Raw genomic sequence first — 115,343 nt, forward strand, 5'->3', positions numbered from 1 at the left:
CACGCGAGGAACTCCTCGCTGCGCTGCGCGGGGCCGTCGGGGTGCGGCAGCAGGAAGTAGATCACCAAGAACACGGTGTTCGCGATGATGAAGCCGATCGGCGCACCCAGCTGCGGGAACGTGCCGTACCAGGCGCGCTTGCCCTGCGGGGCGTTCTCGGTCGCGACGAGCGCCGCTCCCGACCACTCTCCGCCGAGGGCGAAGCCCTGAGCGAGGCGGAGGACCAGGAGCAGGATCGGGGCGAGCACGCCGACCTGGTCGAAGGTCGGCAGGAGTCCGATGAGGAATGTCGCGACACCCATCGTGAGAAGGGAGCCGACGAGGGTCGCCTTGCGGCCGAACTTGTCGCCGAAGTGGCCGAAGATCACGGCGCCGACGGGACGGGCGACCATGGCGGCGCCGAAGATGCTGAACGAGAGCAGCAAGTTGGTGGTGTCGTTCCCGGCGGGGAAGAACAGGATGGGGAAGACCAGGACGGCGGCGGTCGCGTAGACGTAGAAGTCGTAGAACTCGATCGTCGTGCCGATCAGGCTCGCCGTGATGACGCGGGAGCGGGGATTGGCGGGCGCGGCGGATGCCGCGGGTGCTGCGGATGACATGCGGGGGACCTTCGGAACGAAGCGGTGGGTCCTCATGGGACGCGTCGGCGGCGGACGTCCTCGCAGGGGTGACGCGAGGACATCACAGCACTGGGATCACCGAGGCGTCCACGGAGTCGTCGGCGCCAAACCTCAAGCCTACTCCCGCATGTCCCCGCGAGCGGGGGTCGTCACCAGATGACGGCGAGTCCGGCGTTGAGGAGCGTGAGGATGCCGATGGCCCAGAAGATCCCGGCGGGCACCGAGCCGGACTTCAGCAGGCGTCCCGCGCCGGCACCGAGCAGACCGCCGATGATCACCAGGACGACGAGCTTGATGCCGATCTTCACGTAGTTCAGGTCGTGGTCGAGACCCCACGGCGCTGACAGGGCGAGACCCGCGACGAGCGCGATGCCGACCCCCCAGTGCATGATGCGCGTGACGCGGCGCTGACCGACGAGCTCGACCACCCATGCTCCGAACAGCGTCGCGAAGCCGATGAGGTGGACGAGGACGACGATGCTGCGCAGGATCTCCATGCCCTCAGGCTAGCTGAAGGTTGGCGCAACGCGCATCCCGCGCCGCCTGACTCGCGCCGCGACGCGGGCGCCGGGCTCAGGCGCGGACGTCCCGCAGGACGAGCGCCGTGCGGATGGCGGCATCCGCTGCCTCGGCGCCCTTGTCCTCTTTCGAGCCGTCGAGGCCGGCGCGGTCGAGTCCCTGCTGCTCGTCGTCCAGCGTCAGCACGCCGAATCCGACGGGCTTGCCGGTGTCGAGGGCGACGCGGGTGAGGCCGTCGGTCGCGGCGGACGAGACGAAGTCGAAGTGCGGTGTGCCGCCCCGGATGATGACGCCCAGGGCCACGGCGGCGTCGGCGCCCGCCTCCAGTGCCGCCTTGGCGACGACGGGCAGCTCGAACGAGCCCGGCACCCGGACGAGTCGCCACGACGCGCCGGAGGCGTCGAGCACGCGCTTCGCGCCGGCGATCAGACCGTCCGTGATCACGTCGTGCCACTGACCGGCGACCACCACCACCGACAGGTCGCTCGCGTCGACGATCTCGGTCTTCGGTGCTCCGTGTCCGCTCATGCGGTGTGCTCCTCACTGTGCGCGAGCGCTTCGCGCAGCTCGTCGGCGTCGATGATGTGACCCATGCGGTCGGCCTTCGTCGCCAGGTACTGGTGGTTGTTGGCACCGACGCCGACCAGCAGCGGCACCTGGTCGACGATCTTCAGGCCGAGCGCCGTCAGCTGCGCGACCTTGTCGGTGTTGTTGGTGAGCAGTCGGATCTGCTTGACACCGAGGTCCGACAGGATGCCGGCGGCAGCCGCGTAGTCCCGGGCGTCGGCCGGCAGGCCGAGCGCGAGGTTCGCGTCGACGGTGTCGAGACCGCGCTCCTGAAGGCTGTATGCGCGCAGCTTGTTGATGAGACCGATGCCGCGACCCTCGTGACCGCGCATGTAGATGACGACACCGCCGTCCTGCTCGATCGCGTCGAGAGCCGCGTCGAGCTGTGGCCCGCACTCGCACTTGAGCGAGCCGAACGCCTCGCCCGTCAGGCACTCGGAGTGCACACGCACGAGCGGTGCCTCCTCGGTGAGGTCGCCGGAGACGACCGCGATGTGGTCGGTCCCAGTGATCCGGTCCTTGTACGCGAGGAAGCGGAACTGGCCGTGCGAGGTGGGAACGGTCGCTTCGGCGCGCAGGCTCACGCGGCGCTTGGCGGGGTGGTCGGTGTGGGCCGACGTGCTGTCGCCGTCGGCCGCGTTGAGGTGCGCGATGAGCTGCTCAATCGTGATGACGGGGATGCCTTCGCGCTCGCCCATCTCCATGAGCCCCGGCATCCGCATCATGCTCCCGTCATCGGCGACGACCTCGCCGATGACACCGACCGGCTGGAGGCCGGCGAGCTGCATGAGTTCCACGGCCGCCTCGGTGTGGCCGGCTCGCTCGCGCACGCCGCCGTCGACCGCGCGAAGCGGGAGGACGTGGCCCGGGCGGATGAGCGAGGACGGCACCGAGTCCGGGTCCGCGAGGACGTTGACGGTGCGGGCGCGGTCCGACGCGCTGATGCCGGTCGTGACACCCTCGGCAGCGTCGACACTCACGGTGTACGCGGTGCTGCGGGCGTCCTGGTTCTGCTCCACCATCGGCGGGAGATCCAGGCGGTCTGCCCAGTCAGCGGGCATCGGCGCGCAGAGGAATCCGCTGGACCACCGGATGGTCCAGGCGAGCCACTCCGGGGACGCGAGCTCGGCCGAGAGGATGATGTCGCCCTCGTTCTCGCGGCTCTCGTCGTCGGCGACCAGGATCGGTCGGCCTTCCTTGAGGGCCGCCAGGGCGTCGGGGATGGTGGCAAGGCTCATCGGGAGCCTCCTTCTTCTGTGGACGGGATGCCGTCGGGCGAGGCGAATCGGAGCAGGCGCTGCACGTGCCGCGCCAGGATGTCGGTCTCGAGGTTCACCCGGTCGCCCGGGGTGAGGGCGCCGAGGGTGGTGACCTCGAGGGTCTCGGGGATGAGGGAGATCTCGAACCAGTGCGTCGGTGCGTCGGGCTCGGACACCGCGGAGACGGTCAGCGAGACGCCCTGCACGGTGATCGATCCCTTGTCGGCGACGAGCGGAGCGAGGTCGGCGGGCAGCGAGACCCGCAGCACGCGCCACTGCGCTCCGGGGCGCACTTCGAGCACCTCACCGGTGCCGTCGACGTGGCCCTGCACGATGTGTCCGCCGAGGCGGGTGTGCGCGGCGAGGGCGCGCTCGACGTTCACGCGCGAGTCGATGGCGAGGGTGCCGAGCGTCGACATGTCGAGGGTCTGCTTCATCACGTCCGCCGTGAACCCGTCGGTGGTCTGGTCGGTGACCGTCAGACAGACGCCGCTGATCGAGATCGAGTCGCCGCGCTGCGCGTCCGAGACGGCGAGGGGCGCGCGGACCGAGAGGCGCACGCCGTCACCGGACGGCTCGATCGCGCTGATGACGCCCTGCTCTTCGATGATGCCCGTGAACATCAGTCCTCCTGGGGGGTCAAGGTGACGAGGATGTCGTCGCCGAGTCGGTCGACGCCCATGATGTCGAGGCGCCGCTGCTGGGAGATGGTGGTGACGCCGATGTCGCCGACGGCGACGCGGCCGTCGCCGAGGAGGGTCGGCGCGATGTAGACGAGGAGCTCGTCGACGAGCCCGTGCCGCAGGAAGGATGCCGCCAGGGTCGGACCCCCCTCGACGAACACGCGCTGCGCGCCCAGTTCGCGCAGACGGTCGAGCAGGTCCGGCAGGTCGTCGCCCTCGTCCTGCATGAACGGGCGCGGATGCGTCCGCAGGCGCGCCCCCTGCGGGACGGCGCGGACGCCCACGACGACGGGACGGGGCTGGTCCTCGTACAGCTCGCCGTCCTCACGCCGCGCGGTGAGGGCGGGGTCGTCGGCGAGCACCGTGCCCGTGCCGACGACGATGGCGTCCGCGAGCGAGCGCCGACGGTGGACATCGGCGCGCGCGGCGGGTCCGGTGATCCACTGACTGGTGCCGTCGGATGCCGCGGCCCGCCCGTCGAGCGACTGCGCCCACTTCAGCGTCACGTGCGGGCGGCCCAGTCGTTGGACCGTCAGCCACGACGCGATCAGCGCGTCACCGTCCTCGCGGAGCACGCCGCCCTCGACCTCGACGCCCGCCGCACGCAGCCGCTCGGCGCCTCCCGACGAGACGTCGCCCGGGTCGTCCACCGCATACACGACGCGGGCGATGCCCGCCTCGATGAGCGCGACGGCGCACGGCCCGGTGCGGCCGGTGTGGTTGCACGGCTCGAGGGTGACGACGGCGGTCGCGCCGCGGGCGGCATCCGCGTCGATCTTCGACAGCGCGTCGATCTCGGCATGGGGCGTCCCGGCACCGTGGTGCCAGCCTTCGGCGAGCACTTCTCCCGTCGGCGAGAGGATGACCGCCCCGACCTGCGGATTGAGCCCTCGAGGCCCGCGACGGGCGAGCGTGAAGGCGTGACGGAGCGCCGTGCGCTCTGCGTCGGTGACACTCATCCGGATCCCTCACGATGGGGTGTTCCGGGGCGCGGGCGCAGGCAGGAGGTGCGGCGTCGCCGCATCACCCGTGCTGCCTCCCATCCGGACTAGCGACTCGCATCGCATCACCGTCGGTCCCGGAATCACACCGGATCAGCAGGATCGCAATCCCGCTCGCGGACTGTCACCGCCGGTTCGGATTCTCACCGACCCCGGAGCACGTTTCTTGCTCTCGAAGTGTACTCAACCGCGGTGAGGCCATTTCATTCCCCGTCATCTCTTGACGCGGGTGGTCACTCCGCCAACGCGCGCGCGGTCGCCTCGTCGACGACGAGTTCGGTGACCAGGCGCGCGGCGAGTGCACCGCGCAGGCTGTCGCGCTTGTCGACCCCCGAGACGATGCACACCCTGCTCGGAACCCGTCGCAGGACCTCGAAGCGCGGCCCGGTCGCGCGGTCGTTCAATTCGATGCCGCGGGTGGAGCCGTCGAGCCGGTAGAAGACGGTCGCGACGTCGCCCACGACGCCCTCGCGGTCGAGGGCGGCGAGCTCGTCGGGTTCGAGGTAACCGCCCGAGTAGACGTGGCTGGGCACACGCGAGTCCGCCGCGCCGACGCTGAACACGACGAGGTCCATCGCTGCCTGCATGGTCAGGATGCGGGTCGTGCTCCGCTCCCGCCACATCGCCTGCTTCGTGCGCGGATCGTCGAAGAACGCGGGCACGGGGAACTGCTGCGCGCTGCCCCCGTAGGCCACGGCGAACCGGCTGAGGATGTCGCTCGCATAGAGGAGACCCGTGGTGCGGGTGTTCCCCGACCCGTTCAGCTGCACGAAGGTCGTGCCGTGCACCGCCTTGGGGACGAGCCGACGGCTCACGGCGGCGGTCGTCGACCCCCAGGCGACCCCGACGGTCGTGTCGGCCTCGACGAGGTCGCCCAGCAGGTGTGCGGCGGCCGTGGCGACACGTTCCAGGCGCTCCACCTCGCTCGCGTCGTCGGGGACGGGCACGACGTGCGCGGTGATCCCGTAGCGGTCGGCGAGGTTCTGTTCGAGCAGCTGCGGGGCGGCGAAGGGGGAGCGGATCCGGATGTCGACGATGCCCGTCGCCCGGGCGCGGGACAGGAGCCGGGAGACGGTCGAGCGGCTCGTTCCGAGCTCGCGGGCGATCGCCTCCATCGTGCGGTCCTGGACGTAGTAGAGGTGCGCCGCGGTGAGCGCGCGGCGGACGTCGTCCAGGTCCAGGGTGTCTTCCACGGATCATAGTGTGCACGTATGTGCAACCGGACTGCAATCCCGTCCACGGATGCCATCATGGGTGCCATCGTCACTTCGGTGGCGGTCCGAGGCGGTCGGGGCAGGGCCCCGGAAGAAGTGGGAGTGTGACGTGGACACCGAGATCCGACGGACGACGACGGCGCTGCGGGAGCGGCCGCAGGCAGACGTGCTCATCATCGGTGGGGGCATCAACGGCGTCGCGACCTTCCGCGACCTCGCCCTCCAGGGTGTGGACGTCGCCCTCGTCGAGCGCAGCGACTTCCTCTCCGGTGCGTCGGCCGCGTCCAGCCACATGATCCACGGCGGCATCCGCTATCTCGAGAACGGGGAGTTCCGCCTCGTCCACGAGGCGGTCACCGAGCGCAACGACTTGCTGACCACCGCAGCGCACTACGTGCGACCGCTGCGCACCACCGTGCCGATCTTCTCGACGTTCTCGGGTCTGCTCTCCGCGCCGATGCGCATGCTGCTGCACCGCAAGACGGCCTCCACCGAGCGCGGCGCGCTGCTGATCAAGGTCGGGCTGATCATCTACGACTCCTTCTCGCGCGGCGGCGGTCGCGTTCCCCGGCACACCTTCCACGGTCGGCGTCGCTCGCTGCGGGATCTGCCCGACCTCAACGCCGACGTGAAGTACACGGCGACGTACTGGGATGCGTCCCTCCGCGAGCCGGAGCGGCTCGGCCTCGACCTGGTCCGCGACGGCGTCGCCCTCGGCGGGAGCCGTGCCCGCGCGGCGAACTACACCTCGGCAGCCGGGGTCGACGGCGGCAGGGTCGTCCTGCGCGACGAGGTCACGGGTGAGGAGTTCCCCTTCTCGGCATCCGTCGTCCTCAATGCAGCCGGCCCGTGGACCGACCTCGCCAACCGTGCCCTCGGCGACGCGACGCGGTACATGGGCGGCACGAAGGGGTCGCACATCGTCCTGGACCACCCCGAGCTGATGAAGGCGACCGGCGGCCGTGAGATCTTCTTCGAGCACTCGGACGGGCGCATCGTGCTCATCTACCCGCTGAACGGCCGGGTCCTGGTGGGCACGACGGACCTCGAGCACGACATGTCCGAGCCCGCGGTCTGCACCGAGGAGGAGGTCGACTACTTCCTCGATCTCATCGGTCACGTCTACCCGACGATCCCCGTCGAGCGGTCTCAGATCGTCTACCGCTATTCCGGTGTCCGCCCCCTCCCGGGTCACGGCGACGTGGCGGCCGGCTTCGTCTCGCGGGATTACCGCATCGAGGAGGCGACGCTTCCCGGGTCCGACGGCGTGCCCGTGCTGAGCCTCGTCGGAGGAAAGTGGACCACGTTCCGCGCCGTCGCCGCACGCCTCGCCGACGAGCTCATGACGCGCATCGGCCGCACGCGGGTCCGCTCGACCAAGGGACTGCCGATCGGCGGCGCCGTCGGCTTCCCGCGCACCGACGCCGAGCGCGACGAATGGGTCCACCACCACCTCGCCGACTTCGGACTCGAGCGTGGCACACGCCTCCTGCACCGGTACGGCACGCACGCGCTCGCCGTCGCGGCGTCGCTCCGCGAGGACGACGAGGATGCGCCCCTCGCCTCGCTGCCCCGCTTCAGTTCGGGTGAGTTCCGCCACATCGCACGCACCGAGTCGGTCGTGCACCTCGACGACATCGTCCTTCGCCGGACCAACGTCGGCTTCCGCGGCGAGGCGACCCCCGAGGTGCTCGACGAGGTGGCCGATGCCATCGCGGATGTGATGGGCTGGGATGCCGCGACGCGGCGCGCCGAGATCGACCGCGCGCTCGCCGCGGTGCACGCCGCCGATCCCGTCGCTGTCTGACGCCGGCATCCCGTCGCCGCCCACCGGCGACGAGTACTCGAAGAGGAGACGAGACGTGACCGAGCACGTGATCGCCATCGACCAGGGCACCACCTCGACGCGGGCCATCGTGTTCGACGGGGAGGGCAACCTCGTCGCCACCGCCCAGCGTGAGCACGAGCAGATCTTCCCGCGCGCGGGACGCGTCGAGCACGACCCCGTCGAGATCTGGACGAACACCGAGTGGGTGCTCGCCAAGGCGCTGGGCCGCGTGGGGCTCTCGGCCGCCGACGTCGCAGCGATCGGTGTCACGAATCAGCGTGAGACGGCGATCGTGTGGGACCGCCGCACCGGTCGGCCGATCCACAACGCGCTCGTCTGGCAGGACACGCGCACTCAGCCCGCGATCGACCGTCTGATCTCCGCGCACGGTGTCGACGCCTTCGCCGACGTGACCGGGCTCCCCCTGGCGTCCTACTTCTCCGCGTCGAAGATCGCCTGGATCCTCGACAACGTCGACGGCGCCCGCGAGGCGGCGCGTCGCGGCGATCTCCTGTTCGGGACGCCCGACACCTGGGTCGTGTGGAACCTCACGGGCGGCAGCGACGGCGGCATCCACATCACCGACGTCACCAACGCGAGCCGGACGCTCCTCATGGATCTGACGACCCTCGACTGGTCCGACGAGATGCTGCAGGTGTGGGACATCCCGCGAGAGATGCTGCCCGAGATCCGGTCGTCCTCCGAGGTGTACGGCGAGGTCGTGCAGCCGCGGGTGGCCCGTGGCATCCGGATCGCCGGCATTCTCGGCGACCAGCAGGCCGCGACCTTCGGCCAGGCGGCTTTCGACGCCGGACAGTCCAAGAACACCTACGGGACCGGCAACTTCCTGCTCGTCGGCACCGGCACGGAGCTGGTGCGATCGGATGCCGGCCTCATCACCACGGTCGCCTACCGCCTGGGCGACGAGCCGCCGCATTACGCCCTCGAGGGGTCGATCGCCGTCACCGGATCGCTCGTCCAGTGGCTGCGCGACAACCTCGGCATCATCTCGGAGTCGACCGAGGTGGAACGCCTCGCCCGCAGTGTCGACGACAACGGCGGCGCGTACTTCGTGCCCGCGTTCTCGGGTCTGTTCGCACCCTACTGGCGTCCCGACGCCCGCGGCGCGCTGGTCGGCCTCACCCGATACGTGACGAAGGCCCACATCGCGCGGGCTGCGCTCGAGGCGACGGCCTTCCAGACGCGCGACGTCATCGCTGCCGTGGTGTCCGACACGGACCGCGGGCTCGAGGAGCTCCGCGTCGACGGCGGGATGACCCGCAACGACCTGCTCATGCAGTTCCAGGCCGACATCCTCGGCATCCCGGTCGTCCGCCCCAAGGTCGTCGAGACGACGGCGCTCGGAGCCGCGTACGCCGCCGGTCTCGCCGTCGGTGTCTGGTCGGGGCTCGACGCGCTCCGAGGGTACTGGCAGGAGGACCGCCGGTTCGAGCCGCAGATGGACGCCGACGAGCGGGATCGTCGCTGCCGTCTGTGGGCGAAGGCCGTCGAGAAGTCCATGGGATGGGTCGACGACGACGCGCGCGTGCTCGCCGGAACGGTCTGATCTACTTCAGCAGGCGCGACAGTCGGCGGTCGGCGAGGATCTTGCCGCCCGTCTGACACGTGGGGCAGTACTCGAGACTGTTGTGGATAGTGCGTCCTTTTGCCCGATGGTCGATAATTGACTTATCGCTCATCGATCGAGGCGTGAGCGACGTCGATCGGCAAGGATCTTGCCGTGCGTCTGGCAAGTCGGGCAGTACTCGAAACTGCTCCAGCCGTCGTCCTCGCTCGGCATCGTCTGAGAGGGCGCGTCTTGGGTAGAACCATCACCACTCCGGGGCATCCCGTTGTTCCGTCGTCGAGGCATGCAGTCATCTATACGCGCATCTCAAACGACAGGGAAGGGAAGAAGCTCGGCGTCGAGCGACAAGAGACTGCGTGCCGTGAGGTCGCCGCTCAACTCGGCCTGACTGTCGTTGGCGTCTACTCAGACAACGACGTCAGCGCATCTCGATCGTCCAAGAAGCCCCGACCCAGCTATGAAGCGATGATCACAGCCGCGGGGCGACGAGAATTCGGAACGATCATCGCCTACTCGATGTCTCGCCTAACCCGCCGTCCTCGCGAATGGGAAGACTTGATCGACCTCGCCGAGCAGATCGGGACGAGGTACGCCTACAAGGTGAGCCCGTCTTACGACCTCACGACCGCCGATGGGCAGGGCGTCGCTCGAACCGTCGCCGCCTGGGACGCCGCCGAAGCAAAGCGCATCTCTGAGCGGGTGAAGGAAGCCGTCGACCAGCGCAAGGAGGACGGGAGTTACCACGGGGCGGCTGCACCGTTCGGATTCTCGCTGAAGGAGTCCGTGCCCGTCATTGATGACCGCGAGGCCGAGATGATCCGAGAGGCAGCGACGCGGCTCCTCGACGCGAACGACTCGCTGTATCAGATCGTCCGCGACTGGAATGGTGCTGGTCGCTTCACTCGCGGAGGGAATCGTTGGCGCCACTCCGTCCTGCGGACAGCCCTCACCAACCCTGCGCTGATCGGTGAGACACGTCCGATCATCCCGACCGAGGGCAAGGTCGCGCCGTCGCGGGGAGTCAAAGGGTGGGACGCGATTCTCGATGAACCCACGTTTTTCGCGCTCCGAGACAAGCTGGAACCGGACTCTTCTCGGCGCACCAACCCGCTCGGCGTGAAGTCTTCGAAGTATGCGATGGCAGGAGGCCTGACCGTCTGCGGACGGTGCGGCAAAGCCCTCACGGCTGTGAAGCGAGATGGGCAACCGGCGAAGCTGGTCTGTCGAGCTATGCAGAACGGCGACCACGAGAATCATCCCAAGCGCCCTGACGGCACGAGTGAGGGCCGCGTGAGCGTCGATCACGGCACCCTCGAAGCGCATGTCTTCGACAGGTTCATCGCGCGGCTCAACGACAACGACTACTGGAACGAGCACAAGCGCGACATCGATCCGATGGCCGCTGACAAGATCGCCGAGGCTGAGCGACGCCGGGAAGGTGAACTCGCGAAGATCCGGCGTGCCGAGGATCAGGCGTTCGACGGCCTGATCGACACCGACCGACTCCGTGAGCTGATCGACCGCACCCGTCAGGCCATCCGCGGCATCGAAGACGAGATCGCTGAACTTCGAGGTACGCCATCCGCGAGAGACACTATCGAAGCGGCCCAAGGTGGCGCTGAAGCGATCCTTGCGGGCTGGCCTGCCATGAGTCCGAGTGATCGGCGGACACTGCTGAAGTTCCTGGTCGATCGAGTCGTCATCGGCGACTGGCCGGACGGCATACCGTCGAACGCGACGAATGCAGACCTTCGACGTGAGGCGATGGCAAAACGCGCGGAGATCGTCTGGCGCAAAGCGTAGGGTCGGGGCATGAGTCTGGCCAGGCGGCACGACCGCGATGAGACCGTACAGCGATTCCAGGCCCCGGACGGCCTTCATATCTGGTGGAGGGATCACGAAACGGGCGACCTGTACGGCGGGATTGCGCCCGGCGAGGCGGGCGAAGCCGCGCTTCGCTCCGAAGGAGTCGATCCGCATCAGTTCTGGCGCGAGATCGGCCAACCCTGATCTACTCGCGTCACTCGGACAGCTGCTGAGCCTCAGCAGGCTGTGTAGGAGGGATCTCCCCAACCAGTACGGGCTTCATCGCCGACAGGACGGCCATGAACTGCGTCCATTCCACCTCAGACAGCGGGAATGCGCCTGTCACCTGGACTGGAGGACGCCCCGACAGCGCGATCGGGATCGGATAACTCTGTACGGCCGGTCCGTCGAACTGCGGGGGACGGGCGAACATCTGCTCCACGAGCTCTCGCCCTCGTGCCATCTTCTGCGCGTATCCGGGCTGCGCCTGTAGTTCGGCGCTCGTCATCTCTCCAAAAGACTTCGAGGTTTCTATCCCAGTCGCGTCGGAGTCCTCGATGTCAACATCAGTCTCCGCGTCGGGCTCTTGCTCGGGCTCTGCAGACCCGACTGGGGTGAGTTCGTCGAGCTGAGCAAACTGCATCGTCTCGCGCCACTCGCGAATGAACTCCTTCGCGCCTGTCTCTGTGAAGCCTCGGATTCGTGTCAGGCGCCACATCAAGTTGGCATCGGAAGGTAGACGTGGCCCGTACTCCTCCCACATCTCCTGATGGATAGGCGGCAGCATCGCGGCCTCGCGTATCGCTTCATCTCTCGCGTCGGTGCTGGGATGTTCGAGGATCTGCACGGCGAGGTCGGTCACTCGCGCTGTGCGGTCGTCCCGGGCGCCCTCGACCTCCACGAGGCCGAACTTGCTGAGGGCAGAGAGGTTGAGGCTGGCTGGCCCGTTGAGAGCGGTGTACCCCCAGATCTCGGGCAGCGCGTGCACGTGGATCGGGTACTGACGCTCCGTCTTATAGAGCTGACGAACACGCTGGACAGCCTTCTCGAGTGAGACGGCGGGGTAAGCCGGGCTCCGACCTTTGGGTCGCTTCGATACGGCAGTGCTGTCGCTCATGGTTGACCTCCTGAGTCCAGTGTAGGGCAACACGACACGCCGTCAAGTAGTCACATGTGGGTACATCGACACTAAACGTCGATCTGTGCTACACTTAGAGGTAGAACGACGAGAAGCCCTCAGGCTGGCACCTGAAGGCTTCTCGACAACTGAATATGGGGCACGCAGGTCGCCGGGCTGGGCTGATAACTTCGCTACGACGGGTTCAACTCCCGTGTGCTCCACTACCAACTGTATCATTTTGTGATACAGAAGTCACTTTCTCTGATGCTTTCTCCTGTTCAGAGGTGGAAAGCCTCTGTCTGGGTTGATTTCCCAGATGCGCCTACAAGCGCACGACGTCCTCGGGTGATATCGAATATCGCGCGAGAACTTTTGTGTCGCCAGGGGCGCTCAGGATGCCTCAGCGAGCGCGGTCTGCGCGTCGTGCGCGATCACATCGCGCTTGATCTCAGCTGTGACGCATGAGTGTCGCGTGCGGCCGATAGGTTCGAAGCGTGAATGCGTGGACGACCTTCTGGACGTGGGTGAACGAGAATCAGTTAGCCGCGACCATTATCGGCGGTCTGATCCTCGCTGCCTTGCTGTGGGTCATCACGAAAATCCCGAAGGTTGGCCCTCACCTTCGTCGTGGTCTGAGGTGGCTCTGGTCCTGGCGCCCCGTTAGCGTCCGTCGGTCCGAACGGAGGAGCATCAAGATCCTGGAGGACTCACGGGATTACACGGACGAGCGGATTGTTGGCATAGCTGATGTTCTCGGCGCGCTCGGCGTCAAGACGAGTGTGGACGTCAGCAAGCTTGAGTCTGACCTAGCTGAGCTGAAGCGTCAGGTTGCGGCGAGGCCGGTAGTCGAGGTCTCTCCCAGCGCGCCGGAGGTCCAGCGTCCAATGCTCGCCCCGCGTTGGCAAGTGGAGTACAAGGAAGGCGATCGGCTCTTCACCCATACCTACACGCTGACGAATCTCGTCCCTGACAGCGCGGCTTACCGAGTTCGCTTGGAGAACGCACCGCGCAGCGGCGCATACTTCGAGTTCAAGAGCGCGGCTGCATGGGCGGACCTTTCCGGTGAGCGCGAAGTCACGTTCACGGGTGAGATCATGTACACGGACGATCACAACCGGTTCCTTCTGCAGCTGGAGTGGTACGACGAGAACGAGCAGTACTTCAGTCGCAACATCCTCTTGAACGGTCCCAGCCAGTGGAACGACAAGGATCCGAACGATGCTCCGTTCTGATCAGACAGCTTGCGGCGCCGCGTCTGCGACGCGTTTGAGCAGCTTCGCGACGGACGAGGGGTAGAACTGCTTGCCAGTGGGCGGCGTGTGCCCGGCTTCGTTGAGTTCTCTCGCGATGACGGACACGCGAGCCCCCTCGCCTCGACGCATGGTGATGTAGTTGACGACATCGCTGTCGAGCGAGGTGACAGCAGGCCGGCCGACGGGCTTGCCCTGACGCTTCAACTCTGCGAGGGCGGTCTTGGTGCGTTCGCTGATCGTGCGACGCTCCCACTGACTCAGGTTGATCAGCATGTTGGCGACCATCTCGCCGTTGGCTGTTGCCGTGTCGATGTCGAGGTCGAGGGCAGCGATCGACCATCCTCGCTTCCGGAACAGCCCCAGCGTGGACGCGAAGTCGGGCAGGTCTCGGCTCAGCCTGTCCAGCTTGGTGACGATCACGCCGTGAGCCTCGCCATCGTGCAGGAGGCCAAGCATCTTGCCCCCACCTTCGCGCTCAGCAATTGGCACTTTGCCTGAGACGTCGGGGTCCGTGACGAAGGCCACCACCTCGTGCTCGCGGTAGGCCGCGTACCGCTCTATGAGGTTGCGTTGAGCGTCCATGCTCAGGTCTTGCTTTGCCGTGCTCACTCGAATGTAAGCAACCACTTTCATGCCGGTCTCCTAGTGCCCATTACCCCAACCGCACGGTTTGGGTTCAATATCGACAGTATTCGCCGCATGTTGACGTGTAAACCGCAGATCAGAAGGCATTCTGCGAGCCCATAGAGGCTTCGAAATCGAACTGCATTTGCGAGGTGGAATAGCGAATCACAGCCCTCAGTAGCCACCATGCGGTCGGCTTCTTCCATACGGTTCGCCCACGCGCCTGGGAGTGTATTTGATGTAACAAATGTCAACTTTCACTCGATAGTTGACAGTTGTTACATAAATTCCATATCAGGCGCGCGCGTACGCGTATGGGCACGCACGCGGGTGGGTATCCCGCGCACGCGCCCTCAAAACGCGTTGGGCTATCTCGGCTCGAACGGCAGGTGGAACTTCTCGTACATGCCCTGAGTCGTTCGGGTGAGTTCGCCCTTCTTGACGAGTCGGGTCAGGTTGGTGCGGATCGCACCCTGCTCCTCGTCCGAGAACGCCTCGTAAATCGCCTCCAGTGTGATCGGCGTCCCGTTTGCTTCGACGACCTTCCGGATGCCCCACGCCAGGTTGTACCTCGCGTTGCGGACTCGCGACGAGTCACGCTCTCGGTCCATGAGGTCTTGCACACTGGTCGGGGACTCGCCTTTCAAGACGGCCTTGCCGACTGATGTGGTTCGCCCTCCTGCTGCCGGCACGTCGGCAGTCTCGACTTCGAACAGCCATGACAGGCCGGCTGCACCGTAGTTCAGCTTGTCCACCGTCACGATTCGCTCGTTCGTCTCGGCATCGACGGCCATGAGCATGAGCGACCGAACGATGTCACGCCATGCGTGCGAACCGCTCATCATGTCGCCCGCAGGGCCGCCACCGGACTTCCGGAAGTGACCGACCACGATTACTGCGATGTTGAGCCGACGAGCCATTGCCGCGAGCGGATCGAGCGCGGTGCGAACCTCTTTGACGCGATCCGGGTTGCCGTCGATGAAGGAGACGATTGGGTCGATGATCAGGATGCGCGTGCCCGTCTCTTCGATCAGCGCCTCGAGGTCTCGGAGGTCCGTGCCGAGGTCGAGAACGGTGGGGATCTCTTCGTCCTCACCGTCCTTCTCCATCGACACTTCGAGCGCCTTCACGTAGTTCAGGTCGGCACCAGCGGCCCGCAGTCGGGGCACGAGCTGATGATCGATGTCATCCTCACCGGACACGATCATGACGCCGGTCGGCTTGCCACGTAGGTCACCGGGCAGGCCGCCGTGCGTCCAGTAGGCCGTGAGGAGAGCCAGCACCGTGCTTTTCGCGATGCCACCGCGACCTGCGAGCGCAGACACCACACCCATCGGGATCATGCGGTCGATCGCCCATTCCGTTGCTGCGCCCTCGCGACCGGCCAGAGGGGTCGCCACCAGCTTGCGCCGTCCTGACGCTCGCGGTTCGTCGCCGAGCTTGCGAAGCGCTTCGGCGATCCGCTTATTGTCGAGCGCTTCGCTCATGATGTTCCTCCGAGCCAGGCTGTGATGACCTGGCGGTGCTTGTAGTCCTCGGCGCTGACGAACTTGTACGCGCTGCGCACGGCGGTCTCGACTTCGCTCCACGGGAAGGTGCTCTGACACGGCGTCGCCTCCCATACCGCGTGGGCGAGCGCCCACACTTCGGCGTCAGCGTCGAGGCCCAGTCGAAGCCACCATCGACACGCGAGCCGGTGCATGAAGTCGTTCCGCGAGCTGAGCGGCAAACCGTCTTGGATCGCCTGCTCGGTGCTGGGCAGATCCGCGCCCGGCGACGCGGACCCACTCCTACCAGCCCGACCGACGCGCCACCCTCGAATGGCGTCGAGCAGCGCGGGAGGGGCGTGCGGGATCGCTCGGAGGTCGCCGCGAACGAGGCGGTAAGTCCGCTCGGCTCCGATGTCGTCGCGCCGAACGCTCCCGGGCGCGGCGACTTGATGCCCACCGTCGGCCATGACGTCGATGTGAGGCACCCATCCGATTGCCGACCGAAGGTGACCTTCGTACCGGAAGTACAGGTGCGCCCCGCTGAAGGTCTCGACCAGGGGCAGGTTGCTCAGGTCGATGGCCAGCAGTTCTTCGACATCGACCAACGTCGCGTACCCGCCGAACCCATCCGGGTCGCCCTTCGTGTCGAGGTCGATCACCCCAACACCGTTGCCGGTCACCAGTCCGAAGTTGCAGCCGGGCATTTCGGCTCGCCAGGCTGACCACTGCTGAGGGTCCGAGCTTGCTCGCCTCGGCCAGTCACGGATAGCAGGGATATTCGTGCCGGGTCGAAGAGGGATGAAGCTGAGTTCGCCCATCACGAATGCCCAACGGCGATCGCCACCATGAACGAGACCACGGCAACGTAGGCAGAGGCGATCGTCGCGATCCGGAAAACCCACTCAACCGCGCTCGGCGGTGTTGAAACTCCCAGGTCAGGTGTACAATTCCAATCGACAGTACTCACACCAAAGGCCCGACTGGCTGGCCCCGGCTCGACTTCGGTTGCGATCTGTTTTGGGGTCGTCCTCTCGGTAAGGGCGGCCCCTCCTACGTTCTCAGTCATCGTTCTTCACCTCCAGGCTGTGCAGGAAAGCGATGATCCGAGCGGCAGTTGTGTCGTCGATGGGCGGCGCGGTTGGCTGCTGAGTACCCACGTCACTCACCCGCCTGGGGGCGGGGCTTCGTGCGCTGGAGAAGCAGCGCCGTTCCGCGGGGCGGAGGCCAGGGACCGTTGCGGAACTCCAGCATCTCGGCATCGAGAAGAACCTCGACCGGAAGACCGAACAGCCTCTCCAACTGCTGGATCTCAGTCGGGCTCGGGAATGCGTTCCCGTTGATGATGTTCCGGACGCGAGATAGCGAACACCCGAGAACGTCAGCGACCTGCTGATGGGTGAGTTCGTGGAATGGGATGAACTTGCCGAGCTGCTGTCGGCGACGCGGAAGCGCCATGATAGGAACCCTTCGGGTGTACCTATCCGCGGTGCTTCGGTGGGTTAGCCGGTCTCAGATACCGGATCCCGTTGTGACCTCGCGCTGTATCCCTCGGATCGATCTGCGATCCCGGTACTCAGCCGTCCAGCGGTGCGTGCCACTCTGCGGTGACCTCGCGATAATTCGATTGAAACACAAGTAGATCGCCTAGTGAAACACTCGACGGAATTCGCATTAGAGGGCGCGACATCGCGCGGTGATATCGACACCCGTCCTCGCGACGTAGGTGCCTAGGTCGCGCTCAGGATGCCTCTCCGGCGACCGGGCGGATTGCTCCTATCCCGTAATGGCCGCTGCGACCTTGGTGCGTGCGCACGCCGCGAAGTGTCGAGGTCATGCCACACTCGACGCAGCGGTGAGTGTCCTTGTTCTCACGCTTCCAGGCGAGCCACTCTTGGTGTGCGCTGGTCGGTCTGACGCTTCGCCGCCTGGAGGATCGTTGCGTGTAGCCCTTCATCCTGGCGTAGTCATCGGCCTCGACGCGCGTATCGAATGCGGCGCAATCGCAGGGGGAGACCTCAGGGTGTGAGCGGAGGGCGCAGCCGGGGACGGTGACCACGTACAAGCCTCGCAGTTCCTCGACGAGCCAGTCGCTCAAAGCTGCTCCACCAGCTCGACCAGGAGTTCGTCGCAAGCGCGGTCGATGAGGTCGTAGACCTCTTCGTAGTCAGCCTCCGTGCCGCGCCAGGGATTCGGTACTTCCCCGCGCTTCGAGAGGTATTGGACCTTCTCCCTGTCCTCGTTCGCCTCAGCCGACAAGAGGACGTGGAGGGCCGTGAGTCGGTCGACTACTACGACCAGGTCGTACTCCTTGAACGCCGTAGACCCAAATGTCGTTGCCGAGTGTTCGAGTGCAGAGTGGCCGTGGCTGCGGAGCGTTGCCGCAGATCCGGGGTCGAGGGGATCGCCCGGGGACGCGCCGACGCCCGCCGACGCGACGCTTATACGGTCGGCTAGGCCGACCCTCTCGACTTTCTCCCGCATCACGATCTCCGCCGTGGGCGATCGACAGATGTTTCCGAAGCAGACGAAACAGACCTTCATACCAACGCTCCTTCAGTGAGCATCGAAGCGAGGTCCGGCCAGGATTGCGCAAAGTCGGGCTGCAATCGGCGACTCGCGACCTGGCTGACGGGCACCCACTCAGTTCGAGTTGCCTCCCAATTGGATCGCGCGAAGTCGATAGGAACGGCCGCCTCAGCGAGCACGGTCGTGTAGCGCCACCAGCCCAGATCGAGTACGTGCGTTCCCGTGACGCGCACGAGGGGTGGAACGATGCCCGCTTCTTCGTGCGCTTCTCTCAGGGCCGCGTCGAGGGCAGATTCGCCTGCATCGCATGCACCACCGGGAATCGACCACGTGCCTCCATCGTCGACCAGCATCGATCTTTGCTGCAGGAGTACTCCCCGTTGTGGGTCGTGCAGCAAGAGTCCCGCCGCGCCGTGAGTTCCCCACCGGCTTTCACCACTCGGTCCATAGGCGCGTCCGCTCAGAGGGAAAGGGAATCTGAAAGCGGCACGGGGAGTGAGTTCTCGCACGACGTCCAGGCCCATTGTGTCGATCAGCATTTCTGGGAGAACGATCGTGCTGGGTGCAGACGGGTCGTAATAGAGGATCGCCTGCAATGGAACGCTGTCGATGCGCCACAGCTGACCCTCCGGCGCGTGGCCTATCGCCATGGTCCGATCGGGGGTCCAGGAGAGACCGTGACGATGATCTTCGTGCTCTGTGCCCCGCCATAGTCGGATCACGTGGCCAGGCTCTGGTCGACCTCTGAAGCTGTGTCCGTCCGGTCCAACGATCTCGCGGAACCTTCCTACCCATTCATCTCGGGCGGCTCGGAGAAGAGGCTTCACCAGGGACCCGGCTGAGTCGCGGGCAACGTGGTACTCATACGCTAGCTGAGACAGGCGTTCATCTTGTTCCGCGGTCATGACTGAGCACCACTGAACGGCTCGCGCTCGATGCTTAGACCGGTCGTATCGATAAGGATTTCCGGCACTGCCAATGACCGCGCCCACACTGGCTGGTGGTACAAGATCGCGTGAAGTGGCACGTTGTCGATGCGCCAAAGCTGCCCACGCGGATCGCTGGAGAGTCGCGCAAAAGCTAACGCTGTCTCGCGATGGGGTGTCCAGGACAGCCCATCTCGATGCTCTTCGAGCTCGGTGCCTCGCCAGAGTCGAATGACACTGCCGGGTTCAGGTCTGCCCTCGAATTCATACCCGCGCGGACCGACTATTTCACGGAAGCGCGCGATCCACTCTTCCCGCGTCGCGCGGGTTAGGGGCGGGTCAAGTCGGCTTTCTGCACCGTGCCCGTAGTGATAGTCAAGCAAGACGCGAGTCATGCGGTCTCGGAATTCCCCAGTAGCGCCTTCGACCATGCCGGTGCTCAGTCGCTGCCCGAACGTTTCCGCGTTCACCGGGCGCTCCGGGTCTGATTCTCGGATGCGTCAGAGTATGGCCAAAGCATTAGGGCCCGCTTGGCGCTCGGCGGGTCAGTTGGGCTGGGGTGCGGCCGCTTCTTCGCGGCGGCGGGTGCGAACTCGGTCTCGGCCTGAGGGTCGCGCTTCTTGGCGGTCATGATCACTCCTGCACGTCGAAGGACTGCCGCGCTGGGGGTTCGGCTGAGCCAACGCGAATGGTCGGGGGCAGGTCGGCGCGGCCAGACGGCCCGATCTGGGGGAGCGCGGCGCGGGCGCGATCGCGCTCCTGGGCGCGCGACTCTCGTTCGTCCGACTCGCGCTGACGTGCCTTCTCGCGCTCGTACTCGGCCTGTTCGTCCACGATGACCTCGGCTTCGAGGACGAGGTCTGGGGGCAACTCCTTGATGATGTGGGTCATGGTGCCCTCCCACCTGGCGGGGCCCTCGATGTTCACAGCTTTGCCGGGGACGAACCCGGTTCGATCTGCGATGAACTTCATCAGCCCCAGCCGATCCGACGCCGACAGCGTTCCCGCCTCGGCCTCCTCGACCAGCTTGTGGGCGATGTTGATCATCGGGTCTACGAGGTCGTTGAAGCGCTCTCGTGCCGATCGCTGCACCTGCTTGGCTGCGCCGCCATGAAGTCGGCAAACGGTGCCACCGGGAATTGCTGCCTTCTTGCAGCGAGTGCCGGAGTGCTTAGCGGTCGCGGAGCACCGCACTGTGCCTTCGACCAGCTTGCCTTTGGTCATCGTCAGATCCCCATGTGCGGTGTCGCACCAAGCTCGTCGATCGCGTTGACGGCGCAATGGCGGCAAAAGTCAAGGCGGCCGACCGCGAATCCGAGGTTCAGAAGGAATGCAGTGCTCGACGTAGACGAGACCTGCGTGTGGCACATGTTGCACTCCGTCAGCAGTGACTCGGATGCGACCTTGAGGCCATCATCGCGAGCGTGAACGGTCGCGCCGCCAAGGCTCAGCCGGATGACCGGGACGGGTCCGTGACTGTCCTCGATGTCAGTGGAGCGAAGCAGGAAGTCGACCTCGCGTCGAAAGGTCTTCACCAGTCTGCGGTTCTGACCTAGCGGGGCAATCGACTCGATGTCCGTCGCCTCGGCGAGGAGTTGGTCAACCAGCGGGTTCGCTTTCGCAGCGACGGCAGCGCGGAGGTCGTCGGGGGTGGAAGCATCCAGGAACATTGTGTCCTCCTTGGACGGGTGGCTGTGTGGCTGAATGAGGCTGGGAATGTGCCGCCGCGCCCCAGCCACGAAACGCGGCGGCACACCGAGCCGGAGGAAGCCGACTGGGTTGGACGGTGCCGCCGCCTGCTCCGAAGAACGACGGCACCTGTGGTTGCCCTCACGCGTCAAGGAGACGGGTGGGGACATCCGAGGGCGGGCACCGTGAAAGAGGTGAAAGCCGGTGCCCGGTCTATTACGGCCAGGTGGGGCTCACGTATGAGCCGCTGGCCTTGATCTGCATGACTGCGGCAGCGCCACGGTGACGAACACCAATGCCGTAGCCGTGCTCGTAGGTCGCCTCAACGAGCGGGTAGCGCTCGAACTGCGGGAGCAGTCGGAGACCCTGGCTGGAAGCAACCGGGTGCTGACGGAACCACAGCGGCTTGTTCGCACCGACAGCGACGGCGATCACGTATCCCTGCGGGACGAAGTGGTTCTTGGTGATCCACGCGTCACCGTACGAGCCTTCGATGGCGACGCCCTGGAACGCTGCCGGCGGCTTGTCACCGATGATGTCCTCCACCGCCAGGTACGCGGGTGCGCCCTGCGCAGGAATGAAGTCGTACGGGTCCTTGGCCAGGTTGAGCGGGTCGCGACGGAACGACCAGATCGCATCAGACTCGGCGGGGTTGACCATGATGATGATCTGATCCGGCGAGGAGGAGTCGCGCAATCCGTATCCGTGCTCCTGGATCGTGTCGATGAGCGACTTGAGGTCGCCACCGTCAATGGTCGCGGCGCCGGACACGAGGTAGTGACTGTGCGAGTCAGTGAACGTCTTTCCGGCGTAGCTCGGAGGAACCTCGCCGGTCACGCCGGACCAGAGGTCGTAGATTGTGATGGCGTTCTCGTTCACTGCCCGGGTGCCACCGCCGGTCTTGGTGGTGAGCGCCTTCATGGTGTCGCGGAACACTGCACGGTTGTCGGCCTCGAGGACGGCGGCCTGCTGGGCGCGAACCTGCTCGGCGGTCGCGTCGCGGAGGAACTTCCGAGTGAATCGGACCGAGGCGTCAGACCATTCGAGCGGGAAGCCCATGCGGAGGTAGTTCGGGCTTACCCGCACCGCCTTGGGAACGCCGAACTCTGAGGCCTTCTCCATCTCGACATTGCTGCCACCGTTGGGGAGCTGCGCGAAGGATTCGGTCGTGTTGGTCGAGAATAGGGCGGCGATCGCGTTGCGCGTCGCGTTCCACTGAGAGAGGTCGGCGACGAACTCGTTCCAGAGCGTGTTGAGGTTCACCCCGTCCGCGGTGCGGGTGAGGATGTCGGCGGCGACGTTGAAACCACGGTCCGCACCGAGGATGTCGCGGGAGAGATCCGCGATGTTGAGGCGGCTTTCCATGCCAGCCCTCCTGTCAGTAGGTCAAGAGCGATTGATTGCTCTCGGCCTCTGACCGAGCGGTGCTGGAAGTGAGGGAGTCTACGACTCGACCTCGACGCCTTTCAGCTTGGCTGGCAACTCACCACAGGTGAAGTTGTTGATTCGATTGAAACACATGTGGTTCGACATGTAAATATCTAGGCAAATTGTCGACAAAGTCACTTGTCGGCGAAGAACACCGACCGCACCTCATCGCCGCAGACCGGGCATGCCTCTCCCCGCCGGCCGTGGACGGCCATCCCGCGACGCTTCGCATCCTTGAGATCGGCGGGAGGTCTGCCGGATGCCGCGGCGACGGCCTCGGCGAGCGTCTGCTGCATGGCGGCGTAGAGCCGATCGATCTCGGCATCCGTCAGCGTGGCGGCCAGGGCGTAGGGCGACATCTTCGCCGCGTGCAGGATCTCGTCGGAATACGCGTTGCCGATGCCGGCGATGATCGACTGGTCGCGAAGCACCCCCTTGATCTGCGTCCGCCGTCCGGCGAGGAGTCCCGCGAGGGTGTCGCGCGTGAAGGACGGGTCGAGGGGGTCGGGACCGAGTCGGGCGATCCCGGGGACATCGGCGGGGGATCGGGCTGCGTAGTACGCGAGGGACTTCTTGGTGCCGGCCTCGGTGAGGTCGAACCCCGACCCGTCGTCGAACCCGACCCGCAGCGCGATGGGTGTCTTTCCCGGACGGATGACGGTCGCCGGGAGCTGGTCGTACCACCGCAACCAGCCGGCCTTGGCGAGGTGGAAGACGAGGTGGGCACCGGCATCCGTCTCGAGGTCGACGAACTTCCCGTGCCGCTGGGCGCCGGTCACCGTCGCGCCCTTCATCGCGTCGATCGGGGGATCGTAGGTCTTCAGGGCGGCGATGTTCGCGACGGAGACCTTCGTGACGGTCAGTCCGGTCGCGCGCTCGCGCAGGAAGTCGACCAGTCCTTGCACCTCGGGCATCTCCGGCATGCCGTCATCCTGCCACTCGCATCGGACGGTGATGAGGGGGTTGTCAGATCACCGGCCAGCGCACCGGGGTGCGGTCGTCGTCGGGGAGGAGCGCCGCGATCCATCCGTCGTAGCGCCCGCGGGGGTCGCTGAGGCCCTGCCGCAGGATCCCCTCGTACCGGAAGCCGAGCTTCTGCGCGACACGTGCCGAGGCGCCGTTGCCGACGATCGCTCGCCACTGGATGCGGGCGAGGGCGAGCGGTTCCGCGAAGCCGAAGTCGACGACGGCGGTCGCGGCCTCGGTGAGGTAGCCGTGGCCACGGGCCGCGGCATCCATCCAGAACCCGATCTCGGCGGAGCCCTGCTTCTCGACCCGATGCAGCCCGATCATGCCGATCCAGCGACCCTCGCGGCGCACCGCCCAGGTGAGCTCGCTCTCCTCGTCCCACCAGGAGGCGGCCTTGTCGATGAACTCCTCCGCGTGCCGTCGCTCGTAGGGAGAGGGCAGGGTGGTCCAGCGCGGCACCTCGGGGTCCTGTGCGGCGGTCGTGATGGCATCGATGTCGGCCGCCGTCGGCATCGACAGTTCGAGTCGCTCCGTCCGCAGGGTCACCGGTTCCACCCTCCGACCCTATCCGCGTGTCCGCAGCGCCGCGTCAGGCGTCCGGATGCTGCTGGATCCAGACCGCCATGGCGGCGAGGTTCGCGAGCGGAGCCATGGCGCCGATGACGGGCGCGTCGAAGACCATCGATTCGACGCCCGCTTCGGCGTACGAGGCGACCCAGCCGGCCGCGTCGGGGAGGGGGACGGCGAGCACGCGGCCGCGCTCCTCGACGGGGATGCCGAAGCCCGCCGCCGCATCCTGCGCACGCTGCGCCGTCGAGAACGCGAAGATCGCGGGGCCCTGCTCGGTCGTGGCGGCGAAGGGAGTCGGGGCATCGTCCGTGCCTCGGGCGATGAACAGCCACTTCTCGAGCGCGAACACCGCCCGCCAGAGGCGCTCCTGGGCGGCGCGGTCGTCGGGCGCCGCCATGGAAGGGCCGGCGGCCGCGTCGATCGCGGCGACCAGCTCGGGGGCAGGGTCGAGGCGCGGCTCGTCAGACACGTCGCAGCAGCCCGAGCTTGTCGTAGACGTCGGTCAGGGTGCGGTCGGCGACCTCGTCGGCGCGCGCGGCGTTCGCGGCGAGCACGCGGTCGAGCTCGGCCGGGTCGTCCAGCAGCTCGAGGGCGCGTTCGCGCACCGGACCGAACTCCGCCACCACGACCTCGGCGAGACCCTTCTTGAAGTCGCCGTATCCGCGGCCGGCGTACTCGTCCTCGATGGAGGGGATCTGCCGCCCGCTCAGCGCGGCGTAGATCACGAGCAGGTTGGAGACCCCGGGCTTGGCCTCGCGGTCGTAGCGCACGACGCCCTCCGAGTCGGTGACGGCGCGCATGACCTTCTTCGCGGACTTCGCCGGATCGTCGAGCAGCCACAGCACACCGGCATCCGACTCGGCGGACTTCGACATCTTCGCCGTCGGGTTCTGGAGGTCGTAGATGCGCGCCGTGTCCTTCTGGATCACGGGCATCGGCACGCGGAACGCCTCGCCGTAGCGGCCGTTGAACCGCTCCGCGAGCGTGCGCGTCAGCTCGACGTGCTGCTTCTGGTCATCGCCCACGGGCACGATGTCGGTCTGATAGAGCAGGATGTCGGCGGCCATGAGGATCGGATAGGTGAACAGGCCGACGTTCGTGGCGTCGGTGCCGTAGCGTGCCGACTTGTCCTTGAACTGGGTCATCCGGTTCGCCTCGCCGAAGCCCGTCACGGTCGAGAGCACCCAGGCGAGCTCGGCGTGCGCACGTACGTGCGACTGCACGTACAGTGTCGACTTCGACGGCTCGATGCCCGCAGCGATGTACTGCGCCGCGGTGCGCCGGGTCTTCTCGCGCAGCTCGGCGGGGTCGTTCGGCTGGGTGAGCGCATGGAGGTCGACGACGGAGAAGAACGCGTCGTAAGCCTCCTGCAGGTCCCGCCACTGCATGAGAGCCCCGATGTAGTTGCCGATCTGAAGAGAGTCGGCGGAGGGCTGCATTCCGGAGTACAGGCGGGGTTTGCTCACCCTACGATCCTAGGCGCGAACGGATGCCGCGCCCCCGCGGCCCGGCTCAGCCGCCCAGCGTGTAGTCGGCCACGACCGGCGCGTGGTCGCTCCAGCGCGTGTCCCAGGAGGGTGCCCGCACCACGCGATAGTCGGTCGCTCGCGTCGCGAGCTCGGCGGTCGCGAGGTGGTAGTCGATGCGCCAGCCGGTGTCGTTGTCGAACGCCTTCCCGCGGTTCGACCACCACGTGTACGGCCCGTCCACCTCGCCGGCGAACGAGCGCCCCACGTCTACCCAGCCGAGCCCACGACCGCTCTCGCCGTCGACCGTCGTCACCGTCTCGCCCGCGGGCGCAGTGAAGCGGTCGAAGTAGGCGCGCTCGCGCGGCAGGAAGCCGGCCTTCTTGACGTTGCCCTTCCAGTTGCGGATGTCGAACTCGCGGTGACCGACGTTGAGGTCGCCCGTGATGAGGGCGAGGTCGCCGAGGTGCGGCATCCGCTCTTCCATCGCGTCGAGGAACGCGTACTTGGCGTCCTGCTTCTCGGTGCCGGCCTCGCCGGTGAACACATAGGCGCTGACGACGGTGAGGGTCTCGCCCTCGACCTCGACGTCCGCCTCGACCCATCGTCCCTTCGAGTCGAGCGTCTCGTCGCCCAGCTCGATGCGCCACACGTCCAGCGGCTCACGGGCGGCGATGGCGACACCTGCGCGCCCCTTCGCGAGGGCCTCGTCGTTCACGATGTGCCAGCCGGGCAGGGCCGCGGTGAGATCGGATGCCTCGGCTCGCACCTCCTGCAGGGTCAGGATGTCGACGCCCGCCGTCTCGAGCCAGGCGTGCATGCCCTTCCGGGCGGCGGCGCGGATGCCGTTGACGTTGACGGAGGCGATGCGGACGGTTCGAGGCACGCCTGCCAGCCTATGCGGGCCCGCCGACACCGGTCGTGCCGCGAGTCCGCTCGAGCAGCTCCTCCGCGCGGCGCAGGTCTCGGCGTGCCGCCGGCCGCTGCCACCATCGGGCCTCCGCGAGAGCGGCACGCGCCTCGCGCGCGCCCGCCTCGGCGACCAGGCGCAGCGCCTCCCGCTCGGCCGCGCGCCGCTCCTGCGCCGTCAGGGGTGCGAGAGGGATGTCGGCGTCTCGCGCGGCGACACCGATCCAGGATGCCGCGACGAGCATGACGATGCCCGCCAGACGCAACCACAGAAGCAGACCGATGACGACGGAGAAGGTGGCGAGGAGGGGATTGGTGGGGGAGTAGGCGGCCAGGAAGCCGAATCCGAGCTGGAGCAGGGCGAGCGCCGCACCGCCGGCCGTCGCGCCAGGGATGATCGACCGCCACGGAAGGGACGTTCCGGTGAGGAACCGGATGAGCAAGGTCAGGGCGGCGGCGTTCAGCACGACGCTCACGACCACCGAGCCGATGCGGCTCGCGAGTTGCGCGGCGGAGGAGGGCACGTCGACCTCGAACCAGGCCAGCACCTGGGTCAGGACGCCGCCCGCGATCAGTCCCAGACCGGCGCCGAGGACGAGGGCCGCACCGAACAGGATCGCCGCGACGAGGTCTCCGAGCTTGAGCAGGACGAAGCTGCGGGCATCGAACGGCAGCCCGAAGATGTCGCGCACAGCCCGCCGGGTGAAGGTGACGAAGCCGATGGCGGTCCAGACGGCGACGGCGAGGGCGATCGATCCGGTCACGGCGAGCAGGCTGCCGCTGTCGCGCGCGATCGACGCCACGTCGTCGGGATCCACAGGCCCCGCGTCGCCGATGAACCCCGGGATGTAGGAGTCGACCACGCGGATCAGCCCGTCGATCGCTGCCTGCGAGCCACCGAGCCACAGCCCGACCACCGCGAAGGCGGCGTAGAGGGTCGCGAAGAGCGCGAACAGGGACTGATAGCTGATGGATGCCGCCAGCAGGAACCCATTCCGACGCAGGAAGTGCCGCCACACCCGCACCGGGAACGACGCGACCGTCGCCCGGGTGAGCTGGGTGGCCCGCTCGATGGGCTGGTCGAGGCGCTCACGCAGACGAGACGCCTCCCACCGCTCGCGCAGGGGAGGCGTCGTGTCGTCCGAGGTCACGCCTCGAGGCTATCGGGCGGGATCAGCCGCGCAGGACCGCCTGCTTGACCTCGGCGATGGCCTTCGTGATCTCGATGCCGCGGGGGCACGCCTCGGTGCAGTTGAAGGTCGTGCGGCAGCGCCACACGCCCTCCTTGTCGTTGAGGATGTCGAGACGCACGTCGCCGGCGTCGTCGCGCGAGTCGAAGATGAAGCGGTGCGCGTTCACGATCGCCGCGGGACCGAAGTACTGGCCGTCGGTCCAGAAGACGGGGCACGACGAGGTGCATGCGGCGCAGAGGATGCACTTGGTGGTGTCGTCGTAGACGGCGCGGTCCTTGATGGACTGGATGCGCTCCTTGCCCGGCTCCGGCGCGGTGTTCGCCTGCAGGAAGGGCTGCACGTCGCGGAAGGACTCGAAGAACGGGTCCATGTCGACGATGAGGTCCTTCTCCAGCGGCAGGCCCTTGATCGCCTCGACGTAGATCGGCTTCGAGATGTCGAGGTCCTTGATCAGCGTCTTGCAGGCGAGGCGGTTGCGGCCGTTGATGCGCATGGCGTCCGAGCCGCAGATGCCGTGGGCGCACGAGCGGCGGAAGCTGAGCGTGCCGTCGACGTCCCACTTGATGCGGTGCAGCGCGTCGAGCACACGGTCGGTCGGGTACATCTCGACGTCGTAGTCGACCCAGCGCGGCTCGGCGTCGACCTCGGGGTCGAAGCGCCGGATGATGAAGGTGACCAGGTACGACTGGATGCCGGAGTCCGTGGACTCCTGCGTACCGGTCGGAGCGTCGGAATCGACGATGGTCATCAGTACTTCCTCTCCATCGGCGGGTAGTTGTACTCGCCCTGCTCGTTCTTCGTGAACACGACCGGCTTCCAATCCAGGCGGATGTGGTCCTCGGGGTTCGCGGAGTGCGGGTCACCCGTGAGGTAGGCCATCGTGTGCTGCATGTACTTGTCGTCGTTGCGGTCGGGGTAGTCCTCGCGCATGTGACCACCGCGGCTCTCGCGCCGATTGCGCGCTGCGTAGGCGACGATCTCGGCGATGTCGAGCAGGAAGCCCAGCTCGACGGCTTCGAGCAGGTCGGTGTTGTACCGCTTACCCTTGTCGTCGACGTGGACGTTCTTGTACCGCTCGCGCAGATCGTTGATGGTGCCCATGACGTTGGTGAGGGTCTCCTCGGTGCGGAACACCTGGGCGTTCGCGTCCATCTCCTCCTGCAGCTTCTTGCGGAGGGTCGAGATGCGCTCGGTGCCGGCGTTGTTCCGCAGGCCCTCGATCATCTCGCGGACCTCCTTCGCGGGGTCCTCGGGGAGCGGCATGAACTCGGCGGTCTGGACGTACTCGACCGCGTTCTGGCCCGAGCGCTTGCCGAAGACGTTGATGTCCAGCAGCGAGTTGGTGCCGAGGCGGTTCGCGCCGTGCACCGACACGCACGCGCACTCGCCGGCGGCGTAGAGACCGGGGACGATGGTGTCGTTGTCGGCGAGGACTTCACCCTTGGTGTTGGTCGGGATGCCGCCCATCGCGTAGTGGGCCGTCGGCATGACCGGAACGGGCTCGACGACCGGGTCGACACCGAGATAGGTGCGGGCGAACTCGGTGATGTCGGGGAGCTTGGTCTCGAGGACCTCCGCGCCGAGGTGCGTGCAGTCGAGGTAGACGTAGTCCTTGTTCGGACCGGCGCCGCGGCCCTCGAGGACCTCCTTGACCATGCATCGCGCGACGATGTCGCGGGGGGCGAGGTCCTTGATGGTCGGGGCGTAGCGCTCCATGAACCGCTCGCCCGAGGCGTTGCGGAGAATCGCGCCCTCACCGCGCGCACCCTCGGTCAGGAGGATGCCGAGGCCCGCGAGGCCGGTCGGGTGGAACTGGAAGAATTCGATGTCCTCGAGCGGCAAGCCCTTGCGCCACACGATGCCGACGCCGTCACCAGTGAGGGTGTGCGCGTTCGAGGTGGTCTTGAAGATCTTGCCGAAGCCGCCCGTCGCGAAGATGACGGCCTTCGCGTGGAAGACGTGGAGGTCTCCGGTGGCGAGCTCGTAGGCGACGACCCCGGCGATGCCGGTGCGACCCAGGGCATCCTTCACCGTGATGAGGTCGAGCGCGTAGAACTCGTTGAAGAAGTTGATGCCGAGCTTGACGCAGTTCTGGAACAGCGTCTGCAGGATCATGTGGCCGGTGCGGTCGGCGGCGTAGCACGCACGACGCACCGGGTTCTTGCCGTGCTCGGCGGTGTGACCGCCGAAACGACGCTGGTCGATCTTGCCGTCGGGCGTGCGGTTGAAGGGCAGGCCCATGTTCTCGAGGTCGATGACCGCGTCGATGGCCTCCTTCGCGAGGATCTCCGCCGCGTCCTGGTCGACCAGGTAGTCGCCGCCCTTGACGGTGTCGAAGGTGTGCCACTCCCAGGAGTCCTCTTCGACGTTCGCGAGCGCCGCCGCCATACCGCCCTGCGCGGCGCCGGTGTGGCTGCGCGTCGGGTAGAGCTTCGTGATGACGGCGGTCTTGGCCCCGGGACCCGCCTCGATCGCGGCGCGCATGCCCGCGCCGCCGGCGCCGACGATGACGACATCGAACTGGTGGTAGTGGACGCCGTCCTTGACGACGGAGTCCGCGGTCTGAGTGCTCACGTGACGATTGCCTCTGTTCTATCCGTATGCGTGCCGGTCGGACCGGCTCAGCCCTGTGCCTTGCAGACCTCTGCGACGATGCTGCCGTCGAGGTTCGGGATGCAGGGGTCGAAGGTGAAGACGACGAGGGTGCCGAGCAGGATCATGAATCCGGCGACCACCCACAGGCTCGTGACGAGCACCTTCCGCACCTTCGCGTTTGTGACGTAGTCGTTGACGATCGTGCGCATGCCGTTGGTGCCGTGGATGAAGGCGAGCCACAGCATCAGCACGTCCCACACCTGCCAGAACGGGCTGGCGAACTTGCCGGCGACGAACGCGAAGTCGAGGGCCGAGATGCCCTCGCCGACCATCAGGTTGACGAAGAGGTGACCGAAGATGAGGACGATCAGCAGCACGCCCGAGACGCGCATGAAGACCCAGCCCCACTTCTCGAGGTTCGGTCCCTTCTTGCGGACGGCGGCCTTGCCCTGCGGGGTGCGCGGAGGGACGAGGGTATCGGCGGTCATCAGTGCTCGCCTCCCATGTGCGAGAAGACGTTCGGAAGGTGGCGTGCGGCGAAGCCGACGAGCGTGACCGCCCAGACGGCCAGGACGCCCCACCAGAGCTGACGCTGGTGACGCGTCGCCCACGGCCACAGGTCGACCGCGATGATGCGGAGCCCGTTGAACGCGTGGTACACGATCGCCGCGACGAGGGCGACCTCGCCGAGACCCATGATCGGATTCTTGTACGTGCCGATGACCGCGTCGTATGCGTCGGGGGAGACCCGGATGAGGGCCGTGTCGAGCACATGCACGAGCAGGAAGAAGAAGATGGCGATGCCGGTGATCCGGTGCAGCACCCACGACCACATGCCCTCGTTGCCGCGGTACAGCGTGCCGCGCGGGGTCTTGGACGTGGTCTCAGCTACCGACGGCGTGACGCGTGCTGGTGCAGACACGGTCGTCCTCCCTTGGGTGAGATGGGTCGCGCTGCGCGGCGAGGTCACGGCATCCCCAGGGAATGTCGCCCATCGTCGCAAGCGGGCGCACCGACCATCCTAAGCGGCGCTGAAGGTGGCGGGCGAGGAAGGGGAGCCTTAGAACATATTGATCACGGCCGTCCTCTCGGGACCGCGCCCGTCACGCGGACGGAACGGGGGCGTCACGACCGGCCGATAGGGTTCGGACCATGGTCGAACACATCGAGGACTTCTACGCCGTGATCCCCGCCGGGGGCGTCGGTTCACGTCTGTGGCCGCTCTCGCGCGCGGACGCGCCGAAATTCCTGCACGACCTGACCGGATCCGGGCACTCGCTGCTGCGCGACACCTGGAACCGACTGGAACCTCTGACCGGTCCCGACCGCATCGCGGTCGTCACCGGTCGTGCGCATCGCGCGGCGGTCGAGGCGCAGCTGCCCGGCATCCCCGACAAGAACGTCATCCTCGAGTCCGAGCCGCGGGACTCGGCGGCCGCGATCGGTCTCGCGGCGGCGATCCTGCACCGTCGGCATCCGGACGTCGTCATCGGCTCCTTCGCGGCCGACCACGTCATCCGCGGGTCGCGCGTCTTCGAGTTCGCGGTGCGCGACGCCGTCGAGGTCGCCCGCGAGGGGTACATCTGCACGATCGGCATCCAGCCCACGGAGCCGGCGGTCGGATTCGGGTACATCAAGCGGGGCGGCGAGCTGATCGTCGACGGGGCGCGGGATGCCTCGCTCGTGGAGCGCTTCGTCGAGAAGCCCGACCTCGAGACGGCCAAGACCTACGTCGCCGATCGCTCCTACCTCTGGAACGCGGGCATGTTCATCTCGCGGGCAGACGTGCTGCTCGCCGAGATCGAGGCCAACAACTCCGCCCTGCACGCCGGGCTCATCGAGCTCGCGGAGGCCTGGGACGACCGCGACCGGCGAGGACCGGCCGTCGACCGCATCTGGCCCACGCTCGAGAAGATCGCCATCGACTACGTCGTCGCCGAGCCCGCCGCCGAGAAAGGCCGGCTCGCCGTCGTGCCGGGTCACTTCGACTGGGACGATGTGGGGGACTTCGCCAGTCTCGCGAAGCTCAACTCGGGAGGGCGCACCGACCTGGCGATCCTCGGTAAGAACGCGCGCGTGCTGTCGGACCGGGCGAGCGGCATCGTGGTGTCGCAGACGAGCCGCGTCATCAGCATCATCGGGGTGAAGGACATCGTCGTGGTCGACACGGACGACGCGCTCCTGGTCACCACCGCGGAGCACGCGCAGCGCGTGAAGAGCGTCGTCGATGCTCTCAAGGTCACCGGCCGCGGAGACGTCCTCTGATCCGAGTCGTGCTGCGTTCGCAATTGCGCAGGATGCCGCTCCCGTGACGAGATGATTGCGGCTTTGTAACCATTCCGACGTACGGCCTGATCACGCTGCGTCCTCGACGTCACAGTAGGTAACTTCGGATGCGCACGCCCGCGAAGTCCGCGGGCTCCCTTCCCGTGGAGGCACTTTTGACCATCTCGAACCCGAAGAAGCTTGCCGGCATCGCCGGCGCTGCGCTTCTCATCGCGGCCCTCGCGGGCTGTGGCACCGCGCCCGAGCCGGGCTCGTCCGCGGCTCCCGGCGCATCCGGTGACGTCGTCGAGGGCTTCAAGCCCTGCCTGATCTCCGACGCCGGCGGCTGGAACGACAAGTCCTTCAACGAGTCGGCCAAGAACGGCATGGACCAGGCCGCAGAAGAACTCGGCGTCGAGCCCCTCGAGTTCGAGTCGACCAACGACAACGACTACGAGCCCAACATGACGACGGCGATCTCCGAGGGCTGCAGCCTGATCGTCTCCGTCGGCTTCAAGCTCGCTGCCGCGACCGTCGAGGCGGCCAAGGCCAACCCCGACCTGCAGTTCGCGATCATCGACGACTACGCGGACACCGACCAGGACGGCGCGACCGACGCCGACAACATCAAGCCCCTCGTATTCAACACGGCCGAGGCGGCGTACCTCGGTGGCTACGCGGCCGCTGCATGGTCGGCTCAGTCGGGTGTCAACAAGGTCGGCACCTTCGGTGGTCTGCAGATCCCCTCGGTCGCTGTCTTCATGGACGGCTACGCGCTGGGTGTCGAGAAGTACAACGAGGACAAGGGCGCTGACGTCCAGCTCTTCGGTTGGGATGTCGCGGGCCAGAAGGGCGCCTTCACCGGTGGCTTCGACGCGAACGACACGGCCAAGCAGACCGCTCAGTCCGTGCTCGACCAAGGCGTCGACGTCATCCTCCCGGTCGGCGGCCCGATCTACCAGAGCGCCGCAGCAGCCATCAAGGACAGTGGTGAGGACACCCTGATGCTCGGTGTCGACAGCGACCTCGCCGTCGCCGACGACAGCGTGGCGGACATCACGCTGGTCTCGATCATGAAGGCGATCGACGTGGCCGTCCACGACGCGACCGTCGCTGCAGCCGGGGGCGAGTTCGACGCTGCCCCGTACATCGGCACGCTCGAGAACGAGGGTGTGAAGCTCTCCGAGTTCCACGACTTCGAGTCGCAGCTGCCCGAGGGCCTCGCCGACGAGCTGACCGCTCTGCGCGACGGCATCATCGCCGGCGACATCACGGTGGAGTCGAAGAACTCGCCGTGATCTGACGTACGGGCACTCGGGGCGGGCAGCGCGCAGCTGCCCGCCCCGAGTGCCGTTAGCTGAACATCGGATGGCGGGCCTGCCTCTCAAGCCCGCCGGATAGGGTGCCTTGTATGAAGCTCGAGCTCCGCGGAATCACGAAGAGATTCGGCAGCCTCGTCGCCAACGACCACATCGACCTCGTGGTCCAGCCGGGGGAGATCCATGCTCTCCTCGGCGAGAACGGCGCCGGCAAGTCCACGTTGATGAACGTCCTCTACGGCTTGTACCGCGCTGACGAGGGCGAGATCGTCCTGGACGATGTGGTCCAGAATTTCCGGGGGCCTGGCGATGCCATGGCCGCCGGGATCGGCATGGTGCACCAGCACTTCATGCTCATCCCCGTTTTCACCGTGGCTGAGAACGTGATGCTCGGTCACGAGAAGACCCGAGGTCTCGGCCGCCTCGATCTGCAGCAGGCACGCGAGCACGTGCGCGCCGTCGCCGACCGGTTCGGCTTCCAGATCGACCCCGACGCGCTGGTGGGGGACCTCCCCGTCGGTGTCCAGCAGCGCGTGGAGATCATCAAGGCCCTGTCGCGCGACGCGAAGGTCCTCGTCTTCGACGAGCCCACCGCCGTTCTGACGCCGCAGGAGACCGACGAGCTGATGGGCATCATGCGCCAGCTCCGGGACGAGGGGACCTCTATCGTCTTCATCACCCACAAGCTCCGTGAGGTCCGCGAAGTCGCCGACCGCATCACGGTCGTCCGCCTCGGCAAGATCGTGGGCACGGCGTCGCCCACGGCGACCAACGCCGAGCTCGCTTCGCTGATGGTCGGCCGAGCCGTCGAGCTCACCGTCCAGAAGGACGCGCCTCGCGTGGGAGAAGGCGGACTCGAGGTCCGCGCCCTGCGCGTTCTCACCCCGACCGGAGCCATCGTCGTGGACGACGTGTCGTTCGACGTCCGGCCGGGTGAGATCCTCGCCGTGGCGGGCGTGCAGGGCAACGGCCAGACCGAGCTCGTCGAGGCGATCGTGGGGCTCGCCGCACGGACGGAGGGCTCCATCCGCCTCGACGGCACGGAGCTGGTCGGGATGAGCGTCCGCGGCATCCTCGATGCCGGTGTGGGCTTCGTGCCCGAGGACCGCAAGGAAGACGGACTCGTCGGCGGCTTCTCCGTCGCCGAGAACCTCATCCTCGATCGCTCGACCGATCCCGCGTTCTCCCGCGCCGGCACGATCCGTCGCTCCGAGTTGGATGCCTTCGCCCGTGCGCGCATCGAGGAGTACGACATCCGCACCCGCGGGCCGGAGACTCCTGCGGGCACCCTCTCCGGCGGCAATCAGCAGAAGGTCGTGATCGCCCGCGAGATGAGCCGCGAGCTGAAGCTGTTCGTCGCCGCCCAGCCCACGCGCGGCGTCGACGTCGGATCGATCGAGTTCATCCACAAGCGCATCGTCGAGACCCGCGACGCCGGCATCCCCGTCGTCGTGGTGTCGACCGAGCTCGACGAGGTGACCGCCCTCGCCGACCGCATCGCCGTCATGTACCGCGGTCGCATCGTGGGGATCGTCCCCGGCGACACGCCCCGCGAGACCCTCGGCCTGATGATGGCCGGCGCAACCGACCCGGAGGTGGCCGCATGAGCGGCACGACGCCCGGCGCCGCAGATGCGGCGCGCCCTGTGGAACAGCTGCCTGCTGCGAAGGGCCCGCTCGCGGGGGACAACGCCCCGTCCCCCACACGGACGGACGTGTTCTTCCGAGAACTGATGCGCGGCAGCGCCGTGACCACCGTTCTCGCCATCGTCCTCGCGATGATCGTGGGTGGCATCCTCATCGCCGTCACCAACGAAGACGTCCAGCGCACGAGCGGCTACTTCTTCGCGCGTCCGACCGACACACTCGTCGCGGTGTGGAACTCGGTCTACAACGGATACGAAGCGCTGTTCCGCGGCGCTGTCTTCAACCCGCGCGTCGACGACTTCGCCACGCAGATCCGCCCGCTCACCAACTCGCTCGGCTTCGCGGCACCTCTCATCGCAGCCGGTCTGGGCGTCGCCCTGGCATTCCGGGTGGGACTGTTCAACATCGGCGCCCGCGGGCAGATGCTCGTCGGTGCCCTGTTCGCGGGCTTCTTCGCCTTCAACCTCGACCTGCCGCTGCTGATCCACCTGCCGATCACGCTGCTGGCCGGCATCCTCGGCGGTGCCATCTGGGGCGGTATCGTCGGGGTGCTCAAAGCCAAGACCGGGGCGCACGAGGTGATCCTCACGATCATGCTCAACTACGTGGCGTATTACCTGCTGCTGTGGATGCTGCGGACGCCGGGCCTCCTGCAGGCGGAGGGGAGCAACCAGCCGCAGTCCCAGCCGACCCCGGCGAGCGCGCAGTTCCCCGATCTCCTCGGTCCGACCTTCCCTCAGCTGGACTGGGGCTTCATCCTGGTCATCGTCGCGACCGTCTTCGTCTGGTGGCTCGTCGAGCGCTCCAGCCTCGGTCTGCGGATGCGCGCCGTCGGTGAGAACCCGCACGCCGCGCGCGCCGGCGGCATCAATGTGGAACGCATCTACGTCTACGCGATGCTGTTCGCCGGAGGACTCGCGGGCCTCGCGGCCATGAACCAGATCCAGGGGAACGTGACCTCGGGCTTCGCCGCCACGATCGACGCCGGCATCGGTTTCGACGCCATCACGGTCGCGCTCCTGGGACGCAGCCGGGCATGGGGCACCTTCGCCGCCGGCATCCTCTTCGGCGCCCTCAAGGCGGGATCGTTCTCCATGCAGGCGCAGGGCATCCCCGTGGACATCGTGCTCGTGGTGCAGTCGCTCATCGTGCTGTTCATCGCCGCGCCCCCTCTGCTGCGTGCGGTGTTCTTCCTTCCCAAGACAGAATCCGAAAAGGCCGACAAGGCGCGAGCCAAGGCCGCGAAGAAGGCGGTGGCGGCATGAGTGCTCCGGCTCCCGCAGTAGAGGCCGACGGCACGATCCAGCTGGCCGTCGTCAAGGAGAGGCACTTCAAGGTGCCGATCGTCTTCGGCGCCGTCGTGTTGCTCCTGGCCGTGCTGTTCCTCGTGGTCCCGCGCGGCGTCACGTCGGCGTTCCGCCTGGGCGACCCGACGTCGTCGATCGCGCTCCCCAACGTGGAGGTCCCGACCGGAGCAACCAGCTGGGGTGTCGTGGTCGTCCTCGTGCTCCTCGCGGGTCTCGCCGCGTGGAACGCCTGGAACTACCGCCGCACACCGCTCTGGTTGACGGCGCTGTTCGCCGTGCTCGCGGTGTTCGCGTTCCTCGTGTGGGCGGCTGCCGGCGGGCTGGTCCCGGTGACGAGCCTGTTGTTCGGCGCGGTCTCGCTGTCGGTGCCCCTCGTCTTCGGTGCGCTCGGCGGCGTCATCGGCGAGCGAGTGGGTGTCGTGAATGTGGCCATCGAGGGGCAGCTGCTCCTCGGCGCGTTCTCGGCGGCTCTGCTGTCGAGCATCACCGGCAACCCGTTCGTCGGACTGTTCGGCGCCATGATCGGCGGCGTGCTGGTCTCGTTCGTCCTGGCCGCGTTCGCGATCAAGTACCTCGTCGACCAGGTGATCGTCGGTGTCGTGCTCAACGTGCTGGTGACGGGGCTCACCGGTTTCCTCTACGGCGCGCTCCTGGTTCCGAACGAGACCGAGCTGAACCGTCCCGAGCGGTTCGGGCGCATCGAGATCCCGCTGCTCAGCGAGATCCCCGTCATCGGTCCGGTCCTGTTCAATCAGACCTTCATCGTCTATCTGATGTACATCACGGTGGCGATCGTGGCGTGGGGCCTCTACCGGACCCGTTGGGGCCTTCGTCTGCGCGCCGTGGGTGAGCACCCGCAGGCGGCGGACACCGTGGGGATCAAGGTCAACTCGACGAGGTTCTGGAACGTCTCGCTGGCGGGCGCGATCGCCGGCATCGGCGGCGCGTACTTCACCCTCGTCTCCGTCCCGCAGTTCGGCAAGGAGATGACCGCAGGTCTCGGCTTCATCGCGCTGGCCGCCGTCATCTTCGGACGGTGGGATCCCATCCGGGCGACACTCGCTGCCCTCCTCTTCGGATTCGCGACGAACCTGCAGAACCTCCTCACCATCCTGGACACGCCGATCCCGAGCGAGTTCATGCTGATGCTGCCCTACGTCGTGACCATCCTCGCGGTCGCTGGCTTCGCCGGTCAGATCCGAGGCCCCGCCGCGTCAGGAAAGCCCTACATCAAGGGCTGACCGGGATGCCGCGAGCCGCGGCATCCGCCAGAACTACGAAGGAAGAGTCGTGACCGACATCGATTGGGACGAGCTGCGCACCGCGGCCGTCGAGGCCATGGAGAAGGCGTACGCGCCCTACTCCCGTTACCGCGTGGGCGCCGCAGCGCTCGTGAGCGACGGGCGGATCGTGACCGGCTGCAATGTCGAGAACGCTTCCTACGGCGTCGGCCTGTGCGCCGAGTGCGGGCTCGTCGGCAACCTGCACATGACCGGCGGCGGCGAACTCGTCGCCTTCGTGTGCGTCAACAACGACGGCGAGACGATCATGCCGTGCGGACGGTGCCGGCAGCTGCTCAACGAGTTCGCGATCCCCGGGATGCTGCTGGAGACCGTGTCCGGCATCCGCACCATCGACGAGGTCCTCCCGGACGCCTTCGGCCCGCGTGACCTGGAGGCCGCCCGATGAGCCAGGTCGAGCCCTTCGACGCGGTCGACGTCATCCGCACCAAGCGCGACGGGGGAGCGGTCCCCGAGGACGCTCTGCGCTGGATGGTCGACGCCTACACGCGCGAGTACGTCGCAGACTCGCAGATGGCCGCCTTCGCGATGGCGGTTCTCCTCAACGGGATGAGCCGGGACGAGATCCGCGTCATGACCGACGCGATGATCGCCTCGGGCGAGCGGATGAGCTTCGCCGGTCTCGGCAAGCCGACGGTCGACAAGCACTCCACCGGCGGCGTCGGTGACAAGATCACTCTTCCGCTCGCGCCGCTCGTCGCGTCCTTCGGTGTGGCAGTGCCGCAGCTCTCGGGTCGCGGCCTGGGTCACACCGGGGGCACCCTCGACAAGCTCGAAGCCATCCCAGGGTGGCGCGCGGCGCTCAGCAACGACGAGATGGTCGCGCAGATGCGGGACGTCGGCGCGGTCATCTGCGCCGCCGGATCCGGCCTCGCCCCCGCCGACAAGCGGCTCTACGCGCTGCGGGACGTCACCGGCACCGTCGAGGCGATCCCGCTGATCGCCTCGAGCATCATGTCGAAGAAGATCGCCGAGGGCACCGACTCTCTCGTCCTCGACGTCAAGTTCGGGTCCGGCGCGTTCATGCAGGACGTCGACAAGGCCCGCGAGCTCGCCCGCACCATGGTCGCCCTCGGCACGGATTCCGGTGTCGCCACCACAGCTCTGCTCACGGACATGAGCACACCGCTCGGCCTCGCGATCGGCAACGCGAACGAGGTCCGCGAGTCCGTCGAGGTTCTCGCCGGCGGCGGCCCCGCGGATGTCGTCGAGCTGACCGTCGCGCTCGCCCGCGAGATGCTCGCCCTCGCCGGTCATCCCGACGCGGACGTCGAAGCCGCGCTGAGGGACGGTCGTGCGATGGACTCGTGGCGCCGGATGATCCAGGCGCAGGACGGCGACCCGGATGCCGCGCTCCCGAACCCGCGCGAGACCCACACCGTCACCGCGACCGAGTCCGGCGTCGTCACGAGGCTGGAAGCCCTCCCGTTCGGGATCGCCGCCTGGCGCCTCGGCGCGGGCCGCGCGCGTGCGCAGGACCCTGTCATCCACGCCGCCGGCATCGACCTGCACGTGAAGCCGGGCGACGCCGTCACTGCTGGACAGCCGCTGTTCACCCTGCTGGCCGACGATGAGAACCGCTTCGCGCGGGCTACCGAGGCGCTCGAGGGCGCCTGGGAGATCGGTGCGGAGGCACCGGCATCCACTCCGCTCGTCCTCGAGCGCATCACCGCCTGACCCCCTCACGACAGGACTCCACCATGGCCATCGACCAGCACGGCGACGCGAAGCTCGAGGGCGTCTCGATCCGCTCGCTCCCCAAGGTCTCGCTGCACGACCACCTCGACGGTGGGCTGCGCCCGCAGACGATCATCGAGATCGCCGACGAGGTCGGGGTCGACGTCCCCGAGGCGGCGGCCGACGACCTCGCCGACTGGTTTGAGGACCAGTCCGACAGCGGGTCCCTCGTCGAGTACCTGAAGACCTTCGATCTCACGATCGCCGTCATGCAGACCCGCGAGGGGCTGCGCCGTGTCGCGAAGGAGTTCGTCGAGGATCTCGCCGCCGACGGTGTCATCTACGGCGAGGTCCGCTGGGCCCCCGAGCAGCACCTGCAGGGGGGCTTGAGCCTCGATGAGGTCGTCGAAGCCGTTCAGGAGGGCATCGAGGAGGGCGAGGACGCCGTCGAGGCCTCGGGCCGCGACATCCGTGTCGGCCAGCTCATCAGCGCGATGCGTCACACCGACCGGTCGTTGGAGATCGCCGAGCTCGCCGTCCGCCACCGCGGACGCGGCGCGGTCGGGTTCGACATCGCGGGTCCCGAGGCCGGGTTCCCGCCGTCGAACCTGCGGCCGGCGTTCGACTACCTGGCATCCGCCTTCTTCCCGGCGACGGTCCATGCCGGCGAGGCCGCGGGGCTCGACTCGATCCGCTCGGCGCTCATCGACGGACGCGCGCTGCGGCTGGGTCACGGCGTGCGCATCGCCGAGGACCTCGACGTCGTCGCGGAGAAGGGCGAAGAGGTGCAGGTCCGCTTCGGCGACCTCGCCCGGTGGGTGCGCGACCGCGAGATCCCGCTGGAGCTCTCGCCGTCGTCGAACCTGCAGACCGGGGCCATCGCCAAGTGGGGGACGCAGCTCGAGGACCACCCCTTCGACCTGCTGTACCAGCTCGGGTTCGCGGTCACCGTGAACGTCGACAACCGGACGATGAGCCGGACCTCGCTCACGCGCGAGCTCTCCCTGCTCGCCGACACCTTCGAGTACACGCTGGATGACCTCGAGGCGTTCCAGCTGAACGCGGCTGCTGCCGCCTTCCTCACCATCGAGGAGCGCGAGGAGCTCATCGAGCTCATCGGCGAAGGCTTCTCGGCCTGACGTCGGGATCGTGCGGTCGGACGCCGACTCCTCAGATCCTGTCGCACCGGCCGCCGCTCGAGACTCGTTCACGGCCGGAGCCGGCGAAGACGACCTCGGATCCTGGCATCCACACGATCGCACCGGTCAAGGGTGCGTCGAGGACCCATGCCGTTCGGTGGGACGACGGCGCTGGGGGATCGCGGGCCTGGCCGGCCTGCTGCGCAGAAACTCCTCGGGCGGGAGGGCGCCGACTCCTCGAGTCCGGCTCGTCGGTGGCTGGTCAGGACGCTGCGGTGCCTCGACTGTCACAGATGGAGGAGTCACGGCGGACCCTCCGGCGCACGCTACGCGCTGTAGACGCCGAGCTCGGTCTGCCGCTGCGCCACCGCCTCCTGGACGCGTCCGAAGAGCGGATGCCCGGGCTCGAGGCCCGTGACCGAGGCGGTGAAGGCTGCGGCATCCTCGGTCCGGATACGCTCCTGCAGTTCGACCGCCTGCGGGTCGGCAGCGTCCTCGAAACGGAGCGCGGCCGACATCGCGGCGACGAGGCCGTCGACGGAGAGTCCGCGCTCGGCGGCGGCCGACGCGGGGCCGACGAAGCGCTCGTGGCGGGAGAGCTTGCGGAGCGGCTGCCGGCCGACGCGCTGCACGGTGTCGGGGAGGGATGCGTTCGAGAACCGCTCGAGGATCGTCGCGCGGTAGCCGGCCAGCTCGTCGGCGTCGAGGCCGTGCGCAGCCGACAGGAACGCCGAGGTCTCCTCGAGTGCCTGCTCGACCTTGGCACGGATGCCGGTGTCGGCGAGGGCGTCTGAGATCCGGGTGATGCCGGCGACGTAGCCGAAGTAGGCGGTCGCCGCGTGGCCCGTGTTGACCGTGAACAGCTTCCGCTCGATGTAGGGAGCGAGATCGTCGACGAAGTGCGCGCCCGGGATGTTCGGGAGATCACCGCCGAACGGTCCCTGCTCGATCGCCCACTCGAAGAAGGGCTCGACCGTCACGTCGACGCCTGCGCCGTCGGGCTGCCCCGGGACGATGCGGTCGACCGCGGTGTTCGCGAACACGGCGCGAGCCGAGAGGTCTCCCCACGCATCGCCGGCGAGCTTCTCGATCTCGGCGCGGAGGGTGTCGGTCGCCCCGATCGCGTTCTCGCACGCCATGACCTGCAGCGGCTTCGCGTTCGCGTCGCGACGCGCGAGACCCTCGAGGATGTGGGGCGCGACGAACGGCAGGATGTTCGGTCCGACCGCGGTCGTCACGACGTCTGCGGTCGCGATCTCTTCGGCGACCGCATCGGGGTCGGCTTGGCTGTTCAGGGCGCGGAAACCGGTCACGGTCTTGTCGCCTCCGCCCGGCCCCACCTCGTGGACGGTGTACTCGGATGCCGCGTTGATGGTCTCGACGAGGGTGGGCGCGACGTCGGAGAAGACGAGGTCGTATCCGCCTTCGTGGAGCAGAAGGCCGACGAATCCGCGGCCGATGTTGCCGGCGCCGAAGTGGACCGCCTTCATGCGTCGTTCACCGTGGAGAGCAGCTGGTAGAGCTCCTCCGGGGTCTGGGCAGCCTTGAGCTTCGCGACCTCGTCGTCCTCCGAGAACAGGAGCGCGATCTGCGACAGGATCTCGAGGTGCTCGTCGCCCTTGCCGGCGATGCCGACGACGAAGGTGACGGGCTCCCCGGCCCAGTCGACGCCGCCGTCGTAGCGCACGAAGGAGAGGGCGGACTCGAGGATCGCGTCCTTCGTCTCGTTGGTGCCGTGCGGGATGGCGAGTTCGTTGCCCATGTAGGTCGAGACGGCGACCTCACGCTGCTGCATGGCGTCGAAGTAGGCGCCGGTCACGGCCCCCGACGCCTCGAGGATGTCGGCGGCCTCCTTCATCGCCTGCTCCTGCGTGGCGGAGCCGGAGTGGATGCGGATCTGGCCGAGGGTGAGGACGTCGCGAGCCATGGTTTTCTCCTTCTGGGAACTGTGTGGGGGAAAAGCGCTGCGGGGCCGGGACCATTGTCTCCGACCCCGCAGCGGATCGCATCAGGCGTCGCCGTGCTGGCGGCGCACCATCTCCACGACCTCGTCGTACTTCGGCGAGTTCATGAAGTTGTCGACCGAGACGTGGACCGACTCGGGGGTGACCCCGCGAGCACGATCGGTCAACTGCGCCTGGGTGATGACCAGGTCGGCCGACGGGTCGAGGTTCGCGATCGCCTTGTTGGTGACCGTGACGCCTTCGACGCCCGCCTTCTTGAACTTGTTGCGCAGGACGCTCGCACCCATCGCGGACGACCCCATGCCGGCGTCGCACGCGAACACGATGTTCGAGATCTCGCGGTCGGCGACGGCGGTGCCGGTGGCAGCGGATGCCGCGACCGCGGCGTCGTTCGTCGCTGCCGGTGCGTTCGCGGAACCGCGCAGCCCCGACAGGGCCTCGGACGACTTGCCCTTGTTCGCCTCGGTCTGAGAGACCGCTGCGGAGAAGGAGTCCGTGCCGAGTTCGGCGGCGGCGAGATCACGCTTGCGGGAGGCCCGCAGAATGATCGCCGCGACGATGAACGTGACCGTCGCAGAGAGGATCACCGAGAGGATGACTCCGAGGTAGCTGTCGTTTGCTGTCTGGAGCAGCACCGCGATGATGCTTCCCGGTGCTGCGGGTGCGCGGAGTCCGGCGCCGAACAGCATGTTGGTCGTGACACCCGTCGTGCCGCCCGCGATGAGGGCGAGGATGAGCGTCGGCTTCATCAGTGCGTAAGGGAAGTAGACCTCGTGAATGCCGCCGAAGAACTGGATCACGGCCGCGCCGGGGGCGGACGCGCGCGCAGCGCCGAGCCCGAAGAAGGTGAACGCCAGCAGCAGGCCGAGCCCGGGACCGGGGTTCGCCTCGAGCAGGAAAAGGATCGACTTGCCCGACTCATCCGCCTGAGCGATGCCCAGCGGCGTGAGGACGCCGTGGTTGATGGCGTTGTTCAGGAAGAAGACCTTCGCCGGTTCGATCAGGATGCTGGTCAGCGGGAGCAGATTCGAGTCGACGAGGAAGTTCACCGCGTTCGACAGCACGGTCATGATGCCGTTCACGAGCCAGGCGATCGGGTAGAACCCGATGACCGCCATGATGAAGCCCCAGATGCCGGCCGAGAACATGTTCACGAGCATCTCGAAGCCGGCGCGGACCTTCCCCTCCCAGAGGGAGTCGAGCTTCTTCATGGTCCACGCCGCGAGCGGGCCGAGGATCATCGCGCCGATGAACATGTGAACCTGGCCGAGCTCCGACGCGTCGGGGTTGGCAGCAAGCAGGGCGTCGTTGAAGTTCTTGATGATCAGATCGGAGCCTGCGATGGCGCCCATCGTGGCGATCGCGCCGACGACGCCACCGCGCTGCTTGTAGATCATGTATCCGCCCGTGTAGGCGATGATCAGCGGCAGCAGGTAGTGGATGAACGGACCGACGATGGTCGCGAGGTCGGCGTTCGGGGTCCAGCCCACGTCGATGAAGAACGCGGTGAAGATGCCCCACGCGATGAGCGCGGGGATGTTCGGCATGATCATGCCCGAGAGGAAGGTGCCGAATCGCTGGACGGCGACGCGGGCCCCTCCTCGTGTCTGTGGTGCAGACGTCGTTGTCATGTGCTGGTTCTCCTTTGCTGTGCCGCGGGTCATGCGGCGGTGAGCTGTGCGGCGGCTTCCAGGGCCGCTGCTCGGGCGGATGCCGCATCGGATGCGGCGAGGGCTGCTTCGGCGATGCGCTTGGCATCGTCGAGGCTGTGGTGCAGAAGGGTGGCGCGCACATCAGCGAGCGCCGTCGGTGCCATGGACAGGGTGGTGGCGCCGAGTCCGACCAGGACGACCGCGAGCAGCGGGTCGGCTGCCGCCTCGCCGCAGATGCCGACCGGCTTGCCGTGGGCGCGGCCGCCGTCACCGGTCAGCTTCACGAGCTGAAGGACGGCGGGGTGCCATGGGTCTTGGAACGAGGCGACGGAGCCGAGCAGCCGGTCGGCTGCGAGGGTGTACTGGGTGAGGTCGTTGGTGCCGATGGACGCGAAGTCGGCGCGAGCGAGGACCCGGTCGGCGAGAAGCGCCGACGAGGGGACCTCGACCATGACGCCGGCCGTCTTGATGTTGTACTCCTTGGCGAGGGTGACGAAGTACTCGGTCTCCTCGACCGTCGACACCATCGGAGCCATGACCCACAGGTCGGCGTCGGTGGCGGCATCCGCGTTCGCGAGGGCGGTCAGCTGCTCGCGCAGGATGTCCTCGCTCGCGCGCAGGGCACGGAGCCCTCGCAGTCCGAGCGCCGGGTTCTCCTCGTGCGCGTCATTGAGGAAGGCGAGCGGCTTGTCGGCGCCGGCATCCAGTGCGCGAACCACGACCTTCTTGCCGGGGAACGCCTGCAGGAGCTCGGTGTAGGCCTTCGTCTGCTCCTCGACCGTGGGTGCCTGCGACGAGCTGAGGAAGAGGAACTCGGTACGGAACAAGCCGACGCCCTCAGCGCCGAGCTCGACGGCCTTCGCGGCGTCGGCGGGCTTGCCGAGGTTGGCGAGCAGCGGCACGGCGGTGCCGTCGGCGAGGGCTCCCGGCGTGATCGGCGCGTCGGCGGCCGCGGCGCGGTCGGCCTCGCGGCGCTCGGCCTGCGCGATCTCGTCGTTGGTGGGCTGGGTCGTCACGATGCCGGCCGCGGCGTCCACGACGACGGTCTCGCCGTCGGTGAGCCCGGCAGCGCTGTGCACGCCGACGACGGCGACGATCGACTTCTCGCGGGCGAGGATCGCGGTGTGCGAGGTCGGACCACCCTCGGTGGTCACGAGCGCGAGGACCTTGTCGAGGTCGAGGAGCGCGGTGTCGGCGGGCGCCAGGTCCTTCGCGACGAGGACGAACGGATGACCCGGATCGGGCACTCCCGGAGCGGGAACCCCGCGCAGGTGCGCGATGACGCGGTGCGCGATGTCGTCGAGGTCGGCGGCGCGCTCGCCGAGGTAGCCGCCCATCGCGGCGAGGGAGTCGCGGAACGAGGCGAATGCGTCGAACACCGCGAACTCGCCAGTCTTGCCGTCCGCCAGGCGGGCAGCGACCTCGTCCTCGAGGGCGGGGTCCTCGGCCATCATCGCCTGCGCTTCGAGGACCTCCTGTGCGGCGCCGCCTGCGGTCGCACCACGCTGCTCGAGCTCGCGGGCGACCGCCTCGATGGCGGCGGCGACGCGCGCCTTCTCCTCGTCGACGCCGAGCGTGCTCTTCTCATCCTTCGGCGCGGGCAGCGGCTCCGCCATCCGTGCGACGGGGCCGTGGCTCACGCCCAGGCCGATTCCTACTCCTCGAAGCTCAGTCATGTGTCCCTCAGGCGTCGTGGTCGGTGGTCAGAAGTTCGGTCAGGGTGTCGAGCACCGCGTCGGCGTTCGCGCCGTCGGCCGTGAGTGTGACGTAGTCGCCGTTCTCTGCGCCGAGCGAGATGACGCTCAGGATGCTGGCCGCATTGACGGCGCCGCCCGCCCCCTTCGAGATGGTGACCGGGATGCCGGCATCCTTCGCCGCCTGCGCGAAGAGCTTCGCCGGGCGGGCGTGGAGGCCGTTGGCGGAGCCGATCCTCACGGTCCGGCTGGCCGGTGCGCTCATCGCGGGGTCCTTTCGATGCGGTCGGCAGCGGTCGCGGCCGTCACCAGGGCGAGCGTGCGCGTTCCGTCGCGATCGCCGAAGACGTCCTCCGGCAGCAGCACGACGCGCGCCTGTCGGGTGGCGGCGTCCCGCTGGATGTCGGGGAGGGCGGAGGCAAGATGCGGACCCACGAGCACCACGTCGCCGGCATCCGTCCCCGTGGCAACCATGCCGGGGACACCCGCGTGGACGAGCAGCTCCGTGCCTTCGCGATGTGCGGCCTGCCGCAGACGCTGAGCGACGAATGTGCTCGACGCACCCGCGCCGCAGACGACGAGGATCTTCATCGATCCGCCTCCTTGTCTCCCCGCAATTTTCATCCGACTCCCAGGAAGCGACAACCAGGGCTTCTTCCGCGGGGGAGGAAACCCCGGTGCCCCGGCAGGTGGTTGACTGGATCCGTGAGTCGGACGAGACAGGATCGCGTCATGGCGCTCCTGGCGAGGGATGCCGGGTGGCGCACCGCGGGCGAGCTCGCCGACCTGGTCGGGGTGACGCCCCGCAGCATCCGCTCCTACGTCGCGGCCCTCAACGCGCGCGTGCCCGGCGGTGATGCCGTCGAGTCGGGGCCGTCAGGCTACCGAGCGGGTGCCGGTGCCGCGGCGGCGTTGAAGCCCGCTGCGGAGGAGACGCCGCGCGATCGGCTGCACCGGCTCGTGCGCGACATCCTCGACGCTCCCGACGGCATCGACGTCTATGCAGCGGCGCAGCGCTTCCACGTGAGCGACGCCACCCTCGAGGCCGATCTCGGGCGCGTGCGAGCCCTGCTGAGCGGGACCCAGCTGACCCTCGAGCGGTCGGCCGAGCGCGTGCGACTCGCGGGGACGGAGATGGCGCAGCGGCGTCTGCTCAGCCGGCTGGCGCACGACGAGATGGAGCAGGGCGCCTTCGATCTGCGCGCGCTCCGCCGTGCGTTGGGCGAGAGCACGGCCGAGACCTCGGCTCTCGGTGCGTTCAAGGACGACCTGGTCGCAGGGCTCGGCGACCTCGGGTACCTCGTCAACGAGTTCGGCATCGGTGACGTCATGATGCACATCGCGATCGCCGCCGATCGCGTCGGTCGCGGCCGCGGCCTCGACGGCGCACCCATCGACGATTCCCCCGCGCGTGCGCAGATCGCCGACCTGCTCGATCGTCTCGCCGTCGGGCGCCTCGGGGTCCGCCTGGGGGACGGCGATCGGGATCATCTCGCTGCGCTCGTGCAGACCCGGGTCGTGGCACCCGGCGCGGCCGAGCCCGATACCGTCATCCGCGGGCGCCTCGATCCGGACGTCGAGGCCGCGGTGCGCGCGATCGTCACGCGGGCGGCATCCGAGTTCCTCGTCGACATCGATCACGACGACTTCATCCTGCGACTGTCCCTCCACGTGCAGAACCTGCGGCAGCGCGCCCAGGATCAGGCGTGGTCGCGCAACGCCCTGACCCGTTCGCTGAAGTCCAGCTATCCGATGATCTTCGAGGTGGCGGTCTTCATCGCGGAACAGCTGCGCGACGTCGTCGGGGCGCCGCTGTACGAGGACGAGATCGCGTACATCGCGATGCACGTGGGCGGGCGCCTCGAGCGCTCGCGGCAGTCCGCGCGCCTGCTGACCGCGACGCTCGTGTGCCCGGGGTACTACGAGATGCACGAGCTGCTGCGGGCGAGCATCGACCGCGCACTCGGGCGCGAGATCGAGGTCGTCGCGGTCGAGACGCGGGTCGATCCCGACTGGGGCGCCCTCGACACCGACCTCGTGCTCACGACGATCGAGCCCCCCGCCCCGTCCGACCGCGTCGTTCGGGTGCAGCCGTTCCTCACCGAGCAGGATGTCGAACGTGTCCAGGGCGCGGCCGCGCGCGCCCGCCGTGCACGTCGCCTGGCGGGACTCCGCGCCGAGCTGGAGCGGTACTTCTCGGCCGATGCCTTCGTTCCGCGCCTCCCCGCCGACGCCGACGAGGAGACCGTCATCCGAGGCCTCGGCGGGTTGCTGGCCGCGCAGGGGGTCATCACCGAGGACTACGTCGGTCGCACGCTCGAACGCGAGCGGATCTCCTCCACCGCGTTCACCGACGCGCTCGCCGTCCCGCATGCCATCGGGATGACCGCGACGCGCACCGCGATCGCGGTCGGGCTCGCCGACCCCTCGATCCGGTGGGGCGACGGGCGGGTGCAGGTCGTGACGATGGTCGCCTTCTCGGAATCCGACCGCGAGGCGTTCCAAACCGTGTTCGAGCAGCTCGTCGAGGTGTTCAGCGAACGCGACAGCGTGCAGCGGATCCTCCGCCGCGGCACGACGTTCCCGGCGTTCCTCGATGAGCTGGTCGCCGTCGTCGACGGGTGATCAGCGCGCCAGGCGCGCCTCGAGGCCCATCCGCACCCCGGGCCACTCGTGGGGGAGGATCGAGTAGACGACGGTGTCGCGCATCGTCCCGCCCGGCCCGATGCGGTGGTTGCGCAGCACGCCGTCGCGCCGGGCTCCGAGGCGCTCGATCGCGGCCTGCGACTGCCGGTTGTGCCACGAGGTGCGGAACTCCACGGCGATCGCCTCGCACGCCTCGAAGGCGTGGCCGAGCAGCAGCAGCTTCGCAGTCGTGTTGACGTCCGTGCGCTGCACGGTCGGCGACAGCCAGGTGTAGCCGATCTCGACGCGACGATTGGCGCTGTCGATGTCGCAGAACGTCGTCATCCCGGACGCGCGTCCGTCGACGATCACTGCGAACGGGTTCATCCGACCGGCCGCGTGTTCGGCGCGCCGCCAGGCGATCTCGTCCGGGACGGATGCCGGGATCGAGGTGTACCACGCGTAACCGAGGCCCTCGCGAGCCTCCGCGAGCTCATCCGCGTGCGCCTCGTCGAGGGGGACGAGCTGCACCCTTCCGCGGCTCAGCACGACGGGCTCGGCGAGAGGCGTCGCCGTCACGTCTGCGCCGCCGCGAGGATCTCCCGCACGCCCGCCTCCACCGCGGCCAGGCGCACAGCGGCGTCGTCGGCGGAGTCGCCGCGCACGTCGAGGTAGGCCTTGAGCTTGGGTTCGGTGCCGCTCGGGCGCACGATGACGCGCGACCCGTCGGCCAGCCACACTCGCAGCACGTCGCCCCGGGGTGAGCCCTCGGGAGCGGTGAGGAGGTCGTTGATGCGATCGACGGCGACCGCTCCGACGGATGCCGGCGGCGCCGCACGCAGGGCGCCCATGATCCGTCCGATCACGGCGACGTCGTCGACACGGAGGGACACCTGCCCGCTCGCGAAGTGGCCGAACGTCGCGGCGGACTCGTCGAGCAGGTCGCCGAGGGTCCTGCCCTCCTCGCGCGCTTCGGCGACGAGGCCGAGGACGGCGATCGCGGCGGAGATGCCGTCCTTGTCACGCACAGTGCCGGGGTTGACGAGGTAGCCGAGCGCCTCCTCGAACCCGTAGACGAGAGCCGGCGCGCGCGAGATCCACTTGAAGCCGGTCAGGGTGGCCGCGAAGTCGAGGCCGTAGTGCTCGGCGATCGTCTGCAGACCGGGCGACGAGACGAGCGAGCACGCCAAAGTGCCGGATGTCGCGGTCCGCGCGGCCCGCCAGCCGAGGAGGAGGCCGACCTCGTTGCCGGTGAGCCGGCGCCAGCCGCCGGGAGCCGCGGCATCCGGGATCGCGACGGCGAGTCGGTCGGCGTCGGGGTCGTTCGCGAGGATGAGCTCCGCGCCGGCCACCCGGGCGGTCTCGAAGGCGAGGTCCATCGCGCCGGGCTCTTCGGGGTTGGGGAAGGCGACGGTCGGGAACCGCCCGTCGGGCGCGATCTGGTCGGCCACGACCGTCGGTGCCGGGTATCCCGCGGTCTCGAGGATGCGGGCGAGCGTCTCGTGACCCACGCCGTGCATCGCGGTGTAGACCCAGTTCAGCCCGGCGGCGCCCGCCGGGGCGGGGGCGACGAGCGCGGTCGCACGCACGTAGGCGTCGACGACCTCCTCGCCCGCCGTCTCGTAATCGTCGGAGCGGGGGATCGACGCGAGGTCCGCCGCGGCGGCGACACGGTCGATGTGGGCCGCGATCTCGGCATCCGCCGGCGAGACGATCTGAGCGCCGTCGTCCTTGCCACCGAGGTACACCTTGTACCCGTTGTCGTCGGGCGGGTTGTGCGACGCCGTGACCATCACTCCCGCGGACACACCGAGGTGGCGGACGGCGAAGGCGAGCACGGGGGTCGGCAGGAGGCGGGGGAGGAGGATCGCGCGCAGCCCCGCGCCCGCGAAGATCTCCGCGCTGTCCCGGGCGAAGACGTCCGAGTTCCGGCGCCCGTCGTAGCCGATCACGACCGACGGCGTCGCGTCACCCGCGCGCCCGCGGAGGTAGGCGGCGAACCCGGCGGCGGCCTGCCCGACCAGGACGCGGTTCATGCGGTTCGACCCGGCACCCAACGCGCCGCGCAGTCCCGCGGTGCCGAAGGCGAGCCGGCTGTCGAACCGGTCGTGCAGATCGGCGACGGCGGCCGCGTCGCCGGCCTCGGCCCGTGCGATCACCGCGCGCAGCTCGTCGCCGGTCTGCGGGTCGGGGTCCTGCCCGAGCCACTGCCGGGCGACGTCCAGGATGTCGTCGCTCACAGGAGGCCGATCACACGGGCGAGGAGGTCGGAGATGACCGGCTCGGCCTCACGGCCCGCTTCGATGACCTCCTGGTGGCTTAGCGGGGTGGTCTGGATACCGGCAGCGAGGTTCGTGATGAGGGAGAACCCGAGGATCTCCATGCCCGCCTGGCGCGCGGCGATCGCCTCGAGCGCCGTCGACATGCCGACGATGTGACCGCCGATCGCCTTCGCCATCTGCACCTCGGCGGGCGTCTCGTAGTGCGGTCCGCGGAACTGGCAGTAGACGCCCTCGTCGAGCGTGGGGTCGACCGTGCGGGCGAGATCGCGGAGGCGCCGCGAGTAGAGGTCGGTGAGGTCGATGAAGGTCGCGCCTTCGAGCGGCGAGTCGGCGGTGAGGTTGATGTGGTCGCTGATGAGGACCGGCTGTCCGGGTGTCCAGGACGTCTTGATGCCGCCGGCGCCGTTGGTGAGCACCATCGTCTTCGCGCCGGTCGCGGCGGCCGTGCGCACGCTGTGCACGACGCGGCGGACGCCGTGCCCCTCGTAGTAGTGGGTGCGGGCGCCGATCACGAGGACGCGCTTGCCGTCCGGGGTGAGGATGCTGCGGATCGATCCGACGTGCCCCTCGAGCGCCGGCTTGCTGAAGCCCGTGACATCGGTCGCGGCCAGGGTCGCCGTGGTCTCGCCGATGAGTTCGGCGGCCTTGCCCCAGCCGCTCCCGAGGGTCAGGGCGATGTCGTGGTGGTCGACACCGGTGAGGCGGGCGATGTCGTCGGCTGCGGTCCGTGCGACCTCGAACGGGTCGGCAGTGGGGTCGTCGAGCGGGTGGGTCTCCTCGTGCATGCTCCCACTCTAGGAACCGCGGCAGCGCTCGGCCACACGGCTCGCATCGCGTCGCGGCGCACGGGGACCCCGCGGGCTGGAAGAATGGTGCGCATGTCTGTGAGCTTCGAGACCACCCAGAGCGTCGCGATCATCGGCGGCGGCCCCGGCGGATACGAGGCGGCTCTCGCAGCGGCCCAGCTGGGTGCCGAGGTGACCCTCGTCGAACGAGCCGGCATCGGCGGATCCGCGGTCATCACCGACGTCGTCCCCTCCAAGACCCTCATCGCCACCGCCGATGCCGCCGTGGCCATCCGCGGCGCGTCGGACCTCGGGGTGCAGCTGTTCGCGCGCGGCGACAGCGGCAAGCCGCTGAAGCCCGAGATCGCCATCAACCTGGGGGCGGTCAACAAGCGGCTCCTCTCGCTCGCCCGTCAGCAGTCCGACGACCAGCGCGCGCAGCTGGTGGATGCCGGGGTCCGCATCATCTCGGGCCACGGCCGCCTCGATGGCACGCACGCCGTCGTCGTCTCCACCGGCCCCGGCGGTACCGACTTCGACCGCATCGAAGCCGACACCCTCGTCGTCTCGGTCGGCGCTTCGCCACGGGAGCTCGACAGCGCGAAGCCGGACGGGGAACGCATCCTCACATGGACGCAGCTCTACAACATGTCCTCGCTGCCGGAGCACCTGATCGTGGTCGGCTCGGGCGTGACCGGTGCCGAGTTCGCCGGCGCCTACATGAACCTCGGCTCGAAGGTCACGCTGATCTCCAGCCGCGACCAGGTCCTCCCCGGTGAGGACTCCGATGCGGCCGCCGTCATCGAGAAGGTCTTCACCCGCGGCGGCATGGAGGTGCTCTCCAAGTCCCGCGCCGAGAAGGTCGAGCGCACGAAGGACGGCGTCATCGCGACGCTGTCCGACGGCCGCACCGTCGAGGGCAGCCACTGTCTGATGGCCGTCGGGTCCATCCCGAACACCGCCGGCATCGGCCTGGAGGAGGCGGGCGTCCAGCTCACCGACTCGGGACACATCCAGGTCAACCGGGTCGCGCGCACCTCGGTCCCGAACATCTACGCGGCCGGCGACTGCACGACGTTCCTGCCCCTCGCCTCGGTCGCGGCGATGCAGGGTCGCATGGCGGTCTTCCACGCCCTCGGCGACACCGTCATCCCGCTCGAGAAGCAGCGGGTCACGGCCAACATCTTCACCGCGCCCGAGATCGCGACGGTCGGGCGTCAGGAGCGGGACATCGAATCGGGTGCGGTCAACGGCACCGTCCACAAGCTCCCGCTCGCCGCCAACGCGCGCGCCAAGATGATGGGCGTCAAGGACGGCTTCGTGAAGATCATCGCCCGGGAGGGCTCGGGCACCGTGATCGGCGGTGTCATCGTCGCCCCGCGCGCGTCGGAGCTGATCTACCCCATCGCGATCGCGGTCGAGCGGCGCCTCACCGTCGACCAGCTCTCGCGCGTGTTCGCGGTGTTCCCCTCGCTCGCCGGCAGCATCACCGATGCGACGCGCGCCATGCACCAGGTCGCCCGCGACGAGGACACCTACAGCTGATCCACGCGGTCAGGGGGCGGTGATCGTCGTCACGTACAGGAAGGTGGTCGCCGGCGCAGCGCCGGTCGCCGAGACCGCTTTCGCAGCCGGGTCGCCGACGCCGATCCGATGCGGCTCGGTGTCGCAGACGATGTCCTGCGTCAGGGTCATCTGACCGCCGTCCGCCGTCATCAGATTCACCGTGACGGTGGCGGTCAGGCCGTCGCCGCCGAAACACCGGGCATCTGCACCGACGATCCCGGCAGGCTCCTCGAAGTCCGCCCTCACGTCGTTCGCCCCTCTGACCGAGGGCCCGATCCGCATGCCCGTCAGCAGGACCGCGAGCGCGGCGGTGGCAAGGCCCGGCGGAGTCAGGAGATGGTGAGGAGCTGGTGCCCCGCCGAGACCGTCGCGCCGGGCTGGGCGTTGATGGCGCCGATGACGCCGTCCTTGTGCGCCTGGATGGGCTGCTCCATCTTCATCGCCTCGAGGACGACGACCAGGTCGCCCTTGACGACCTGCTGTCCCTCCTCGACGGCGATCTTGACGACGGTGGCCTGCATCGGCGAGGCGACGGTGTCGCCGCTCGCACCCGAGACACCGCTCGCGGCGTGCGACCGACGGGAGGGCGGCACGGCGACGGGACGGCCTGCCGCAGCGGGCACGTGCGCCAGCCGATCGGGGAGGCTCACCTCCAGTCGCTTACCGGCGACCTCGACGACGACGGTGTGACGCCCCTCGGGTTCGGCGGCGGGTCCGGCTTCGCCGTCCCAGGCGGGGATGTCGTTGTGGAACTCGGTCTCGATCCACCGCGTGAAGACGCCGAAGGTGCCGTCCTCGGCTGTGAACGCCGGATCGCGGACGACCTTGCGGTGGAAGGGGAGAACCGTGGGCATCCCGGCGACCTCGAACTCGTCGAGCGCGCGACGGGAGCGTTCGAGGGCCTCCTCGCGGGTGCGTCCGGTGACGATCAGCTTGCCCAGGAGCGAATCGAAGGCTCCCGACACGCTGTCGCCGGCGGTCACACCGGAGTCCAGGCGGACACCGGGCCCGCCGAAGGTCTTGAAGACGTGGATGTCGCCGGGGGCGGGGAGGAACCCGCGACCGGGGTCCTCGCCGTTGATGCGGAACTCGAACGAGTGGCCGACCGGCTCCGGGTCGCCGTAGTCCAGCGTGCCGCCCTCGGCGATGCGGAACTGCTCGCGGACGAGATCGATGCCGGTCACCTCTTCCGAGACGGGGTGCTCGACCTGCAGGCGGGTGTTCACCTCGAGGAACGAGATCGTCCCGTCGGCGCCGATGAGGAACTCGCACGTGCCCGCACCGACGTATCCGACCTCCTTCAGGATCGCCTTCGATGCGGCGTACAGGATCTCGTTCTGCTCAGCGGTCAGGAAGGGGGCGGGCGCCTCCTCGACGAGCTTCTGGTGGCGGCGCTGCAGCGAGCAGTCGCGCGTCGAGACCACGACGACGTTGCCCGCGGCATCCGCGAGGCACTGCGTCTCGACATGGCGCGGCTTGTCGAGGTACTTCTCGACGAAGCACTCGCCGCGACCGAACGCCGCGATCGCCTCACGGGTGGCGGACTCGAAGAGCTCCTCGACCTCGTCGAACTCGCGGGCGACCTTCAGCCCGCGCCCGCCGCCGCCGTAGGCGGCCTTGATCGCGATGGGCAGGCCGAACTCGCGCGCGAACGCGATGACCTCGTCGGCTCCCTCGACGGGCCCGGGAGTCCCAGGGGCCAGCGGCGCGCCGACCTTCTCGGCGACGTGGCGCGCGGTCACCTTGTCACCGAGTGCCTCGATGGCCTCGGGGGAGGGGCCGATCCAGACCAGACCCGCACCGATCACGGCGCGGGCGAAGTCGGCGTTCTCGGCGAGGAAGCCGTAGCCGGGGTGGACGGCGTCGGCACCGGAGCGGCGCGCCACGGACAGGATCTTCTCGATCGAGAGATACGTCTCGGCGCTCGTCGACCCGCCCAGGCCGTACGCCTCATCGGCCAGGCGGGCGTGCATGGCGTCGCGGTCCTGGTCGGCGTAGACCGCCACCGACGACTTCCCCGAGTCGCGGGCAGCGCGGATGATCCGCACCGCGATCTCGCCTCGGTTGGCGATCAGCACTTTCGAGATTCCGGTGGTCACGCTCTGAGGCATGGCTTCGAGCCTACCCAGGAGCGGGGCCGCTCCTTTGGATCACTCGCACAAGATCATCGGGATTTCGTGTCGCGGGATCCACTAAGAGGACGTGTCGTCCACCCGGTTCCACAGCGAGGTCCACTCGACGCCGAGCTCCCGGACCAACCGCCTCAGAGTCGACAGCGACATCCCGACGACCGTGGACGGGTCGCCCTCCACCCGCTCGACGAACGCGCCGCCGAGACTGTCGACCGTGAAGGCGCCTGCAACGAGCAGGGGCTCTCCCGTGGCCACGTACGCGTCGATCTCGGCATCCGTCACGTCGGCGGCGAAGGACACGGATGCCGCGGCCACCGCATGCGCCTCGACGGGCACCGCGCCGGGGCGGACGAGGAAGACGCTGTGGCCGGAGTGCAGGATGCCGGTGCGACCCCGCATGGACTGCCACCGGGCGCGAGCCGACTCGGGCGTGTACGGCTTGCCCAGGATCTCGCCGTCGAGCTCGAACATGGAGTCACCGCCCACGACGATGCCCTCAAACCCCTCGTCGGCGAGCGTTGCGGCGACGTCTGCGGCCTTGCGCCGTGCGAGCAGCAGCACGTGCTCCTCGGGGGACAGAATGCGGTCCTCTTCCGCCTCGACGGCGGCGATCACGGCCTCCTCGTCGACCCGCGGCGCCCGGGTCGACGGTTCGATGCCGACCTGGCGCAGCAGCATGAGTCGAGCGGGGGAGGTGGAGGCCAGGCACACGCGCATACCGTCCACGCTAGCTGCGCGAGAGGCAGTCGATGACTGTTCGGCGCGACCCGGTGTGACAGCATCGAAGGATGCAACCCGGAGACCTCCTCGACCTCGAGATCACGGCCGTCGCGCACGGGGGTGTCTTCGTCGCCCGGCACGAGAACCGGGTGGTCTTCGTCTCCGATGCGATCCCCGGCGAGCGCGTGCGTGTCGCCCTCACGGACACGCGGAAGGAGTCTTTCTGGCGCGGTGACACCGTCGAGGTGCTGGACGCGTCGCCGCACCGCCGTCCGCACGTGTGGGCGCCTGCCGACGTGAGTACGCCTCCGGAGTCCCGCCCCGGCGGCGCCGACTTCGGCCACATCTCCCTCGCCCACCAGCGCGAGCTCAAGGCGGAGGTCCTCGGCGACGCGCTCGCCCGCTTCGCCGGCTCCGCTGCTCCCGTGACCATCGAGCCGCCGCTCCCGCAGACCATCGGCGACCGCGTCGTCGAAGAGTCCGAGGACGGCACGCGCTGGCGGACGCGCGTGAGCCTGCACGTGGACGAGGAGGGGCGCATCGGCCCCTTCGCAGCCCGGAGCCATCGAGTCATCCCCGTCGACGATCTGCCACTGGCCACTGCCGGTATCGCCCGTGCGGCGAGCCGGCGGCGCGGAGGCGCGCCGGGACGACTCGATCTCGTGCAGCCCGCGGACGGGCGCGTCCGCGTCATCCCGCGTGCGGAGTCCGGTCGCTCACGCCGACCGGCGCCCGTCGATCCGGCCGCCCGCGAAGTGGTCGTCGAGCGCGTCGGCGACCGGGAGTTCCGCGTCGACGCGGGCGGCTTCTGGCAGGTCCATCGTCTGGCCGCGGGCACCCTCCACGATGCCGTCGCGGACGCTGTCGCCGACGGCGTCGACCCCGACGGCTGGCACCTCGACCTCTACGGCGGGGTCGGCCTGCTCGCCGCATCCGTCGCGGGTGTCGGCGGCCCCACCACCCGGATCACCTCGGTGGAGTCGGACCCGCGTGCGACCGAGCACGCGGGCGAGAACCTGGCGGCGTGGATCGGCGCACGAGCCGAGACCGGTCGCGTCGATCGTTGGCTCGGGAATCTCGCTGAGACGGCGACGCCTGCTCAGCGCGCTCGCCTCGCGCGCGGCACGGTGATCCTCGATCCGCCCCGCGCGGGAGCCGGTCGCGACGTCGTCGAGCGTCTCGTCGGACTCTCCCCGGCACGCATCGTCTACGTCGCCTGCGATCCGGTCGCCCTCGCCCGTGACCTCGGGACCTTCTCTGCGCACGGGTACACGACACCCTCGGTGCGCGCCCTCGATCTGTTCCCGCACTCGCACCACGTCGAGGCGATCGCCGTGTTGACCCGGTGACGGCTATGGTGAGCGCATGATCCGCGTCGCTTTGATCGACGACCATGAATCCGTGCGGCTCGGCCTCGAGGCCGCGTGCAGTCGTACGGATCACATGCGCGTCGTGTTCTCGGGCGAGAGCGTCGCGGCCTACCTCGACTGGCGCACCCTCACTCAGGAGAATCCAGCGGACGTCGTGGTCCTCGATCTCATGCTCGGCGACGGTGCGACCGTGACCGAGAACGTGACCCGCCTCGTCCACGACGGCTCACCCGTCATCATCCACAGCGTGGCCGATCGGCCTGCGGCCGTCCGTGAGGCGCTCGTGGCCGGTGCGGCGGGAGTCGTGAGCAAGGCGTCGCGGATCGACGACGTCATCTCCGCGATCGACACGGTCGCGCAGGGGCACGCACTCGACAATGTCGAGTGGGCGTCGGCTGTGGACGGCGACCGTGCGTTCGCCGACGCGCAGCTCTCGTCTCGGGAGCGCGACGTCCTGCGGCTGTACGCTGCGGGTCTGCCGCTCAAGACCGTCGCCGAGCGCCTCGGTGTGGCGTACTCGACCGCGAAGGAGAACATCACCCGTGTGCGGGTGAAGTACGTCGAGGTCGGTCGTCCGGCACCCACCAAGGTGGATCTCCTCCGCCGCGCGATGGAGGACGGTCTGGTCGCGGAGGAACCCGGTGGCAGCTGAGGCCGCGACGGCGGGGACTCTGACGATCCCGCCCGACTCGACCTTCTTCTCGCGGGAGAGGGTCGAGCGCATCCTCGCGCTCGTCGTCTCGGTGGGCTGTGCGATCCTCGGCTTCCAGTCCCTCTTCCACGCCCTCGGGTCCACGCAGGAGGCGCCGGCCTGGAACGTCGTGCTCACGGTCGTCACGTTCGGCCCGCTCGGCCTGATGATCGCGGCCGGAGTCGGCGGGCGGTTCTACCGCATCCCGGCAGCGGTCTTCGCGATCGTCTTCCCGCTCGTGTTGATGGTCTGGCCGTTGGCGACGGCGGATCGAGAGACGGCGGGCGCGGGGGAGCCGTGGATCTGGTATCTCCTCAATGTCGCCACGGTGGCGACGGCCCTCGTCTTCCCCCTGTGGTTGCAGTACACGTGGTGCGCGGCGATCCCGGTGCTCTACGGCGTCGTACGGCTCATCCAGATCGGCGTGGACGGGCCGAATGTGATCCTCGTCTCCCGTCAGGTCGTCTACGCGATCATCCTGGCGGTCGTCATGATCATGATCGGGTGGATGCTGCGTCTGCTCGCCGAACGGCTCGATCGCACCCGGGAAGCGGCGGTGCGCTCGTATGCCGCGGCCGCAGCCGCGGACGCCGTCGAGCAGGAACGCATCTCGGTCGCCGCCCTGATGCACGACAGCGTCCTGGCCGCTCTGATCGCGGCGGAGCGCGCGTCCACGCCCCGTGAGCGCGATCTCGCGGTGGTGATGGCCCGCGACGCACTCACCCGGCTGGCGAACGCCGATCGTGAGGCGGAGGAAGGGCCGGACGAGCCGGTCGATCCTGCCTTCGTCGTCGAGGGGCTGCGTGAGGCGGCGCGTGAGCACGACATCGATCTCGATGTGCGGGTGACCGTCGATCCGCGCGCGCAGTCGCTCCCGGGTCGCGTCGCGCGTGCCCTCGTGCTGGCGGCCGATCAGGCGATCGTCAACTCCATCGAACACGCCGACGCCGTGGGCCTGCACGTCGAGGTCGGTGCCGACGATCGACGGATCGTCGTCCGGGTCGTCGACTCCGGCAAGGGCTTCGACGTCCACGCTGTCCCGGAGGACCGCCTCGGGATCAGCGGCTCGATCGTCGCTCGCACCGCCGCCGTCGGCGGGCAGGCGCTCGTTCGCAGTTCACGCCGTGGCACCGCGGTCGAGCTGCGATGGGAGTACCCGCGATGAACGTGCGCGTACAGACCGGCCTCTCGATCGTGGCGGTCGTCTTCACCGCCTACCTCGCTGTGGGCGGCCTCGTCTGGACGGCACCGGTGGCGCAGCCGGCGCTGTTCATCGCCGCGCTCTCGCTCTATCTGGTCACGACCTGGCTGTGTGTGTTCTGGGACGTCGTGCCACGCTCGCCGGGCGCTGCGCCGTCTCCGGTCGCGTCGGAACCCGACGGGCTCCCTCGCGGGCCTTCGCTCCCGCTCTGGCTGTGTCTGCTGGTGCTCGGCACCACGGTCGCGGTGCCCTTCGCCACCTGGGCCGCCGTGGATGAGAGCCTTCGCCTCGCCACGTTCGCGACGTGGAGCCTGGGCGGCGTCGGCGCGCTCCTGACCATCGTGACCGTCCGTCGTCGTCCCCTGGTGGCGTGGATCGGCGTGATCCTCCTCGGGATCTCGTCGTCGTTCTGGATCGGCATCCTCGACTCCCTCGCTCTCGGGCTCGTCGGCGCCGCCGTGTGGGTCGTCGCGGCGCAGCTGCTCACGCGCCTCGTCGACCGGGCGGCGGTCGACACCGCTGAGCTGACCGGCATCCAACGTCGTTCCTTCGAATGGCTCGCGAGCCAGGAGGGCCGTCGCCGAGAGCGCCGTGTGCGGGTCCAGCAGGCCCTCGCGGTGGCGGGCCCGATCCTCATCCGCACGATCGAGTCGGACGGTGACCTCGAGCCCGACGAGCGCGAGCGCGCGCGTCTCGCGGAAGGATCCCTCCGCGACGAGCTGCGGGGACCCCGCCTCCTCGACGAAGCGGTGCGCGCGAGGTTGCAGGAGGCCCGGCTGCGCGGCAGCACCGTCACGGTGCTCGATGAGGGCGGGTTGGATGCCGCCGGCCCGGCCGCGCTCGACCGCATCCGGAGCGAGCTCGCCGACGCTCTGAGGGACGCGTCCTCGGAACGGATCTACATCCGGACCTCGCCGCACCCGCGTGTCGCGGTCACCGTCGTCGGTCGGTCCCGCCGGCGCGACGACCCCGGTGGTGAGGAGGTCGTCGACCTCTGGCACGAGATCGCCCACCCGCGGCCGGTGGTCGACCGCCCCACGGCCTGACATCGAACGCTCCGGAAGAAGAAGAAGAGGCGAGGGGCGGCGAAGCCGCCCGCCCCTCGCCATGCGAGTGGTTACCCGAAAACCGACCCGCACATGCCGATCCGCGCTCTGAGGGATACGGATCGACAGAACGCAGAAGCGTTCCAGCGCTATTAGTCTCTCTGATCGCGAAAAAAGTGTCTGTAGGTACTTTGGGGGACATGTGCGGCGTCAGCCGGCCCAGCGCCCCCAGGGCACATCGCGGCGCAGGTCGTTCGCGACACCCCGGGCCGAGATGCGCCAGGCTGAGACGGTGGGCTCATCCGCGACCGCGGTGCTGGCTTCGTGGACCAGCGACTCGCTGACGACGGCGATCACCGCGGCGAGCTCCTCCGGAGTCGCCGAGCCGCGCCGCAGGCGGACGTGCGGCGCGTCCGCGGGGATGTCGTCGGGCTCGGTCACAGCGGGATGTTCCCGTGCTTCTTGGCCGGCTGGCTGGCCCGCTTGCCGCGAAGGGCGCGCAGGGCCTTCGCGACGGCGACGCGGGTCTGCGCGGGCTCGATGATGCCGTCGAGCTCACCGCGCTCGGCGGCGAGGAACGGCGAGGCGACGTTGTACGTGTACTCGTTCGCGAGACGCGTGCGGACCGCCGCGACGTCCTCGCCGGCTTCCTCCGCACGCTTGATCTCTCCGCGGTAGAGGATGTTGACCGCACCTTGGCCGCCCATCACCGCGATCTCGGCGGTGGGCCAGGCGAGGTTGATGTCGGCGCCGAGCTGCTTGGACCCCATCACGATGTAGGCGCCGCCGTAGGCCTTGCGGAGGATGACGGTGACCAGCGGCACGGTCGCTTCCGCGTAGGCGTAGAGCAGCTTCGCGCCGCGTCGGATGACACCCGTCCACTCCTGATCGGTGCCGGGGAGGTAGCCGGGGACGTCGACGAGGGTGAGGATGGGGATCGAGAAGGCATCGCAGAACCGCACGAAGCGGCTGGCCTTCTCGCCGGCGTCGATGTTCAGCGTGCCGGCCATCTGCGACGGCTGGTTCGCGATGACGCCGACGGTGCGCCCCTCGATGCGCCCGAAGCCGATGACGATGTTGGGCGCGAACAGCGGCTGGACCTCGAGGAAGTCCCCCGCGTCCACGATGTGCGAGATGACCTCGTGGATGTCGTAGGGCTGGTTGGGGGAGTCCGGGATCACCGTGTTCAGCACCCGGTCCGAATCGGTCGTCTCGAACTCGAACCCGGACTCGTACCCCGGGGCATCCGACATGTTGTTGTCGGGGAGGAAGCTGATGAGGGTGCGCGCATAGTCGATCGCGTCGTCCTCGTCCTCGGCGAGGTAGTGGGCGACGCCGGAGCGGGTGTTGTGCGTGTGCGCTCCGCCGAGCTCCTCCATGCCGACGTCCTCACCCGTGACCGTCTTGATGACGTCGGGGCCGGTGACGAACATCTGGCTCGTCTTGTCGACCATGATCACGAAGTCGGTGAGGGCCGGGGAGTAGACCGCGCCGCCGGCGGCGGGCCCCATGATGAGCGAGATCTGCGGGATCACACCGGAGGCCGCGGTGTTCAGGCGGAAGATCTCGCCGTACTTCCCGAGCGCGACGACACCCTCCTGGATGCGCGCCCCACCCGAGTCGAGGATCCCGATGATCGGCACGCCGCTGCGCAGAGCCAGCTCCATGACCTTGATGATCTTCTCGCCGGCGACCTCCCCGAGCGAGCCGCCGAAGGTCGTGAAGTCCTGCGAGTAGACGGCGACGGTGCGGCCGTGGATCGTGCCCGTGCCGGTGACGACCGAGTCGCCGTAGGGGCGCGAGCGGTCCATGCCGAATGCCGTCGTGCGGTGTCGGACGTACTCGTCGAGCTCGACGAACGAGCCGGGGTCGACGAGCAGCTCGATGCGCTGACGGGCGGTGAGCTTGCCCTTCGCGGCCTGCTTGGCGCGGGCGGTCTCCTCGGCGGAGACGACGGCTTCTTCGTAGCGGGCACGGAGGTCGGCGATCTTGCCGGCGGTCGTGAAGAGGTCGGGCTGATCGGTCACGCGTTCCACCCTAGCGAGCGCGTCCCGCGCGGCGTTGGATACCGGCGACAATCGACGGGCGTATCCGCTGTGGCATCCCTCAGCGTCGCGGCTGTCAAGCCGGACCGGGCCGTGCGGTCGCGCGTCTATGGTGACGACATGTCGATTCCTGAGAACGGATACCCCCGTGCCGCTGCGGTCAGCCCCCGCCTCCACGTCGCACCGAGCGTCGACTCGACCAACAAGAAGCTCCTGAAGGATGCCTTCGACGACCCCGAAGCACATCCCCACCTGTCCGTCGTCGTGACCCGTGATCAGACCGCCGGCCGGGGCCGGCTCGACCGCACCTGGGTCACGCCGCCCGATTCCGCTCTCGCCGTGTCCGTCCTGCTGCGTGTCGAAGCGGTCCCGGTCGAGCAGCGAGGATGGATACCCCTCATCGCGGGCGCGGCGATGACCTCGGCCGTCCGCGCGCAACTGGATGACCGCGAGGTCGGGCTGAAGTGGCCGAACGACGTCCTCGTCGGGGGCCTCAAGATCTGTGGCATCCTCGCCGAGGTCATGCCGGGCGATCCCCACTCCGTCGTCGTCGGGGCGGGGGTCAACACGCGGATGACCGCCGCGCAGCTGCCTGTCCCGACGGCCACCTCGTTCGCGGCACTCGCCCGTACCGCCGACGAGGATCGCCTTCTCGCCGACTACCTGACGAGACTCCGTGACGGCATCGCCGACCTCGCCGTGGGGGGCACCGCAGCCGGCCTCGCGACGAAAGCCGTGCGGGACGCCTGCACCACCATCGGCGGCCAGGTCTCCGTCTCGCTCCCCGACGGCTCCACCCTCACCGGCGTGGCGACCGGGATCGACGACGACGGTCGACTCGTCGTCGACGCGGCGGGCGTCGTCCACGTCGTCTCGGCGGGCGACGTCGTCCACGTCCGCTGAGGGATGGGCGCGTCGGCGGGACGTGCTCCTCTCGGCGCGTCATGATGGTTCCGTGAGCCAGCCGACCGCCTACCCGGGTCGCCCGCGGACGCCCGCCCCGGGCACCGCGGCGCCGGAACTCGTGATCGCGCGCTTCCGCCGGCACGCACGGCGTCTCATCTGGTCGGCGATCGTCCTGATCGCCGTCGCGGGTGCGACGGGGTACCTGAGCGGTAACCTGCCGTCGCCGTGGGAGGACTGGATGCTGTGGGTCGCCGCGGCCGTCGTGGTCCTACTGCTCGTGGTGCTGCCGTACCTCCGGTGGCTGTCGCACACCTACACCGTCACCACGCGGCGCGTGATCGAGCGCTCCGGCCTCGTTCAGCGGCGACGTGTCGACATCCCCCACGCGCGCGGCTACACGATCTCCGAACGCCGCGGGCCGGTCCAGCGTGTGTGGGGCAGCGGCACGCTCACCCTCGCCAACGGCGTCGACGAGCCCGTGCGGCTCATGGATGTCCCGTCCGTGCGACTCGTGCACGAGACCCTCTCCGATCAGGTCGAGGTCAGCCAGATCCTCGCTCATCGCGACTCCCACAGCGTCCCGGTCATCGCCTCGGAGGACTGACCGTCCCGGGCGTCCTCCCGTATGCGCGAGAATGTCGACGTCGGGAGGAGACGCATGGCACTGCAGGTCGGAATCGTCGGAGGCGGTCAGCTCGCGCGGATGATGATCGCGCCCGCCGTCGAGCTGGGACTCGGGGTCCGGGTCCTCGCGGAGGAGCCGGGAATGTCCGCCGGGCTGGCCGCGACGGCCGTCGGCGACTACCGCGACCTCGACACCGTTCTCGCGTTCGCGAAGGACGTCGACGTCATCACCTTCGACCACGAGCACGTTCCGCAGGACGTCCTCCGCGGACTCGTGGCCGAGGGGGTCGCCGTGCACCCGGGGCCGGATGCTCTCGCATTCGCGCAGGACAAGATCGACATGCGCACGAAGCTCGCCGAGCTGGGGCTGCCTCAGCCGGACTGGGCTGCCGTGACGGATGCCGCGGCCCTCGACGTCTTCATCGCCGACCACGGCGGGCGGGCCGTCGTGAAGACCCCGCGCGGGGGATACGACGGGAAGGGTGTCCGCGTGGTCTCGGCTGCCGCAGACGCCGCGGACTGGTTCGACGGTCTGGCGGACGGTGCCGCCCTGCTCGTAGAGGAACTCGTCCCGTTCACCCGCGAACTCGCGCAGCAGGTCGCGCGTCGACCGTCGGGTGAGCTCTTGGTCTACCCCGTCGTCGAGACCGTGCAGCAGGGGGGTGTGTGCGCCGAGGCGATCGCCCCCGCGCCGCACTCGGCGGGCCGTCTCGCGGACGTCGCCGCCGAGATCGGCGAGGCGATCGCGACGGGCCTGGGCGTGACCGGCATGCTCGCCGTCGAACTCTTCCAGACCGGGGACGAGCGGCTCCTCGTCAACGAGCTCGCCATGCGCCCGCACAACAGCGGTCACTGGACGCAGGACGGTGCGATCACGAGTCAGTTCGAGCAGCACCTCCGTGCCGTCCTCGACCTGCCGCTCGGGGACACGGCGATGCGCGCACCGCATGCGGTGATGGTCAACATCCTGGGAGGACCGGCGGAGGGTTCGCTCGGCGAACGCCTGCCCGACGCGCTCGCCGCGCACCCTTCGGCCAAGGTCCACACGTACGGCAAGGATCCGCGCCCTGGCCGCAAGGTCGGGCACGTCAACGTCGCTGGAGACGACCTCGACGCTGTGGTGTACGAGGCGCGCGCTGCGGCGGCGTTCTTCCTCGATTGACCCGTGCCGTTCCGGGGTTCTCCAAGCTCACGCGCCTAGCCTTGGTCGAGTGAACAGCCCCCTGCACTCGTCCGACTCCCCGCTCATCGGCGTCGTGATGGGATCCGATTCGGACTGGCGTGTGATGTCCGACGCGTCGCAGGCGCTGAGCGACTTCGGCATCCCCCACGAGGTCGAGGTGGTCTCCGCGCATCGCACTCCGGACAAGCTGCTGCGCTACGGGCGCGAGGCGCGAGGTCGCGGTCTGCGCGCGATCATCGCCGGGGCCGGCGGTGCAGCCCACCTGCCCGGGATGCTGGCATCGGTCACGACACTGCCCGTCATCGGGGTTCCGGTGCAGCTGTCCACGCTGGACGGCGTGGACTCCCTGCTCAGCATCGTCCAGATGCCTGCCGGCATCCCGGTCGCGACGGTCTCCATCAACGGTGCCAAGAACGCGGGGCTCCTCGCGGTGCGCCTGCTGGGCTCGGCCGATCCCGCGATCGCCGATCGTGTCGCGGCGTACGCCGCCGACCTCGAGGTGCAGGTCGAGGAGAAGAACCGCCGCCTGAAGGAATCCCTGTGAGCGGTCGCCGGCGGGGGGAGGGGGCATGAGCGTCCTGAGCCCGCCGCGGGTGACCTCCCGCCGTGCTCTCGTCGAAGAGCGGCCGCTGCGCCATCCCGACGCCTCGGCTCCGGGGATGATGACGAGGCGCGCATGGTGGCTCGTGGTCGCGAACTTCCTGCTTCCCGGCTCCGCGCAGATCCTCGCGGGCAATCGGCGCCTCGGCCGCCTCGGCATCGTCGCGTCGATCGTCATGTGGGCGACGCTCGCCGTGACGCTGTCGCTCGCCCTGATGTGGCGCTCGATGCTGACGTCGATCGTCGCCTCCTGGTGGACGCTCACCGTCGCGCAGGTCCTGCTGTGGGTGTACGCCCTGCTGTGGGTCGTCCTCACGATCGACACCCTCCGACTGGCTCGTCTGCGGCGCGTGCCGGGGCGTGCCCGTGCGGCGGTCGCCGTCGTCGCCCTGATCCTCGCGCTCGTGCCGGCCTCGGCTGCCGCCTACACGGCTCAGTCGGTGGTCGCCCCGCTGCGCTCGGGTCTGTCGATCTTCGCCTCCGGTCCGAGCGTCCCGCCCTCCGACGGCTACTACAACTTCCTGCTCCTGGGTGCCGACAGCGGCCAGGGCCGCGACTCCATGCGCTTCGACAGCATCTCGGTCGTGTCGGTGAACGCCGACTCGGGTGCGGTGACGATCTTCGGCATCCCCCGCGACCTCCGTCATGTGCCTTTCTCGGAGGGGCCGATGCGCGAACTGTATCCGGACGGTTTCCAGGGACAGACCTCGTCGACGTGCGGATGGTCGTCGGGCATCAATCAGCTCACCAACGCCGTCGAGGTCTGCCGAGAGGATCGCGGAGCGGGCCTGTACCCGGACGCCGCGGCGAAGAACACGACCCCGGCCGTCGAGGCCACGAGGGACGCCGCCGAGGGGATCCTCGGCATCGAGATCCCGTACCACGTCTTCATCGACATGCACGGGTTCGCGGATCTCGTCGATGCCCTCGGAGGGGTGCAGATCACCGTCAAGGAACGGCTTCCTGAGGGCCCGGGTCCGCGTTACGAGGGGCAGCCGGCCGACGAGTGGGCGACCGGCTGGATCGAAGAGGGCACTCAGGTCATGGACGGCGACACCGCCCAGTGGTACGCGCGATCCCGGTACACGACCAGCGACTGGGACCGCATGCGGCGTCAGCGGGAGCTGCAGACCGCGATCCTCGCGCAGGCGACCCCTTCCACGGTCCTGACGCGTTTCAGCGAGGTCGTCGCGGCGGGCAAGAACCTGGTGCAGACGGACATCCCGGACTCGCTGCTGCCCTACCTGGTCGACCTCGGGGTGAAGGCGAAGGATCAGAAGGTCCAGAACCTGGAACTGACGCCGAAGGGTGTCAACATCGACCCGGAGAACCCGACGGCGGACGATTGGACCAAGATCCAGTCCGAGGTGCAGCAGCTCCTCCACCCGCCGACACCGACACCGACGACCGCGCCGTGACGGCGCAGGGGGATCTCCGATGACGACGACGCTGAGATTCGTGTTCGACCCGTCCGCCCCGGGCACCGATCCCGACCTCGCCGTCGCCGCGCGGGAACTCGCGGCGGCCCTCGTCGCAACGGCGCCCAGTGGGTGCGAGGTGCGGGCCATCATCCCCGGCGACGCGGGGGAGGACACGCTCGCAGCGCAGGGCGTGACCGCGGCCGACCGTCTCCCCGTCGGATCGGCGGCCGCCGCAGCACTGTGGCGCCGCGGCCTCCGTGCCGGCGCCGGCGACGGCCTCATCCACTCCGCCACGCTCGCGGCTCCTCTCGTGCGGCACGATCGCGTCCACGATCACGACCAGACCGTCGTGACCCTGTGGGACGTGCGTCCGTGGGACCACCCCGACGAGGTGGCCCGGACGGATGCCGCCTGGGCCCGCGCCATGCTGCGCCGCGCCGTCCGGCACGCCGACGCCGTCGTCGTCCCGACGCACGAGCTCGCCCACCGCCTGGCGGACCTGGCGCCTCTCGGAGATCGGATCCGGGTGATCGCGGGTGCGCCCGAGGCCGCCCTGCGCGTGCCGACCGACGAGATCGGGCGCCGACGCGACCTCGACGTGCCCGAGGGGTACGTCCTGCTCTCCGGTTCGACGGCGGCGTCCGCTCGTCTGCGCACCGGATTCGAGGCCCTCGCGACATCGGGTCGTGATACGGCGGTCGTGGTGATCGATGCCGCCGAGGGTGAAGAGCCGGCGATCGCCGAACTCGCCGCGGCGGCGGGACTGCCGGAGCGTCGAGTGCACGTCCGCGGTCACCTCGACGCACCCGATCGCGCCGCCGTCCTGGCGGGCGCCGTCGCATTCCTTGCGCCGTCGGACGCACGCACCTACCCGTGGCGGACGCTCGATGCGCTCCGTCTCGGAGTGCCCGTCGTCGCCGCCGACAGCGCGACCCATCGAGAGCTGCTGCTCGACGGGGCGACGTTCGCCCCGGGCGATGCCGGCTCGCTGGGGGACGAGCTGGCCGCGACGCTCGCCTCGACGTCCGCGGCGGAGCGGCTCGCCGTCCTCGCCGCCGATCGTGGGCGAGCGTTCAGCTGGCCCGGCGCGGCGGAGCGGGTGTGGCAGCTGCACGCCGAACTCTGACCCGACTGAGAACGCCGCGTGAGCGGCGTGTCGTTCGGGTGATCTCCAAACGCGACTGGTAACAGAGCGCGACTTCAGTAACACTGTTCACATGCGCCTCACAGTCTCCGCATCCCGTCGACCCTTGCGGAGCTTGGCGATGGTGCTCGCCACCGTTCTCTCCCTGAGCGTGCTGATGGCCGTCGCGCCGATGTCGACGGCGAACGCGGCCGACCCGAAGCTGCCCTCGACCATCGAGGACGGCGGGTTCATCATCAGCGACGCTGAGTACTTCAACGGCGGATCGATGACGGCGGCTCAGGCGCAGAAGTTCCTCGAGACGCGGGTGCCCTCGTGCAAGGCGACGACGGGACCGACCTGCTTGCGCAACTTCACTGCGGACATGCCCGCGAAGGCGAAGGATGCCTACTGCGCTGCGATCCCGGGTAAGAAGAACGTCCGCGCCTCCGAGATCATCGTGACGGTCGGGAAGGCCTGTGGCATCAGCCCCAAGGTGATCCTCGTCATGCTTCAGAAGGAGCAGGGTCTGGTCACCTCGACGAAGCCGAGCGAGTGGAGCTACCGCGCCGCGATGGGCATGAACTGCCCCGACACCGCGCCGTGCAGCGCGGCATCCGCCGGCTTCTTCAATCAGGTCCACCTCGGTGCCCGTCAGCAGCAGGTCTACGCGAAGAACCCCACGAAGTACGGGTATCGGGCCGGTCAGGTGGCGACGGTCAAGTGGCATCCCAACAGCGCGTGCGGCACGTCGAAGGTGCTCATCAAGAACCAGGCGACGGCGAACCTGTACATCTACACGCCGTACCGGCCCAACCTGGCTGCCCTCGCGGCCGGCTACGCGACGGGCGACTCGTGCTCGAGCTACGGCAACCGGAACTTCTTCAACTACTACGTGCAGTGGTTCGCCCCGGAGGTGAACCGCTGGGGATCGGGAGCCGCCGCCCGCGTCAACGCGTGCACCGCACCGAAGGCTGCCGACGTCGTCCCGGCGTCTGCGGCGGCGACGGTCACGTCCGGCACGACCGCGCGCACGGCACCGAGCACGCTCTGCTCTACGGGCTCGAGCGGTGTGGCGGCCTCGACCAAGCTCACGGTCACCGGCACGTACGGATCGTGGGCGCGGGCGACGATCGGCTCCAAGTCCCTCTGGGTCGCGAAGTCCGCGCTCTCGATCGCGGGCGGCACGCCCTCCGGGAACGCGTGCGCCGTGCCGACCGAATCGAGCATCACGAAGGCCGGCGGCACGATCACCGTCATCTCGCAGAGCCTCAACGCACGCAAGGCGCCGTCCACGGCGTGCAGCACGGGTGTGCGGACCATCACCGCCGGACAGCAGTATCAGCGCACGGGAATCTACGGCGTCTGGTGGCGCATCCAGGTGGCCGGCTCGACCTACTGGTCGCACAGCGATTACATGACGGTCAAGGAGGTCCCGCCGGCCAAGACGATGTACCTGGCGACGACGACGAACATGACGCCGTCGGAGTCGTCGGCGACGATCCAGGCGACGCTCCGCAAGGGCACGACGGTCACGACGCTCGCCGTGTCGGGGGATCGGACGCAGATCACCGTCGACGGGATGACGGGGTGGGTGTTCTCGTCGAAGCTGTCGACGAAGAACCCCGGTGCGATCTCTGGTCAGGACCGGCAGGTCGTCGCGTCGACGCCGCTGCGGGCGACGGCATCCGCTTCCGGGAAGGTTCTGTCGACGCTCAAGGCGGGCACGAAGGTCACCGTGTACGACACCTTCGGGGCCTGGCGCGCGGTCACTGCGGGCTCGACGAAGGGGTGGATGCGGGACGCCGAGCTGCAGGTGATCGCGAAGACGATGTACCTGTCGGCGCCCGACAACGTCGCGTCGTCGGCCACCTCCACCACCATCCAGGCGACCCTGCGCAAGGGGACGGCGGTCACCGCGTCCACGGTGTCCGGGAATCGCACCCAGATCACCGTCGGCGGGATCACCGGGTGGGTCACCACAGCGAAGCTCGTCGCGAAGAATCCCGGCTCTGTCGCGGGTCAAGACCGCCAGAGCATCGCATCGACCCCGCTGCGGGCGACGGCGTCGGCGTCCGGAAAGGTCCTCACGACGCTGACGGCTGGTACGAAGGTCACGGTCCACGACGGCTACGGGATCTGGCGCGCTGTCACCGCGGGCTCGACACAGGGGTGGATGCGGGACTCCGAGCTGCAGGCGGTCTCGACGGCGAAGACGATGTATCTGGCGACGACGACGAACATGACGCCGTCGGTGTCGTCGGCGACGATCCAGGCGACGCTCCGCAAGGGCACGACGGTGAAGGCGCTCTCGGTCTCAGGTGACCGGACGCAGATCACCGTCGACGGGGTGACCGGGTGGGTGTTCTCGTCGAAGCTGTCGACGAAGAACCCCGGTGCGATCTCTGGTCAGGACCGGCAGGTCGTCGCGTCCACGCCGCTGCGGGCGACGGCATCCGCCTCGGGCAAGGTCCTCTCGACGCTGAAGGCGGGCGCGAAGGTCACCGTGCACGACACGTTCGGGGTCTGGCGCGCGGTGACCGCGGGTTCGACGAAGGGGTGGATGCGGGACTCCGAGCTGCAGGCGGTCTCGACGGCGAAGACGATGTATCTGGCGACGACGACGAACATGACGCCGTCGGTGTCGTCGGCGACGATCCAGGCGACGCTGCGCAAGGGCACGACGGTGAAGGCGCTCTCGGTCTCAGGTGACCGGACGCAGATCACCGTCGACGGGGTGACCGGGTGGGTGTTCTCGTCGAAGCTGTCGACGAAGAACCCCGGTGCGATCTCTGGTCAGGACCGGCAGGTCGTCGCGTCCACGCCGCTGCGGGCGACGGCATCCGCCTCGGGCAAGGTCCTCTCGACGCTGAAGGCGGGCACGAAGGTCACCGTGCACGACACGTTCGGGGTCTGGCGCGCGGTGACCGCGGGTTCGACGAAGGGGTGGATGCGGGACTCCGAGCTCAAGAAGCTCGACACTGCTCCCGCGACGAGCGCCAAGACGACCACCGCAGCGCTCAACCTCCGCGCTCAACCGTCGACCTCGGGGAAGGTGCTCGTCGTCATTCCGAAGGGCACGAAGGTCACCGTCACGGCATCGTCCGGCATCTGGCGGAAGACGACGTACCAGGGCAAGACCGGCTGGGTCAGCAGCGACTTCCTGCGCTGACGCGACACGAGCCCGGCCGGGGGCCGCTCAGGAACCGTCGGATAGGATGATCGACGGCCTGAACGGCACCCGCCTTCGCAAGGAAACCCGTGACACAGATCGATTACAGCGCCTTCGACACGCCTGGACGTGGACGCGGCATCCTCGACGTCTTCGAGTACCGCTACCTCCTCCGGCTGCTGATCGGCAAGAGCACGTCCCTGCGATACCGCAACTCGGTGCTCGGCTGGTTCTGGTCCTACGTGCGGCCGACCGTGCAGTTCCTGGTGTACTTCATCGTCGTCGGACAGATCCTGGGGCTGCACAAGAGCGTGCCGGCCTTTCCGCTGTACCTGTTCAGCGGACTGGTCCTCGTGAACCTCTTCAACGAGACGCTGGGCGCGGCGACGCAGTCGATCGTCAGCAACCGCGCCCTCGTGCGGAAGATCTACCTGCCGCGCGAATTGTTCCCCCTCGCCGCCATCATCGGCGCGTTCACCCACTTCCTGCCCCAGCTCGCCGTCCTGATCGTGGTGAGTCTGCTGTTCGGCTGGTTGCCGAGCTTCGCCTCGGTCGGGTTCGTCCTGCTCGGGATGCTGCTGGTCCTCCTGTTCGTCACGGGTCTCGGGCTCTTCTTCGCGGCCCTCAACGTGCGGTTCCGCGACGCCAGCAACACGGTCGACATCATCCGGACGATCGCGACGTGGTCGGTGCCCGTGCTGTACACCTGGGCGATGGTCTACGAGCGCACCGAGGGATTCCGGTGGCTCTTCCACGTCTGGATCTCGAATCCGCTCGCCGTCGCCGTGGAGATGTTCCACCACGCCTTCTGGGGCGCCCTGCCCGTCGTCAACGACGCGTCACCGGCTCCCGCCAACCTCGGCTGGCCGCCCGAGTTCGGGTGGCACGTCGCCGCGTCCGTCGGCGTCATCCTCGTCACCCTGGTCATCGGCCAGCTCGTCTTCCGCCGCGCCGAGCGCACGTTCGCCCAGGATCTGTGATGTCGACTCCCACCACCACCGAGACCCAGCCCCGCATCATCGTCGAGCACGTCTCGAAGTGGTTCAACAAGCGGTCCGCCCGCTCGCTGAAAGACGCCTTCATCAGCGTCATCAAGCGGCAGTCCACCCGGTCCCGCCAGTTCCAGGCGCTCGACGACATCTCGTTCCAGATCGCCGAGGGCGAGTCGGTGGCGATCATGGGGCTTAACGGCTCCGGCAAGTCGACGACCCTCAAGCTCGTCTCGGGCGTCCTCGAGCCGGACGAGGGGCGCGTCTTCACCCGCGGTCGTGTCGCCGGTCTCATCGAGGTCGGCGCCGGTTTCCACCCCGACCTCACCGGGCGCGAGAACGTCTTCTTGAACGCGGCCATCCTCGGCATGACCGAGAAGGAGACGAAGGCCCGGTACGACGAGATCGTCGAGTTCAGCGGCATCGGCGATTTCATCGACCAGGAGGTCAAGCACTACTCGTCCGGCATGTTCATGCGTCTCGCGTTCAGCGTCGCGATCCACGTCGAGCTCGACGTGCTGCTCGTCGACGAGGTCCTTTCCGTCGGCGATGCGCCGTTCCGCGCGAAGTGCGACGCGAAGCTGCGCGAACTGGCCGACAAGGGCGTCACGATGATGATCGTGAGCCACAGCAAGAACATCGTGAAGAGCCTGTGCTCGCGCGGCGTCGTCATCCGCAAGGGCAAGGTCGTCTTCGACGGTCCGATCGACGACGCCCTCGGGGTGCTCGAGAAGGGCTGAGACCCGCGAGGCCCTGCTCGGTCAGCGCAGGTAGTCGCGGAGGGATTCGCGCCAGTCCCGCGGGGCGTACCCCGTCGCCTCGATCTTGCCGAGGTCGAGGACGGACCACCGAGGCCGCGGGGCCACCGGATGGTCCGCATTCGCGAAGTACGCGTCCGTCGACACACCGGTGACCGCGTCACGGTCGTGCCCGGTGAGTGCGTACACCTCGCCGGCGATCTCCGCCCACGACGCGGGGTCGCCGGATCCCGTGAGATTGTAGATCCCGGCGGGCGCGTCGGTGGCGAGCAGGTGACGGATGCCGCCGGCGATGTCGTCCGTGAAGGTCAGACGCCCGATCTGGTCGTCGACGACCGAAGGGGAGATCCCCCGTTCGGCGAGGGTGGCCATCGTCCGGACGAAGTTCTTCCCCTCGCCGATCACCCAGGACGTGCGGAGGATGTAGTGCCGGAGGACGGTTGCGACGATCGCGTCGGCCGCCGCCTTGGTCTGCCCGTAGACGCCGAGCGGCGCGACGAGCTGCCCCTCGGTGTAGGGGGTGTCGGCCGTGCCGTCGAAGACGTAGTCGCTGGAGACGTGGACGAGCGTGATGCCGTTCTCCGTCGCGATCCGCGCGAGCTGCGCGACGGCGGTGACATTCCCCGCCCACGCGCCGCCCCGGTCGGTCTCCGCAGCGTCGACGGCCGTGTAGGCGGCGGCGTTGACGATGGTTCCGTAGTCGCGCCAGCGGCGGGCGCCGCTCAGGTCGCCGGTCAGATCGAGGTCCTCGCGCCCCGCGAACTCGACGCCCGCGTCATCCGCGTACGCGGCGCGCAGCGCTCGGCCGAGCTGCCCGTTCGCACCGACGACGAGCGTCTTCTTCGGTGGGATCGGCACGACGTCCGCGAGGCGTGGGTGCGCGAGGTCCTTCGCCGAGATCTCCACGTCGGCGAGGGGGATCGGCCACTCGATCGCGACCGTCTCGTCGGCGAGGTTCAGAAACGAGTAGGCGGCATCGGGCGACCAGTGATCGTTGACGAGATACGTGTAGGCGGTGTCGGGCTCCAGCGTCTGATAGGAGTTGCCGACGCCGCGCGGTACGAAGATCGCCCGCGACGGGTCGAGCTCCGCAGTGAAGATCGCGCCGAAGCTCGGTCCCTCCCGCAGATCGACCCACGCCCCGAAGATCCGGCCGGTCGCGACCGACACCCATTTGTCCCAGGGTTCGGCGTGGATGCCGCGGGTCGTCCCGACCGCATCGTTGAACGAGATGTTGTTCTGCACCGGACCGAAGTCCGCGAGGCCGGCGGCGGTCATCTTCTCCCGCTGCCAGTTCTCCTTGAACCAGCCGCGGCTGTCGCCGTGCACGGGCAGGTCCCAGACCACGAGCCCGGGGATGCCGGTCTCGCTGGGCGTGAGCGCCTTGCCGAACTCCGTCACGCTCACTGGCCCTTCGAGGCGTAGAAGGCTTCGACGCCGTCTTTGGCGGGTGCCCACCATGCCTCGTTGCCTCGGTACCACTCGATGGTCGCGGCGAGGCCGGCCTCGAAGTCCTGGTAGGTGGGGGTCCAGCCGAGTTCGGTGCGGAGCTTGGTGGAGTCGATCGCGTAACGCAGGTCGTGGCCGGCGCGGTCGGTGACGTGGTCGTACGCGTCGGGGGACTGGCCCATGAGCTGGAGGATGAGTTCGACGACGGTCTTGTTGTCCTTCTCGCCGTCGGCGCCGATGAGGTAGGTCTCGCCGATCTCGCCCTTGTCGAGGATGGTGAGCACGGCGGAGGAGTGGTCGTCGGCGTGGATCCAGTCCCGCACGTTCTCGCCCTTGCCGTACAGCTTGGGGCGGATGCCGCGGATGACGTTGGTGATCTGGCGCGGGATGAACTTCTCGACGTGCTGGTACGGCCCGTAGTTGTTGGAGCAGTTGCTGATCGTGGCGCGCACCCCGAATGAGCGCACCCACGCGCGCACGAGCAGGTCGCTGCCGGCCTTCGTGGACGAGTACGGGGAGGACGGGTTGTAGGGGGTGTGCTCGGTGAAGCGCGCCGGGTCGTCGAGCTCGAGATCGCCGTACACCTCGTCGGTGGAGATGTGGTGCAGCCGGGTGTCGTGACGGCGCGCGGCCTCGAGCAGCGTGTACGTGCCGATGATGTTCGTGTCCAGGAACGGCCGCGGGTCGTGCAGCGAGTTGTCGTTGTGGGATTCCGCCGCGTAGTGGACGACGGCATCCGCCTCCGCGAACAGCCCGTCGACGAGCTCGGCGTCGGCGATGTCGCCCACGACGAGGCTGACACGGTCCTCGGGGAGCCCCGCGAGGGACGCCTCGTTGCCCGCGTAGGTCAGCTTGTCGAGCACGGTCACGGTGTGGTCGGTGTGCGCGATCACGTGGTGGACGAAGTTCGACCCGATGAAGCCGGCACCACCGGTGACGAGAAGATGGGACATGGTCACAGACCCCTGTTCAGGATGTCGAGCAGGTACGTGCCGTACCCGGATTTGACGAGCTTCTGCGCCCGCTCGCGGAGCTGGTCATCGGTGAGGAACCCCTGCCGCCACGCGACCTCCTCGGGCACCCCGATCTTCAGGCCCGTGCGACGCTCGATCGTGCGGACGTACTCACCGGCATCCAGCATCTGGTCGAATGTCCCCGTGTCCAGCCACGCCGTCCCGCGGGGGAGCACTTGCACCTGCAGCTTCCCTGCCGCCAGGTACGCCTTGTTCACGTCGGTGATCTCGTACTCGCCGCGCGGTGAGGGCTGCAACTCGCGGGCGATCCGCACGACATCGTTGTCGTAGAAATAAAGACCGGGCACCGCATAGTTCGACTTCGGCTGCGCCGGCTTCTCCTCCAACGAGATCGCCGTACCGGCGTCGTCGAACTCGACCACACCGTACGCCTCGGGCTCACCCACGTAGTACGCGAACACCGCACCGCCGTCGACGTCGCGGAACCGCGCCAGCTGCGAGCCCAGGCCCGGGCCGTAGAGCAGGTTGTCACCCAGGACGAGGGCGACCGTGTCGTCGCCGATGAAATCCGCACCGATCGTGAACGCCTGCGCCAACCCGTCCGGCGAGGGCTGCTGCGCGAACGACAACCGGATGCCGAACTGGGAACCATCACCCAGGAGACGCTCGAAATGCTCCGCATCGTGCGGCGTCGTGATGACCAGGATGTCCCGGATGCCCGCCAACATCAGCGTCGACAGCGGGTAGTAGATCATCGGCTTGTCGAACACCGGGATCAGCTGCTTCGACACACCCAGAGTGATCGGATGCAGCCGCGTTCCCGAGCCCCCCGCGAGAATGATGCCCTTCATGGCACCCATCGTTCCACAGGAGCGCCGAGCTCCCGCACCGCGAAATCCTGGGCGAGGGCCGACCCCGCCCGTAACATGGCCTGGTGATCAAGGTCTCGGTCGTCGTGCCCACCTACAAGACACCTCCCGAGGGGCTGGCCCGGCTCATCGGATCGCTGGACCGGCAGACGCTGTCGGCGTCGGAGTTCGAGGTGATCTTCGTCGACGACGGATCGCCCGACGACACCCTGGACCGCTTGACGGAACTCGCGGCCACGCGCCCTCATGTGCGTGTGGAGACCATCGAGAACTCCGGGTGGCCCTCGAAGCCGCGCAACGTGGGCATCGACCTGGCCCGAGGCGAGTACGTGGCTTTCATGGACCACGACGATGAGCTCTACCCGGATGCGCTCCGGGCGGCGTACGAATTCGGGGCGGCCAACCACGCGGACGCCGTGAACGGCAAAGAAGCGCGCACGACGTCCCCGTCGTGGGCCCTGGGAACATACGACCATGACCGGCCGCAGTCGATCGGGCGTCCCGACGTCCATCCGCTGATTCCCATGAACCCGCACAAGATGTACCGCCGCGCATTCCTCCAGGAGCACGACATCCGTTTCGTCGAAGGCAAGCGCGTGCTGTGGGAGGACATCTTCTTCAATCTCCGCGTGGCGAGGCATGCGAAGGTCATCTCGACGCTCACCTCGGTTCCCTACTACCACTGGGTGACGACGGCCGGAAGCGGATCCACCACCTTCGTCAAGCACGGTGAGGACTTCTGGCGCTGGCTGCCGAGGGTGTGCCAGGCGGTCATCGATGAGCTCCCCGGCGAGGAGAACCGTCTGCAGCGGGAGCAGCTGGAACTCCACCAGTACAGCAACCGCGTCGTCGGGGTCTTCGACATGAAGTACGTCAGTCGCACGCCTCCGCAGCGGAAGTTCATGTTCGAACAGGCGCGCAACGTTCAGGAGCAGTTCGGGTACGAGCGTCTCGAGGACCGGATGAACTCGTCGAAGCGCGTGCGGGCCGAGCTGCTGCGAGCCGGCCGTCAGGATGTGCTGGAGGAGATCTGTCTGTCCGACGCTGCCATCCCCGGCTGGTCACGGGCCACCTCGGTGCAGTGGCGGGGCGGGGTCCTGCACATCGCGACCGATGTCACCTGGTCCGATTCCAAGGGGAATCGACCGCGGCTGCGACGCGAGGGGGGTCGCATCCGGAAGGTCCTGCCGGCCGCCGTCGACGAGCTCGTCAGCGAGGCCGCGACGGACATGACCGACGAGGTGGCGGCGATCACTCTCTCTCCTCTCGTGAGGTCGAGGCGGTCGCGCGTCGCATGGGCGCTTCCCGCGACCAGCGACGTGAGCGTCGCGGACGACGCTGACGGTACCGTCAGCGTCGCCGCCACGGCCGGGTTCACGCTCGACCCGGCGACGGCCGCCGCGGGTGCACCGCTCGAGGAGGCGACCCACTGGGACCTCCACCTCCACGCGCGCTTCGGCAACAGCTCGACCGATCGCGCCGTCCGGTCCGACGTACCCGCGTCCGTCACCGTCACGGCCGGCAAGCTGCACCTGGTCTATCCGAACGACGGCGGCAACGCGACCCTGATCCCCGGCGGTGAGCGCGAGGCGGTCCGACGGCTGATCCCGACGCGGGCCGCATTCCAGTCCGACGAGCTGGTGGTCGATCTGGCAGGGCACCACGACGGAGCCGGCAGCATCGGGACCGTCGTGTCGGTCTGGACGTCGGCGGCCGGGAAACCCTCCGACGTCCCGGCGCGCATCGAGGTCGCTGACGGCGCCGCGCGTCTCGTCGTGCCCGGGGTGGGACGCGACACCGTGGAGCTGCGCGTCGGCGACCGCGCTCCCGATGGCCCGGGGGCATGGGTCGTGCGAGCCGACGGAGACCGCCGTGCCCTGGAGCGCAGCGAGCGCCCGTCGACCGATGGTGTGCCGGCCCGACCCGCCGAAGCGGCCCCCACCCTCCGCCGCAAGGTCGGCAGAGTCCTGCGCAGACTCGGTATCCGCTGACGGGTCCGTCGCTCAGGGCTCTCGCGAGCCGGTGCCGTAGAATCGGCAAAATGCCTGAACACACACCCCGTGGCGACGGATCGACCGCGACGGCACCCGTGGGCCGCGTGACCGGGAGCGCCGTCATCGACGGTGACATCGCCGAGATCATCGGGCAGCCGCTGCCGTGGGAGAAGCTCGACGGCGCCACGGTGCTCGTGACGGGTGCGGCAGGGATGATCCCGTCGTACGCCCTCTACACACTGCTGGGTCTCAACGAGGTGCGGGATGCCGGGATCACCGTCCTCGCGCTCGTGCGCGACCTCGACAAGGCGCGTCGCCTGCTCGGACCCGTCGCCGATCGCGACGACGTCGTCCTGGTGAAGGGCGACGTCCGGGGCGAGATCCACCTCGACCGCACCGTGGACCTCGTCATCCATGGCGCGTCCCCCGCTCGGCCGGCGCTGCACGCCGCGAGTCCCGTGGACACCATCCGGGCGAACGTGACCGGCACCTTCGGCCTGCTCGATCTCTGCGTCGCATCGGGCGGTGCTCGCTTCGTCATGATGTCGTCCGCGGAGGTGTACGGGCAGCGGGTGTCGGACGGTTCGCTCGTCGCCGAGGACGAGTACGGCTCTGTCGACATCCTGAACCCCCGTGCGTCGTACACCGAGGGCAAGCGTGCCGCCGAGACCATCGCCGTCAGCTATCACGCGCAGTACGACGTCCCCGTCACGATCGGCCGGTTCGGTCACATCTACGGCCCCGGCATGGCCCTCGACGACGGTCGCGTGCAGGCGGACTTCACCGCGGACGTCCTCCGCGGACACGACATCACTCTCAACAGCGACGGCAGCGCCCGTCGTACCTACACCTACCTGGCGGATGCCGTGTCGGGCATGTTCGCGGCGATCCTCCTGGGCGAGGACACCGCGTACAACATCTCCGATCGCGACGGGTTCATCAGCATCCGAGAACTGGCGGAGGCGTTCACCGAGGCGCGACCGGAGAAGAATCTCAGCGTGCGCTTCGCGGAGGGTGTCGACCTCAGTCGGTACAACGCCGTCAAGGGACAGGGCCTGGACGACGCCCGGCTTCGCGGTCTGGGCTGGGCACCGCACGTCGGCCTGCGTCGGGGACTGGACCGCACGCTCGCGTGGCACGAGGAGCGCGAAGCGGGGTCCCGCGCATGACCGACGCGGTCGTGCCGCCGGCATCCGTCGTCCCGGTGAGCGAGGCGGAGGTCGTCCGGCCTGCGCCCCCGTTCGACGTCACCGTCGATGCGCTCACCTGGGAACGGGCGAAGCTGACGATCCGACTGTCGGTCGCCCAGGTGGGGGACTGGACCCCGCTCACCCCCGAATGGGGCGAGGTGCCTCCGCCTGCCGTGGACTTCCGCCTGATCGACGGCAAGCGTCGCATCCCGGTGCCCTTCACCGCGATCGGGCCCGGTGCGTACGAGCTGCATGTCGACGTCCCGACGTTCCGTGACCGCCAGGCGATCCCGAACGGCACGTGGCGCATCGTCATGTTCGCCCACGGGGAGCGCGTGGCCCCCGCCCGGTTCGACGGACGGTCGCTGCTCGAACTCGACGAGGGTTCACGGGTGTTCCTCTACGACGGGAACCGCGCCGTCACGACCGTGTCGTTCGGCATCGCAGAGAACGCGGTGGACCTCGAGCGCCTCGACTTCCTCATGCGGAGCTACCACCTGTTCCGCTCCCGTCCCAAGCCGAAGAAGTTCCGTCCGATCAAGCGCCTCAAGGCATTCTTCCTCGGCGCCCCGGCCAAGCAGCGCTACGCCGGCCTGATCTACCAGGCCATCACCCGGACGGTGGGCGTGAAGCCCGGCCGCGTCCTCTTCGCCTCCGATCAGCGTGTCCGCATCGAGGGCAACCTCCGCCGCGTGCAGGAGCGGATCGTCGAACGCGGGCTGCAGGACCGATTCGACATGAAGTACTCGTTCCGTCTGCCGCGCGCGGGCGGCTGGGGGACGACGCTCCGGATCATCTACCTGCTCGCGACGAGCGAGATCGTCCTGCTCGACGACTACTTCGGCATCCTCAAGAGCCTGCGGATGGACCCGCGCACCAAGGTGATCCAGCTCTGGCACGCCGGCAGCGGGTTCAAGTCCGTCGGGTACAGCCGGTTCGGGAACCTCGGTTCGCCCAAGCTGTGGCATCCGCATCGCCAGTACACCTTCGCCATCACGGGATCCGAGCACCTGCGTCACGTCTACGCGGAGGCGTTCGGCATCGAGGAAGCCGCCGTCATCCCGACCGGATTGCCCCGGGTGGACTGGTTCCTCGACGAGACGCTCCGCGACCGGTTCCTGGCGAAGTTCGCCACCGAGTATCCCCAGATCGCGGGCAAGAAGGTCGTGCTCTTCGCCCCGACGTTCCGCGGCCGATCGATCTACACCGCGTTCTACGACTACAGCCAGATCGACTTCGACGCCCTGTACGAGGTGTGCGGCGAGGGCACGGTGGTGCTCTTCCGCATGCACCACTTCGTGAAGAATCCCATCGAGATCCCGGAGCAGTACCAGGACCGGTTCTTCGACTTCACGCACTATCCGGACGGCCTGAATCTCCTGCACGCGACCGACGTCCTCATCACGGACTACTCGTCGATCATCTACGAGTTCTCTCTGCTGGACCGGCCCATGCTCTTCTTCGCTCCCGACAAGGTGAACTACGCCGCGACGCGCGGCTTCCACCGGGACTACGACGAGACGGCGCCGGGACGCGTCGCGAACACGTTCGGGGACGTGATCGACGCCCTTCGGACCGGAGAGTTCGAGCAGGAGAAGGTCGCGGAGTTCCGTCGCCTCAACTTCGACCGCGTCGACACCGGCGCGGCTGACCGGGTCATCGACTGGCTGATCCTCGGCAACCCCGACACCGAGAAGATCACCGAGAGCCCGGTCCCGACCGAGCGTTCCGACGCGAACACCGCCGAGTCCAGTGAGAAGGACGTCCCAGAAGAGGAGATCGCGTGAACATCGCCATCATTTTCGCCGGCGGGATCGGGTCCCGCATGACGTCGGCGACCCTGCCCAAGCAGTTCCTCGAGATCCATGGAACTCCGCTGATCGTGCACACGCTCCAGCACTTCCAGGACCACCCCGAGATCGACCGCATCGCCGTCTCGATCCTGCCGGAGTGGCGCGATCGCTTCGCGCGTCTGGTCGCGAGGTACGAGCTCACGAAGGTGAACTGGATCGTGGACGGTGGTGCCACCGGTCAGGAGTCCCGACACCGCGCGCTCCGCGCCGTCGCCAACGAGGCACCCGGCGACACCGTCGTCCTGCTGCACGACGGGGTGCGCCCGCTCATCAACGCCGAGGTGATCTCGGCCAACATCGAGACCGTGCGCTCGCAGGGACCGGCGATCACCAGCACCAAGTTCAACGAGACCATCATCTCGTCGGCCAGTGGCGCCGTCGACGAGGTCATCCCGCGCGACCACCTCTACGTCGCACAGGCCCCGCAGAGCGGCCGTCTCGACACCGTCCTCGGGGTCTACGACCAGGCGGTGGCCGACGGTGAGAACGACTCGATCGACACCTGCAGCCTTCTGCGACGGTACGGCCACGAGCTGTACCGCGTGGAGGGACCTCGTTCGAACATCAAGATCACGACCGCGGAGGACTACTACGTCTGCCGCGCGTTCTTCGACGTGATCGAGCGCAACCAGATCGGCGGCTGAGCGGCGGGGTCAGCCCGCCGCGTTCCGCATCGCCGCGACGTTGACCGTCACGATCTGACCCGTGAGGTCGGATGCCGCGACGTTCAGCGTCACACGGGCGACGTCCGCGGGGTCGAGGAGGCTGTCGACCGGCTCCTCGCCGAACGCCTGCGTGCGCATGGGCGTGCGGGTGCGCTGCGGGTTGATGCAGTTGATCCGCACCCGCGATGCCTCCCACTCCTCGGCGAGCGCCTGGGTCAGGTTCACGACCCCGGCCTTCGTCGCGGAGTACGCGCTGTACCCCGCGCGTCCGCGCGTATACGAGCTCGAGGTGAACAGCACGACCTGTCCGGCCGTCTCCGCGAGATAGGGGTGCGCCTCGCGAGCGACGACCGCCGGGGCGATGAGGTTGACCTGGATCGTGTCCTTCAGGTCGCGCTTGCGGCTCTCGACGAGCGGCGCGATGCGCAGCACCCCGGCCGTCACGATGACGACGTCGATGCGGCCGCTGCGGGAGTGCGCTTCGGCGAGGGCGGACCGCACGGCCTTGGCCGATCGGATGTCGGTGCCCGTCGAGGAGCGGCTGAACTCGTGGACGACAGCACCGGCATCCGTCGCCTGCTGGACGATGCTCTCGCCGATCCCGTAGCTGCCGCCGAAGACGACGACCGTCCTGCCCGACAGGTCGGGGACGGTCGTCATGCTCTCGAGGGAGAGGCTCGCGGATTGCAGCTGGAAGAGCTTGTCGGCGATGTGGACGTCGATCGGCTCGGTCACCTTCATGTTCTCGGCCGTGCCGTCGACGACGTAGATGGGCACGTCGGGCAGGTAGGCGAAGACGACGCCGCAGTCGTCGGTCGCCCGGAATCCCGGGTCGGTCGCCGCGATCTCGTATGCCTTCCGGATCGTCGCGAGCCGGAAGGCCTGGGGCGTCTGTCCGCGGCGGAGAAGCGAACGGTCCGGGATGCCGGTGATCAGCCGATCGGCGTCGACCTGGATGATCGTGTCCGCAGAGGGGATCGCGGTGTCGACCGCCTCGTAGGTGTCGAGCGCGCGGACGCAGTCCTCGATGATGCGGTCGTCGATGAAGGGCCGCACCGCGTCGTGGAACAGCACCTTCGTGTCGTCGCCCTGGAGGGCGGAGATGGCCAGCTGCGTCGTGTCGTTGCGTGTCTCGCCGCCGGGGAGGATGCGGGTGAGCTTCGCGAACCGGCCGCTGTCGAGGAGGTGGTCGAGCTCACCGATCGCGGCCGCGTTCATCATGATGACGATCTCATCGATGTGCGGGCTGTTCTCGAGGGCCTCGAGCGTGTGCTCGACGATCGCCTTCCCCGCGATCTTGATGAGCTGCTTGGGGATGCCGAGCCCCACCCGGACTCCGATGCCACCGGCCAGGACGACGGCGACGGTACGGGCTGTGGTCACGGCGAGAGCTCCTCGTGAGTCGATGCGGGCGTGCGCTGGCACGCCCGCACCATCCTATGCGAGGGGGTCTGCGAGCCCTCGGCCGGCCACGCGGTCGAGCACGAGACGCGCGATCCGGTCGGTGCAGGGGCGGCCGGTGCTGGTGCTCGTCTCGGCGACCCAGCGCGCGGCGAAGGCCGCCGCATCCGTCGCCGTGGCCGTGTCCGCGGCGATCGCGGCAGCGAGCTCGTCGACGGACGTGCAGACGGGGCCGGGCAGGTCGCTGCGATAGTCCAGGTAGAAGTCGCGCGTCGCCAGGTACTCGTCGAGGTCGGGGGCGAGGAAGTAGGTCGGGATGCCGCGCACGGCGGCCTCGAACAGCGTCGACGAGTAGTCGGTGATGAAGACGTCGGCGATGGTGAGCATCTCCTGCGTCGAGAAACCGTCCGCGGTGTCGACGGCGCTCCCGCGCAGCGTCATGAGGGGATGCAGCTTCACCACGACGTGCACGCCGATGGCCTCGAGTGCGGCGACGACGTCGTCGGGGGCGGACATCGCGGTGTCCTCGATCCGGAACGTCGGGGCGAAGACGGCCACGCGGGCGCCGCGGAGGTGCGGATGCCGGTCGTAGATCCGCTCGCGCGTCAGCCGCGTGAGCTCCTCGTCTCGGAGCCGGTCCACGCGGGGGAGGGGGGCGACCACGATCCGACTCTCGTCGGTGCCGAACGCCTCGGCGTACGGTGCGCGGCACGCCTCGCCGCTGGCGAGCACGAGGTCGTAGCCCGCGTGCATGCGCATGGCCTCCGCGAGGCGTTCGTCACGGCCCTCGCCGGTTCCCAGGATGCTGAGACCGAACTTCTTGAAGGCGCCGAGAGCGTGCCAGATCTGGATGATGCTCAGCTCGTCCTTGTGTCGCAGCATGCTGGCGACCATCGAGTAGGTGTCCACGATCAGCACGCGGGCGGTGGCGACGTGGTACATCTGCACGAGCAGGTGCGCGGCGTAGCCGATCTTGCGCACGAGGCCGGGCGGGACCATGCGCACCAGCGAGACGACCGTCACCGACGGGTCGATCGCGGTGATCGCGTTGCGCAGGTCGATGAAGTCGTCGGTCTCCTCCGGGTGCTCGCGACTGATCATGACGATCTTGCGCCGTGTCGGCAGCACCTTGAGGGGGGCGTAGCACAGGCCCAGCACCGTCCGTGCGACGCGCGCGGCGAAGACGTGTCGGCCGATCGGACCGTCGATGCGGGTCGGCTGCACGGGCGGATCGTCCAGCAAGACGGGGCGCTCGTGGACCCGGCGGGGTGTGAGGATCATCTCGCGCACGATGCGCTCGGTGGATCGCCCGTCGCAGGCCGACATGAAGCGCTCCCGGAACGCGGCCAGATCCTCGCCCGCGCGGGCGTCGCGGATCGCCGCGGCGAGGTGGTCGCCATCCGTCACGAGCGGACCGGCGAGGTAGTCCTCGAACGGGTGGTAGAACGAGCGCTCCGCGGCGTACACCTCGACGTCGGGGCAGAAGAACACCATGGGACGGCCGAGCAGGGAGAACTCGAAGATCGCCGACGAGTAGTCCGTGATGAGGACGTCGGCGGCCATGAGGAGGTCGTTGAGCTCGCGCTCCGCGGACACGTCGAGGATCCGTTCGTGCGACGGGATCCCGGCGGTGGCGCGCGCGACGAACGGGTGCAGCTTCACGAGGACCACCCATTCCTCGCCCAGCTCCTCGATGAGCTGAAGCCACGGAACCCAGTCGATGTCGTAGTGCGCACTCAGCTGGCCGTTGCCCCGGAAGGTGGGTGCGAAGACCGCCAGCCGCTGATCGGGTCGGATGCCGAGGCGGGTGCGGACCTCGTCGGCGGTGCGCTCGAGGAGGTCGGTGTCGAAGAACACATCGGTGCGCGGCACACCGAGGGCGTGGACCCGCGCGAGGTCCATGTCGAAAGCCTCCGCGTAGTCGGGGCGGATCGCCTCGGAGCTCACCGTGGCATCCGTGTAGTTGCGGTGCGCGACCGAACCGGGGAGAGGGCCGCCGGGAAGACCCGCGCGACTCCAGCCCACCTTCTTGTAGGCGCCGGCCGCATGCCAGACCTGCAGGAGTCGCGTCTCGGGACGCAGCTGCAGGGGATAGATCATCGGGTAGTAGTCGTCGAGGACGATCGTCTGCGCGCGCGCGAGCTCCCACGGCAGGCGCAACGAGTCCCGGAGCGCACGCCGATCGGCGAGGCTCGCTTTGAAGATCCCCACGATTCGAGCGTTCGGGCGCTGGCGTCGGATCTCGTCGCGCAGGAAGGCGATGTTGCCCGAGAAGCCCATCCGGGAGTCCGAGAGGAAGAGCGTCCGCCCGTCCTGCACACGCACCAGCCGCGAGGCCAGGGCGTAGAGAGCGATCCACAGACCGAATCGCCACCTCTGCAGGAAGGCGTTCCCTCGCAGGTGCCTGCGAAGCAATCGCACGGTGGAACCTCCTGGATCGTGGCGGATGTCGCTCGATTCTAAGCCGGTGATCCGAGTCCGAACGTGTCCGGGCTCTCCGATGCGGCCGCGGGCAGAGGCCGTTCCCGCCGCCATCCCCGCACGAGGGATGCCTGCGTCGCGCAGAGGACGAGCAGGAACCATCCGAAGCCGCCCAGGGGGGAGCTCGTCACGATCGAGTCGGTGAGCAGCACGATGATCACGAGCGCGGGCCAGACATAGACGGTCGAGCGTCGTTCGCTCGCCGTCGCCCACGCCCGGGACAGCGCCAGCCCGACGAACGCCACGAGCAGCACGACCCCGACGGCCCCTGCCTGCAGCAGCACGTCCATCCAGACGTTGAGCGCCGACGCATGCGGATGCCCCGCGACCAGGCGGATGTAGGTGAAGGGGGAGAGATGGTCCGGCCAGGTGCCGACCCAGCCCCACCCCTGAACCGGCCGCAGTGCCGACATGTCCAGGATGACGTTCCACAGCCGCGACCGGGTGTAGAAGTCGGGTTCGGCGTTGAGCCAGTAGACCAGCGGGCGGCGGAACACGTAGGCGAGCACGAGCCCCACGATCACGGTGGCGGCGAGGACGCCCTGGAGGAGGGGGCGGACTCGCGCCGGAACGCGACGGAGGACCGCGAGTGCGCCGGTCGCCGCCCCCGACACCAGCACCATGCCGAGCACGAGGGGAGAGGCGGTGAAGACCGCGAGGATCGCGGCGAGCGTGACCGAGCCGATCGCCACCCCCGAGCTCACCGAGCGGGTCCGCCACTCGACGAGGAAGGTCACGAGCGCGATGATCGTGACCACGCCCAGCACGGTGCGGGTGCCGAAGATCCCCTGGACGGGGCCTCCGTCGGCGAGGTTGCCCGCGATGCCGAGGAAGGCGATGGGGAGGTCGAGGAGGATGCCGCTCAGGATCTCGAGTCCCAACGAGACCCCCAGGAGCACTCGCAGGACGTCGCCGGTGGCGCGGACGGTCTGCAGGGTGTCGCGGAACTGGGCGACGACGACGGCGAGGAAGGTCGGTGCGCCCAGCTGCAGCCACCCCGTGAAGGTCGCCGTGGATGAGACGGACCAGCCGGCCGTGATGATGAGCCACACGAGGAGCATCAGGAGAGTGGTGGGGATCAGCTGGATCAAGCGGAGTTCCGCGCGGCGGGCGACCATGATTCCCGCACCGAGGAGGCACAGACCGCTCAGGACGGCGCCGTACCCGGCGTTCCCCATCAGCTGTCGCAGGGCGTGCGTCGAGAACAGCGCGCCGAGCGTGACGAGGGTGAAGGCGGCGGCGACGTCGGGTGTCTGCAGCGCGGAGAGCAGCCGGGGGAGCGCGCGCACGGTCCTCATCGCTCGGTCGGCCTGTCGCCCTGTTCGCCGATGAGACGCTCCTCCGACGGTCCGCGCCCCACCAGGGGTGCCTGCTTGATCTTGAACGCGAAGAGGATGAGGAGGAACCATCCCCAGTTCAGCAGCGGAGTCGATTCGGCGAGGCCCTGCACGAGGAGGATCGCTCCGGTGAGGGTCGGGAGGAGCGTGACCGCGGTGTAGGGGCGGTCTGCGACCAGGTCCCAGCGTGGCCGGTCGACCGCGAAGAACCACGAGCGCCAGACGAAGGCGACGTAAGCGGCGGCGATGAGCACGACGCCGACGGCACCCAACTGGAGGAACACGTCGACCCACATGTTGTGGGCCTGCATGACGGTCTGGCCGTGGTCGACGATCCAGCGGTCGAAAGCCGGATCCGTGGGGATCCACGGCGTCGAGAATCCCCAGCCGATGAGGGGGTGCTCCACGGCCCGTTCGAGGACCTTCTCCCAGATCGACTCGCGGCCGGTGAGGTCGCTCGACCGCCCCAGCGCCGTGAACACCGTGTCGCGCAGCAGCCAGACCGCGACGAGTCCGCCGATCGCGACGACGGCGTAGACGAGGTAGTAACGGGTGCGCTCACCGGCGCGGGTGGTCGTCCGCATGATGAGCACGGTGATGAGGACCACGACCACGGCGATGGCCGACACCGTGGCTGTCGCCGATCCTGCGCGGACGAAGAGGAACAGCGCGAGGGCGATCCAGAGCGCGAGCACGGGCCGACGGGGGGCGCGGGACGCGATCCGTATGGCGAAGACCACGACCGCGAGAAGAGCGACGTAGGCGAGCGCGTTCGCGTTGCCGAAGATTCCCTGGATTCGTCCACCGTCGAACAGGTTGTCGCGTGACCAGAGCACGATCGGATCGTCGACCGGGCCGTCGGGCCGCACGAAGTGCGGCAGGATCTGACCGTCCCAGATGAGACTGACCCACAGTTCGAACAAGATCGACAGTGCCAGCATCCATTTGAGAGCGGATGCCAGGGCTCGCACGACCTCGCGCCAGGTGAGCACCGCACCGACGAACAGCGCGCCCACGGTGGTCACGATCAGCAGCGCGACGGTCACGAGGGTCGCGTCGGGCCAATGCGACCAGAACAGGGAGAGGACGGCGAAGGCGAGGTAGGCGAGGGCGTACCACGGCAGACGCGGCCACTGCACCCGGGGGCGGATGACGGCCCACAGCGCGATCGAGACGAGGAAGCTGACGATGCCGATGCCTGCGGCTACCTCGATGCCGAACGCGAGAGGCAGCGCCGTCCCCGACAGCGTGATGATCAGCAGGACGATGCACCATCCGCGCAACAGGATGTGGCTCGTCCGCTCGCGCGGCGGGGCGGCCGGCGGCGCCGAGACCGGGTGCGAGGAGTGGACGGCCATGGTGACAGAAGGGTATCGCGCGGCTCTGGACGTTCCGCCGCACGCCCTAGGCTGATCGCGTGCTGGAGACCCTCTCGAACGAGCCCCGCGACTACGCCTGGGGATCCCCGTCCGCCATCGCCGACCTGCAGGGGCGTGTGCCCACCGGCGGCCCCGAGGCCGAGGTCTGGTTCGGGGATCACCCCGGCAGCCCCGCCCGACTCGGCGACGGCCGGTCCCTCCCCGAAGCGAGAGCAGAGGCGGGGAACCCGCCACTGCCCTTCCTGCTCAAGATCCTCGCCGCATCGTCCTCCCTCTCGATCCAGGCGCACCCCGACCTCGCGCAGGCGCGAGCGGGCTTCGAAGAGGAGGAGGCGGCCGGCATCCCGCGCGACGCCGGTCACCGGATCTACCGTGACGACAACCACAAGCCCGAGGTCATCGTCGCTCTCAGTGATCCCTTCCGTGCCCTCGTCGGATTGCGCCCCGTGGCCGACACCCTTCGCCTTCTCGACGGTCTCGGCGCGTCGGCCGGCGTCGAGCGGCTCCGCGCCGACCTCGCCGGCACCGATGCCTCGGCCGCCTTGCGCGGGGTCATCGAGGAGGTGCTGAGCGGCCGTGCCGAGGACATCGTCCGCGACGTGTCGGATGCTGTGATCGACGCGACCGTGCCCGGCTTCGAGCAGGAGCTCGATGTCCTCCGCGCCATCGTCCGTGACTTCCCGGGGGATGCGGGCATCGTCGTCGCGCTCCTCATGAACCTCGTCGTGCTGCGCCCGGGGGAGGCGGTCTTCGCGCCCGCCGGGGTTCTCCACGCCTACCAGGACGGCCTCGGCGTCGAACTCATGGCGGCCAGTGACAACGTGCTGCGTGGAGGTCTGACGCCCAAGCACATCGACGTACCGCAGCTCCTCCGCATCGTCGACACGGAACCGGGGCCCGCCCCCCTGCTGATCCCGGCGGAAGAGGGCGACGGTGAGGTGTTCGATGCCGGCGTCCCCGACTTCCTCCTTCTGCGATACACACTCGCCGACGACCGCGTCACCGTTCCGCTCGAGGGGCCCGCGATCGTGCTCGCCGCGTCCGGGGAGGTGTCCGTGGCCGTCGCGGAGCGCGACGTGACCCTCTCTCCGGGCACGGCCGCGTACGCCCAGGACGAGTCGTCGGTCACCCTGTCGGGCCGCGGCGTGGCCTATCTCGCGCAACCCGGCCGATCCGCCTGAGCCCGCGACACGCCGGGACCCTCAAGAAGATTCAATCTCGGGTTGAGGGTTTACGATTTGCGACTTGACCGGAGCGAATCACACGGGTGTAATTAGGCATCGGCCGCACCGCGGCGAGTGTCTACAGGTGGGAGAGCAAGATGACGGGTTACCGTTCCGGCGTTCCCGAGAATTGGTTCGTCGACCCGGTGAACCTCGGGGTCCCCGGTGTCCGCCGGCGCGTCGAGACCGATGAGGACACCGCGCTCGCGTGGCAGGCGGACGCGCTCTGCGCACAGACCGACCCCGAGGCGTTCTTCCCCGAGAAGGGCGGATCGACGCGCGATGCGAAGCGGATCTGCACATCGTGCGACGTCCGCGGCGAATGCCTCGAATACGCGCTTCAGAACGACGAACGGTTCGGTATCTGGGGCGGACTGAGCGAGCGCGAGCGGCGCAAGCTCAAGCGTCGCGCCTCCTGACCCGATCTGCGCCACCCCGCCCGGCCTCCGCGTATCGGCGAGGTCGCGACCTAGGCTGACCTGGTCATGCCCGCCCGAGTACACGCGATCCTCGTCGTCCGCCCCCACGGACGAGGCCCCACGGATCTCCATCTGAGCCGCACCCTCCGTGCGCTCGCCGCGCAGACGCGCCGTGCCGACGTGCTGACCGTCGTGCTGTGCGGACCGGATGAGACCCTCACCCGCCTCGCATCCGAATCCGGAGCCGAAGCAGTCATCGTGGCCGGGCGGAACACCGGCTTCGCCGAGGCGCTGCGCCTCGCCGGCCGTCGGATCTCGGGTGATGCCGTGTGGTTGCTCGCGCAGGACACCGCGCCGGCGCCCGATGCACTCGCCCGTCTGGCGGGTGCCCTCGAGACCGCTCCGTCGGTGGCGCTCGCTGCTCCCAAACTCGTGGCCTGGGACGACCCGACCCGGATCGTCTCGCTCGGAGTCACACTGACCCGGACCGGCCGCACCGTGGGGCTCGCCGACGGCGAGCTCGATCAAGGCCAGCACGACGCCGGTGAGGACGTCCTCGGCGCGGACATCCGCGGTGCACTCGTGCGGACGCCGGTATGGCAGGCCCTCGGCGGCGTCGACCCGGGACTCTCGGGGGCGGATGAAGGGCTCGACCTCGGCATCCGTGCGCGCCTCGCCGGTGGGCGCGTCGCGCTCGCGCCGACGGCGATCGTCGCGGTCGCCGGCGACGGCGTCGCGGGGACCCCCGGTGGGCGATCCGCGGGTGCTCGTGGCCGGCGGCTGTACGCCGCGCGCAAGGCGCAGCTTCATCGGAGGCTCGTCTACGCGCCCGCCCCCGTCGTTCCGCTGCACTGGCTGTCGCTCCTGCCGCTCGCGCTGTGGCGCACCCTGGGTCACCTCGTGGCGAAGAATCCGGGCAGGATCGGTCCGGAGTGGGCGGCATCCGTTGCGGTCCTCCTCGGGCTCGCCTCGGTCATCCGTGCACGGCGGACGATCCGGCGCACGCGGACGACGTCCTGGTCGTCCCTCGCGCAGCTGCGCATCGGTCGACGGGATCTCCGCGAACGCCTCGAAGACGAAGCGGATGCCGCAGCCGCGCCCCGCGAGGAGCTCCGCTTCTTCAGCGGCGGTGGGGCGTGGGTCGTGCTCGGCGCCCTCGCCACGTCGCTCCTCTCCTTCAGCGCCCTCCTGGCCTGGCCCGTGCTCGGCGGCGGCGGACTCGCCCCTCTCCGCAGCGGGGTCGTCGCCCTCTGGACGGATGCCGCGTACGGCCCGCGTGCGCTCGGATGGGACACGGTCGGTCCCGCAGACCCCTTCGCGGCGGTGATCGCGCTCATCGGATCGCTCTCGCCGCTCGCGCCGTCACGGGCGCTGGTGATCCTCTGGGTGCTCGCGCTGCCGCTGGCCGCGCTCGGCGGCTGGTTCGCGGCGACCCGAGTCACCGAGCGTTCTGTGCTGCGGTGTGCGACGGCGTTCGCGTGGGCGGTGGCGCCCACCTTCCTCGCCGCGCTCGTCGAGGGTCGTCCCGCCGCCGTCATCCTGCACCTGGCCCTGCCGTGGCTCCTCTACACCGCCGCCGCGGCACGACGCTCCTGGAGCAGCGCAGGCCTGGCGTCGATCGTCCTCGTCATCGTGGTCGCCTGCGCTCCGTCGGTCGCTCCCGCACTGGCCGTCCTGTGGGTCGCGGCCCTCATCCTCGTGCTCGTCGTGCGCCGCGGTCGCGGCGCGGGTCGGGTGGCCTGGCTCGTGATCCCGACGACCGCCGTCTTCCTTCCCCTCGTCTGGTACCACCTGACGACGGGCGATCCGCTCGCAGTGTTCGCCGATCCCGGCAGGCCGCTCGCCGTGTCGGGGAACCCGGACGGGCTCCTGCCGAAGATCCTTTTCGCCTTCGGCTATCCGTCGACCGACGGCGCCGGCTGGCTGCAGTTCCTCGGAGAGGACGGCCGCGCCTGGTGGGTCGCGGCGTTCACCGCCCCCGTGCTCGTCCTCGCCCTGCTCGGTCCCGTCCTCGGTCGGCTCCTGCCGGCCTCGCTCGGACTCGTCGCTGCCGGTCTCGGTCTCGCGTCGGCGGTCCTCGCCTCGGGCGTCGCACTCACGGCCGGCATGTCCGGCCCCGTCGCGATCTGGCCGGGGAGCGCCCTGTCCCTTGCGTGGGCGGGGCTCCTGGTGGCAGCAGTCGCGGGGCTCGACGGGCTCCGCCGCGTCGATGCGCTCGTACCGGTCGCTGCCTCGGTGGTCATCGCCTTCCTCGCCGTCGGCGCCGTTCCGGCACTCACCGCCGTGCTCCGCGACGATGCAGCGCTCAGCGACGGACCGGCGAGCACGCTTCCCGCCTATGTCCAGACCGCTGGGAGCGAGGGGGAGCGCGACGGCGAACAGACGGCGACCCTCGTCCTGACCGCGCAAGCGGACGCCGCATACTCGGCTTCCGTCGTGTGGGGAGCGAGCGAGACCCTGGGAGGGCAGACCACCGTGCAGTCCACGCGTCCCGAGCTCACGGCGGGAGACCGCGAACTCGCGCACGTGACCGCTGACCTGGTCTCCACCGCGACGGGGGATGTCGTCTCCGACCTCGCGCGCCACGGCATCGCCTACGTCCTGCTCGAGGAGGCGCCGGGCGAGAGCGACGTCGCGCGTGCGGCGCGGCTCGGCGCTCAGAATCTGCTCAATCAGCGCGCGGACCTCGTGAGCGTGGGCGACACGGCGCGGGGGACACTGTGGAGCGTGACGGGCGCGATCGCCGAGCGCACCGTCGACGATGCGTCCGGTCCGCATTCGACCCGCGTCGCCCTCCTGCAGCTCGGCGTGATCGTCATCGCGCTCCTGCTCGCCGTCCCGACACGTGCCAGCCTGCGCGCCGGGCGCCGTCATCCGCGCATCATCGGCGAAGGGGCGCGGCTGTGACCGCGGCGGGACGCATCCGGCGGGGGGCGGGCGCCGTCGTGAGCCTCCTGATCGTCGCCGGCACGTTCTTCGTCGTCACGACACCCTGGGAGAGCGTGGAGCGCTCCACGCTGTCGATCACGACGCGGCCGGAGCCTGCGACATCCGTCCTCTCCTGCGACGGCCCGATCGTGGCGGCCGGGCGCGACGTCGACGACCCCGGCGCACTGCAGGTCGCCGCGGGGGCGCAGGTCGTATCGGGAACGGCGGCCGGGACACCGGAACCCGTCGTCGGCGAGATCGCCTCGGCGATCGAGGGAGCCGATCCCACCCCGTCCTTCTCGGCTGAGCCCGTCGACCGGGTGCGGGCAGACCTGGCCGCGGCGCAGTCCGCCCGTGTCTCCGCGGACGACCTCGCCGGATTCACCGCCTCGACCTGCGCGCCGCCCGCGATGGAGACCTGGCTCGCTGCGGGCAGCGGGCTCACCGGGGCCTCCGACCTCGTCGTCATCGCGAACCCGGGCGACGTCGCCGCACGGGTCGACCTCACGGTGTTCGGAGTCGACGGGCGCGTCGCTCCGGATGCCGGCGCGAACATCCTCGTGCCTGCGGGCGAGCAGCGGATCATCCCGCTCGCCGCGCTCGCCCTGGGCGAGGCGAGTCCCGTCGTGCTGGTGTCGGCGACGCAGGCGCCCGTTCAGGCGATCCTGCAGTCGACGCTGACCCGGACCCTGGTCCCCGTCGGCGTCGATCAGGGCGGAGCGACGGGACTGCCCCAGACCTCGCAGACGATCCCGGCGTTCTCCGCCGTGGGCGGCGGCGATGAGCCGACGGACACCACCGTGCGCCTCCTGGCGCCGTCCGATGACACGACGGCGTCCGTGACCGTGACACCCGTCGGCGGGTCGATGACGGCGGCGTCGTTCCCCGACCTCGCGCTGACGGCGGGCGTGCCGATCGAGGTCGACCTCGACGCGCTTCCCGAGGGGCGCTACCGCGTCGAGGTGCAGGCGGATGCACCCGTCGTCGCCGCCGCGCACGCCTCCACCGGAGCGGATGCCGGTTCCGACTTCGCCTGGTACGGGACCGCCGACGACATCGGCGTCCCGACGCTCGTCGCCGTCGCGGACGGACCCCGGCCGCAGCTCGCCCTCGTCAATCCGGGAGCCGACGAGGTTGCTGCAGTCCTCGCGGGTGACGCCGGCGCCGGCGAGCCGCGTGAGATCCGCGTCCCCGCCGGCGGCTCGGTCTCGGTGGACGTGGCCGCGGGGGCGCTCTACCGGCTCGACCCCGCGGGCGGCACTCTACGGGCGAGTGTGACCTTCACCGCATCGGACGCGATCGCCGGGTACGCGATCGTCCCGGCGGATGCCGCTGCCGCGCCGGTCGAGGTCCGGCCGCGCTGATCGGCTTCGCCCCGTCAACGGCGGAGGATCAGAACCGGAAACGGTCGGGGCCGAGGTCCCACGGATCGCGGTCGAGGTACTCGGCGGCGGCACGGAACACACAGCTCTCGATCATCATGCGTCGGTGCAGATCGTCGTTGCGGTGCAGACGCGCGAGCCGCTCGATCGGCAGCCGGAACAGCACGATCCGCTTCTGGTCGCTGTGGACCTCCCACCGTGGGATCCCGTCGTCGTCGGCGGCCTCCGGCATCCACCCGATGTCGAAGCGGACCTCGCGGAGTTCGGGCCAGGCGCTCCGCAGGAACTCGACGGCGGTCGTGACGGTCAGGTCGAACTTCTCGGCGCGGGTCTCGATCGCGGGGAGAGGCGGACGGACGACGGGGCTGCGGTCGAGGCGGCCATGCCGTCCGTGGCGGTCGGGGCGGGCGGTCGTGCGGGCGCGGCGCCTCACGGATCCACCTTGCTCAGCATGACGCCATCCTAGGCGCCGCGCGCCCGCTGGGTCCCCGCGCGCCACGGCGCGATGCCGCGGGCGATGAGTGCGAGGACGGCCTCGACGCCGTCCTCCGCCGGGTGGGCGGCCGACTCGGGCGAGAGGGCGACCTCGGATGCGGCGGCCCCCCAGGCATCCGCGTTCCGGCGCTGCTGCTCGTGGAACGTGACTCCGACGACGTAGTGCGTGACCGCGTCGGCGACGACGTCGGCGGCGGGGGAGTCGTCGACCTCGCGGAGGGCGTTGTGCAGGGGGGAGGGGACGAGTCCGAGGGCGAGCGAGCTGGAGACGACCTCGGCGCCGTCGCGGTGGGCGAGCAGGCGGTCCCGGAGGCGGCGACCGAGGGCCACCGCGGCGCCCTCGAGGTCGTCGGGGTCGCCGGCCCGGAGGGCGACCGTGACGAGGATGCGGCTGCTCACGGCGGCCAAGAGTTCCTGCTTGCTCGCGACGTGCCAGTACAGCGCGCTCGGCTGCACCCCCAGCTCCTCCGCGAGGCGCCGCATCGAGAGGTCGGGGAGCCCGACCCGATCGAGGAGGTCGACGGCGGCGTCGACGACGTCGTCCTTCGAGCGGCGGGCGACGCGAGGGTTTGGATCGCGGGGGGTCACGCGGCTACCCTACCTGAACGGTGTTCACGTGAACGCTGTTCAGGAGGAAGAGATGACCCCGCCGACCCCCGCGCGACCCCCGCGCCTCGACACCACCGACCTCGCCCGCGCGGCCGTCTTCGTCGGTGTGATCGCGCTCCTCGGCGCGCCAGGATCGTTCTCCGTCTTCGGCGGCGTGCCCATCACCGCCCAGACACTGGGGGTGATGCTCGCCGGTGCGATTCTCGGCCCGCTCGTGGGCGCCGTCTCCGTCGGGACGCTTCTCGTCCTCGTCGCCGTGGGGCTGCCCCTGCTCGCCGGCGGGCGCGGGGGAGCGGGCGTGTTCGTGGGTCCGACGGCGGGATACCTCCTGGGCTGGCTCGTCGGCGTCGTGGTGATCGGACTCATCGTGCATGTCGGCGGACGCCGGCCGGTGTGGTGGCGGACCTTCCTCGGCGTCCTGATCGGTGGGGTCGTCGTGGTCTACGCCTGCGGCATCCCGATCCAGAGCCTGGTCATGCGCATCGGAGCCGATCAGGCCCTCCTCGCGAACCTCGCGTTCGTCCCGGGCGATCTCGTGAAAGCCGTCATCGCGACCCTCGTCGTGGGCGCGCTCGTGCGGGGGTACCCCCGCGCCTTCCGGCGCACCTGGGCGCCGCGCGCCACCGCGTCGCGGGAGGAGACTCCGGTCCGGTGACCAGCACCCTCCGCCTCACCGAGGCCTCGGTGCGGCTGGCCGACACCGACGTGCTCCGGTGCATCGATCTGGATATCGAGGCGCGGACGATCGCCGTCGTCGGCGACAACGGCTCCGGCAAATCGACACTGGCCCGTCTCATCGGAGGTCTCGTCCGTCCGACGTCGGGCCGGGTCGAGGTGCTGGGATCGGACGCGGTCGGGGATGCTGCGGCCCTCCGACGCCGCGTCGCGGTCGTCTTCAGCAATCCGGACGCGCAGATCATCATGCCGACCGTCGCCGAGGACGTCGCCTTCTCGCTGCGAGCGGATCGGCTGCCGCGGGAGGAGCGCGACCGCCGTGTCGCCACCGCCCTCGACCGGTTCGGCCTGACGGATCTCGCGGACCGGCCCGCGTACGAGCTGTCGGGTGGGCAGAAGCAGCTGCTGGCCCTCTGCGGCGCTTTCGTACGCTCGCCGGAGCTCGTCGTGGCGGACGAGCCGACGGCGTTCCTCGACGGACGCAACGCCCACACCGTCGCCGCGCATCTGCTCTCCGACGCCGGTCATCGGCTGGTGGTCGTGACGCACGACCTCGACCTCGCCGCTCGCTGCGAGGTCGCGGTGCGCGTCCACGACGGACGCGTGGCAGCGGTGGGTGGAGCGGCCGAGGTGGTCGCCGCGCACGCGGCGAGCTGGCGATGTTGACCGCCTACCGGCCCGGCAGGGGACCGTGGCACCGCATGCCGGCCGCGCCCAAGACGGTCCTCCTGCTCGTCCTGGTCCTGGCCGTCTCCCTGCTCCCCACCGCCTGGCCCGCGGCTGCCATCGCCGCGGGCGCCTGCCTCGCGTGTTATGCATCGCCGGGGGTCGGTGTCCGTGAACTCGCGCGGCAGGTGTGGGCGCTCCGCTGGCTGGTCGTCGTGGCCTTCGGCATCCCCTGCATCTTCCTCGGTGCGGAGGCGGCGCTCGTCGGCACGGTCCGCATCGTGGCCGCCGTGGCCCTCGCGGGTCTGCTCGCCCTGACGACTCCGGTCGCCGCTCTCCTCGACGTCGTCGAGCGTGCGCTGCAGCCGCTTCGCCACCTGGGGGTGGATGCCGATCGTGCGGCGCTTCTGCTCGTGGTCGCGCTCGGGACGGTCCCCACGCTGGCGCGCCTGGCGCAGGAGGTCCGCAGCGCACAGCGGGCGCGGGGAGCCCGCGGCATCCGGGGGTTCGTCGTCCCCTTCCTCGTCCTGGCCCTGCGCCACGCGGACGACCTGGGCGACGCGCTGACGGCGCGCGGCGTGCGCTGACCCCGGCGCGGCATCCGGCTCGCAGAGCAGCGGACCGATACCGTGGGCGCGATGCTCGACAGACTCTGCTCCAAGGTGGGCTGCGCCCGCGAGGCCGTGACGACCCTCACGTACGACTACGGCGACCAGATGGCCGTGCTCGGTCCGCTCGGGGCCGGGAACGACCCGCACGCGCACGACCTGTGCGCCATCCACACGAGCCGCATGTCGGTCCCCAAGGGCTGGGTCGTCGTCCGTCACGAGACCCTCCGGGTCTGAGTCCTCGTGGGAGAATGGGCGCGTGCCCACTCCCGTGAAGACCATCGAACACGTCGTCGCCGACCTCGCGCTCGCCGAGGCAGGCCGCCATCAGATCCGCCTCGCCGAGAACGAGATGCCGGGTCTCATGGCTCTCCGCGAGGAGTACGGTCCGTCGCAGCCGCTCGCCGGAGCGCGCATCGCCGGCTCCCTGCACATGACGGTCCAGACCGCGGTTCTGATCGAGACGCTCGTTGCCCTCGGTGCGCAGGTCCGGTGGGCCAGCTGCAACATCTTCTCCACGCAGGACGAGGCCGCGGCGGCCGTCGTCGTCGGGCCGACCGGCACCGTCGACGACCCCGCGGGTGTCCCTGTCTTCGCCTTCAAGGGCGAGTCCCTCGAGCAGTACTGGGAGCTCGCCGACCGGATCTTCGACTGGTCCGAGGAGGGGTTCGACGGCCCGAACCTCATCCTCGACGACGGTGGTGACGCGACGCTCCTCGTCCACAAGGGCGCGGAGTTCGAGGCTGCCGGCGCCGTCCCGGAGGCCGGACCCACCGATTCCGCCGAATACCGCATCGTCCTCGAGACGCTGCGCCGTTCGCTCGCGCGCGACCCGCAGCGCTTCACCCGCATGGCCGCCGGCCTCCTGGGTGTGACGGAGGAGACGACCACCGGCGTCCACCGGCTCTACGAGCTGCACGCCGCGGGGAAGCTCCTGTTCCCCGGGATCAACGTCAACGACTCCGTCACGAAGTCCAAGTTCGACAACAAGTACGGCATCCGGCACTCCCTCCCCGACGGCATCAACCGGGCGACCGACGTGCTCATCGGCGGCAAGGTCGCCTTCATCGTCGGTTACGGTGACGTCGGCAAGGGGGCCGCGGAGGCGCTGCGCGGTCAGGGTGCGCGCGTCATCGTGAGCGAGGTCGACCCGATCTGCGCGCTCCAGGCCGCGATGGACGGCTATCAGGTCGCTCGGCTCGAAGACGTCGCCGACCAGGTGGACATCGTGATCACGGGCACCGGCAACACGCGCGTCGTGACCGTCGACCACCTGCTCTCCCTGAAGCACCTGGCGATCGTCGGCAACGTGGGCCACTTCGACGACGAGATCGACATGGCCGGGCTCGAGTCGCTGCCCGGCGTCGAGAAGATCGAGATCAAGCCGCAGGTGCACGAGTACCGGCTGCCGACGGGGCGCAGCATCCTGGTCCTGTCCGAGGGGCGACTGCTGAACCTCGGCAACGCGACCGGGCATCCGTCCTTCGTCATGAGCGCCTCCTTCACCAACCAGGTCCTCGCGCAGATCGAGCTCTACACGAAGCTCGAGGAATACCCGACGGGCGTGTACGTCCTGCCGAAGGCTCTCGATGAGAAGGTCGCGCGACTGCACCTTCCGGCACTCGGGGTCCAGCTCACCCAGCTCACCGAGGAGCAGGCGGCGTACATCGGGGTACCGGTCGAGGGGCCCTACAAGCTCGATCACTACCGGTACTGACGCGGACGCACCCGCATCCGCGCTACTTTTGACTGAGTCAAAAGAACGCGTAGACTGAGGGTGTGACCGAATTCGCCGCCGACCCCGCCGCCGCGCTGCGGGATGCCGGCCTGCGGGTGACGGAGTCCCGACTGGCGGTGTTCGCCGCGCTCGCTTCGCACCCGCACGCCAGCGCCGAGGCGGTCTACGCCGAGGTGGCGGGCGGGTTGCCCAAGGCCAGTCGACAGTCCGTCTACAACGCGTTGAACGACTTCGCCGACGCAGCCCTGGTCCGTCGCATCGAACCCGCAGGGCAGCCCATGCTCTTCGAGTTGCGCGTCGACGACAACCACCACCACCTCGTCTGCACGTCCTGCGGTCGTGTCGAGGACGTCGACTGCGCCGTCGGCGCGGCGCCCTGTCTGCATCCGTCGGACCACCACGGCTTCCGGATCGCGGTCGCCGAGGTCACCTACTGGGGTCTCTGCGGCGATTGCGCCGCGGAGACCGCCGCCTGATCATCCCCTCTCCCACACCCCGAACGGAAGGACCACCATGACCGATCGTGACCCCCAGGCCGAGCCCCTCGGCGCCGAGGCCACCGACGTCGACCAGGCCGTCACCCCCATCGACACCCCCGTCGACGAGCGCGCCGACGGCGAGGACCGACCGCGCTCCAACGAGACCGACGGATGCCCGGTCTTCCACGGTGCACCGGGGGCCGACCGTGCGAACCACGGTGCCCAGCCCCACCCGACCGTCGGCTCCGCGAACCAGGTCTGGTGGCCGAACCAGCTGAACCTCCGCATCCTCAAGAAGAACCCCGCCGTCGGCAACCCCGTCGGCGAGGATTTCGACTACAGAGCCGCGTTCGAGAGCCTGGATCTCGCCGCTGTGAAGTCGGACATCGCCGAGGTGCTCACCACGTCGCAGGACTGGTGGCCCGCCGACTTCGGCAACTACGGCCCCCTCATGATCCGCATGGCCTGGCACTCCGCCGGCACCTACCGAGCGACCGACGGTCGCGGCGGCGGCGGCACCGGCCAGCAGCGCTTCGCGCCGCTGAACAGCTGGCCCGACAACGTCAACCTGGACAAGGCGCGTCGCCTGCTGTGGCCGGTCAAGAAGAAGTACGGGCAGTCCCTCTCCTGGGGCGACCTGATGATCCTCGCCGGCAATGTCGCGCTCGAGACGATGGGCTTCGAGACCTTCGGCTTCGGCGGCGGGCGACCCGACGTGTGGGAGCCGGACGACGACGTCTACTGGGGTCCGGAGACCACGTGGCTCGCCGACGAGCGCTACAGCGGCGACCGCAATCTCGAGAAGCCGCTCGCGGCCGTCCAGATGGGGCTCATCTACGTGAACCCCGAGGGTCCGAACGGCGAGCCCGACCCGATGAAGTCGGCCCGCGACATCCGCGAGACCTTCGGTCGCATGGGCATGGACGACGAAGAGACGGTCGCCCTCATCGCCGGCGGCCACACCTTCGGGAAGACCCACGGCGCCGCACCCGACACGAACGTCGAGGCGAACCCCGAGGCGGCCGGCATCGAGGAGCAGGGTCTCGGCTGGAAGAATAACCACGGCACCGGAAAGGGCGACGACACCATCACGTCGGGCCTCGAGGTCACCTGGACCTACCACCCGACCCGCTGGGACAACGAGTTCTTCCATATCCTCTACGCCTACGACTGGGAGCTCATGCGCAGCCCCGGCGGCGGCCACCAGTGGCGTCCCACGAACGGCGCGGGCGCCGACATGGTGCCTCTCGCTCACTCCGACGGCCGCCGTGAGCCCCGCATGCTCACGAGCGACCTCGCCCTCCGCACCGACCCGGCCTACGATGCCGTGTCGCGTCGGTTCAAGGACGACCCGGTCGCCTTCGGCGATGCCTTCGCCCGCGCCTGGTTCAAGCTGACCCACCGCGACATGGGCCCCGTGGCGCGCTACCTCGGGCCCGAGGTGCCGCAGGAAGAGCTCATCTGGCAGGACCCGGTCCCGGCGGTCGACCACCCGCTCATCGACGAGGCGGCCGCCACCGCCCTAAAGGAGCGCATCCTCGCGACGGGCCTCACCGTGTCTCAGCTCGTGTCGACGACCTGGGCGGCGGCATCCACCTTCCGCGGCAGCGACAAGCGCGGCGGCGTCAACGGCGCCCGCATCCGTCTCGCTCCGCAGAAGGACTGGGAGGTCAACAACCCCGCACAGCTGCAGACCGTCCTGACCGCGCTCGAGGGCGTCAAGGCCGCGTTCGACGCCGAGCAGCAGGACGGCACGAAGGTCTCCCTGGCCGACCTCATCGTGCTGGCGGGCAACGCCGGTGTCGAGAAGGCGGCGAAGGATGCCGGGGTCGAGATCACCGTGCCCTTCCACCCGGGCCGCACCGACGCTTCGCAGGAGCAGACCGATGAGCTGTCGTTCGGCTACCTCGAGCCGGCGGCCGACGGCTTCCGCAACTACTACGGACCGAACGCCTTCCTGCCCGCCGAGCACCACCTCATCGACAAGGCGAACCTGCTGACGCTCAGTGCCCCGGAGACCACCGTCCTCGTCGGCGGCCTCCGGGCGCTCGGCGCCAACTGGGACGGCTCGCCGTACGGAGTGTTCACCGACCGGGCCGGCGTCCTCACGAACGACGTGTTCGTGAAGCTGCTGGACCTCGGGGCCACCTGGAAGCCGCTCGACCCCGGATCGCACGCGTTCCGCGGCGCGGCGGCCGACGGTTCCGAGATCGGTATCGGGACGCGCGTCGACCTCGTCTTCAGTGCGAACTCCGAGCTGCGCGCCCTCGCCGAGGTGTACGCCTCCGATGACGCGTCGGAGAAGTTCGTGCGCGACTTCGTCGCCGCATGGACGAAGGTGACCGAGCTCGACCGGTTCGACCTCCACGCCTGACACTGCAGGATCGATGCACGGCCCGTCCCTCCGGGGGCGGGCCGTGCGCCGTTCTGCCGGGCAGGTCACGGTTCGGTTACTGTGGACTCACCCGTGGGCGGAGCACCGGCATCCGCTGACCCTGAAGGACCCTATGACATCGCGCATCCTGGTTGTCGACGACGACACCGCCCTGGCAGAGATGATCGGCATCGTCCTGCGCACCGAGGGCTTCGACGTCGCCTTCTGCGCCGACGGCGACGCCGCAGTCGACGCCTGGCGGGACGAACGCCCCGACCTCATCCTGCTCGACCTCATGCTTCCGGGGATGGACGGGATCGAGGTGTGCACGCGTGTGCGTGCCGAGTCCGGCGTGCCGATCATCATGCTGACCGCCCGCACCGACACCGCCGACGTCGTCCGCGGTCTCGAATCCGGAGCGGACGACTACATCGTCAAGCCCTTCAACCCGAAGGAGCTCGTCGCGCGCATCAAGACGCGTCTGCGGCCCACGACCGAGGCCCGTTCCGAGAGCCTGCGCATCGGCGACCTGACCGTCGACGTCGCCGCGCACGAGGTGCGCCGCGGGGACGCCGCCATCGCCCTCACGCCGCTCGAGTTCGAGCTGCTCGTCGCCCTCGCCTCCAAGCCGCAGCAGGTCTTCACCCGGGAGATGCTGCTCGAGCAGGTCTGGGGCTACCACTACAAGGCCGACACCCGGCTGGTGAACGTCCACGTGCAGCGCCTGCGCGCCAAGGTCGAGCGCGACCCCGACAACCCGCAGATCGTGACGACCGTGCGTGGTGTGGGATACCGCGCCGGCGCCGCGGTGTGACCGTCCGGAGCCTCGTCTCGTGTCGGTGACCGCCCGGACCGGCACGCACACCGTCGTCCCGGCGTGGCGCGACTGGGGGTCGTGGCAGCGCCGCGTGCGATTCGCATGGCGGAGCTCGCTGCGCTTCCGCACCCTGTCGGTGACGTTGACCCTCACCGCGCTCACGATCCTCGTCGCGCTCGTCTGGATGTCCCTGGCGATCCTCACCGATCTCTACGAGTCGCGCGCCGAGCAGGTGCAGGATGCTGCTCAGCGCGCCACGCAGGCCGCGCAGAGCACCTTCGACGCGGCGGTCGTCGACAGCGACGAGGTCGCCCTGCAGGTGCTCATGGACGAGGTGCGACGCGAGATCCTGTCGCGCCAGGCGGGCACGTCGATGCTGGCGGTCTTCCGCATCGACGACGAGCCCTCGGCGATCGCTCCGCAGAACTTCGAGGCGGGCGGCCTCGAGGAGGCGATGATCTCGCCCGAACTGCGCGAGAGCGTGCGGCTCACCGGCGACCGGCAGTGGTGGCAGTCGATCGGGCTGCCCGAAGGTGACGGGGGAGAGACCCCCGGCATCATCGTCGGCCAGCAGTTGGTCCTGCCCGAGGCGGGCGCCTACGAGGTGTACTTCGCCTACGACCTCGGCTCCGAGGCGCAGACGCTGCAGTTCGTCCAGGTGACCCTGTGGGTCGTCGGTCTGGCGCTGCTCGTTCTCATCGGCGGGATCTCGCTGTTCGTCCTCCGTTCGGTGACCGTCCCGATCGCTCAGGCCGCCGAGACCAGCGCCAAGCTCGCCGCCGGGGATCTCGGGGTCCGACTGCCGGTGCGCGGTGAGGACGAGTTCGCCACGCTGGGCCGTTCGTTCAACGCGATGGCGGACAGCATCGAGGGGCAGATCAAGGAGCTCGCCGAGCTCTCCCTCGTGCAGCAGCGTTTCGTGTCGGACGTCTCGCATGAGCTGCGAACCCCTCTGACGACCATCCGCCTCGCGTCCGACATGATCAACGACCAGCGCGAGGAGTTCGACCCGTCCACCGCACGCGCCGCGGAGCTCCTGCACGCGCAGGTCCAGCGGTTCGAGGTGCTGCTCGCCGACCTGTTGGAGATCAGCAGGTACGACGCCGGCTCGGTGCAGCTCGAGCTGGAGCCGACCAGCCTCGCGCACCTCGCGGAGGACGTCATCGAGTCGATGGCGCAGCTCGCGGAACAGCACGGCAGTGACGTGCGCCTGGTCGCGCCGGGTGGATATTCGCCGGTCGACATGGATCCGCGCCGTATCCGTCGGATCGTCCGCAACCTCCTCGGGAACGCCATCGAGCACGGCGAGGGCAGGCCGATCGTGGTGACCGTCGACAGCGATCAGCGCGCTGTGGCGCTGGGGGTGCGGGACTTCGGCCTGGGAATGAGCGAGGCCGACGCCGAACGGGTCTTCGACCGGTTCTGGCGCGCCGACCCGTCGCGTCGACGCACGATCGGCGGGACGGGACTCGGACTGTCGATCGCGCTCGGCGACGCGCGTCTGCACGGGGGCACCCTCGAGGTGTGGTCTGAGCTGGGCGGCGGCAGTCACTTCGTCCTCACCCTGCCGCGTCAGGCCGGTGAGCATCACTCCGGTGCGTCGCCGATCGAGCTCGATCCCCGCGACGACGCCGCCCTCGGCGACCTCGGCCTCACCCAGCCCATCTCCCTGCCGCCTCGGGAGGAGACGACATGACCGTCCGTCGCGCAGTCGGCGCCGCCGTCGCGGTGCTCCTCGCCCTCGCCCTCTCGGCCTGCGCCGGGCTGCCCCTCGGCGGACCGGTCCACGTCGGCAAGGCGATCGACGAGGTGGAGGGTCCGCCCGACTTCTCCTACGTCCCCGACGGGCCCGTGATGGATGCCACGCCGCAGCAGATCGTCGAAGGCTTCATCGCGGCGGGCTCGGGTCCCCGCGGCAACTGGGAGGTCGCACAGGAGTTCCTCACGGCGCAGTTCCGTCAGCAGTGGCAGCCGCAGGCTAACGTCACCGTCTACCGTCCGGGTGAGAGCTCGATCGAGTCGCCGTCCGAGAACGAGATCGTCTTCACGGTCGACCCCGTCGCCCGGGTCGACGCGACCGGTGCGTACGAGCCCGCCGATCAGGGACGCATCCCCTTCACCTTCTCGCTCGCGCAGGAGGACGGCCAGTGGCGCATCTCGCAGGCGCCCGACGGCATCGTGCTCGACGCCAACCGCTTCACCTCGGTCTTCCAGAGCTACGACCTCGCCTACTTCGACCGCACCTGGGACACCGTCATCCCCGACGTCCGGTGGTTCCCGTCGACCAACCCCGCCACCCGCATCACCGCCGCGCTCGTCTCGGGGACGCCCAGTCCCTGGCTGACGGAGTCGGTGCGATCCGCGTTCACGGGTGAGGTGGGTCTCGCGCAGCCGGCGGTGCCCGTCGAGGCGGGTGTCGCGCGCATCTCCTTCGACCCGGCGATCCGCGACCTCGGCCGCGAGACGCTCGCGCGCATGAAGACGCAGCTGGACGCCAGCCTCGCCGACGCCGGGATCCTCGACGTGCAGATGCTCGTCGGGGACGAGCCGCTGGATGTGACCGCAGCCCCGACCCGGTCGACCGCCGTCGATGCCCGGCCGCTCGTCCTGCAGGACGGCCGGCTCGGCTTCCTGTCGGGGAGCGACCTCGACGTGGTCGACGGGCTGGGCGGGTCGCTTCAGAGTGTCGATGCGCGGGCCATCGAGACGGATGCCGCGCGCACGACGGCGGCCGTCCGAACGGCCTCCGGAGCCATCTTCCGGGTCTCGGCCCAGGGCGAGCCCACCGAGCTCGACACCCGCGAGGGCATGACCAAGCCGTCCATCGACGCGGAGGGCTACATCTGGACCGTGCCCCGTGACCAGCCCGAGGAGGTCGTCGCCTACGGGCCCGACGGCAGCGCGCAGACGATCCCCTCCGGGTGGGTGGGAGCGAGCGAAGTGACGGCGATGCGGGTCTCGCGCGACGGCGCGCGGATCGCCGCACTCGTGCGCAGCGGCGGGCGCTCGGCGGTCTGGGTGGCGGGGATCGTCCGCGACGAGAACGGTGCGCCGGTGTCGCTGGGCGAACCGCTGCTGGTGACGAGCCTCGCCGGCCGCGGGATCGACCTCGCCTGGATCGACGGGGCGACCCTCGCCCTGGTCTTCGTGGACGGCGATCAGCGGGTGGTGCGCGAGCAGACCATCGGCGGACAGGGCAGCGAGGTGCGTGCGCCGGACGAGGTCGTCGCGATCGCCGCCGGGAATCAGAGCGGCAGCGTGCGACTCCTCACCTCGGACGGCAGTCTGTACGTGCAGCGCGGCTCGTGGCAGGTCATCGCCTCCGAGGTGACCGCGCTCGCCGTGCAGCAGGGGCTCCCGGGCTGAGGCCTCCTCCACACTCCTCGGGGGTCGGACGTTCTCCCGGCCTGGGCCGGCGTGCGGAGCGTGGGTGAGGTGCGGCCCGGACACTGAGCGGATGCCGCATCCGTCCGCCCTGTCCGCGTCGGTCCATCGTGCGGTGCTCGACGCGCTCGCCGTCGTGTTCCCGGTGTCCTGCGCCGGGTGCGACGTGCCGGATCGCGACCTGTGCGAGTCCTGCCGCCAGACCCTGATCCCCGCGCCGACGATGCGACGGCTGCCGAGCGGTCTCGAGGTGCGGAGTGGCCTGCTCTTCGAGGGGGAGGCCGCGCGTGTCCTCCGAGCCTTCAAGGAGGACGGGCGCACGTCCCTCGCCCGTCCGCTGGCCGTGGCCCTGGAGGCGGCTTGGCCGGTCGGGATCGACGCCGTCCCGGTCCCGGTGCCAGCGAGCGGTCCGTCGCTGCGGCGCCGAGGTTACGCGCCCGTGGAGCTCGTGTCCCGACGCGCGGGCTGGCGCCCGCATCGGCTGCTGCGCGTCACCCGCCATACCGCCGACCAGCGGATGCTCGCCAAGGACGAACGGGCCGCGAACCTGGCCGGGGCGATGGCGGTGAGACCCGGGGCGCACCGTCGTTCGGGAGGTCTCCCCGTCGTCCTCGTCGACGACGTCGTGACGACCGGGGCCACCCTCGAAGAGGCGGCGCGCGCCCTCCGTGCGGCCGGGATCACGGTGCACGGCGCCGTCACCGTCGCGGCCACACCCCGCCGGCGTCGCTCAGAGGATTCATCGTGATCGGGCCGTGACACAACCGGGGAGCGGCACTACGGTGGGGGGACACAAGGCGAACCGAGGTCCGCCCTTGACCGGGCGGACCGGAACAAGGAGGTCAGGGATGGAGATCAACATCGTCGGTGTGGGCGTGAGCGTCAGCGATCGTTTCCGCACAGTGGTCGAGGAGAAGTCCGCCCGCATCGAGCACCTTGCCCCACGAGCTCAACGGCTCGACATCAAGGTCACGCATCGCACGTACCACAACGGCGGGCGCGAGGACGAGACCGTCGAGGTCACCCTGACCGGGAAGGGGCCGGTCGTCCGCGCCGAGGCGGTGGACGCCGACAAGTTCGCGGCCCTCGACCTCGCGATGACCAAACTCGCCGAACAGATCCGTCGCGCGAAGGAGAAGCGCGTCGACTCGCGCAACCACCCGCGGGGAGCCAAGCTCGAGAAGGGCACCGGCACCCTGCAGGGCATCGATGTGCAGCCCGCGTCCGTCGACGTCATCCGGGCCGTCGCGACGGGGGAGGTGCCCATCGTCACCGGTGCCGAGGACGAAGAGGACTACACGCCCGTCGTCATCCGCACCAAGCGGTTCGATCCCGAGTGGATGACTGTCGAGGACGCCGTCGATCGCATGGAGCTGGTCGGTCACGACTTCTTCCTCTTCATCGACGCCCGCACCGACCAGCCGAGTGTCGTCTACCGCCGCAAGGGCTGGGACTACGGCGTCATCTCGCTGACGACCACCGCGGCACCCGCGGAGCTCGCCTCCTGACCCGAACAGAGGTCACACGGAGGGCGGATGCCGCACGGCATCCGCCCTCCGTCGCGCCGGGACTGCACTCAGAGCGCGGCGAGCACGGCGTCGCTGAAGGGCGGCCACGCCTGCGCGGCCCACTCGCCGAAGGGCCGATCGGTGAGGGCGATGAGCGCGGCGCCTGCCCGCGGATCGACCCAGAGGAACGTCCCGGACTGGCCGAAGTGGCCGAAGGTCTCGGGCGAGTTGGCGCTGCCGGTCCAGTGCGGGCTCTTCACGCCGCGCACCTCGAGTCCCAGGCCCCAGTCGTTCTCCCGCTGCAGGCCGAATCCGGGAAGGACGCCGCGCAGGCCGGGGAACGCCACGCGCGTCGCCGTCGCCAGCGTCTCGGAGTCGAGCAGGCGGGGCCGCTGCAGCTCCACGGCGAAGCGGGCGAGATCGCGGCAGGACGACGATCCGCCGGCCGCCGCGGACCCGCCGATGGTCGTGGCCGTCATCCCGAGCGGGGCGAACACCGCCTCGCGCGCGTACGCGTCGAAGGTGATCCCCGTCTCGGACTCCAAGAGGTCGGCCAGCACCTCGAAGCCGGTGTTCGAGTAGAGACGGCGCTCTCCGGGAGCTGCGCGGATCGTGGTCGTCGAGAAGTCGTATCCGGCGGTGTGCGCCAACAGGTGAGCGACGGTCGCTCCGGGTGGCCCGGCGGGCTGGTCGAAGGAGAGCGCACCCTCCTCGACGGCGACGAGGGTCGCGTAGGCGCTGAGCAGCTTAGTGACGGAGGCGAGGCGGTAGACGAGATCCTGATCGCCGGCGGATGCCGCTGACGTGCCGTCCGCCGTCACGACCACGGCCGATGCGTGCGGCACGTCCCACGTCTGCGACAGGGCGAGGGCGTCCTCGAGGGCGCCCATCAGTCGAACATGCCGTCGAGCAGTCCGCCGATGACGAGACCGCCGAGCAGGCCGCCGGCGAGGCTGCCGCCGCCCATGCCGCCGCCCATGCCGCGGCCGCCGTACCCGCCGTTGCCCCAGTCGTCCGGCCGCGAGGAGTCGATGTCCCGCTGTGCGAGCTGGAGGGCTTCACCGGCCAGGTGCGCCGCGCGGCGGGCGAGCCCCATCGCCTCCTCGCGGTCGTCCTCATCGATCGGCCCCGAGAAGCGGAGCAGGTCGCCTCGGATACGCTCGGCCTCGGCGAGTCGGGTGCGGGCGTCGGCGCCGATCCAGCCCCGATGGCCGGAGATGACGCTGCGGGCGACGCCGATCTGCCGGTCCGCGTCGTCGATCGCGTGGCGGACATGCTCCTCGGTGGGCACCGGACGCGCCGCGCGCTCCTGGGCCTTGGCCACGGCGGTGTCGAGAGCGGCGTTGGCGGCGCGCAGGCGGGTGAGTTCGGCGAAGGGGTCGGGCTTGCTCCCGGGAGGCGTGAGCGAGGCCAGGGCAGCCTCGAGGTCAGCCGCCGCCGCGGCGACGGCCGGAGTGCCGCGCAACGGCTGGGCGACGATCAGGTCGTCGCGGGAATCGTCCACGATCGCGGCGAGCGTGGACTCCGCCCGGAGCGCCTCGATCTCGAACGTGTCGACGGCCTCGACGAGCGTGCCGGCGCGGCGTGCGGCCTCGATCGCGGTCTCGAGCGCCAGGTTCGCCTGCTCCCGCTGACCGCTGTCGCGGCGTCGCTCCGAGACCTCCGCGCTGTGCTCGGCGAAGTCGAGCAGCTGAGCGGCCTCGGCCGCGTTGCCGAGGACCGTCCGCATCGCGGCATCCGAATACCGTGTCGAGAGCCGTTCGAGGCTCGCGTTCAGTGCGGGCAGACGTTCCCGCAGACGTGCGACGTCCGAGCGGATGCCCGCGATGATCTCGGGAGCCCGCCGCGCACGGGCGATCGCCTCGGCGAGGGATTCGGTGCGGTCGTCGAGGAGGTCCTCGGCCCAGTCGCACAACTGGACGATCCGCGCGTTGCGTGTGCGCAGCTCCTCCGGGGTGTCGGGGATCTCGTCGTGGTTCAGCTGGTGCAGCTGGAATGCCTCGCCGAGGTGCTGGCGCACGGCCGCGAGCGCGTCCCGCAGATCCTTCGTCGCCTCCCGACCCAGCTCAATCTCGGCGTAGGCGAGTTCGTCGTCGGTGACGCGGATGCGCTCATCGGCCGCGACGAGAGCGGCTCCCGCCTTGCGGCTGAGCTCGGCGTCCTGTGCCTCGATCTCCGCCTCTTCGCGCTTGCGTCTTCCCCAGAAACCGGCCATGGGCCGATCTTACGGGCCGAGGGGTGCCGCCGGTCCTCGCGTCGCGGGGGAGGGCGGATGCCCCCAGCAACCTCGTAGGTCACAGGCGGATAACATGGCGGTGTATGTCTGCGCGTCCCGCGCACCGGCATCCCGACATCGCACGTCGGGGTGGCGAATCGACAGATGGAGATCCTCCGTGGCGAACCCCCTCGAGAAACTGCTTCGTGCCGGTGAAGGCCGCATCCTGCGCAGGCTGCAGCAGGTCGTGAAGGCCGTGTCGGCCCTCGAAGAGGACTATGCGCACCTCACCGACGAGGAGCTGCGCGGCGAGACCGCCGAACTGCGCGCCCGATACGAGGCCGGAGAGAGCCTCGACAAGCTCATGCCCGAAGCCTTCGCGGCCGTGCGCGAGGCCGCGAGCCGCACCCTCGGCCAGCGTCCGTACGACGTGCAGGTCATGGGTGGTGCCGCCCTCCACCTCGGCAACATCGCCGAGATGAAGACGGGTGAGGGCAAGACGCTCACCGCCGCGCTGCCCGCCTACCTGAACGCGATCGCGGGCAAGGGCGTCCACGTCATCACGGTCAACGACTTCCTCGCCTCGTACCAGTCGGAGCTGATGGGCCGTGTCTACCGCGCCCTCGGCATGACGACCGGCACAGTCGTCTCGGGGCAGAACCCCGAGGTGCGCCGCCAGCAGTACGAAGCCGACATCACCTACGGCACGAACAACGAGTTCGGCTTCGACTACCTGCGCGACAACATGGCGTGGCGCCGAGAGGACCTCGTCCAGCGCGGCCACTTCTTCTGCATCGTCGACGAGGTGGACTCGATCCTCATCGACGAGGCGCGCACCCCGCTCATCATCTCCGGACCCTCGTCGGGCGAGGCGAACCGGTGGTTCACCGAGTTCGCGAAGATCGCGCGCACGCTCGAGGCGGGCGTCGACTTCGAGGTGGACGAGAAGAAGCGCACCATCGGTGTCCTCGAGCCGGGTATCGAGAAGGTCGAGGACTACCTCGGCATCGACAACCTCTACGAGTCCGCGAACACCCCGCTCATCTCCTTCCTCAACAACTCCATCAAGGCTCTGGCCCTCTTCAAGCGCGACACCGACTACGTCGTGATGAACGGCGAGGTGATGATCGTCGACGAGCACACCGGTCGCATCCTCGTGGGGCGCCGGTACAACGAAGGCATCCACCAGGCGATCGAGGCGAAGGAGGGGGTCGCCGTCAAGGCCGAGAACCAGACCCTCGCCACCGTGACCTTGCAGAACTACTTCCGCCTCTACGAGAAGCTTGCCGGCATGACCGGTACCGCCGAGACCGAGGCGGCGGAATTCATGTCGACGTACAAACTCGGCGTCGTCCCGATCCCGACAAACAAGCCGATGATCCGCAAGGACCAGTCCGACCTCGTCTACAAGAACGAGCAGGCGAAGTTCGCCCAGGTCGTGGAGGACATCGCCGAACGTCACGCCTCCGGCCAACCGGTCCTCGTCGGCACCGTCAGCGTGGAGAAGAGCGAGTACCTCTCGCGTCTGCTGGCGAAGAAGGGCATCAAGCACGAGGTCCTCAACGCGAAGAACCATGCGCGAGAGGCGGAGATCGTCGCCCGCGCCGGTCGCCACGGCGCAGTGACGGTCGCCACCAACATGGCCGGTCGCGGCACCGACATCATGCTCGGCGGCAACGCCGAGTTCCTGGCCGTCTCGGAGATGAAGGCGAAGGGACTCGATCCCGTGGAGACGCCCGACGAGTACGAGGCCGCGTGGGAGGAGGTCTACGCCGGCGTCAAGGAGAAGGTGCAGGAGGAGGCCGATCGCGTCGTCGAGGCCGGCGGTCTGTACGTCCTGGGCACCGAGCGACACGAGTCGCGGCGCATCGACAACCAGCTGCGCGGTCGATCCGGACGTCAGGGAGACCCGGGCGAGAGCCGCTTTTACCTGTCCCTCACGGACGATCTCATGCGTCTGTTCCAGTCGGGCGCGGCCGAAGCGATCCTGGCGCGCACGAACTTCCCCGACGACGTCGCGATCGAGTCGTCGATGGTGTCCCGTGCCATCAAGAGCGCGCAGGCGCAGGTCGAGGCCCGCAACGCCGAGATCCGCAAGAACGTCCTGAAATACGACGATGTCCTCAACCGTCAGCGCGAGGCGATCTACGCCGACCGTCGTCACATGCTCGAGGGGGATGATCTCTCGGAGCGCATCGAGCACTTCCTCGAGGACACCATCGGCGCGATCATCGACCAGCACACCGGCTCCGGGCACAACGAGAGCTGGGACTTCGACGCGATGTGGGCGGAGCTCGGCACCCTGTATCCCGTCGGCGTGACGATCGACGAGGTCGTCGCCGAGAGCGGGAGCAAGGGTCGCGTGACCCCCGAGGTCCTGAAGCGGGAGCTGCTCTCGGACGCGAAGATCGCGTACCGCAACCGCGAGGAGAAGCTGGGTGCGCCGGCGATGCGCGAGCTCGAGCGCCGGGTCGTCCTGCAGGTGCTGGATCGCCGGTGGCGCGACCACCTCTACGAGATGGATTACCTCAAGGACGGCATCGGTCTGCGCGCCATGGCTCAGCGCGATCCGCTGATCGAGTACCAGCGCGAGGGCTACCAGATGTTCCAGTCGATGATGGACCAGATCAAGGAGGAGTCCGTCGGCTTCCTCTTCAACCTCGAGGTCGAGGTCCGTCAGACCGAGGGCGGCGACATCGAGGCGAAGGGACTCGCTGTCCCCGAGATCGACGCGCAGAAGCTGCAGTACACCGCTCCGAACGACGCCGGTGAGGTCGAGGTCCGCAATGAGCGCGGACAGGTCCAGCAGGCGGCGACGAGCAAGGCACGTCAGCGCGAGGCCGAGCAGGAAGCCCCCGCGGACGCCCCGCGCGGCGCGTTCGGCCAGCAGGTCCAGGCTCCGGCAGAGGCCGGCAACCGCGCTCAGCGGCGGGCATCCGGCAAGAAGAAGTGATCGCGGGCCGACGGGGCGGTGCGGGCCACAGACCCGCCATTGGCCCCGTCGGGTCCCCGATATCCTGAGGCGATGACCCCGCGCACCCTCGACCAGTCATCCAAGCTCAAGGACGTCCTCTACGAGATCCGCGGGGCAGCCCTGGTCGAGGCCGACCGGCTGCAGGATGAGGGTCACACGATCCTCAAGCTCAACACCGGCAACCCCGCGATCTTCGGGTTCGAGGCCCCGTTCCAGATCGTGCGGGACATGATCGAGGCCGTGCCGCAGGCCCACGGCTACTCCGATTCCCGCGGGATCATGTCCGCTCGGCGGGCGATCGTCTCGCGCTACGAGGAGGAGCCGGGGTTCCCGAAGTTCGATCCCGACGACGTGTACCTCGGCAACGGCGTGTCCGAGCTCATCACGATGACGATGCAGGCGCTGCTCGATGAGGGCGACGAGGTCCTCATCCCCGCACCGGACTATCCGCTGTGGACGGCCATGACGAGTCTCGCCGGCGGCACGCCCGTGCACTACCTCGCCGACAGCGAGAACGGGTGGCAGCCGGATCTCGAGGACATCCGGGCCAAGGTCACACCCCGCACCAAGGCGATCGTCGTCATCAACCCGAACAACCCGACCGGCGCCGTCTACACGCGCGAGGTGCTGCAGGGGATCGTCGAGATCGCTCGGGAGAACGAGCTGCTGCTGCTCTCGGACGAGATCTACGACCGCATCCTCTTCGACGATGCGCAGCACATCCCCCTCGCGACGCTCGCGCCGGACCTGCTCTGCCTCACCTACAACGGTCTCTCCAAGACGTATCGTGTCGCCGGCTACCGCTCCGGATGGATGGTCATCACGGGCCCGAAGAAGCATGCGGCGGGCTTCCTCGAGGGCATTCAGCTGCTGGCCTCGACCCGGCTGTGTCCCAACGTGCCCGCGCAGTTCGCCGTCCAGGCCGCCCTCTCCGGGGTCCAGTCGATCGACGCGCTGATCGCGCCGACGGGGCGCCTGCATGAGCAGCGGGATGCCGCCTGGGCGGGACTCACCGCGATCCCCGGGGTCACGTGCGCGAAGCCGCAGGGCGCCCTCTACGCCTTCCCGCGGCTCGACCCCGAGGTCTACGACATCCACGACGACGCCAAGTTCGTCTACGACTTCCTCGTCGCCGAACACGTGCTGCTGGTGCAGGGGACCGGCTTCAACTGGCCGACGCCGGATCACATCCGCATCGTCACGCTGCCCGAGGCCCGCGTGCTGACCGAGGCGATCGAGCGCCTGGGGAACTTCCTGGCGTCCTACAAGCAGTAACGGGCGCGACGGTCAGAGGAGGGCGAGGGACGTCGCGCGCCAGCGCCCGTCCCAACCCTCGAGCCGCATCGCGACGGCGCGTGTCCGGATCGGTCCGCCGACCACGACGACGGCTTCGAGGACGCCGTCCGAGGGTGCGCAGGTCCGATCCGTGAGGATGCGGTGCGCCGGCCGGACGGCGGCGACACCCCGTGCGCTGCGTGCCCGAGCCGACAGATTGGCACGCGTCACGAGGGCGCGATACGCGTCCTCGCCGAGCCACCTCGCGAGTTGGTCGACGTCGCGGACCCCCGCCAGCACCTCGAGGACTCCGATCGTGAGGTTCTTCACGAGCGGCAGCGGGTCCGGCAGGTCGCTCGACGGGGTGCGCTGCGGGGCGAAGTACTCGGCGACCTCGAGCGCGCTCCCCGAACGCGGTATGCGGCTGTCTTCGGTAACGGTGAGGGCCATGTCGGTTCCTCTCGGGCGACAGGTGTCTGCGGGTCGATGAATGCCACGAGTACAACACAGGCGGTCGAGGGGGTGCATGAGAATACTCCAACCTGTGGACAAAGGCGGTGCGTCGTCCCGGCGGTCGTCTACTGTCGCCCTCGTGCGCTGGGACCGATTCTTCGAAGATCTCGAAGACCAACTGGACTCCGAATGGGAGGCCGAGCGCGCCGCCCTGGACACCGAGGCCGAGCGGCTGCGGCTCGCACGTCTGTCGCTGTTCGAGCGCCTGCACGCCCTCGTCGTGGCCGCGGAGAAGGCGGTCGTCGTGGACCTCGTCGGCGGCGTCACGGCGACCGGGGCGCTGGTGGCCGTGGGGCCCGATTGGCTGGCCGTCGAGGACGGCGGTGCGCGGGGCGCGCTCATCGTCCCGCTGTCAGCGGTCGCGGCACTCGGAACGACGCACGCCGACCTCCTCCGCAGCGCGCGCGGCAGCACGCCGGGGCG

General features: G+C 69.0%; 104 protein-coding genes and 1 riboswitch (2 of these 105 cut by a window edge). Of the genes, 51 read left to right on the forward strand and 53 right to left on the reverse strand.

From position 1 onward, the window contains the following. The 7 genes from AB0259_RS00530 to AB0259_RS00560 form a co-directional block, all read right to left on the reverse strand. Positions 1 to 599, reverse strand: partial view of an MFS transporter gene (locus AB0259_RS00530; RefSeq protein ID WP_251583109.1) — the beginning only. It extends 850 nt beyond the left edge of the window; 599 of the gene's 1,449 nt are visible here — the first part of the coding sequence; the start codon lies at positions 597 to 599; its stop codon lies beyond the left edge, outside the window. 170 nt (positions 600 to 769) lie between these two features. Continuing rightward, entirely contained in the window at positions 770 to 1,117 is a 348-nt protein-coding gene (locus tag AB0259_RS00535) for a Fe-S protein (RefSeq protein WP_366221253.1), read from the reverse strand. 76 nt (positions 1,118 to 1,193) lie between these two features. Next, positions 1,194 to 1,667, reverse strand: a complete 474-nt coding sequence (ribH, locus tag AB0259_RS00540; RefSeq protein ID WP_366221251.1) for a 6,7-dimethyl-8-ribityllumazine synthase — start codon at positions 1,665 to 1,667, stop codon at positions 1,194 to 1,196. Further along, entirely contained in the window at positions 1,664 to 2,944 is a 1,281-nt protein-coding gene (ribA, locus tag AB0259_RS00545; RefSeq protein ID WP_366221249.1) for a GTP cyclohydrolase II, read from the reverse strand. The genes ribH and ribA overlap by 4 nt, the downstream gene beginning before the upstream one ends. After that, positions 2,941 to 3,588 (reverse strand): riboflavin synthase, encoded by a 648-nt coding sequence (locus tag AB0259_RS00550; RefSeq protein ID WP_366221247.1) that lies wholly within the window; start codon positions 3,586 to 3,588, stop codon positions 2,941 to 2,943. The genes ribA and AB0259_RS00550 overlap by 4 nt, the downstream gene beginning before the upstream one ends. Continuing rightward, positions 3,588 to 4,607 (reverse strand): bifunctional diaminohydroxyphosphoribosylaminopyrimidine deaminase/5-amino-6-(5-phosphoribosylamino)uracil reductase RibD, encoded by a 1,020-nt coding sequence (gene ribD, locus AB0259_RS00555; protein ID WP_251583114.1) that lies wholly within the window; start codon positions 4,605 to 4,607, stop codon positions 3,588 to 3,590. Before ribD ends, AB0259_RS00550 begins: the two co-directional genes overlap by 1 nt. Positions 4,608 to 4,673: 66 nt before the next feature. Then, a riboswitch (FMN riboswitch) is annotated at positions 4,674 to 4,814 on the reverse strand. A 68-nt stretch (positions 4,815 to 4,882) separates the two neighbouring features. Then, positions 4,883 to 5,842, reverse strand: coding sequence for a sugar-binding domain-containing protein (locus tag AB0259_RS00560; protein ID WP_366221245.1), 960 nt, complete (start codon positions 5,840 to 5,842; stop codon positions 4,883 to 4,885). A gap of 130 nt (positions 5,843 to 5,972) precedes the next feature. Here AB0259_RS00560 and AB0259_RS00565 point away from each other — a divergent pair, with 130 nt between their 5' ends. The 4 genes from AB0259_RS00565 (at position 5,973) to AB0259_RS00580 (ending at position 11,289) form a co-directional block, all read left to right on the forward strand. Continuing rightward, positions 5,973 to 7,670 carry a glycerol-3-phosphate dehydrogenase/oxidase gene (locus tag AB0259_RS00565; RefSeq protein ID WP_366221243.1) on the forward strand — a complete coding sequence of 566 codons (1,698 nt, stop codon included), beginning with the start codon at positions 5,973 to 5,975 and terminating at the stop codon, positions 7,668 to 7,670. A 55-nt stretch (positions 7,671 to 7,725) separates the two neighbouring features. Continuing rightward, complete coding sequence (glpK, locus tag AB0259_RS00570; RefSeq protein WP_251583120.1) at positions 7,726 to 9,258, forward strand: glycerol kinase GlpK; 1,533 nt, start codon at positions 7,726 to 7,728, stop codon at positions 9,256 to 9,258. A 252-nt stretch (positions 9,259 to 9,510) separates the two neighbouring features. Next, complete coding sequence (locus AB0259_RS00575; protein WP_366221241.1) at positions 9,511 to 11,082, forward strand: recombinase family protein; 1,572 nt, start codon at positions 9,511 to 9,513, stop codon at positions 11,080 to 11,082. 9 nt (positions 11,083 to 11,091) lie between these two features. Next, complete coding sequence (locus AB0259_RS00580) at positions 11,092 to 11,289, forward strand: hypothetical protein (protein WP_366221237.1); 198 nt, start codon at positions 11,092 to 11,094, stop codon at positions 11,287 to 11,289. A gap of 10 nt (positions 11,290 to 11,299) precedes the next feature. Here the strand turns inward: AB0259_RS00580 and AB0259_RS00585 are convergent, their stop codons facing one another. Continuing rightward, the gene (locus AB0259_RS00585; protein ID WP_366221235.1) at positions 11,300 to 12,202 is read right to left on the reverse strand and encodes a hypothetical protein; all 903 of its coding nucleotides are present in this window, start codon (positions 12,200 to 12,202) and stop codon (positions 11,300 to 11,302) included. A 497-nt stretch (positions 12,203 to 12,699) separates the two neighbouring features. Between AB0259_RS00585 and AB0259_RS00590 the strand changes: the two genes are divergently transcribed. Next, entirely contained in the window at positions 12,700 to 13,437 is a 738-nt protein-coding gene (locus AB0259_RS00590) for a hypothetical protein (RefSeq protein WP_366221233.1), read from the forward strand. Here the strand turns inward: AB0259_RS00590 and AB0259_RS00595 are convergent, their stop codons facing one another. The 19 genes from AB0259_RS00595 to sdhC form a co-directional block, all read right to left on the reverse strand. Beyond that, positions 13,438 to 14,091 (reverse strand): recombinase family protein, encoded by a 654-nt coding sequence (locus AB0259_RS00595; protein WP_366221231.1) that lies wholly within the window; start codon positions 14,089 to 14,091, stop codon positions 13,438 to 13,440. Positions 14,092 to 14,450: 359 nt separating this feature from the next. Further along, entirely contained in the window at positions 14,451 to 15,569 is a 1,119-nt protein-coding gene (locus AB0259_RS00600; RefSeq protein WP_366221430.1) for an AAA family ATPase, read from the reverse strand. Further along, positions 15,566 to 16,390 (reverse strand): bifunctional DNA primase/polymerase, encoded by an 825-nt coding sequence (locus AB0259_RS00605; protein ID WP_366221229.1) that lies wholly within the window; start codon positions 16,388 to 16,390, stop codon positions 15,566 to 15,568. The genes AB0259_RS00600 and AB0259_RS00605 overlap by 4 nt, the downstream gene beginning before the upstream one ends. A 340-nt stretch (positions 16,391 to 16,730) precedes the next feature. Beyond that, positions 16,731 to 17,027, reverse strand: coding sequence for a helix-turn-helix transcriptional regulator (locus AB0259_RS00610; protein ID WP_366221227.1), 297 nt, complete (start codon positions 17,025 to 17,027; stop codon positions 16,731 to 16,733). A gap of 636 nt (positions 17,028 to 17,663) precedes the next feature. Beyond that, positions 17,664 to 18,113, reverse strand: a complete 450-nt coding sequence (locus AB0259_RS00615) for a low molecular weight protein-tyrosine-phosphatase (RefSeq protein ID WP_366221225.1) — start codon at positions 18,111 to 18,113, stop codon at positions 17,664 to 17,666. After that, positions 18,110 to 19,003, reverse strand: a complete 894-nt coding sequence (locus tag AB0259_RS00620; protein ID WP_366235745.1) for an NUDIX hydrolase — start codon at positions 19,001 to 19,003, stop codon at positions 18,110 to 18,112. Before AB0259_RS00620 ends, AB0259_RS00615 begins: the two co-directional genes overlap by 4 nt. 654 nt (positions 19,004 to 19,657) lie before the next feature. Further along, positions 19,658 to 20,248, reverse strand: a complete 591-nt coding sequence (locus AB0259_RS00625) for a hypothetical protein (protein ID WP_366221223.1) — start codon at positions 20,246 to 20,248, stop codon at positions 19,658 to 19,660. Between the two features lie 2 nt (positions 20,249 to 20,250). Beyond that, positions 20,251 to 20,694, reverse strand: a complete 444-nt coding sequence (locus AB0259_RS00630) for a hypothetical protein (RefSeq protein WP_366221221.1) — start codon at positions 20,692 to 20,694, stop codon at positions 20,251 to 20,253. Between the two features lie 235 nt (positions 20,695 to 20,929). Then, positions 20,930 to 22,078 carry a hypothetical protein gene (locus AB0259_RS00635; RefSeq protein ID WP_366221220.1) on the reverse strand — a complete coding sequence of 383 codons (1,149 nt, stop codon included), beginning with the start codon at positions 22,076 to 22,078 and terminating at the stop codon, positions 20,930 to 20,932. Positions 22,079 to 22,275: 197 nt separating this feature from the next. Then, positions 22,276 to 23,064: a DNA-formamidopyrimidine glycosylase family protein gene (locus tag AB0259_RS00640; protein ID WP_366221218.1), complete on the reverse strand. Its 789-nt coding sequence runs from the start codon at positions 23,062 to 23,064 to the stop codon at positions 22,276 to 22,278. A gap of 43 nt (positions 23,065 to 23,107) precedes the next feature. Further along, the gene (locus AB0259_RS00645; protein ID WP_251583122.1) at positions 23,108 to 23,665 is read right to left on the reverse strand and encodes a GNAT family N-acetyltransferase; all 558 of its coding nucleotides are present in this window, start codon (positions 23,663 to 23,665) and stop codon (positions 23,108 to 23,110) included. Between the two features lie 34 nt (positions 23,666 to 23,699). After that, positions 23,700 to 24,149 carry a hypothetical protein gene (locus tag AB0259_RS00650; RefSeq protein WP_251583124.1) on the reverse strand — a complete coding sequence of 150 codons (450 nt, stop codon included), beginning with the start codon at positions 24,147 to 24,149 and terminating at the stop codon, positions 23,700 to 23,702. Continuing rightward, the gene (gene trpS / locus AB0259_RS00655) at positions 24,142 to 25,146 is read right to left on the reverse strand and encodes a tryptophan--tRNA ligase (protein WP_308222259.1); all 1,005 of its coding nucleotides are present in this window, start codon (positions 25,144 to 25,146) and stop codon (positions 24,142 to 24,144) included. The genes AB0259_RS00650 and trpS overlap by 8 nt, the downstream gene beginning before the upstream one ends. Before the next feature lie 46 nt (positions 25,147 to 25,192). Next, positions 25,193 to 26,032 (reverse strand): exodeoxyribonuclease III, encoded by an 840-nt coding sequence (locus AB0259_RS00660; RefSeq protein ID WP_366221215.1) that lies wholly within the window; start codon positions 26,030 to 26,032, stop codon positions 25,193 to 25,195. A 10-nt stretch (positions 26,033 to 26,042) separates the two neighbouring features. After that, positions 26,043 to 27,206 (reverse strand): YhjD/YihY/BrkB family envelope integrity protein, encoded by a 1,164-nt coding sequence (locus AB0259_RS00665; protein WP_366221214.1) that lies wholly within the window; start codon positions 27,204 to 27,206, stop codon positions 26,043 to 26,045. Between the two features lie 22 nt (positions 27,207 to 27,228). Further along, positions 27,229 to 27,996, reverse strand: a complete 768-nt coding sequence (locus AB0259_RS00670) for a succinate dehydrogenase iron-sulfur subunit (protein ID WP_064001349.1) — start codon at positions 27,994 to 27,996, stop codon at positions 27,229 to 27,231. Beyond that, positions 27,996 to 29,822 (reverse strand): succinate dehydrogenase flavoprotein subunit, encoded by a 1,827-nt coding sequence (gene sdhA, locus AB0259_RS00675; protein ID WP_251583136.1) that lies wholly within the window; start codon positions 29,820 to 29,822, stop codon positions 27,996 to 27,998. The genes AB0259_RS00670 and sdhA overlap by 1 nt, the downstream gene beginning before the upstream one ends. A gap of 47 nt (positions 29,823 to 29,869) precedes the next feature. Beyond that, positions 29,870 to 30,331: a succinate dehydrogenase, hydrophobic membrane anchor protein gene (gene sdhD / locus AB0259_RS00680; RefSeq protein WP_251583142.1), complete on the reverse strand. Its 462-nt coding sequence runs from the start codon at positions 30,329 to 30,331 to the stop codon at positions 29,870 to 29,872. Further along, on the reverse strand, positions 30,331 to 30,765 hold the full coding sequence (gene sdhC / locus AB0259_RS00685) for a succinate dehydrogenase, cytochrome b556 subunit (protein WP_251583144.1): 435 nt from the start codon (positions 30,763 to 30,765) through the stop codon (positions 30,331 to 30,333). The genes sdhD and sdhC overlap by 1 nt, the downstream gene beginning before the upstream one ends. Positions 30,766 to 30,995: 230 nt before the next feature. Here sdhC and AB0259_RS00690 point away from each other — a divergent pair, with 230 nt between their 5' ends. The 8 genes from AB0259_RS00690 to AB0259_RS00725 all read left to right on the forward strand — a co-directional run bounded on the left by AB0259_RS00690 (position 30,996) and on the right by AB0259_RS00725 (position 40,497). Next, positions 30,996 to 32,108, forward strand: coding sequence for a mannose-1-phosphate guanylyltransferase (locus AB0259_RS00690; protein ID WP_366221210.1), 1,113 nt, complete (start codon positions 30,996 to 30,998; stop codon positions 32,106 to 32,108). A gap of 176 nt (positions 32,109 to 32,284) precedes the next feature. Further along, a complete protein-coding gene (locus AB0259_RS00695) occupies positions 32,285 to 33,406 on the forward strand; it encodes a BMP family ABC transporter substrate-binding protein (RefSeq protein WP_251583235.1) in 1,122 nt (373 codons plus the stop codon). Between the two features lie 113 nt (positions 33,407 to 33,519). Beyond that, a complete protein-coding gene (locus tag AB0259_RS00700) occupies positions 33,520 to 35,034 on the forward strand; it encodes an ABC transporter ATP-binding protein (RefSeq protein ID WP_251583148.1) in 1,515 nt (504 codons plus the stop codon). Beyond that, complete coding sequence (locus AB0259_RS00705) at positions 35,031 to 36,338, forward strand: ABC transporter permease (protein ID WP_251583149.1); 1,308 nt, start codon at positions 35,031 to 35,033, stop codon at positions 36,336 to 36,338. Before AB0259_RS00700 ends, AB0259_RS00705 begins: the two co-directional genes overlap by 4 nt. Next, positions 36,335 to 37,621 (forward strand): ABC transporter permease, encoded by a 1,287-nt coding sequence (locus AB0259_RS00710; RefSeq protein ID WP_251583151.1) that lies wholly within the window; start codon positions 36,335 to 36,337, stop codon positions 37,619 to 37,621. The genes AB0259_RS00705 and AB0259_RS00710 overlap by 4 nt, the downstream gene beginning before the upstream one ends. Positions 37,622 to 37,670: 49 nt before the next feature. Beyond that, positions 37,671 to 38,069 (forward strand): cytidine deaminase, encoded by a 399-nt coding sequence (locus AB0259_RS00715; RefSeq protein WP_251583153.1) that lies wholly within the window; start codon positions 37,671 to 37,673, stop codon positions 38,067 to 38,069. Continuing rightward, a complete protein-coding gene (locus AB0259_RS00720) occupies positions 38,066 to 39,358 on the forward strand; it encodes a thymidine phosphorylase (RefSeq protein ID WP_366221207.1) in 1,293 nt (430 codons plus the stop codon). Before AB0259_RS00715 ends, AB0259_RS00720 begins: the two co-directional genes overlap by 4 nt. A 23-nt stretch (positions 39,359 to 39,381) precedes the next feature. Beyond that, complete coding sequence (locus AB0259_RS00725) at positions 39,382 to 40,497, forward strand: adenosine deaminase (protein WP_366221206.1); 1,116 nt, start codon at positions 39,382 to 39,384, stop codon at positions 40,495 to 40,497. 326 nt (positions 40,498 to 40,823) lie between these two features. On the opposite strand, the gene AB0259_RS00730 is transcribed toward AB0259_RS00725, so the two are convergent. The 6 genes from AB0259_RS00730 to AB0259_RS00755 form a co-directional block, all read right to left on the reverse strand. Further along, on the reverse strand, positions 40,824 to 41,987 hold the full coding sequence (locus AB0259_RS00730) for a mannitol-1-phosphate 5-dehydrogenase (protein ID WP_366221204.1): 1,164 nt from the start codon (positions 41,985 to 41,987) through the stop codon (positions 40,824 to 40,826). Further along, the gene (locus AB0259_RS00735) at positions 41,984 to 42,424 is read right to left on the reverse strand and encodes a PTS sugar transporter subunit IIA (RefSeq protein WP_251583161.1); all 441 of its coding nucleotides are present in this window, start codon (positions 42,422 to 42,424) and stop codon (positions 41,984 to 41,986) included. The genes AB0259_RS00730 and AB0259_RS00735 overlap by 4 nt, the downstream gene beginning before the upstream one ends. A gap of 81 nt (positions 42,425 to 42,505) precedes the next feature. Continuing rightward, the gene (locus AB0259_RS00740; RefSeq protein WP_366221202.1) at positions 42,506 to 44,092 is read right to left on the reverse strand and encodes a PTS mannitol transporter subunit IICB; all 1,587 of its coding nucleotides are present in this window, start codon (positions 44,090 to 44,092) and stop codon (positions 42,506 to 42,508) included. A 29-nt stretch (positions 44,093 to 44,121) separates the two neighbouring features. Then, a complete protein-coding gene (ptsP, locus tag AB0259_RS00745) occupies positions 44,122 to 45,789 on the reverse strand; it encodes a phosphoenolpyruvate--protein phosphotransferase (protein WP_366221200.1) in 1,668 nt (555 codons plus the stop codon). A 7-nt stretch (positions 45,790 to 45,796) separates the two neighbouring features. After that, positions 45,797 to 46,072 (reverse strand): HPr family phosphocarrier protein, encoded by a 276-nt coding sequence (locus AB0259_RS00750; RefSeq protein WP_251583166.1) that lies wholly within the window; start codon positions 46,070 to 46,072, stop codon positions 45,797 to 45,799. After that, positions 46,069 to 46,398 (reverse strand): PTS sugar transporter, encoded by a 330-nt coding sequence (locus tag AB0259_RS00755; RefSeq protein ID WP_251583168.1) that lies wholly within the window; start codon positions 46,396 to 46,398, stop codon positions 46,069 to 46,071. The genes AB0259_RS00750 and AB0259_RS00755 overlap by 4 nt, the downstream gene beginning before the upstream one ends. A gap of 141 nt (positions 46,399 to 46,539) precedes the next feature. On the opposite strand from AB0259_RS00755, the gene AB0259_RS00760 reads away from it, so the two are divergent. Continuing rightward, the gene (locus tag AB0259_RS00760) at positions 46,540 to 48,432 is read left to right on the forward strand and encodes a PTS sugar transporter subunit IIA (RefSeq protein WP_251583170.1); all 1,893 of its coding nucleotides are present in this window, start codon (positions 46,540 to 46,542) and stop codon (positions 48,430 to 48,432) included. Here the strand turns inward: AB0259_RS00760 and AB0259_RS00765 are convergent, their stop codons facing one another. The 3 genes from AB0259_RS00765 to AB0259_RS00775 are packed head-to-tail and all read right to left on the reverse strand — an operon-like array spanning position 48,433 to position 51,499. Beyond that, entirely contained in the window at positions 48,433 to 49,011 is a 579-nt protein-coding gene (locus AB0259_RS00765) for a GNAT family protein (protein WP_251583183.1), read from the reverse strand. Then, positions 49,008 to 50,672 carry a phospho-sugar mutase gene (locus AB0259_RS00770; RefSeq protein WP_366221196.1) on the reverse strand — a complete coding sequence of 555 codons (1,665 nt, stop codon included), beginning with the start codon at positions 50,670 to 50,672 and terminating at the stop codon, positions 49,008 to 49,010. Before AB0259_RS00770 ends, AB0259_RS00765 begins: the two co-directional genes overlap by 4 nt. Continuing rightward, positions 50,669 to 51,499, reverse strand: a complete 831-nt coding sequence (locus AB0259_RS00775; protein WP_366221194.1) for a purine-nucleoside phosphorylase — start codon at positions 51,497 to 51,499, stop codon at positions 50,669 to 50,671. Before AB0259_RS00775 ends, AB0259_RS00770 begins: the two co-directional genes overlap by 4 nt. A gap of 93 nt (positions 51,500 to 51,592) precedes the next feature. Here AB0259_RS00775 and AB0259_RS00780 point away from each other — a divergent pair, with 93 nt between their 5' ends. After that, positions 51,593 to 53,044 carry an NAD(P)H-quinone dehydrogenase gene (locus tag AB0259_RS00780; RefSeq protein WP_251583195.1) on the forward strand — a complete coding sequence of 484 codons (1,452 nt, stop codon included), beginning with the start codon at positions 51,593 to 51,595 and terminating at the stop codon, positions 53,042 to 53,044. 9 nt (positions 53,045 to 53,053) lie between these two features. On the opposite strand, the gene AB0259_RS00785 is transcribed toward AB0259_RS00780, so the two are convergent. The 3 genes from AB0259_RS00785 to AB0259_RS00795 all read right to left on the reverse strand — a co-directional run bounded on the left by AB0259_RS00785 (position 53,054) and on the right by AB0259_RS00795 (position 55,914). Beyond that, positions 53,054 to 53,311 (reverse strand): hypothetical protein, encoded by a 258-nt coding sequence (locus AB0259_RS00785; RefSeq protein WP_366221193.1) that lies wholly within the window; start codon positions 53,309 to 53,311, stop codon positions 53,054 to 53,056. Between the two features lie 83 nt (positions 53,312 to 53,394). Continuing rightward, positions 53,395 to 55,176: a biotin carboxylase N-terminal domain-containing protein gene (locus AB0259_RS00790; RefSeq protein WP_251583197.1), complete on the reverse strand. Its 1,782-nt coding sequence runs from the start codon at positions 55,174 to 55,176 to the stop codon at positions 53,395 to 53,397. 81 nt (positions 55,177 to 55,257) lie between these two features. Then, positions 55,258 to 55,914, reverse strand: a complete 657-nt coding sequence (locus tag AB0259_RS00795) for a Maf family protein (protein ID WP_366221190.1) — start codon at positions 55,912 to 55,914, stop codon at positions 55,258 to 55,260. A 71-nt stretch (positions 55,915 to 55,985) separates the two neighbouring features. On the opposite strand from AB0259_RS00795, the gene AB0259_RS00800 reads away from it, so the two are divergent. Genes AB0259_RS00800 through AB0259_RS00815 form a run of 4 tightly spaced genes read left to right on the forward strand, consistent with a single transcriptional unit; the run spans position 55,986 to position 60,225 of the window. Continuing rightward, positions 55,986 to 57,266 (forward strand): TRAM domain-containing protein, encoded by a 1,281-nt coding sequence (locus tag AB0259_RS00800; protein ID WP_366221189.1) that lies wholly within the window; start codon positions 55,986 to 55,988, stop codon positions 57,264 to 57,266. A 16-nt stretch (positions 57,267 to 57,282) separates the two neighbouring features. Next, the gene (locus tag AB0259_RS00805) at positions 57,283 to 57,939 is read left to right on the forward strand and encodes a response regulator transcription factor (protein ID WP_251583208.1); all 657 of its coding nucleotides are present in this window, start codon (positions 57,283 to 57,285) and stop codon (positions 57,937 to 57,939) included. Continuing rightward, positions 57,929 to 59,143 (forward strand): ATP-binding protein, encoded by a 1,215-nt coding sequence (locus AB0259_RS00810; RefSeq protein ID WP_366221188.1) that lies wholly within the window; start codon positions 57,929 to 57,931, stop codon positions 59,141 to 59,143. The genes AB0259_RS00805 and AB0259_RS00810 overlap by 11 nt, the downstream gene beginning before the upstream one ends. Next, positions 59,140 to 60,225 (forward strand): hypothetical protein, encoded by a 1,086-nt coding sequence (locus tag AB0259_RS00815; protein ID WP_366221187.1) that lies wholly within the window; start codon positions 59,140 to 59,142, stop codon positions 60,223 to 60,225. The genes AB0259_RS00810 and AB0259_RS00815 overlap by 4 nt, the downstream gene beginning before the upstream one ends. Positions 60,226 to 60,435: 210 nt before the next feature. On the opposite strand, the gene AB0259_RS00820 is transcribed toward AB0259_RS00815, so the two are convergent. Together AB0259_RS00820 and AB0259_RS00825 are read right to left on the reverse strand one after the other, a co-directional pair. Beyond that, positions 60,436 to 60,666 carry an acyl-CoA carboxylase subunit epsilon gene (locus AB0259_RS00820; protein WP_251583214.1) on the reverse strand — a complete coding sequence of 77 codons (231 nt, stop codon included), beginning with the start codon at positions 60,664 to 60,666 and terminating at the stop codon, positions 60,436 to 60,438. Continuing rightward, positions 60,663 to 62,261: an acyl-CoA carboxylase subunit beta gene (locus tag AB0259_RS00825; RefSeq protein ID WP_366221186.1), complete on the reverse strand. Its 1,599-nt coding sequence runs from the start codon at positions 62,259 to 62,261 to the stop codon at positions 60,663 to 60,665. The genes AB0259_RS00820 and AB0259_RS00825 overlap by 4 nt, the downstream gene beginning before the upstream one ends. Positions 62,262 to 62,390: 129 nt before the next feature. Here AB0259_RS00825 and AB0259_RS00830 point away from each other — a divergent pair, with 129 nt between their 5' ends. The 9 genes from AB0259_RS00830 to AB0259_RS00870 all read left to right on the forward strand — a co-directional run bounded on the left by AB0259_RS00830 (position 62,391) and on the right by AB0259_RS00870 (position 73,028). Further along, on the forward strand, positions 62,391 to 63,173 hold the full coding sequence (locus tag AB0259_RS00830; protein WP_366221185.1) for a biotin--[acetyl-CoA-carboxylase] ligase: 783 nt from the start codon (positions 62,391 to 62,393) through the stop codon (positions 63,171 to 63,173). A 52-nt stretch (positions 63,174 to 63,225) separates the two neighbouring features. Further along, a complete protein-coding gene (locus tag AB0259_RS00835; protein WP_366221183.1) occupies positions 63,226 to 63,780 on the forward strand; it encodes a PH domain-containing protein in 555 nt (184 codons plus the stop codon). A gap of 54 nt (positions 63,781 to 63,834) precedes the next feature. Beyond that, on the forward strand, positions 63,835 to 64,962 hold the full coding sequence (locus AB0259_RS00840) for a 5-(carboxyamino)imidazole ribonucleotide synthase (RefSeq protein WP_366221181.1): 1,128 nt from the start codon (positions 63,835 to 63,837) through the stop codon (positions 64,960 to 64,962). A 97-nt stretch (positions 64,963 to 65,059) separates the two neighbouring features. After that, a complete protein-coding gene (gene purE / locus AB0259_RS00845; protein ID WP_366221427.1) occupies positions 65,060 to 65,527 on the forward strand; it encodes a 5-(carboxyamino)imidazole ribonucleotide mutase in 468 nt (155 codons plus the stop codon). 25 nt (positions 65,528 to 65,552) lie between these two features. Next, entirely contained in the window at positions 65,553 to 67,001 is a 1,449-nt protein-coding gene (locus AB0259_RS00850) for an LCP family protein (RefSeq protein ID WP_366221179.1), read from the forward strand. A 19-nt stretch (positions 67,002 to 67,020) separates the two neighbouring features. Then, the gene (locus tag AB0259_RS00855; protein ID WP_251583226.1) at positions 67,021 to 68,130 is read left to right on the forward strand and encodes a glycosyltransferase; all 1,110 of its coding nucleotides are present in this window, start codon (positions 67,021 to 67,023) and stop codon (positions 68,128 to 68,130) included. 91 nt (positions 68,131 to 68,221) lie between these two features. Continuing rightward, positions 68,222 to 71,299: an SH3 domain-containing protein gene (locus AB0259_RS00860; RefSeq protein ID WP_366221177.1), complete on the forward strand. Its 3,078-nt coding sequence runs from the start codon at positions 68,222 to 68,224 to the stop codon at positions 71,297 to 71,299. A gap of 89 nt (positions 71,300 to 71,388) precedes the next feature. Continuing rightward, a complete protein-coding gene (locus AB0259_RS00865) occupies positions 71,389 to 72,279 on the forward strand; it encodes an ABC transporter permease (RefSeq protein WP_251579021.1) in 891 nt (296 codons plus the stop codon). Next, on the forward strand, positions 72,279 to 73,028 hold the full coding sequence (locus AB0259_RS00870) for an ABC transporter ATP-binding protein (protein ID WP_366221175.1): 750 nt from the start codon (positions 72,279 to 72,281) through the stop codon (positions 73,026 to 73,028). Before AB0259_RS00865 ends, AB0259_RS00870 begins: the two co-directional genes overlap by 1 nt. A gap of 21 nt (positions 73,029 to 73,049) precedes the next feature. Here AB0259_RS00870 and AB0259_RS00875 read toward each other — a convergent pair whose 3' ends face one another. From AB0259_RS00875 to rfbA, 3 genes are read right to left on the reverse strand one after another with little or no spacing between them, the layout of a single operon-like run. Then, positions 73,050 to 74,453, reverse strand: coding sequence for a bifunctional dTDP-4-dehydrorhamnose 3,5-epimerase family protein/NAD(P)-dependent oxidoreductase (locus AB0259_RS00875; RefSeq protein ID WP_366221173.1), 1,404 nt, complete (start codon positions 74,451 to 74,453; stop codon positions 73,050 to 73,052). Continuing rightward, a complete protein-coding gene (gene rfbB, locus AB0259_RS00880) occupies positions 74,450 to 75,448 on the reverse strand; it encodes a dTDP-glucose 4,6-dehydratase (RefSeq protein WP_366221171.1) in 999 nt (332 codons plus the stop codon). The genes AB0259_RS00875 and rfbB overlap by 4 nt, the downstream gene beginning before the upstream one ends. A gap of 2 nt (positions 75,449 to 75,450) precedes the next feature. Next, complete coding sequence (gene rfbA, locus AB0259_RS00885; RefSeq protein WP_251579037.1) at positions 75,451 to 76,320, reverse strand: glucose-1-phosphate thymidylyltransferase RfbA; 870 nt, start codon at positions 76,318 to 76,320, stop codon at positions 75,451 to 75,453. Between the two features lie 83 nt (positions 76,321 to 76,403). On the opposite strand from rfbA, the gene AB0259_RS00890 reads away from it, so the two are divergent. Genes AB0259_RS00890 through AB0259_RS00905 form a run of 4 tightly spaced genes read left to right on the forward strand, consistent with a single transcriptional unit; the run spans position 76,404 to position 82,019 of the window. Next, positions 76,404 to 78,329, forward strand: a complete 1,926-nt coding sequence (locus tag AB0259_RS00890) for a glycosyltransferase family A protein (RefSeq protein ID WP_366221169.1) — start codon at positions 76,404 to 76,406, stop codon at positions 78,327 to 78,329. 50 nt (positions 78,330 to 78,379) lie between these two features. After that, the gene (locus tag AB0259_RS00895; RefSeq protein ID WP_366221167.1) at positions 78,380 to 79,501 is read left to right on the forward strand and encodes an NAD-dependent epimerase/dehydratase family protein; all 1,122 of its coding nucleotides are present in this window, start codon (positions 78,380 to 78,382) and stop codon (positions 79,499 to 79,501) included. Next, the gene (locus AB0259_RS00900) at positions 79,498 to 81,309 is read left to right on the forward strand and encodes a CDP-glycerol glycerophosphotransferase family protein (protein WP_366221166.1); all 1,812 of its coding nucleotides are present in this window, start codon (positions 79,498 to 79,500) and stop codon (positions 81,307 to 81,309) included. The genes AB0259_RS00895 and AB0259_RS00900 overlap by 4 nt, the downstream gene beginning before the upstream one ends. Beyond that, positions 81,306 to 82,019, forward strand: a complete 714-nt coding sequence (locus AB0259_RS00905; protein ID WP_251579047.1) for an IspD/TarI family cytidylyltransferase — start codon at positions 81,306 to 81,308, stop codon at positions 82,017 to 82,019. The genes AB0259_RS00900 and AB0259_RS00905 overlap by 4 nt, the downstream gene beginning before the upstream one ends. Positions 82,020 to 82,028: 9 nt before the next feature. Here the strand turns inward: AB0259_RS00905 and AB0259_RS00910 are convergent, their stop codons facing one another. From AB0259_RS00910 to AB0259_RS00925, 4 genes are read right to left on the reverse strand one after another with little or no spacing between them, the layout of a single operon-like run. After that, a complete protein-coding gene (locus tag AB0259_RS00910) occupies positions 82,029 to 83,423 on the reverse strand; it encodes a bifunctional cytidylyltransferase/SDR family oxidoreductase (RefSeq protein WP_251579048.1) in 1,395 nt (464 codons plus the stop codon). Between the two features lie 54 nt (positions 83,424 to 83,477). Further along, positions 83,478 to 85,862, reverse strand: coding sequence for a CDP-glycerol glycerophosphotransferase family protein (locus tag AB0259_RS00915; RefSeq protein ID WP_366221164.1), 2,385 nt, complete (start codon positions 85,860 to 85,862; stop codon positions 83,478 to 83,480). Between the two features lie 38 nt (positions 85,863 to 85,900). After that, complete coding sequence (locus tag AB0259_RS00920; protein WP_251579050.1) at positions 85,901 to 87,220, reverse strand: hypothetical protein; 1,320 nt, start codon at positions 87,218 to 87,220, stop codon at positions 85,901 to 85,903. Further along, positions 87,217 to 88,617, reverse strand: a complete 1,401-nt coding sequence (locus AB0259_RS00925; RefSeq protein WP_366221163.1) for an O-antigen ligase family protein — start codon at positions 88,615 to 88,617, stop codon at positions 87,217 to 87,219. Before AB0259_RS00925 ends, AB0259_RS00920 begins: the two co-directional genes overlap by 4 nt. Positions 88,618 to 88,676: 59 nt before the next feature. Here AB0259_RS00925 and manA point away from each other — a divergent pair, with 59 nt between their 5' ends. From manA to AB0259_RS00945, 4 genes are all read left to right on the forward strand, one after another. Beyond that, positions 88,677 to 89,819: a mannose-6-phosphate isomerase, class I gene (manA, locus tag AB0259_RS00930; protein ID WP_366221161.1), complete on the forward strand. Its 1,143-nt coding sequence runs from the start codon at positions 88,677 to 88,679 to the stop codon at positions 89,817 to 89,819. 140 nt (positions 89,820 to 89,959) lie between these two features. Continuing rightward, the gene (locus AB0259_RS00935) at positions 89,960 to 90,280 is read left to right on the forward strand and encodes a WhiB family transcriptional regulator (protein ID WP_082886057.1); all 321 of its coding nucleotides are present in this window, start codon (positions 89,960 to 89,962) and stop codon (positions 90,278 to 90,280) included. 66 nt (positions 90,281 to 90,346) lie between these two features. After that, positions 90,347 to 93,187 (forward strand): glycosyltransferase, encoded by a 2,841-nt coding sequence (locus tag AB0259_RS00940; protein ID WP_366221159.1) that lies wholly within the window; start codon positions 90,347 to 90,349, stop codon positions 93,185 to 93,187. Continuing rightward, positions 93,184 to 94,572, forward strand: a complete 1,389-nt coding sequence (locus AB0259_RS00945; protein WP_366221157.1) for a DUF5719 family protein — start codon at positions 93,184 to 93,186, stop codon at positions 94,570 to 94,572. The genes AB0259_RS00940 and AB0259_RS00945 overlap by 4 nt, the downstream gene beginning before the upstream one ends. 28 nt (positions 94,573 to 94,600) lie before the next feature. Here AB0259_RS00945 and AB0259_RS00950 read toward each other — a convergent pair whose 3' ends face one another. Then, complete coding sequence (locus AB0259_RS00950) at positions 94,601 to 95,023, reverse strand: metallopeptidase family protein (RefSeq protein ID WP_251579056.1); 423 nt, start codon at positions 95,021 to 95,023, stop codon at positions 94,601 to 94,603. Positions 95,024 to 95,052: 29 nt separating this feature from the next. Continuing rightward, positions 95,053 to 95,673: a TetR family transcriptional regulator gene (locus AB0259_RS00955; protein WP_366221152.1), complete on the reverse strand. Its 621-nt coding sequence runs from the start codon at positions 95,671 to 95,673 to the stop codon at positions 95,053 to 95,055. Positions 95,674 to 95,725: 52 nt separating this feature from the next. Here AB0259_RS00955 and AB0259_RS00960 point away from each other — a divergent pair, with 52 nt between their 5' ends. The 12 genes from AB0259_RS00960 to raiA all read left to right on the forward strand — a co-directional run bounded on the left by AB0259_RS00960 (position 95,726) and on the right by raiA (position 107,943). Beyond that, positions 95,726 to 96,349, forward strand: a complete 624-nt coding sequence (locus AB0259_RS00960; protein WP_251579067.1) for a biotin transporter BioY — start codon at positions 95,726 to 95,728, stop codon at positions 96,347 to 96,349. Further along, a complete protein-coding gene (locus AB0259_RS00965; RefSeq protein ID WP_251579070.1) occupies positions 96,346 to 97,035 on the forward strand; it encodes an ABC transporter ATP-binding protein in 690 nt (229 codons plus the stop codon). Before AB0259_RS00960 ends, AB0259_RS00965 begins: the two co-directional genes overlap by 4 nt. Beyond that, positions 97,029 to 97,622 (forward strand): energy-coupling factor transporter transmembrane component T, encoded by a 594-nt coding sequence (locus tag AB0259_RS00970; RefSeq protein ID WP_251579072.1) that lies wholly within the window; start codon positions 97,029 to 97,031, stop codon positions 97,620 to 97,622. The genes AB0259_RS00965 and AB0259_RS00970 overlap by 7 nt, the downstream gene beginning before the upstream one ends. A 51-nt stretch (positions 97,623 to 97,673) precedes the next feature. Continuing rightward, entirely contained in the window at positions 97,674 to 97,880 is a 207-nt protein-coding gene (locus AB0259_RS00975) for a DUF3499 family protein (RefSeq protein ID WP_251579074.1), read from the forward strand. A 22-nt stretch (positions 97,881 to 97,902) separates the two neighbouring features. Next, positions 97,903 to 99,360: an adenosylhomocysteinase gene (ahcY, locus tag AB0259_RS00980; protein ID WP_251579076.1), complete on the forward strand. Its 1,458-nt coding sequence runs from the start codon at positions 97,903 to 97,905 to the stop codon at positions 99,358 to 99,360. Positions 99,361 to 99,422: 62 nt separating this feature from the next. Next, on the forward strand, positions 99,423 to 99,857 hold the full coding sequence (locus AB0259_RS00985) for a Fur family transcriptional regulator (protein WP_251579078.1): 435 nt from the start codon (positions 99,423 to 99,425) through the stop codon (positions 99,855 to 99,857). A 37-nt stretch (positions 99,858 to 99,894) separates the two neighbouring features. Further along, positions 99,895 to 102,234, forward strand: coding sequence for a catalase/peroxidase HPI (gene katG, locus AB0259_RS00990; protein ID WP_251579084.1), 2,340 nt, complete (start codon positions 99,895 to 99,897; stop codon positions 102,232 to 102,234). Between the two features lie 133 nt (positions 102,235 to 102,367). Beyond that, the gene (mtrA, locus tag AB0259_RS00995) at positions 102,368 to 103,048 is read left to right on the forward strand and encodes an MtrAB system response regulator MtrA (protein ID WP_251579094.1); all 681 of its coding nucleotides are present in this window, start codon (positions 102,368 to 102,370) and stop codon (positions 103,046 to 103,048) included. Between the two features lie 19 nt (positions 103,049 to 103,067). Then, entirely contained in the window at positions 103,068 to 104,747 is a 1,680-nt protein-coding gene (gene mtrB, locus AB0259_RS01000) for an MtrAB system histidine kinase MtrB (protein ID WP_251579102.1), read from the forward strand. Further along, a complete protein-coding gene (locus AB0259_RS01005) occupies positions 104,744 to 106,417 on the forward strand; it encodes an LpqB family beta-propeller domain-containing protein (RefSeq protein WP_251579104.1) in 1,674 nt (557 codons plus the stop codon). The genes mtrB and AB0259_RS01005 overlap by 4 nt, the downstream gene beginning before the upstream one ends. 91 nt (positions 106,418 to 106,508) lie before the next feature. After that, the gene (locus tag AB0259_RS01010) at positions 106,509 to 107,183 is read left to right on the forward strand and encodes a phosphoribosyltransferase family protein (protein ID WP_251579106.1); all 675 of its coding nucleotides are present in this window, start codon (positions 106,509 to 106,511) and stop codon (positions 107,181 to 107,183) included. 100 nt (positions 107,184 to 107,283) lie between these two features. Then, the gene (gene raiA, locus AB0259_RS01015) at positions 107,284 to 107,943 is read left to right on the forward strand and encodes a ribosome-associated translation inhibitor RaiA (RefSeq protein WP_251579108.1); all 660 of its coding nucleotides are present in this window, start codon (positions 107,284 to 107,286) and stop codon (positions 107,941 to 107,943) included. A gap of 68 nt (positions 107,944 to 108,011) precedes the next feature. Here raiA and AB0259_RS01020 read toward each other — a convergent pair whose 3' ends face one another. After that, positions 108,012 to 108,833, reverse strand: a complete 822-nt coding sequence (locus tag AB0259_RS01020; protein WP_251579110.1) for a serine hydrolase domain-containing protein — start codon at positions 108,831 to 108,833, stop codon at positions 108,012 to 108,014. After that, the gene (locus AB0259_RS01025; protein WP_366221145.1) at positions 108,833 to 110,158 is read right to left on the reverse strand and encodes a hypothetical protein; all 1,326 of its coding nucleotides are present in this window, start codon (positions 110,156 to 110,158) and stop codon (positions 108,833 to 108,835) included. The genes AB0259_RS01020 and AB0259_RS01025 overlap by 1 nt, the downstream gene beginning before the upstream one ends. A 178-nt stretch (positions 110,159 to 110,336) precedes the next feature. Here AB0259_RS01025 and secA point away from each other — a divergent pair, with 178 nt between their 5' ends. Both secA and AB0259_RS01035 read left to right on the forward strand, forming a co-directional pair. Then, positions 110,337 to 113,111, forward strand: a complete 2,775-nt coding sequence (gene secA / locus AB0259_RS01030; RefSeq protein ID WP_251579114.1) for a preprotein translocase subunit SecA — start codon at positions 110,337 to 110,339, stop codon at positions 113,109 to 113,111. A 72-nt stretch (positions 113,112 to 113,183) separates the two neighbouring features. Next, positions 113,184 to 114,407 carry a pyridoxal phosphate-dependent aminotransferase gene (locus AB0259_RS01035; protein ID WP_251579115.1) on the forward strand — a complete coding sequence of 408 codons (1,224 nt, stop codon included), beginning with the start codon at positions 113,184 to 113,186 and terminating at the stop codon, positions 114,405 to 114,407. A 12-nt stretch (positions 114,408 to 114,419) separates the two neighbouring features. On the opposite strand, the gene AB0259_RS01040 is transcribed toward AB0259_RS01035, so the two are convergent. Next, on the reverse strand, positions 114,420 to 114,857 hold the full coding sequence (locus AB0259_RS01040) for an Rv3235 family protein (protein WP_251579117.1): 438 nt from the start codon (positions 114,855 to 114,857) through the stop codon (positions 114,420 to 114,422). Positions 114,858 to 114,999: 142 nt separating this feature from the next. On the opposite strand from AB0259_RS01040, the gene AB0259_RS01045 reads away from it, so the two are divergent. Then, on the forward strand, positions 115,000 to 115,343 hold the 5' portion of the coding sequence (locus AB0259_RS01045; RefSeq protein ID WP_366221143.1) for a hypothetical protein. Its footprint extends 250 nt past the window's final position; the window shows 344 of its 594 coding nt (coding positions 1-344); its start codon is at positions 115,000 to 115,002; the stop codon falls past the right edge of the window.

This window comes from Microbacterium sp. NPDC080005 (assembly GCF_040702445.1).
In the GTDB taxonomy this organism is placed as follows: Bacteria; Actinomycetota; Actinomycetes; order Actinomycetales; family Microbacteriaceae; genus Microbacterium; species Microbacterium oleivorans_D.

Coding starts and splice junctions, on each gene's coding strand:
- AB0259_RS00635 (WP_366221220.1), bottom strand. CDS start 22,078: ATGGAAAGCCGCCTCAACATCGCGGATCTCTCCCGCGACATCCTCGGT.
- AB0259_RS00780 (WP_251583195.1), top strand. CDS start 51,593: ATGTCTGTGAGCTTCGAGACCACCCAGAGCGTCGCGATCATCGGCGGC.
- katG (WP_251579084.1), top strand. CDS start 99,895: ATGACCGATCGTGACCCCCAGGCCGAGCCCCTCGGCGCCGAGGCCACC.
- ribH (WP_366221251.1), bottom strand. CDS start 1,667: ATGAGCGGACACGGAGCACCGAAGACCGAGATCGTCGACGCGAGCGAC.
- rfbB (WP_366221171.1), bottom strand. CDS start 75,448: ATGTCCCATCTTCTCGTCACCGGTGGTGCCGGCTTCATCGGGTCGAAC.
- AB0259_RS00860 (WP_366221177.1), top strand. CDS start 68,222: ATGCGCCTCACAGTCTCCGCATCCCGTCGACCCTTGCGGAGCTTGGCG.
- AB0259_RS00615 (WP_366221225.1), bottom strand. CDS start 18,113: ATGAAGGTCTGTTTCGTCTGCTTCGGAAACATCTGTCGATCGCCCACG.
- AB0259_RS01020 (WP_251579110.1), bottom strand. CDS start 108,833: ATGGGCGCCCTCGAGGACGCCCTCGCCCTGTCGCAGACGTGGGACGTG.
- AB0259_RS00800 (WP_366221189.1), top strand. CDS start 55,986: ATGCAACCCGGAGACCTCCTCGACCTCGAGATCACGGCCGTCGCGCAC.
- AB0259_RS00620 (WP_366235745.1), bottom strand. CDS start 19,003: ATGACCGCGGAACAAGATGAACGCCTGTCTCAGCTAGCGTATGAGTAC.
- raiA (WP_251579108.1), top strand. CDS start 107,284: ATGGAGATCAACATCGTCGGTGTGGGCGTGAGCGTCAGCGATCGTTTC.
- AB0259_RS00975 (WP_251579074.1), top strand. CDS start 97,674: ATGCTCGACAGACTCTGCTCCAAGGTGGGCTGCGCCCGCGAGGCCGTG.
- ribD (WP_251583114.1), bottom strand. CDS start 4,607: ATGAGTGTCACCGACGCAGAGCGCACGGCGCTCCGTCACGCCTTCACG.
- AB0259_RS01040 (WP_251579117.1), bottom strand. CDS start 114,857: ATGGCCCTCACCGTTACCGAAGACAGCCGCATACCGCGTTCGGGGAGC.
- rfbA (WP_251579037.1), bottom strand. CDS start 76,320: ATGAAGGGCATCATTCTCGCGGGGGGCTCGGGAACGCGGCTGCATCCG.
- AB0259_RS00805 (WP_251583208.1), top strand. CDS start 57,283: ATGATCCGCGTCGCTTTGATCGACGACCATGAATCCGTGCGGCTCGGC.
- AB0259_RS01010 (WP_251579106.1), top strand. CDS start 106,509: ATGCCGCATCCGTCCGCCCTGTCCGCGTCGGTCCATCGTGCGGTGCTC.
- ribA (WP_366221249.1), bottom strand. CDS start 2,944: ATGAGCCTTGCCACCATCCCCGACGCCCTGGCGGCCCTCAAGGAAGGC.
- AB0259_RS00625 (WP_366221223.1), bottom strand. CDS start 20,248: ATGACCAAAGGCAAGCTGGTCGAAGGCACAGTGCGGTGCTCCGCGACC.
- purE (WP_366221427.1), top strand. CDS start 65,060: ATGGGATCCGATTCGGACTGGCGTGTGATGTCCGACGCGTCGCAGGCG.
- AB0259_RS00840 (WP_366221181.1), top strand. CDS start 63,835: ATGGCACTGCAGGTCGGAATCGTCGGAGGCGGTCAGCTCGCGCGGATG.
- AB0259_RS00795 (WP_366221190.1), bottom strand. CDS start 55,914: ATGCGCGTGTGCCTGGCCTCCACCTCCCCCGCTCGACTCATGCTGCTG.
- AB0259_RS01005 (WP_251579104.1), top strand. CDS start 104,744: ATGACCGTCCGTCGCGCAGTCGGCGCCGCCGTCGCGGTGCTCCTCGCC.
- AB0259_RS00630 (WP_366221221.1), bottom strand. CDS start 20,694: ATGTTCCTGGATGCTTCCACCCCCGACGACCTCCGCGCTGCCGTCGCT.
- AB0259_RS00940 (WP_366221159.1), top strand. CDS start 90,347: ATGCCCGCCCGAGTACACGCGATCCTCGTCGTCCGCCCCCACGGACGA.
- AB0259_RS00670 (WP_064001349.1), bottom strand. CDS start 27,996: ATGACCATCGTCGATTCCGACGCTCCGACCGGTACGCAGGAGTCCACG.
- mtrA (WP_251579094.1), top strand. CDS start 102,368: ATGACATCGCGCATCCTGGTTGTCGACGACGACACCGCCCTGGCAGAG.
- AB0259_RS00920 (WP_251579050.1), bottom strand. CDS start 87,220: ATGAGGACCGTGCGCGCGCTCCCCCGGCTGCTCTCCGCGCTGCAGACA.
- AB0259_RS00790 (WP_251583197.1), bottom strand. CDS start 55,176: ATGCCTCAGAGCGTGACCACCGGAATCTCGAAAGTGCTGATCGCCAAC.
- AB0259_RS00740 (WP_366221202.1), bottom strand. CDS start 44,092: ATGACAACGACGTCTGCACCACAGACACGAGGAGGGGCCCGCGTCGCC.
- AB0259_RS00600 (WP_366221430.1), bottom strand. CDS start 15,569: ATGAGCGAAGCGCTCGACAATAAGCGGATCGCCGAAGCGCTTCGCAAG.
- AB0259_RS00585 (WP_366221235.1), bottom strand. CDS start 12,202: ATGAGCGACAGCACTGCCGTATCGAAGCGACCCAAAGGTCGGAGCCCG.
- sdhD (WP_251583142.1), bottom strand. CDS start 30,331: ATGACCGCCGATACCCTCGTCCCTCCGCGCACCCCGCAGGGCAAGGCC.
- AB0259_RS01035 (WP_251579115.1), top strand. CDS start 113,184: ATGACCCCGCGCACCCTCGACCAGTCATCCAAGCTCAAGGACGTCCTC.
- AB0259_RS00580 (WP_366221237.1), top strand. CDS start 11,092: ATGAGTCTGGCCAGGCGGCACGACCGCGATGAGACCGTACAGCGATTC.
- AB0259_RS00815 (WP_366221187.1), top strand. CDS start 59,140: ATGAACGTGCGCGTACAGACCGGCCTCTCGATCGTGGCGGTCGTCTTC.
- AB0259_RS00640 (WP_366221218.1), bottom strand. CDS start 23,064: ATGCCGGAGATGCCCGAGGTGCAAGGACTGGTCGACTTCCTGCGCGAG.
- AB0259_RS00735 (WP_251583161.1), bottom strand. CDS start 42,424: ATGGCTCGCGACGTCCTCACCCTCGGCCAGATCCGCATCCACTCCGGC.
- AB0259_RS00730 (WP_366221204.1), bottom strand. CDS start 41,987: ATGAAGGCGGTCCACTTCGGCGCCGGCAACATCGGCCGCGGATTCGTC.
- AB0259_RS00690 (WP_366221210.1), top strand. CDS start 30,996: ATGGTCGAACACATCGAGGACTTCTACGCCGTGATCCCCGCCGGGGGC.
- AB0259_RS00705 (WP_251583149.1), top strand. CDS start 35,031: ATGAGCGGCACGACGCCCGGCGCCGCAGATGCGGCGCGCCCTGTGGAA.
- AB0259_RS00760 (WP_251583170.1), top strand. CDS start 46,540: ATGGCGCTCCTGGCGAGGGATGCCGGGTGGCGCACCGCGGGCGAGCTC.
- AB0259_RS00700 (WP_251583148.1), top strand. CDS start 33,520: ATGAAGCTCGAGCTCCGCGGAATCACGAAGAGATTCGGCAGCCTCGTC.
- AB0259_RS01025 (WP_366221145.1), bottom strand. CDS start 110,158: ATGGCCGGTTTCTGGGGAAGACGCAAGCGCGAAGAGGCGGAGATCGAG.
- AB0259_RS00900 (WP_366221166.1), top strand. CDS start 79,498: ATGACCGACGCGGTCGTGCCGCCGGCATCCGTCGTCCCGGTGAGCGAG.
- AB0259_RS00720 (WP_366221207.1), top strand. CDS start 38,066: ATGAGCCAGGTCGAGCCCTTCGACGCGGTCGACGTCATCCGCACCAAG.
- AB0259_RS00605 (WP_366221229.1), bottom strand. CDS start 16,390: ATGGGCGAACTCAGCTTCATCCCTCTTCGACCCGGCACGAATATCCCT.
- AB0259_RS00750 (WP_251583166.1), bottom strand. CDS start 46,072: ATGAGCGCACCGGCCAGCCGGACCGTGAGGATCGGCTCCGCCAACGGC.
- AB0259_RS00775 (WP_366221194.1), bottom strand. CDS start 51,499: ATGCACGAGGAGACCCACCCGCTCGACGACCCCACTGCCGACCCGTTC.
- AB0259_RS00830 (WP_366221185.1), top strand. CDS start 62,391: ATGTCGATTCCTGAGAACGGATACCCCCGTGCCGCTGCGGTCAGCCCC.
- AB0259_RS00755 (WP_251583168.1), bottom strand. CDS start 46,398: ATGAAGATCCTCGTCGTCTGCGGCGCGGGTGCGTCGAGCACATTCGTC.
- AB0259_RS00595 (WP_366221231.1), bottom strand. CDS start 14,091: ATGAAAGTGGTTGCTTACATTCGAGTGAGCACGGCAAAGCAAGACCTG.
- AB0259_RS00710 (WP_251583151.1), top strand. CDS start 36,335: ATGAGTGCTCCGGCTCCCGCAGTAGAGGCCGACGGCACGATCCAGCTG.
- AB0259_RS00925 (WP_366221163.1), bottom strand. CDS start 88,617: ATGGCCGTCCACTCCTCGCACCCGGTCTCGGCGCCGCCGGCCGCCCCG.
- AB0259_RS00960 (WP_251579067.1), top strand. CDS start 95,726: ATGACCCCGCCGACCCCCGCGCGACCCCCGCGCCTCGACACCACCGAC.
- AB0259_RS00895 (WP_366221167.1), top strand. CDS start 78,380: ATGCCTGAACACACACCCCGTGGCGACGGATCGACCGCGACGGCACCC.
- AB0259_RS00970 (WP_251579072.1), top strand. CDS start 97,029: ATGTTGACCGCCTACCGGCCCGGCAGGGGACCGTGGCACCGCATGCCG.
- AB0259_RS00610 (WP_366221227.1), bottom strand. CDS start 17,027: ATGGCGCTTCCGCGTCGCCGACAGCAGCTCGGCAAGTTCATCCCATTC.
- AB0259_RS00870 (WP_366221175.1), top strand. CDS start 72,279: ATGTCGACTCCCACCACCACCGAGACCCAGCCCCGCATCATCGTCGAG.
- AB0259_RS00935 (WP_082886057.1), top strand. CDS start 89,960: ATGACGGGTTACCGTTCCGGCGTTCCCGAGAATTGGTTCGTCGACCCG.
- AB0259_RS00850 (WP_366221179.1), top strand. CDS start 65,553: ATGAGCGTCCTGAGCCCGCCGCGGGTGACCTCCCGCCGTGCTCTCGTC.
- ptsP (WP_366221200.1), bottom strand. CDS start 45,789: ATGACTGAGCTTCGAGGAGTAGGAATCGGCCTGGGCGTGAGCCACGGC.
- AB0259_RS00855 (WP_251583226.1), top strand. CDS start 67,021: ATGACGACGACGCTGAGATTCGTGTTCGACCCGTCCGCCCCGGGCACC.
- AB0259_RS00535 (WP_366221253.1), bottom strand. CDS start 1,117: ATGGAGATCCTGCGCAGCATCGTCGTCCTCGTCCACCTCATCGGCTTC.
- AB0259_RS00550 (WP_366221247.1), bottom strand. CDS start 3,588: ATGTTCACGGGCATCATCGAAGAGCAGGGCGTCATCAGCGCGATCGAG.
- AB0259_RS00725 (WP_366221206.1), top strand. CDS start 39,382: ATGGCCATCGACCAGCACGGCGACGCGAAGCTCGAGGGCGTCTCGATC.